We start from the raw sequence: 115,343 nt of genomic DNA on the forward strand, positions 1-115,343 counted from the left end.
GAACTCTCGGGGTCTTCATGGAAGCCGACGAGATTGGCGGTCAGATGTCGCATCGGCCGCACGAACAGGAAATGCAGGGCGACATAGACCAGCCCGGCGGTCAGGACCGCGATTCCCATCGAGACCAGCGCCAAATTGCGGGAAAAGCGGTACATCGCCGCGCGCAGCGGCGCCTCGTCGACGATGGTCTCGATGAATTGCGCGCCGCCCGGCGCCGGCCCGATCACGCGTATCGTCTGATTGCCGCTTTCGAGCATGGTCTGGAAGGAATCCACGATCGCCGACCATGCCGTCATCGTCCGCATGTCGACATCATGGTCGATGGCTGACGGCAAGTCGGCGCTGGCGAGCAGCCGGCGCTGTTGCCCCATCTTGATGGCAACCGCATGCGCGCCGATGCTGCCGAGGATCTGCCGTGCCAGCGAATCCGGCACCATGCCGTACGGCGCCGCGTCGAGCACCAGCGCTGCGGTGTTCGCCGCCGCCAGCCGGTCATTCAGCCGGTTCATCCGGAAATTGGCGATCGCAGGCACGTAGATCAGCATCCCCGCGATCGCGACCAGCGGGATGGTCAACAGCAGCAGCTTGCCGGACAGGCCGAGCCGCCGTAACGGCAACGGCCGCGATTTTTCCATCACCGCCTGCGCCTCGGTGTCTGACACGGTATCGATTTCTGACACGGTATCTGCCTTCGCTGTGACGGGCCTTCGAGCCCGTTTAGGCCGGAATTGGTCAATTACAAATTACGGTTCGATAATGTGCGGGGATATGGCTTCCATGGCATACCCGCGGCGGGCATCATCCTGCACCGGAAAACACCGCAATAGCCGATATATTCGGAATATCCGGACAAAATGTGCCCCTTTGAGGGACCATCAGGTTCCATTGGCAAGGTGGTTTAGAAACCCTCTTTTATTCCAGCACTACCCCTCCAGGGAAGGTTCTGGCCGAAACCGCCATCAAATCATGGATTTCCGGGGTCGTTTCGAAACCCGAAATTCGCTAAATGAACGGCGCTGACCGGGCGGATTACATACCCGAGCGGCCAGATTGACGAAAACGGGTCCCTCCCGTATAAGCCGCGCCAATTGTCCGCGATGGCCCGGTTTAATCCGGGGCGGCTCGTTTGGGCCGGAAATGGCCCGCTTTGGGCCGGCCAGCATTTGTGGGCTTATCTCAATTCAACGGCAAAATTGCCCGGTCAGCGGAGAACTACCCGTGAAGCGGACTTATCAACCCAGCAAACTGGTGCGCAAGCGCCGTCACGGCTTCCGCGCCCGCCTCGCCACAGTTGGCGGCCGCAAAGTGCTCGCCGCACGCCGTGCTCGCGGCCGCAAGCGTTTGAGCGCCTGAAGCCGGGCCTCCCGGAGAACCTATTATGGATCGGCTAAGGCAGCGGGCGGACTTCCTCGCCGTTGCCAATGGCGCGCGGATCAATAGCGCTGCCTTCGTGCTGCAAAGCCGCCACCGCGACGATGGCGGCCCGGTCCGGGTCGGCTTCACCATCACCAAGAAAAACGGCACCGCCACCGAGCGTAACCGCATCCGGCGCCGGCTTCGCGAAGTAGTGAAGCGGCTGGATACCGTAGCCATGCGGCCACACAGTGATTATGTGCTGGTCGGCCGTCGCACCGCCTTGACCCGCGACTTCGCAACCCTGCTCGACGATCTCCGCTCGGCGCTCCATCGCCTCGACCGGCAGCCCCAGAAATCGCGCGACGCAAGCCGCAGCCAGACCTGAATGACGAGACCTTGAACGATGAATGATAATCGCAACACCATCCTCGCCGTCATTCTCTCCGGCCTGGTGCTGATCGGCTGGCAATACTTCTTCAACCTGCCGCAGATGGAGAAGCGGCGCGCCGCCGAGCAGGTGCAGAGCGAACTGGCGAAATCCGTGCCGCAGGCCCAGACTGCCGGCACTCCGCAGGGCGGATCGACGCCGGCACCCACCGCCAATACGCCCGGGACAGAGCAGCCCAATGCGCCGATCGTCGACCGCGAGGCGGCGATTACTTCAGCCCCGCGCATCAAGATCGACACTCCGCGTCTGGCCGGCAGTATTTCGCTGCGGGGCGCGCGCATCGACGATCTGTCGCTGGTGCAGTTCCGCGAAACCGTCGATCCGGCCTCGCCCGCGATCGTGCTGTTCGCACCTTCGGGCACCGAGAGCCCATATTACGCCGAATTCGGCTGGGTCCCGGCCGGCGGCGCCGCGTTAAAGACCCCCGACCAGAACACCTTGTGGCAGCAGGAGGGCGCAAACAGCCTGACGCCGACCAGCCCGGTGACGCTAAAATACGACAATGGCGACGGCCTCACCTTCCACCGCACCATTTCGATCGACGACCATTACCTCTTCGCCATCAAGGACGAAGTCACCAATGCCGGCACCGCGCCGGTCACGCTTTATCCGTTTGCGCTGATCTCGCGGCATGGCGCCCCGAAGGTCGCGGGCTACTATATCCTGCACGAAGGCCTGATCGGCTATCTCGGTGACGACGGCCTACAGCAATACGCCTACAAGAAAATCGACGATGCGGCGGCGTTGCCGAACCGGCCCAACGCCAAGGGCGTCGAATTCAACGTCACCAACGGCTGGCTCGGCATCACCGACAAATATTGGGCGGCGGCGTTGCTGCCGGACACCAACGCCCATCTGAAGGCGAGCTACTCCTCAAGCCAGATCGGCAACGTCAGAACCTACCAGACCGATTATCTGGAGGATCCGCAAACCATTGCGGCCGGCGGCACTGGCAGCGCCAATGCGCGGCTGTTCGCCGGCGCCAAGGAAGCCAGCGTCGTCGGCATCAACTTTCCGGTCGGCGGCTTCGGCGGCTACAACAAGGCGCTCGACCTCAACCATTTCGATCTGCTGATCGACTGGGGCTGGTTCTATTTCATCACCAAGCCGATGTTCCTGGCGCTGGACTTCTTCTACCACCTGGTCGGCAATTTCGGCCTCGCGATCCTGCTGGTGACGGTGCTGGTGAAGCTGTTGTTCTTCCCGCTCGCCAACAAATCCTATGCCTCGATGGCGAAGATGAAATCGGTGCAGCCGCAACTGGCCGCGCTGAAGGAACGCTATCCCGACGACAAGGTGAAGCAGCAACAGGAGATGATGGAGATCTACCGCAAGGAAAAGATCAACCCGATCGCCGGCTGCCTTCCGGTCGCGTTGCAAATTCCGGTGTTCTTCTCGCTTTACAAGGTGCTGTTCGTCACCATCGAAATGCGGCACGCGCCGTTCTACGGCTGGATCAAGGACCTGTCGGCGCCGGACCCGACCAACCTGTTTACCCTGTTCGGACTGCTTCACTTCGATCCCACTCAATTGCCGCTGTTCGGGCATTATCTGGCGCTCGGCGTCTGGCCGATCATCATGGGCATCACGATGTGGTTCCAGATGAAGCTCAACCCGACGCCGCCGGACCCGACCCAGCAGATGATCTTCACCTGGATGCCGCTGATCTTCACGTTCATGCTGGCAGGCTTCCCCGCGGGCCTCGTGATCTACTGGGCCTGGAACAACACGCTGTCGGTGCTGCAGCAAAGCATCATCATGCGCCGCAACGGCGTGAAGGTGGAGTTGTTCGATAATCTCAAGGCCACGTTCGCTTCGAAGAAGGCGACGTAGTTTCGTTCGGATCACCTCGATCCCTCATCCTGAGGAGCGGCCTTCGGCCGCGTCTCGAAGGATGAGTGGTTTTTGATTCTCTTGGGCCCCATGGTTCAAGACAGCGCTGAAGCGCCTCCTCGCCATGAGGAGTTGCAACCGGAAGCCATCGCATGACCGCAGACATCGACGATGCGGAGCTGATCGAGCAGGGCCGCAAGCTGTTCGCCGGCGACTGGCAATTCTTCTGGGCGGCGCCGTCGATCGAAACGCTGCCGCCGATGGCCGGCCTGGAAATCGCCTTCGCCGGCCGCTCCAATGTCGGCAAATCCAGCCTGATCAACGCCCTGACCGGCCGCAGCGGCCTGGCCCGCACCTCGCATACGCCGGGCCGCACCCAGGAATTGATCTTCTTCGAGGGCCCCGAAAGGGCTCACTTCAGGCTGGTCGATATGCCCGGCTATGGTTACGCCTCTGCGCCCAAGGCCAAGGTCGCGTCCTGGACCGCGCTGATTCACAAATTCCTGCAGGGAAGATCGAGCCTGGCGCGGGTCTATGTGCTGATCGACGCCCGGCATGGCCTCAAAGAGGTGGACCTTGACGTGCTGAAGACGCTCGACCGGTCAGCGGTAAGCTATCAGGTCGTGCTCACCAAGGCCGATCAGGTGAAACACTCCGAACTGGATGCGACGATGGCAGCCACCACGGCAGCGCTCGCCAAACATCCCGCCGCCTTTCCCGAAGTGCTGGCGACTTCCTCGCGTACCGGCGCCGGAATGGCCGAACTGCGTGCCGCGATGGTGCGCCTGCTCGACGAGCGCCACTGATGGAATCCCGTCTGTTGCGCCTTCCGGTCGTCCTGGCCGGCGTCATGGGCGCCTTTGGCGTCATCCTGGCCGCGGGCGCCGCGCATCTGCCGGACGCCGCACGGCTGGCATCGGCGTCCTCGATGCTGCTGTTTCACGCCGTGGCGGTGCTCGCTGCCGTGGCGCTGGCCGAGCGCGGCATCATCCATCGCAGGATCGGTATCCTGGCCGCCTGGGGCTTTGTCATCGCCGCTTCGCTGTTCGCCGGCGATCTGGCGCTGCGGCAATATGCCGGCCAACGCCTGTTTCCGATGGCCGCACCGACGGGCGGAACGCTTCTGATCGCGAGTTGGCTCGTGCTTGCGGTCGCGGCGGCATGGCCGCGCCGCAGCACCTGAATCATTTCAGGACATGCTTTTAAGGGCATGCTTTGCGCCATGCCCGCCAATCGGATAGAACCCGCCGATCCTCCCGACCGTGAGAGCTCCTTCATGACCGACGCGCCAAATATCAGTCCGCTCGATCAGGCCCGCATCCTGTCCGAGGCGCTGCCGCATATGCAGCAGTATGACGAAGAAACCATCGTCATCAAATATGGCGGCCATGCCATGGGCGCGGAGGACATCGCCAAGGCATTTGCACGTGACATCGTGCTGCTCGAACAGACCGCCATCAATCCGGTGGTGGTGCATGGCGGCGGGCCGCAGATCGCAACCATGCTGAAGCGGCTCGGCATTCATTCGGAATTCGCCGCCGGCCTGCGCATCACGGACGCCGCCACCATCGAGATCGTCGAGATGGTGCTGGCGGGCTCGATCAACAAGCAGCTGGTCGGCTACATCAACGAGGCCGGCGGCAAGGCCGTCGGCCTGTGCGGCAAGGACGGCAATATGGTGACGGCGTCGAAGGTGACGCGCACCATGGTCGATCCGGACTCGAACATCGAGAAGGTCGTCGATCTCGGCTTCGTCGGTGAACCCGAGAAGGTCGACCTGACGCTGCTGAACCAGCTGATCGGCCATGAACTAATCCCGGTGCTGGCGCCGCTGGCGACGTCGAAAGAAGGCCAAACCTTCAACGTCAACGCCGACACCTTTGCCGGCGCGGTCGCCGGCGCGCTCAAAGCCAAACGGCTGCTGCTGTTGACCGATGTTCCCGGCGTGCTCGACAAGTCGAAGAAACTCATTCCGGAACTCTCGATCAAGGACGCGCGCAAGCTGATCGCCGACGGCACCATTTCCGGCGGCATGATTCCCAAGGTCGAAACCTGCATCTATGCGCTCGAACAGGGCGTGGAGGGCGTCGTCATCATCGACGGCAAGACCCAGCATGCGGTGTTGCTCGAACTGTTCACCAACCAGGGAACGGGAACGCTGATCCACAAGTGACAACACCAGCAGCGGCGCGAATGACAACGGTCATGGCCGGATTTATTCCGGCCATCCACGTCTTGTTTTTCGGCCACCGGGAAGACATGGGCGCCCGGAAGCGCCGGCAGGTTCACGATCCAAGGACCGGGCGCTCTTCCTCGACGTTCCCCCCTATATCGATGGCGCTTGCCGCAGCGATCGTCTCATTTCTGGCATCTTCAGCGCCGGCCCATGCGGACCTGAAAATCTGCAACCGCATGAGCTATGTGGTCGAGGCCGCGATCAGCATTGACGACAAGGCCACGACGGCGACGCGAGGCTGGTTCCGCATCGATCCCGCAATGTGCCGCGTCGTCCTGCAGGGCCCGCTGACCGGGGATCGTGTTTTGCTCAACGCCCGGGCGCTCGGCGTCTATGGCGCCTCGCCGATCCCGCAGAACGGCAGCGATATGCTGTGCGTCGCACCGGATGATTTCGTGATCGCCGCCGCTCGCCAGTGCCGCTCGGGGCAAACGCCGGCCCCCTTTACCCAAGTCACGCCGACGCAAGCCGAGGACGGCAATATGGCCGCCTATCTTGCCGAAGACAGCGAATATGACGACGAGCAGGCGAGGCTCGCCGGCATCCAGCGCCTCCTCGTCATCGCGGGCTATGATGCAGCCCCGATCGACGGCGTCGACGGCCCGAAGACGCAAGGCGCGCTCGCCTCGTTCCTGAAAAGCCGTGGGCTGCCGCCCGACTCTGTGCAGTCCGCGAATTTCTTCGCGACCATGATCGACGCGGTGCAGGCTCCCTCCTCCAGCGGCCTGACCTGGTGCAACGATACGCCGCACAAGGTCGTGGCAGCGGTCGGCGCCGACGACGGCAAGACCGTCACCAGCCGCGGCTGGTACCGCATCGATCCCGGCAAATGCCTGCATCCCGACGTCACGGGGCAGCCCAGGCAGATTTTCAGCTTCGCCGAGGCGGTCGACGCCGACAACCGCACCATCAAGCTCAAGGACAAGCCGCTGAACTGGGGCGGGACGAAGCTGCTCTGCACCCGCGACAGCAAGTTCGAGATCACCGAACAGGGCGACTGCGCCACCCGCGGCCTCGCCGCCACCGGTTTTGCCGCAGTCGATATCGGCGGCGGCGGCAAAACCTTGCGCTTTACGATGCCATGATGAGCCGCCTTGTGTTGACGAGTTGAGAGAGCCATGAAAACAACCCATTCCTTCGCCCATGTCGATACCTGGGTGTTCGATCTCGACAACACGCTGTATCCGCATCACGTCAATCTGTGGCAGCAGGTCGATGCACGGATTGGCGAGTTCGTCGCCGCTCATCTCAACATTTCTCCGTCAGAAGCGCGGCTGATCCAGAAGGATTATTATCGCCGCCATGGCACCACCATGCGCGGCATGATGACCGAGCATGGTGTCAGCGCCGACGATTTCCTCGCCTATGTGCATCGGATCGACCATTCCCCGTTGCAGCCGAATCCGGCGATGGGGGTTGCGATCGCCAAACTGCCCGGACGCAAGCTGATCCTGACAAACGGCTCGACCGATCATGCCGACGCGGTGCTGGCGCGGCTCGGCATCGGGGCGCATTTCGAGGCGGTGTTCGATATCATCGCCGCCGAGCTCGAGCCGAAGCCGGCGCCGCAGACCTACCAGAAATTCCTCAGGATTCACGGCATCGATCCTGCGAAATCAGCGATGTTCGAGGATCTGGCGCGCAACCTCGTGGTGCCGCACCGGCTCGGCATGACGACGGTGCTGGTGGTGCCCGACGGCAGCAAGGAAGTGGTGCGCGAGGACTGGGAACTCGAAGGCCGCGGCGCGGCTCATGTCGATCATGTCACCGACGATTTGACGGGGTTTTTGCAGAGACTGGACGAGACGCCATAAACTCGGTCTTGTCATCCCAGCGAACGGCAGGACCCATATGGGGCCGCCAGCTCCGCATAAAAATGAGATTTGTGGTTATGGGTCCTCGCTTTCGCGAGAACGACGAATGGAGGGAGGCGGCCCGGACGACGCCAGCCACCTTGACTCTCTCCTCCCAAATTCCGAAAAAGCCCGTCAACTGGCCGTCATAATATTTACAAGGAATCCCGATGTCGCTCGCCTCCCTTGAATCCACCATCAACGCCGCGTTCGACGCCCGCGACGGCATCTCCACCTCGACCCAGGGCGAGGTCCGCGAGGCCGTGGATCACGCGCTCGAACTGCTCGACAAGGGCGAGGCGCGCGTCGCCGCGCGCGAGGCCGACGGCAAGTGGAAGGTCAACCAGTGGCTGAAGAAGGCGGTGCTGCTGTCGTTTCGCCTCAACGACATGAGCACGATTCCCGGCGGCCCCGGCCAGGCCTCCTGGTGGGACAAGGTGCCTTCGAAATTCGACGGCTGGGGCGAGAACCGGTTTCGCGACGCCGGCTTTCGCGCGGTGCCCGGCGCCATCGTCCGCCGCTCGGCCTTCATCGCCAGGAACGTGGTGCTGATGCCGTCCTTCGTCAATCTCGGCGCCTATGTCGACGAGAGCACCATGATCGACACCTGGTCGACGGTCGGCTCCTGCGCGCAGATCGGCAAGCGCGTCCACATTTCCGGCGGCGTCGGCATCGGCGGCGTGCTGGAGCCGTTACAGGCCGAACCCGTGATCATCGAGGATGATTGCTTTATCGGTGCGCGTTCGGAAGTTGCCGAAGGGGTGATCGTGCGCAAGGGCGCGGTGCTGGCGATGGGCGTGTTCCTCGGCGCCTCGACCAAGATCGTCGACCGCGACACCGGCGAGATTTTTGTCGGCGAAGTCCCGGAATACGCCGTGGTGGTGCCCGGTACGTTGCCGTCCCGGCCGCTGAAGAACGGCCAACCCGGTCCCGCCACCGCCTGCGCCGTCATCGTCAAGCGCGTCGACGAGCGCACCCGCGCCAAAACCAGCATCAACGAACTGCTGCGCGACTAGCGCCTTATCGGTTCTGATTGAATCAGAACCGGACTCTAACATTTTGTTTTGACGCGTTTTCCTCACGCAAACCGGTATCCACTTCGCTCGAAAACGCTATAGTTCCCGCATGAACGACGCTCTTTCGATTGCCCGTGACCTGATCCGCTGTCCGTCGGTAACCCCGGCCGACGCCGGCGCCTTGGGCGTGCTCGAAAACATCCTGAAAGCGGCCGGCTTCGAGACCCATCGCATCACCTTCAGCGAACCCGGCGCTGCCGATATCGACAATCTCTATGCCCGCATCGGCTCCGAGGCGCCGCACATCACTTTCGCCGGACATACCGACGTCGTGCCCGCGGGCGACGAGGCCGCATGGTCGCACGGCGCGTTCTCGGGCGATGTGAAGGACGGTTTTCTCTACGGGCGCGGCGCGGTCGACATGAAAGGCGGGATCGCCAGCGGCGTTGCCGCCGCGCTCGGCTATCTTGCCGACCATGGCGGAAAACCTCGAAAGGACGGCGGGGGATCGATCTCCTTCCTGATCACCGGCGACGAAGAAGACATCGCCGTCAACGGCACGGTCAAGCTGCTGCAATGGGCCGCGGCGCGCGGCGAGAGATTCGACCATTGCGTGGTCGGCGAACCCAGCAACGTCGAAACACTCGGCGACTGCATCAAGATCGGCCGCCGCGGCTCGCAATCCGGCACGCTTTATGTCGACGGCGTCCAGGGCCATGTCGCCTATCCGCATCGGGCTGCGAATCCGGTGCCGGATATCTCGCGGCTGATCGTCGCGTTGAGCGATGAGCCGCTCGATCACGGCAGCGCGCAATTCCAGGCGTCCAACCTCGAATTCACCTCGGTCGACGTCGGCAACCCCGCGAGCAACGTGATCCCCGGCCAGGCGCGCGCGAAGTTCAACATCCGCTTCAACGACCTCCATACCCAGGAGACCTTGAAGGCCCTGGTCGAGGAGCGCATGGCCAGGGCTGCCGGCAACCGCATCCGTGCGCGGATTGTATGGGAGCCGTCGAACGCCAATGTGTTCGTGACCAGGCCGGGCGCCTTCACCGATCTAGCGGTCGCGGCAATCGAAGAGGTCACCGGCCGCAAGCCGGAACTCTCGACCAGCGGCGGCACGTCGGACGCGCGCTTTATCGCGAGCTACTGCCCGGTGATCGAATTCGGGCTGGTCGGCCAGACCATGCATCAGGTCGACGAGCGCACGCCGGTCTCCGATCTGGAGAAACTGACCAAGATCTACCGTGGCGTGCTGGATCGGTATTTTACTTGAACTGACGGCCGCACGCCGGGCTAATAATCCACCCGCACCAGATATAATCCATCCGGTGGCGCGACCGGGCCGCAGGCAGTGCGGCTGCGGGACTCAAGCGCCTTCTGCAAATCATCGGCGTTCCAGCGGCCTTCGCCGACCCAGACCAGCGAGCCTACCATCGAGCGCACCTGGCTGTGCAGGAACGAGCGCGCCGAAGTGATAATATTGACGGCCTCACCATCCCTGACCACATCGAGTTGATCGAGCGTCTTCTCCGGCGATTTCGCTTGGCATTCGGTGTCGCGAAACGTCGTGAAGTCGTGCTTGCCGACCAGCCGCTGCGCCGCGTCATGCATCGCAACCACATCCAGCGGCCGGGGCAGCCGCCAGACATGGCCGATGTCGAGCGCGAGATTGGCGCGGCGATTGGCGATGCGATAAAGATAATGCCGCTTTTTCGCGGAGAATCGCGCTTCGAACGTGTCGGGCACGATTTCCGCGCTGAGCACCGCGACCGGATGCGGCCGCAGATGCGCGTTGAGGCCGTCGCGCAGCCGGCCCGGCGGAAAAGGTTTGGCGATGTCGCAATGCGCAACCTGCGCCAGCGCATGTACGCCGGCGTCGGTTCGCCCGGCGCCGTGAACGCGGACAGGTTCGCCGCAGATCGCCTTGACCGCGATTTCCAGCGCACCCTGCACCGAGGCGCCGTTCTCCTGGATCTGCCAGCCGCAGAACGGGGCGCCGTCATATTCAATGATGAGCTTGTAACGGGGCATCAGGCCAGCCGCGCCGGAGGCTTCAGCGGCGTGCCGCGCAGAAACTCCGCCGCCTGCATCGGCTGCTTGCCGGCGCGCTGCAGTTCGAGAATCCGGATCGCACCTTCAGCGCACGCCACCGCGAGATGATCGTCGAGCAGTTCGCCGGGCGCGCCCGATCGATCGAGCATTTCACAGCGCAGGATCTTGACCCGAACCTGCTCGCCTTCATCAGCCATTTCGCACCATGCGCCGGGAAACGGCGACAGCCCGTGAATGTGGCGCAGCACGGCGTGGGCCGGCCTGTTCCAGTCGATCCGCGCTTCGGCCTTGTCGATCTTGGCGGCGTAGGTCACGCCGTCATCACCCTGTTTGGTGAGTTGCAGCCCGCCGCGATCGAGCGCCGCCATCGCGCGCACCATCAGATCGCCGCCGAGTCGCGCCAGCGCATCATGCAGATCGAGCGCCGTCATCCGGTCCGTGATCGCGATGCGCTCGGCCATCGCGATGTCGCCGGTATCGAGGCCGGCATCCATCTTCATCACCATCACGCCGGTCTCGGCGTCGCCCGCCATGATCGCGCGGTTGATCGGCGCCGCCCCGCGCCAGCGCGGCAGCAGCGAGGCGTGCAGGTTGAAACAGCCAAGCCTGGGGGCGTCGAGAATGGCCTGTGGCAGGATCATGCCGTAGGCGACGACCACGGCGGCATCCGCCTGATGCGCGCGGAATTCCTCGATCGCTTCCGGCGTCTTCAGCGTGGCTGGCGTCAGCACGGGAATGCCGAGCCGCCGCGCCTCCTGCTCCACAGGCGTCGGTTGCAGCTTCATGCCGCGCCCGGCAGGTTTTGCAGCGCGGGTGTAGACGGCTGCGATCTCATGGCCATGGGCCGCGAGTTCCAGCAGCGTCGGCACCGCGAAATCCGGCGTACCCATGAAGATCAGGCGGAGCGGCATAACTTCGTGCCTTGTTTGAGGGCGTCCATTTTACCCGTCATGGCCGGGCTTGTCCGGCCATCCATACCTTGAATCCTCGGCAAGGAAGACATGGATGCCCGGCCCGAGGCCGGGCATGACGGCGGACAAACCTTGGCCTATTATTCCGCCGCGCGTTTCGCGGCCTTGGCGAATTTCTTCAGCACGCGGTCGCGCTTCAACTTGGAGAGATAGTCCACGAACAGCACGCCGTTGAGATGATCGATCTCGTGCTGGATGCAGGTGGCGAACAGGCCTTCGGCCTCCTCCTCATGCACCTTGCCGTCAAGATCCGTGTAGCGCACCCGCACCTTCGCCGGCCGCTCGACCTCCTCGTAATATTCGGGGATCGACAGGCAGCCTTCCTCGTAGACCGATGTTTCTTCCGACGAGGACAGGATTTCCGGATTGATGAAGACGCGGGGCTTCGGCGTGGTTTCGCCGTTTTCGTCCTTTTTCGCCAGATCCATCGTGATCAGCCGCACCGGCTGCGCGACCTGAATCGCGGCGAGCCCGATGCCGGGGGCGTCGTACATGGTCTCGAACATGTCGTCGGCGAGCTTGCGGATCTCCGACGTCACCTTCTCGACAGGTTTCGACACCAGCCGCAACTGCTTGTCCGGCAGGATGATGATTTCTCTAATGGCCATGGCGGGCGATTTAAGCTGCTGATTTGCGGGGGTCAATCGCCGCGGGGGCGTGTTAACCAACTGCTAACCATGAAATTTAAGACGGCGTTAACCACGAAAATTAATCCATCACTAAGCATATATGTTCCCCCTTCGTTCGCGCCAAGGCGTCGAATCGGCTACAAGGACGATATGAATCAGATTCTTTTCATGGCCGGCGACTGGCCGATCCGGGTGGGGGTGGCGCTGACCGGTTTCGGGGTGCTCGCTTTATTGCTGTTGCTTGCAATCGCGATCGTGGTCGCCCGCTCCGGCCGCCGCGGCGCGGAACTGGCGATGGCGCAGGCGATCCGCGCCAGCGAACTGGAAGAGCGGTTGAACGACATGCTTCGCGCGCAAAGCGAAGCCACCGGGCGCGTCGACGCGATGGGACAGGCGCTCGCAGGTCGCCAGGCCGAGATGGCGCGCACGGTCAGCGAGCGGCTGGATTCGGTCAGCCATCGCGTCGGCCAGTCGATGGAGCAGACAACCCGCAACACCATGGACTCCCTGCGCGTGCTGCATGAGCGGCTCGGCATCATCGATAACGCGCACAAGAATCTCACCGACCTCACCTCGCAGGTGACCACCCTGCGCGACGTGCTCGCCAACAAGCAGTCGCGCGGTGCCTTCGGCCAGGCGCGGATGGAAGCGATCGTCCAGGACGGCATGCCGCAGGGCTCTTACGAATTCCAGTTCACGCTTTCGACCGGCAAACGGCCGGATTGCGTGGTGTTCCTGCCGGACACGCGGCCGCTCTGCATCGACGCGAAGTTTCCGCTGGAGGCCGTGACCGCGCTGCATGACGCGCGCACCGATGAGGAAAAGAAACTCGCCGCGCAACGGCTGCGCGCCGACGTGATGAAGCATGTCAGCGACATTGCCGAGAAATATCTGATTCCCGGCGAGACCCAGGACAGCGCGCTGATGTTCGTGCCGTCGGAATCGGTCTATGCGGAGATTCACGACGGGTTCGACGACGTGATCCAGAAGGCCTATCGCGCCCGTGTGGTGCTGGTGTCGCCATCGCTGTTGATGCTGGCGATCCAGGTGATGCAGCAGATCCTGAAGGACGCGCGGATGCGGGATGCCGCCGACCAGATCCGCACCGAGGTACTCAATTTGGGCGACGACCTCGGACGCTTGCGCGATCGCGTGCTGAAGCTGCAAAAGCACTTTGGCGACGTCAACGAGGACGTTCGGCAAATCCTGATTTCCGCCGACAAGATCGAAAAACGCGCCGGCCGGATTGAAGAACTCGATTTCTCCAAGAGCGACGCGCCCGCCGAAGCCCCCCGCACGGCCAAACCGGGTGTGCCCGAACTGTTCCCGCTGCCGCGCCAGCTGCTGGCGGGGGAATAGTCCTTTCCTCTGTCCGTTCGGCTTTCCACGCTCTTTTATAAGGGAAGAGCGGAAACAGAGAATCTGCTAGCACTGCGGCATGGTTGCACCTGAAGCCGCGTCCCAGCCGAACGCCTCCACACCGTCATCGCCCGAACCCTCCTGGCGCGAGGGGCTGGCGGTGTATCTGCAACGCCGGGTGCTGATCGTATTGCTGCTCGGCTTTTCCTCCGGCCTGCCGCTGGCGCTGTCGGGGTCGACATTGCTCGTATGGATGCGCGAGTCCGGCGTCGATCTCGGCACCATCGGCCTGTTCGCGCTGGTCGGCACGCCCTACACGCTGAAATTCCTGTGGGCGCCGCTGGTCGATGCGCTGCATGTGCCGCTGCTCACGCGCGGCTTCGGCCGAAGGCGCGGCTGGCTGGTGTTCTCGCAACTGCTCCTGATCGCCGCGATCCTGCTGCTGGCTCTGACCGATCCCGCGCGGTCGCCATTGTTCGTGGCACTCGGCGCGCTGCTGGTCGCCGCAACGTCGTCGACGCAGGACATCGTGGTCGACGCGTTTCGCGTCGAGAGCCTGCCCGAGAGCGAGCAGGCGGCCGGCATGGCGTCCTATGTCGCGGCCTACCGTATCGGCATGCTGGTCTCGACCGCCGGCACGCTGTTCATCGTCAGCGGATTCGAGAGCACCGGCATCGCACGAACATCCGCATGGATGTGGGGCTATGCGACGATGGCCGCGCTGGTTCTGATCGGCACCGCGACGGCGCTGGCCGCCACCGAACCCGAGCCATCGGTACGCGCGGAGGCCGCCACCAGTGCCGAGACCGCATTGTCGCGGGTGCTGCATGCCGCGACCGGCGCGTTCTCCGAATTTCTCGCGCGCAAGGACGCCTGGGCGGCGCTCGCCTTCGTGGTGCTGTTCAAATTCACCGATGCGTTTTCCGGCACCATGACCGCGCCGTTCGTGATCGACCTCGGCTTTTCCCGCAACGACTATGCCGCTATCGTCAAGGGCGTCGGCCTCGCCGCGACCCTGACCGGAGGTTTCGCCGGCGGCTTCGTGGCGCGGCGTTATTCGCTAGCCGCAAGCCTGTGGATCGGGGGCGCGCTGCAAGCGGTGGCCAATCTGGCGTTCGCCTGGCTGGCGCTGGCCGGCATCAACGAATGGGCGCTGGCCTTTGCCATCACCGCGGAAAACTTCACCAGCGCCATCGGTACCGTGATCTTCGTCGCCTATCTGTCGGCGCTGTGCCAAAATCCGCTGCACACCGCGACCCAATACGCGCTGCTGACAGCGCTCTCGGCCGTTGGACGGACCTATCTGTCGTCAGGCGCGGGTTACGTCGCCAGGGCCGTGGGCTGGCCGCCGTTCTTCGTCATCTGCGTCTTCGTCGCAGTTCCAAGCCTGATCCTGCTGGCGTGGCTGCAAAGACGCGGTCATTTCGACGCGCTGGAAACGGGGAAGGTCTGATTTCTTCATAGTCCCGGCAAACGGGTAAACGCGAGTCGGGAACGACACGAATAATTCAATGCCTCGTCACCACACTCCATTTGGTAATCACGGCGTCGCTCATTTGGCCGGCCTCTTGCGAACAGGCGACCTCATCGACCTTCACCGAGACTTCCTTGCCGACGAAGTTTTTCAACTGCGCCACCTGGGTGTCGCTGCTGGTCACGATCTGAAATGTTTCAGGACCGGTTTCGAGGCCGCAGAGGCCCGTCGGGCCCGGCAACCGCCGCGGCTCGCTGCTGATCTGGTAGGTGGCGACGCGCTTGCCGTCCTTGCCGCGCACCCGCATGGCGTTGAGTTCACCCGACAGCACATCGCCGGCCTGAATCGGTTTGGCTGCCTTCGGCGCGGGATCAGCGTCCTGCGCAAACGCAGCAGGTGCGGCAAGCGCCACTGTCATGGCCAACAGCAAGCCGCGGCGTTTGCCGAATCGTCGAATCGTCATGTCCAATTTCCGTCTGTGATGGTTAGAACAGCGTCCGCTGCCGCATGGCGGCGGATAGCGTGCCTTCATCGAGATAATCGAGTTCACCGCCGACCGGCACGCCATGAGCAAGCCGCGTCACCTTGACGTTCGCGTCCTGCAGGAGATCGGTGATGTAGTGCGCCGTGGTCTGGCCATCGACCGTTGCGTTCAACGCCAGAATGATTTCGGTGACCCGCGGATCATGCGCGCGCCCCACCAGCGCGTCGATGGTCAGATCCTGCGGGCCGACGCCATCGAGCGGCGACAAGGTCGCGCCGAGCACGTGATAGAGGCCATTGGTCGCGTTCGCCCGCTCCAGCGCCCAGAGGTCGGCGACGTCGGCGACCACCACGATGACGGAAGGATCGCGGCGCGGATCGACGCACACCGTACAGGGGTTTTGCGTATCGATATTGCCGCAAATCTTGCAGACTTGGATCTTGTCGATCGCCACCTGCAATGCGGAAGTGAGCGGCGTCATCAGCGCTTCGCGCTTCTTGATCAGATGCAGCGCCGCACGCCGGGCCGAGCGCGGACCGAGCCCTGGCAGGCGCGCCAGAAGCTGGATCAGGCGTTCGATTTCAGGACCGGCAACAGCAGCCATATCGTCTAGCCGAGCAGACCCGGGGGCAATCCGAGGCCGCCGGTCAGGCTCTGCATCTTCTCCTGCATCGCCGTTTCCGCCTTGCGGCACGCGTCGTTATGCGCGGTGACCAGCAGATCTTCCAGGATTTCGCGCTCCTCCGCCTTCATCAGCGAGGGATCGATCTTCACCGCCTTCACTTCCATCTTGGCGGTCATACGCAGCGTGACCAGCCCGCCGCCGGAAATGCCCTCGACCTCGACATTGGCGAGTTCTTCCTGCATCGCCTGCATCTTCGATTGCAGCTGCGCGGCTTGTTTCATCATGCCGAGGAAATCGGCCATTCAGGTTTTCCTTTGCAATGGCGAATCAATCGTCGCCGTCAGGCATCTCGGCAGGGTCTTCACTGATAATTTCCGATTCCGGCGGCTCGGGGGCAAGCCTGCGCACTTCGACGATCTTGGCGCCGGGAAACCGCGCCAATACTTCCTGCACGCGCGGATCGGCTTCGGCCGCACGCTCCCGTTGATTCTTGGCGGCCTCGTTCTGCGAACGCAGCGTCGGCTGGCCCGCCTCGTTGGAGACGATCACGGTCCAGCGCCGGCCGGTCCATTGCTCCAGCTTGCGGGAGAGATCGTTGATCAGCGTCCGCTGGGCGTTGCGCTCCAGCGCGAGTTCGAGCCGCCCGTCCTCGATACGAACCAGACGGACATCGGATTCGAGCGCCGCCTTGGTCAGGAGATCGCGCTGCTGGACGGCAAGCGCAACGAGCTGGGGAAAGCTCGAAATCCGGAGCGCCGCGGCGGGCCCGGACTGACCATCCGGCGCCGGCGCAACCATCTGCGGCCGCGGCGAGGCGTCTCCGCGGGATGAACCAGCCGCCCGCACGGATAGCATCGACGAGCCACCCGGGGCTGGGACCGGAGCATGACGGGGCGCGGCGCTTGCCGCGACAACGGGCGATGCCTCGCCGTTTTGCTCAAGCATCCGGATCGCCTCATCCGGCGTCGGCATATCGGCGACATAGGCGATCCGCACCAGCACCATTTCCGCGGCAGCCGCTGGCCGCGTCGCCGCCTGGACCTCGGTGATGCCCTTCAGCAGCATCTGCCACATCCGCGACAGCACCCGCATCGAAAGCTTGGCGGCGAAGTCGCGCCCGCGCAGCCGCTCGGTTTCCCCGAATGCCACATTGTCGGCGGTCGCCGGCACGATCTTGACCCGGGTGACGAAATTGACGAATTCGGCAAGATCGGAGAGCACCACGACCGGATCGGCGCCGGTGTCGTACTGCTCGCGGAATTCCCGGAACGCGCCGGCGATATCGCCCCGCGCCAGCGAATTGAACAGATCGATCACCCGGGTGCGATCGGCGAGGCCGAGCATCTGCCGCACCGCATCGGCGCGCACGGTGCCCGCCGCATGCGCGATCGCCTGATCGAACAGCGACAGCGAATCACGCACCGAACCTTCCGCGGCACGGGCGACGATGCCAAGCGCCTCCGGCTCGACCTCGACCCCCTCTTTCGCGGCAATATTGGCGAGATGCTTCATCAGCACGTCAGCCTCGACCCGGCGCAAATCGAAGCGCTGGCAGCGCGACAGCACCGTGACCGGCACTTTGCGGATCTCGGTGGTGGCGAACACGAATTTGGCGTGTTCCGGCGGCTCTTCCAGCGTCTTCAGGAACGCGTTGAAGGCTGCGGTCGAGAGCATATGGACTTCGTCGATGATATAGACCTTGTAGCGCGCGCTTGCCGGCGCATAGCGCACGCTGTCATTGATCTGGCGCACGTCGTCGACGCCGGTGTGGGAGGCGGCGTCCATTTCCAGCACGTCCATGTGCCGGCTTTCCATGATCGCCTGACAATGCGTCCCCAGCACCGGCATATGGATGGTCGGTCCCTGCACCGATCCGTCCGGCAATTCGTAATTCAGCGCGCGGGCGAGAATCCGCGCCGTGGTGGTTTTGCCGACCCCACGCACCCCGGTCAGGATCCAGGCTTGCGGAATGCGCCCGGTTTCGAAGGCGTTTGATATGGTACGAACCAGCGCTTCCTGGCCGATCAGGTCATCGAAACTGGCGGGACGGTATTTTCGCGCCAGCACGCGATAGGGCTTGGCCGCCTCGGGTGAGCCGCCAAGGTCGATGCGGCCTGGGACAGCGTCATCGGAGATATTTGCGGGAGCGCCAGCGTCGGTCATCGATCGATCCGCAATTGATTGTCTCGCCCGGCCGGCCCGCAGGACATGGCCTGCGCATATTCTGATTGCAGAGCTTTTGATTGCAAAACCGGGGCCCACTATTGCGGAATACGCGCCGGAGCGGAGCTTGAATCAAACTCACCGCGCGGACCCCGCCGCTTTCTGCGCGATTCGCACGAAAAACAGGTAGGAGACTGACGAGCGACCCGATCCGGACCTCGTTAGGGCTGCTTCCTTCCGGACCTGACCCGGTTGGCGAGTGGCTCGTCCACCGCCAATCTCCCGGCTCCTATTTGGGGCCAAAAGGGCTGGAAAGCAAGCGGGCCGGAAAGCCTTGTTCCGTCATGGCCGGACATGGTGGCCTGGCTTGCGCAGACCACGTACACTTAACCTGTGTCCCGGCCATCCACGTCCTGCTTTCCTGCGCTGTGCAAAAAAGACGTGGATGCCCGGCATAAAGCCGGGCATGACGGGAGTTGTTTGCGGGCCAAGTCTCTGCAACGCTACAGGAACTGTTCGAGAAATCTCATGCCCGCCTCCGCCTGGTCTCTGCATCCACAGCTCAAGAAAGACACCATCGACATCGGCGACCTGCCTTTGAGCCGCGTCCTGGTGATCAAGGACGCGAACTATCCGTGGCTATTGCTGGTGCCGCGCCGGCCCGAGACCATCGAGATCATCGACCTCGACGAGGTCGAACAGGCGCAATTGATGACGGAGATTTCCCGCGTCGCCCGCGCCCTCAAAGAGATCACCAAATGCGATAAATTGAACATCGCAGCCCTCGGCAATGTGGTGCCGCAACTGCATGTGCATGTCATTGCGCGCCGCGGCAGCGACGTCGCCTGGCCGCGCCCGGTATGGGGCGTGGCGCCGCCGCTCGAACATGATTCCGAGGAAGTCCAGCATTTCATCAGCGCGCTTCGCCGCAAGATCTGGCTAGGATAGTTCATGACCGCCTTCGATTCATTTCCGTTGGGCCAGCCGGCCTTTGTCACCCATATCCTCGATCGCGCCGCGCATCTGCGCAACGACGAGGCGAAACTGCTGGCGCTGGAGGGCAAACCCGATTCCCGCGCCTATGTCGTGCATCGCGATTCGCTGGTCGTGAATAAGGAAAACGGGACTTCGCGCGCACTGCTGACGATCGACGAGGCGCTCAGATACGGCGCCAATCCCGGCACCATCTTCCTCGGACTACGCGACGGCGCGGCCGTTTTCGGCATGGGCATCGGCGCGCCCGCGGTGGAAAAACTGCTGACGCGCGAGGACGTCGCGGTGAGCGAATTGCGCGGCATGGCGATGCAGGGTGTGGTGCCGCCGGAGCAGCTTTCGGCGATCGCGATCGCGAAATCTCTGGTAAATTGGCACCAGCGCCACGGTTATTGCGCCAATTGCGGCACGCGTACCGGCATGACGCAAGGAGGCTGGAAGCGCGATTGCCAGAACTGCAAAGTCGAGCATTTTCCGCGCACCGATCCCGTGGTGATCATGCTGGTGGCGTCGGGCGAAAAATGCTTGTTGGGCCGGCAGAAGCAATTTCCACCGGGAATGTATTCATGCCTCGCCGGCTTCGTCGAAGCCGCCGAGACCATCGAGGATGCAGTCCGCCGCGAGATCTTCGAGGAATCGGGCATCCGCTGCACCGACGTGAATTATTACATGACGCAGCCATGGCCCTATCCGTCATCCCTGATGATCGGCTGCACCGCGCGCGCGATCAACGAAGACATCATTGTTGACCATTCCGAGCTCGAGGATGCGCGCTGGTTCGATCGGGCCGAGGCCGCCCTGATGCTCAAGCGGCAACATCCCGACGGCCTAGTGGGGCCGCATCCCTTTGCTATTGCTCATCATTTAGTTGGACGCTGGGTGCATGAAGCCGCTTCCGGCCGAGGTGCATAACGGGAACTTCCCGGCGCCGCGATCAAAGACTGCAGCACGATCCTGAAATGCAGCCGTTTCGGCGGTGCCTTTTCCGTCCTGCAACGTACTGAAGTTGAAGCACTTTTGACCCCGGGCCCAAAAGCCAGCCCGGCCCCGGTGCCGCGCCAATAAGCTTGCCTTAGAAGAATTTTCTATATATGAGGAGTATCGAACTCATTTATGGAAGAAAGTTCTTCTCATGACCGATCTCGCCGTTCAAGTCCTCGAGCCCAACCGCAGGCTCGACGCCATCGACCGCAAGATTCTGACCGTGCTCCAGGACGATGCCTCGCTGTCCGTCGCCGAGATTGGCGACCGCGTCGGGCTGTCGTCGACACCCTGCTGGAAGCGCATCCAGCGGCTCGAGGCCGACGGCGTCATCCTGCGCCGGGTGGCGCTGGTCGACCAGAACAAGATCGGGCTTGGCATCTCCGTCTTCGTCTCGGTCGAGAGCGCCGACCATTCGGACGCGTGGCTCAGGAAATTCGCCGATGCCGTCAGCGCGATGCCGGAGGTGATGGAATTTTACCGGATGGCGGGCGATGTCGATTACATGCTGCGCGTCGTGGTCGCGGATATGCAAAGCTACGACACCTTTTACAAGAAGCTGATCGCCACCGTGCCGCTGAAAAACGTCACGTCTCGGTTTGCGATGGAGAAGATCAAGTCGGTCACCGCATTGCCGGTGCCGGCAGCCTAGAGCCTTATCGGTTCTGATTGAACAGAACCGGGCTCTAACATTTTATTTTGACGCGGTTTCTTCACGCGAACCGGAATCCACTTCGCTCGAAGACGCTATAGAACACGCCCGTTCAGGAAAAGCCGGTTGCCGATTTGCGCTAACGTGGCTCTCGGGGTCCGGGTCACGCAATGGCCGAATAATCGAAACGCACCCTGATCGCGGACGGCACTCGCGGAAATTGCATTAACGCTCGATTAGCTAACGTACAGTATTGCTATGCTGATGGAGCGGGCGGCTATCAGGACTGTGTCTCGCTGGCCAGCTTGGCTGAACGCCACGGCTCTGTTGCTGGCAAGTGTCATCGCGGTCGCATCGCTTTCTTTCAAGGTCCATCCCGACGCCGAATTTGTGGCTGTTGCCTTCCCGCCATGGTGGAGTTCGCAGCAGATTTTTAAGGCCGCTGCGTCCGCCAACGCGGCGATTGTCAGGACGACCGCCCTGCCGACTGTTCTCGTGGTCAGGCCCGACGGTCGTGAGGGCATGGCCCGTTTGCGCAAAGCCGGCGTCTGGCTGACGATCGACCCGCAAGCCGTTGCCGCCTGCTTCAACAGCCCGGGCAAGGAAATCTGAGCCAAGGAATCTGAGCATGGATATCGGCCGCATGGATTTGGATAGATTGCGCGAAAACGCCAGCAGGGCCTCGATCGCGCTGCTCTGGCTGCATGTTCTGGTCGCGGTCGCCATCGGCGTGGCGCGCGGCACGGATTGGCTGATGCCCGCTATCCTGGTGGCCGCGCTGGCCGCTGCCGCCACGCTGTCATGGCGTACCGCTGGCAACGGCCTTTCGACCAGCCTCGTCGTTGCAGTGGCGCTGATGGGCGGGGCTTCGGTGTTCACCTTCCAGTTCATGGGACACCCCTGGCAGACCGACACCCACATGTATTTCTTCGCCGCGCTGGCCTGCCTGGTCGCCTATTGCGACTATCGGCCGATCCTTGCCGGCACCGTAGCCGTCGCATTGCACCATCTGGTGCTGAATTTTGTTGTTCCGGCAGCGATCTTTCCCGGTGGAACCGATTTTGGACGCGTGCTGCTTCACGCCGCTATTCTCGTTCTCGAGGCGGGCGTGCTGATCTGGGTCGCCCATGAACTGGCCAGCCTGTTCGTCAAAACAGCGCAGAAGACCGCAGAGGCCGAGGCCGCCCATGTGGCCGAAGCCCGCGCGACCGCCGAACGCGGCGAAGCTGAACAGCGCGCCAAGCAGGAACGCGACGCGGCGATGCACCGGCTCGCCGCCGAATTCGAGAGCAAGGTCGGCCGGATCGTCGAGGCCGTCGCCGTGGCCGCCCACGACATGCAGGGCATGTCAGCGTCGATGAGCAGCAACAGCACGCAAGCTGCGCAACGGACAGCGGCGGCTGCCGCCGCATCGACGGAAGCTTCGGTCAATGTCGAAACGGTGGCCTCGTCGGCCGAGGAATTGACGGCATCGATCAGCGCGATCGCCCACCAGGCGACGCGTTCGGCCGAAGTCACGGGAAAGGCGGCCGACGAAGCCCGCCGCACCAATGCCGTTGTCGAGGGATTGGCGAGCGGAACGCAGAAGATCGGCGAAGTGGTAACATTGATTCAGAACATTGCCAGCCAGACCAACCTGCTGGCGCTCAACGCCACCATCGAAGCCGCTCGCGCCGGCGAACACGGCAAGGGGTTCGCGGTCGTCGCAAGCGAGGTCAAGGCGCTCGCCAACCAGACCGCCAGGGCGACGGAAGAAATCTCGACGCAGATTCAGAGCATCCAGGCCGCCACCGGCGAGGCCGTCGGCGCAATCCAGGCAATCGGCGGCACCATCACCGAAATCAACGAAATCTCCAACGCGATCGCGGCGGCCGTCGATCAGCAGGGCGCCGCGACACGCGAAATCTCGGGCAATGTCCAGCAGGCGGCGAGCGGCACCCGCCAGGTCGATGAAAACATCGCCGGCGTGGCCCAGGTTTCCAGCGAAATCGGCACGTCCGCCTCGAAGCTGCTCGAAGCCGCGACGGGACTGTCATCGCAATCCGAGCGGTTGAAGTCGGAGGTCGACAGCTTCCTGGCATCGGTGCGGGCGGCGTAGCCTGCCCATTTTGCCTGCCGCATTCACCGAGAGCTTTGCTCGCCATCCGCGGGCTTGACCCGCGCATCCATCATCCGGCGAAAGCCGCTTTCGAAGCGGGTGGATTGCCGGCTCACACCCGGCAATGACGCATCCTTCAGATCCTCCGCTTCAGATCTTCTGGTTGTATTCACCGACCTCGGGATGGGTGCGCAGCACCGAATCCATCGCCTCGAACAGGTCACGCATCCGCTGCTCGGACACCGGGCTTTCGACCACTACCACCAGTTCCGGCTTGTTCGATGACGCCCGCACCAGTCCCCAGCTGCCGTCCTCGACGGTGACGCGCACGCCGTTGACGGTGACGAGATCCCGGATCGGCTGGCCTGCGACCTTTTCGCCGTTCTTCTGCATCGCCTCGAAATGCTTCACCACGCTGTCGACGATGCCGTATTTGGCCTCGTCCGAGCAGTGCGGCGACATCGTCGGCGACGACCAGGTTTTCGGCAGCGCATTCTTCAGATCAGCCATCGACTTGCCGGGCGCGCGGTCGAGCATCTCGCAGATCGCGATCGCCGAAATCAGGCCGTCATCATAGCCGCGGCCGAACGGCTTGTTGAAGAAGAAGTGGCCGGACTTCTCAAAACCCGCCAGCGCGCCGAGTTCATTGGTGCGGCGCTTCATGTAGGAATGGCCGGTCTTCCAGTAGGTCGCTTTCGCGCCCTGCTTTTGTAGCACCGGGTCGGTCACAAAGAGCCCGGTCGATTTCACGTCGACCACGAACTGCGCGTTCTTGTGGATCGCCGACATATCGCGCGCCAGCATCACGCCGACCTTATCGGCAAAAATCTCCTCGCCGGTATTGTCGACGACGCCGCAGCGGTCGCCGTCGCCGTCGAAACCCAGGCCGACATCGGCCTTGTGCTCCAGCACCGCGTCGCGGATCGCGTGCAGCATCTTCATGTCTTCGGGATTGGGATTGTATTTCGGGAAAGTATGATCGAGTTCGGTGTCGAGCGGCACCACCTCGCAACCGATCGCCTTCATCACGTCAGGGGCGAAGGCGCCCGCGGTGCCGTTGCCGCAGGCGACCACGACCTTCAGGTTGCGCTTCAGTTTCGGGCGCTTGGTCAGGTCGGCGATGTAGCGCGCCGGGAAATTCTCGTGGAACTCGTACGAACCGCCGACCTTGTTCTTGAAATCGGCATTGAGCACGATCTCCTTCAGGCGATTCATCTCGTCGGGGCCGAAGGTCAGGGGACGGTTGGCGCCCATCTTCACGCCGGTCCAGCCATTGTCGTTATGCGAGGCCGTGACCATCGCGACGCAGGGAACGTCGAGTTCGAACTGGGCGAAATACGCCATCGGCGTCATGCAAAGGCCGATGTCGTGGACCTTGCAGCCCGAGGCCAGGAGCCCGGAGATCAGCGCGTATTTGATCGAGGCCGAATAGCCGCGAAAATCGTGTCCGGTCACGACCTCCTGCTTGGCGCCAAGTTCGGCGATCAGCGCGCCCAGCCCCATGCCCAGCGCCTGGATGCCCATCAGGTTGATTTCCTGGCCGAACAGCCAGCGGGCGTCATATTCGCGGAAGCCGGTCGGCTTCACCATCGGCTCGGATTCGTAGGCATAGGTATTGGGAACCAACACGGATTTGGGCTTCGGAAACATGCAAATGGCCTCGTCGTGAAATGCTGAAAGCAATGCACCGCAGCCATAGCGAATGCCACGGCGCGACGGAAGGCGGGACTGGGTGCTTTATGACGAATAATTGCGGCGGATTGGCAGCGAGACGCGCCTATTGCTCCAGCACCATCATGCCGTTGGCGTATTCGAACCGCTTCAGCCGGGACAGGAACGACAGGCCGAGCAGGTTTTCGGACAGCGCTTCGTCGGGCAGCACCATGGCGTCGACATCCCGCACCACGAGGCCGCCGACATCGATCATGGCGATACGCGTGCGGGCCGCCTTGATGGTGCCGTTGGCGGTCGTGACCCTGGCGTTGTATTCGCCGGGTGTGGGACGCAGGCCGAAGCGAGCCGCGGAACTCTCGTTCAGCGCGATCACCGATGCACCGGTATCGACCATGAAGTCGATGCGCTGGCCGTTGATCCGGCCTTCGGTTTCGAAATGGCCACGGGCGTCGCGCGGGATATTGAGGCTGCGATCATTGGACGGCGCGTCTGCCTCGAGGGGAGCGACGTTTCGCGCGGCGGTATGAGCCAGCGCGGGCGTGATCCGATCCGCCATCTGGGCCATGACAATGCCGAGACCGGCCATGATCGCCGCAATGACCATTATGTTACGCATGACGCTACACTCGATTCCGCAGCGTCTTCGCGCGAAGCGGGCACTGGTTCGCGTGGAGAAAACGCGTCAAAAACAAAAGACCGGACTGGCCCGATATCACCACGTCTGCCACCAGGCTGCGACCAATGTCGGTAGCGGAGGCTGTTGTTTCAGCGAAAAGGATGAGCGAAGCGTTAACAGGCGAGACGCCATAGGCGGACTTGAGCCGCGTACCATCTCCTTCGCAAGAGCCGTTTCGTTGGACGATGGCTTGCCGGGTCGAGCCCGGCAACGGCGTGAAACCTAGGTTCCCCGCGGCTTCACCCGTCGCGTCGGCGGCGCGCTCGCGGGATCTTCCGGCCAGGGGTGCCGGGGATAGCGACCGCGCAGGTCGGAACGTACCGCGGCGTAGCTGCCGCGCCAGAAGCCCGGCAGATCGCGCGTCACCTGCACCGGGCGGTGCGCCGGCGACAACAATTCCAGCACCAGCGGCACCGCGCCTTTGGCAATCGATGGATGGGTGTTGAGGCCGAACAATTCCTGCAAGCGGACCGCAATGGTCGGCCCCTGCTCGGCCTCGTAATCGATCGGAAGCTGGGTGCCGGTCGGCGCCTCGAAATGCGTCGGCGCTTCACGCTCCAGCCGCGCGCGCAACTCCCAGGGCAACAGCGTCATCAGCGCGTCCGACAGGTCGCCGGGAGACAGATCCTTGAGTGAGGTTTTGTCGTACAACGCCGGCACCAGCCAATCTTCCCGCCGTGCCGCCAGCGCGTCATCGGACAGATCAGGCCAGGAATTCAGCGATGCTTCGCCCTCGGCCTTGCGCAGGAACATCACGCGGTCGCGCCACTGCTTGGCGGCCTTCGACCACGGCAGCCGGTCGAGGCCGGAGGTGATCAGGCCGTCCGCCAGCACCCGCGCCGTCTCCGCCGACGGGGTCAAGGCAAGCGGCGCTTCCGACAGCGTGATCGCATGCAGGGTACGCTTGCGTCGCGCCCGCAACGCCATCGCATTCCGGTCGAACGAAACCTCATCCACGGTCTCGATCTGGTCGGCGAAACGCAATTCGATATCGGAAAGCGCAAGCGGCGCCGCCAGCAGGATCCGACCCTGGGCCGCGGTGCCCGTGAGTTCAGCGACGGCGATATAGGGCGTTCGCGCCAGCGCGGAAGTCTGATCCACCGAAGCGCCGCGCCCGTTGGCGAGCACGAAGCTGCCATTGCCGCGGTTGCGCGCGACACGGTCGGGAAAAGCAAAGGCGAGCATCACACCGGTCGAAGACTCAGCGGAATCGACCTTTCCCCGGCCAGCGACATTTTCTGACGTAGCCACCTGCGCCGCCCAGCGCCGAGCAAGATCGCGGGCGCTGGCCGCGCGTTGCGAGCGATCGCGGCGGAATTGATCGAGCCTGTGGTCGAGATCGACGCTGTCACCGCCGAGGCCGCGCTCGGTAAGGACAGCTGCGATCTCGGCAGCCTCCTCGCCCGCGCCGAGACGATGCGAATCCACAATCATGCGGGCCAGCCGCGGCGGCAACGCCAACGCACGCAGGCTGTTGCCTTCCGCCGTGATCCGCCCGCCGTCATCGAGCGCACCAAGCTCGTGCAGCAGGCTGCGCGCTTCCTTGAGCGCAGGCGCCGGCGGCGGGTCCAGAAACGCCAGCGTCGCGGGATCGGTCACGCCCCATTGCGCGAGATCGAGCACCAGCGAGGAGAGATCGGCGCTGAGGATTTCCGGCTGGGTATAGGCCGCAAGCGACGCCGTCTGCGGCTCATCCCACAGCCGGTAGCAGACGCCGGGTTCGGTGCGGCCGGCACGGCCGCGGCGCTGATCGACTGCGGCATGCGAGGCGCGCACGGTTTCAAGCCGCGTCAATCCGAGATCTGGCTCATAGCGCGGCACCCGCGCCATGCCGGAATCCACCACGATACGGACGCCTTCGATGGTCAGCGAAGTTTCCGCGATCGACGTCGCCAGCACCACCTTGCGCTGCCCCTTCGGGGCGGGCGCGATGGCGCGGTCCTGCACGGCTGCATCGAGCGCGCCGAACAGCGGCACGATTTCGATCGAGGCGTCGTGGATTCGTTCGCCAAGAAAAATCTGGGTGCGGCGGATTTCCGCGACCCCCGGCAGGAACGCCAGCACCGAACCGGGATCGGCACGCAGCGCCGTCGCGATCGCATCTGCCATCTGCCGTTCCAGCGGCGCGTCGGGCTTGCGGCCGAGATAGCGCGTCTCGACCGGAAAGGCGCGGCCTTCGCTGGCGATCACGGGCGCGCCGCCCAGCAGCCCGGCGACCCGCGCACCGTCGAGCGTCGCCGACATCACCAGGATCCGCAAATCCTCGCGCAGCCCGGTTTGCGCATCGCGCGCCAGCGCCAGCCCGAGATCGGCATCGAGCGAACGTTCATGGAATTCATCGAACAGGACGGCCGCGACACCGGACAATTCAGGATCGTCGAGAATACGCCGCGAGAAAATGCCTTCGGTGACGACTTCGATCCGCGTGGCGCGCGACACTTTCGAGCCGAACCGCACGCGATAGCCGACGGTCTCGCCCACGCGCTCGCCCAGGGTCTTCGCCATCCGCTCGGCGCTGGCGCGGGCCGCGATCCGCCGCGGCTCCAGCATGATGATTTTTCTGTCGGCCAGCCACGGCGCATCGAGCAGCGCCAGCGGCACCCGCGTGGTCTTGCCGGCACCGGGCGGCGCTACCAGTACGCCGGTATTGTTGCCGGCAAGCGCACGCGCCAGCTCATCGAGCACCGCGTCGATCGGAAGGGGGCTGTCGAAACTGCGGGGCAATATCTCGAATCCGTCATCACCCGCCAGTGGGTCGCCGCTGCGCACCGCCCGATGACAGGCTACATCGGATGATCCGGTAAACTCAGACGTCGATCGTCAGCAAGACCGGGCATACCGGATACCCCGCCTCCGCGGGGTATGACAACACCACTGCTTCAGCTCTGCGGCACCGGCCCGCGGCCGACGCTTTCATAGGTGAAGCCGAGCGCGGCCATCTCTTCGGGACGATAGACGTTGCGCAGATCCACAATCACCGGCCGCGCCATCTCGCGCTTCAGCCGTTCGAGATCGAGGGTGCGGTATTGCACCCACTCGGTCACGACCACCATGGCGTCGGCGCCCGCCGCGCAAGCATAGGGGTCGTCGCAATATTCGATCTCGGGCAATTCGCGCCGCGCCTGTTCCATGCCTACCGGATCATGCGCGCGTACCTTCGCCCCCATGTCGAGCAGGCTCGTCACCAGCGGGATCGACGGCGCCTCGCGCATGTCGTCGGTGTCGGGCTTGAAGGTGAGGCCGAGCACGGCGACGGTCTTGCCGCGCAGGCTGCCGCCCAAGGCGTTCGCGACCTTGCGCGCCATCGCGCGCTTGCGGTTGTCGTTGACCGCGAGCACGGATTCGACGATCCGCAACTGCACGTCGTGATCGAGCGCGGTTTTCACCAGCGCACGGGTGTCCTTCGGGAAGCACGAGCCACCGAAGCCCGGGCCGGCATGCAGGAATTTCGAACCGATGCGGTTGTCGAGCCCGATGCCACGCGCGACCTCCTGCACGTCGGCGCCGACCTTTTCCGAAAGGTCGGCGATCTCGTTGATGAAGGTGATCTTGGTGGCGAGAAACGCGTTAGCAGCGTATTTGATCAGTTCCGCCGTGCGCCGCGCCGTGAACATCAGCGGCGCCTGGTTCAGCGACAACGGCCGGTAGACATCGCCAAGCACCTTGCGCCCGCGCTCGTCCGAAGTGCCGACCACGATGCGGTCGGGGAACTTGAAGTCGCGGATCGCTGCGCCTTCGCGCAGAAACTCCGGATTGGAGGCGACCACCACATCGGCCGAGGGATTGGCTTCGCGGATCAGGCGCTCGACCTCGTCGCCAGTGCCGACCGGCACGGTCGATTTGGTGACGACCACGGTGAAACCCTTGAGCGCCTTGGCGATCTCGCGCGCGGCGGCATAGACGTAACTCAAATCGGCATGGCCGTCGCCGCGACGGGATGGCGTGCCGACCGCGATGAAGACCGCATCGGCCTCGGCCACCGGAGCTGTCAGATCGGTGGTGAAATTCAGCCGCCCGGCCTTGACGTTGGACGCGACCAGCGCGTCAAGACCCGGCTCGAAAATCGGAATTTCGCCGCGGTGAAGCGCCGCGATCTTGCCGCCGTCCTTGTCCACGCAGGTGACGTGGTGACCGAAATCCGAAAAGCAGGCGCCGGATACCAGCCCCACATACCCCGTGCCGATCATGGCAATCCGCATAAGACAACCTGCCCGTAATGGTTAATGACAACCTCGAATTTCGACGCGTCTTAAAACATTTCCGAAGGATGGGAAACCGTTGGGGCCTAGAAAAGCGGGCATGTCGTTAAAAGCGGCATGTCATTTGTATGAATAAAGGAGAATGAAACCGGTCCGGCCGAAGATACCAGAAATTCGCGCCGAAAAAGGACACCGATGCCACCAAACGGCACATCCGCCATGACCAACCGTCCCGCGCCGGCTGCGGACGGCCGTGTCGACTGGGTCGACTATGCCAAGGGCATCTGCATCATCATGGTGGTCATGATGCATTCGGTGCTGGGCGTGGAACTCGCGGCCGGCCAGACCGGTTTCATGCACCTCGTCGTCATGTTCGCCAAACCGTTCCGGATGCCGGATTTCTTCCTGATCTCGGGGCTATTCCTTCCAGTCGTGATCGATCGCGACTGGCGCACCTATCTCGACCGCAAGGTCGTCCATTTCGCCTATTTTTATGTAATCTGGGTGACAATCCAGTTCGGCTTCAAGGCGCCGGCCTTTGCCGCCGAGACAAGTTGGTCCCATGCCGGCCTGATGTATCTCGAAGCCTTCATCGATCCGTTCGGCACGCTATGGTTCATCTATCTGCTGCCGATTTTCTTCGTGGTCATCAAGGCCACGCGCCGGCTGCCGCCGGTGCTGATCTGGAGCGTTGCGGCGCTGCTTGAAACCGCCCATGTCTCGACCGGCTGGACCGCGATCGACGAATTCTGTGCGCGCTTCATCTACATCTATTCGGGCTATTTGTTCGCCCATTATGTGTTCGCGCTTTCCGACCTGGCGCGGGTGCGCCCTCGCCTCGCCATGCTGGGGCTGGCGCTATGGGCGCTCATTAACGGCGGCCTGGTGGCACTGGGCGCCAGCGAATGGCCGCTGATCTCGCTTGCACTCGGTTTTTCCGGCGCCTGTGCCATCATCACGACCGGCACGCTGCTGGCGCGGATGCATTGGCTGAATTTCTTTCGCTTTTGCGGCGAACATTCGATCGTCATCTATCTCGCATTCTTCCTGCCGATGGCCTCGACGCGGACATTGCTGCTGCATAGCGGACTTATCCACGACATCGGCGCGATTTCACTGATCGTCACCATCGTCGGCGTTATCGGCGCGCTGGCGATCTGGTGGGCCGCACTGGCGCTGAAGGCCAATTTCCTGTTCGAACGCCCCGCGGCGTTCTGGATCGCGCCAAAAAAGTCCGGTCGCGTGTTGCAGCCGGCGGAATAGGTTCTCGCGGCCTTCGCCCACTTATCAAGGCGATGACGGACTGAGCTAGCGCGCCTCCTCGATCTTCACGCCATCCTTCATCTGCGCAATTTTCGCGCGAAATCCCTCGACGTCGCCAAAATCGGCGAAGCCCTGGTAATACGGGTGCGGGCCGAGCACACGGCGGGCATGCTTGATCGGGCACCAATAGATTTCGGTGCGCGACGCCACCTCGCGCATGAATGCGATGGCGCCATTGGCATAGGAGCAATAGGCGCAGTTGAATTTTTCGATCAAGTTGAGATAGGCGAGATGGTGCCGGTCGAAGACCAGATAGTCGCGGCGGCGCGCCTTTGGAATCCTGTAAACCGGAAAGCAGATCGCCTGATACGCCATGACGGTGAGGTCGAGCAGCGCGATCGGGACGATCATCGAATAGATCACCGGCGCGGTCAGAATCACCAGCGGATTGGCATCGAGGAGATAGCGCGATACCCGCGTCTTGATCTCGCTGTGGATCCGCAGCACCTCCTTCTCGAACACGATCCTGCGGTTTTCGAGGTGGAAGCGCAGCTCTTCCCGCCGCTTCGCCATTTCGACCTCGATCTCGGCCTGGACCTGATGCAGCTTCTCCATCAGCCTATCGAGTTGCGCGGTCATGATATGATCTTCCCTCGTTGCCGGTCGCGCAGGGGGACATGGAACGGCCGCCGATGCAACCTGTTGCGACAGCGTGGCTGCAAAGCAAAAATCCCGGCACATCTTCGCCGCAAGGCTGTCAATCCTCGGAAAAATCCCTAGATTGCGGCCATGCCGAAAACCTCTCCAAAAGCCGCCGCCAACCCCGTTGCCGTCAAGGCGCCTGCGAAAGGCGACCACGTGTTCCTGGTCGACGGCTCCTCCTACATCTTCCGCGCCTATCATGCGCTGCCGCCGCTGAACCGCAAATCCGACGGGCTGCAAGTCAACGCCGTGCTCGGCTTCTGCAACATGCTGTGGAAGCTGTTGCGCGACATGCCGGAGGACAATCGGCCGACGCACCTCGCCATCATCTTCGACAAATCGGAAATCACCTTCCGCAACAAGCTCTATCCCGACTACAAGGCGCACCGGCCGCCGGCCCCGGACGACCTGATCCCGCAATTCGCGCTGATCCGCGAGGCCGTGCGCGCCTTCGACCTGCCCTGCCTGGAGCAGGCCGGTTTCGAGGCCGACGACCTGATCGCGACCTATGTGCGCCTCGCCTGCGAGCGTGGCGCCAGCGCGACCATCGTGTCCTCCGACAAGGATCTGATGCAGCTCGTGACCGACTGCGTCACCATGTACGATACCATGAAGGACCGCCGTATCGGCATCGCCGAGGTGATCGAGAAATTCGGCGTGCCGCCGGAAAAGGTGGTCGAGGTACAGGCGCTGGCGGGCGATTCGACCGACAATGTGCCGGGCGTACCCGGCATCGGCATCAAGACCGCGGCGCAATTGATCATTGAATATGGCGATCTCGAACAGCTTCTGGCCCGCGCCGGCGAGATCAAGCAGCCGAAGCGGCGCGAGGCGCTGATCGGGAATGCCGAGAAGGCGCGCATCTCGCGGCAATTGGTGTTGCTGGACGACAAGGTCGATCTCGACGTGCCGCTCGACGAGCTCGCGGTACATGAACCCGACCCGCGCAAGCTGGTCGCATTTTTGAAGGCGATGGAATTTTCCACGCTGACCCGCCGCGTTGCCGAATATTCGCAGATCGATCCGGCGGATGTCGAGCCGGATCCCGGCTACCGGAGCGGCGCGAGCGTCTTTTCGCCCCTGCCCGAGGGCGATACAGACGCAGCCGGCAGCGCGATCGCGGACCGGAACGGTCCGAGCGGAGATTTGTTCGCGGACCAAGGCACCCCCATCCTACCCTCCCCTACAAGCGGGAAAGGCGGCGCTTCGGGCAAGACCGGAGGCGGCAGGGAAGACAAAGCCGCGAGCCTCAAGGGCACGCCGGCCGCGCTCGTCGCCGCACGCAGCGAAGAGGCACGGAAACTTCGCGTCGATCGCGATAAATATCAGACGATCCATAGCCTCGATGCGCTCAGCGGCTGGATCGCACGCATTCACGATGTCGGCCATTTCGCCATCGAAGTGAAGGCCGGTTCGATCGACCCGATGCAGGCCGAGATCTGCGGCATCGCGCTGGCGCTCACGCCCAACGATGCCGCCTATGTCCCGCTCGGCCACAGGCAATCCGGCGGCGACGCCGGATTGTTCGATGCCGGGCTGGCGCCGGACCAGATCAAGACGGCCGACGCGCTTACGACGCTACGCCCGCTGCTGGAATCGGCGGGGATCCTGAAGATCGGCTTCAACATCAAATTCAGCGCCGTGATGTTGGCGCAGGCCGGCATCACCCTCCGCAATTACGACGACGCGCAACTGATGTCCTATGCGCTCGACGCCGGCCGCAACGCGCATGGGTTGGAGGCGCTGGCCGAACGCTGGCTCGGTCACGCCACAATCAGCTTTGGCGAATTGACCGGCAGCGGCAAGAACAAGCTGAGTTTCGATCAAGTCGCGATCGACCGGGCGACAGCGTATTCGGCCGAGGATGCCGACGTGACCTTGCGGCTGTGGCGCGTGCTGAAACCACGTCTGGTCGCCGAGCGCATGACCGCGGTGTACGAGACGCTGGAACGGCCGCTGGTCGCCGTGCTGGCGCGCATGGAGCGGCGCGGCATCTCGATCGACCGCCAGGTGCTGTCGCGCCTGTCGGGCGATTTTGCCCAGACCGCCGCGCGCGTCGAGGCCGAGCTTCAGGAACTCGCCGGCGAGCCGATCAATGTCGGTAGCCCCAAGCAGATCGGCGACATCCTGTTCGGCAAGATGGGAATATCCGGCGGCACCAAGACCAAGACCGGCGCATGGTCGACCTCAGCGCAGATCCTCGACGATCTCGCCGAACAGGGCTACGAATTTCCGAGAAAGATTCTGGAGTGGCGGCAGGTTTCAAAACTGAAATCGACCTATACCGACGCGCTGCCGGCTTACGTCAATCCGCAAACCCATCGCGTGCATACGACCTACGCGCTGGCGGCGACCACCACCGGCCGGCTGTCGTCGAACGAACCGAATTTGCAGAACATCCCGGTTCGCACCGAGGACGGCCGGAAAATCCGCCGCGCCTTCGTGGCCTCCACCGGCCATAAGCTGGTGTCGGCGGATTATTCGCAGATCGAGCTGCGGCTATTGGCTGAGATCGCCGATATCCCGGTGCTGAAACAGGCGTTCCGCGACGGGCTCGACATTCACGCCATGACGGCCTCGGAAATGTTCGGCGTGCCGATCAAGGACATGCCGAGCGAGATACGCCGCCGGGCCAAGGCGATCAATTTCGGCATCATCTACGGCATCTCGGCCTTTGGCCTCGCCAATCAACTGGGCATCGCGCGCGAAGAAGCTTCCGCCTATATCAAGAAATATTTCGAACGCTTTCCCGGCATCCGTGCCTATATGGACGAGACCAGGGAGTTTTGCCGCCAGAACGGTTACGTCACCACGCTGTTCGGTCGGAAGTGCTACTATCCTGATATCAAGGCCAGCAACGCGTCCGTCCGCTCTTTCAACGAGCGCGCCGCGATTAACGCGCGCCTGCAAGGCACCGCCGCCGACATCATCCGCCGCGCCATGATCCGGATGGAGGATGCGCTCGCCGAACACAAGCTCTCGGCGCAGATGCTGTTGCAGGTGCATGACGAACTGATTTTCGAGGTGCCCGACGACGAAGTGGCGGCCACGCTCCCGGTGGTGCAGCACGTCATGCAGGACGCCCCCTTCCCCGCGGTGCTGCTGTCGCTGCCGTTGCAGGTCGACGCCAGGGCGGCGAACAATTGGGACGAGGCGCATTGATTTCTCGCCGCGCCCGCTTGCGGGAGTGGCGGCGCAGAATCAATCCAGCTTCGTTTCCATGCCGCGCTTGACGGCGGGGCGCGCCATCAGTGCGTCGTACCAGCGGTTGACGTTGGGGAAATCGGCAAGGTCCACTTTGTGACGCGGATGCCGCCAGGCCCAGCCCAGGATCGCGAAATCGGCCACCGAGAGTTCGCCCGCGACGAATTCATGGTCCGCCAGCCGGCGATCGAGCACGCCATAGAGCCGGCGCGTCTCCGCCATGAAGCGCTTCAGCCCATAGGCGCGGTCCTGCTCGTTCTCCAGCGCGATGAAATGATGCACCTGCCCCGGCATCGGCCCGAAACCGCCCATCTGCCACATCAGCCACTCATAGACCGGAATGCGCTCGATCAGCGGCTGGGGCAGGAACTTGCCGGTCTTCTCGCCGAGATAGAGCAGGATCGCACCGGATTCGAACACGCTGACCGGCTTGCCGTCCGGGCCATCGGGATCGACGATCGCCGGGATCTTGTTGTTCGGGCTGATCTTGAGAAACGCGGACGCCATCTGCTCGCCCTTGGTGATGTTGACCGGGATCACCTTGTACGGCAGTCCCATCTCCTCCAGCGCAACCGAGATCTTGCGGCCGTTCGGCGTGTTCCAGGTGTGGAATTCGATGGTCATTCGTCTTGCCCGTTCTTGTCCCGTAAGAGCATCATATCCCCTACCCCGGAACCCCGGGGCGTTACAACCGGCCTTTCCGCGGCATGATCCCCGCGTTGTTGACGGCACAATATCGGCGCTGGAATGTGCCGCCGTCCGCCGATAGATTGCGCTTTCGATCCCTTGCAAAATCCCGAGAAAAGATCATTGTCCATATCAGCCTCCCGCGCCCGTCTCGCCGAGATCATCCGCAAACGCTCGTTCGGACGTGGTGAAATCACGCTGGCGTCGGGGCGCAAGAGCGATTTCTATTTCAACCTCAAGCCGACGATGCTCGATCCCGAAGGCGCGGCGCTGCTCGCCGAATTGACCTATGAGGCGCTGAAAGACGACGGCCTCGATTATGTCGGCGGGCTGGAAATGGGCGCGGTGCCGCTGGCGGGCGCGATCGCGCAGCTTTCCTGGATCAAGGGCCATCCGATCGCGGCGTTCTTCGTGCGCAAGAAGCCGAAGGAGCACGGCGCCCGACTCGCGGTCGAGGGCCTTGCGAAAGACGAGAGCCTCAAGGGCAAACGCATCGTCATCGTCGAGGACGTCACCACGACCGGCGGCTCGGCGATGAAGGCGGTCGAGGCGGTGCGCGATGCCGGCGGCGAGGTCGTGCTGGTGCTGACCATGGTGGACCGCGAAGAAGGCGCAACCGAAACCTTTGCGGAAGCCGGCCTTTCCTTCCGTTCGCTCTACAAGGCTGCCGAGTTCTTGAAGGGCTGATCCCGGCTTTTCATTCCAGGCACCTGACGCCCCCCTTCGTCATGCCCGTGCTTGTCACGGGCATCCACGTCTTTCCTGCCGCATTTCTTGCGGCCATCCGCGACTTGCTCATAGCTCGTTTACCATCCCGACCTAAAGTGCATCCGCGGTGGGACGCAGGTTCCAGCATCGGTATCATGACGTCGGGCGGGGTGGGTGTTGCATATAAAGTCGTGTTACCTGCGCGTACGGCGCCGCGTGACGTTTGTTGCTGCCTTCGTCCTCGCCGGCATCATTGCTTCCGCGCCGCGCGTCGCCTCCGCCGAAAACCTGTTCGATTTTCTGTTCGGCAGCCTCCAGAAGCCTGCGCAGGCGAGTTTCTTCGCCGATCCGTCCGGCGCCAACCAGCCGGCCCGGCAGCCGCGCATGGCAGGCGGCTCCGGTCCTGCGTTTTGTGTGCGAAGCTGCGATGGCCGTTATTTTCCGCTGACACGGGGCAATGCCTCGCCGGTGCAGATATGCCAGGCCTTTTGTCCGGCCAGCCCGACCAAGGTCTTTTACGGCGGCTCCATCGACGGCGCTTCGACCGCAGCCGGCGAGCGCTATGCCGACAGTGAAAACGCCTATGCCTATCGCAAGGCGCTGCGCGCGGACTGCACCTGCAACGGCCGCGACCCCGCGGGCCTTGCGCCGGTCGACCTCACGCTCGACAATTCGTTGCGTCCCGGCGACGTCATTGCCACCACCGACGGGCTGGTCGCGTATTCCGGCATCAGGGCCGGCAACAACCAGACCGCGGAATTCACGCCGGTCGCTTCCTATCCGGGCCTGACACCCGAGATACGCGCGCGGCTCGGCGAGATGAAGGTGGCGCCGGTGAACGCGGAAGCCGTCGCCGATGAAGCGCCGCCGCCCGTGCTCCCCGTCTCCGCGCTGCCAAAATCCGCACCGGCGAACGACAAACGTGCGGAAGCGGATTAGCTCATCATTCGAACAACGTCATTGCGGGGCGATGCCACCAAGTCTGCGTCACGCGCAGCCCAGGCTCCGCATCGAACTACGATGCGCCATCGCACATCCGTAGAATCCTGAGCTTCCCCGATGCGCAATGGCGCATCTGAGGTCTGGCGCTAAGCGCCATCCCGGAACGAGCGAGATGGCGCATCATCGCCCGACGATGACGCCGATGACGTTCGGCGCCGACAGATATTTTTCCTCGATCGCCCCGCGCGCCGCGGCGCGGTTCTCCGGCGTCAATAGCCCGCGCTTCTCGGCAAGGATCATCCAGCAATAGCCCCACCAATCCGTCAGCATGCCCTGATCGTCGACGAGGTCATAACCCTGCTCAGCGGCAAATATCCGCGCATGCGCTTCATCGAGCGTATCGAGAAACACATGATCTTCGTCGGAGAACAGGTCGTCGCTGATATCGTCCGTGGTGTAGCCCCACACCGACAGGCAAACGGCATTGAATTCGCGGTCGATCTGGTCGTCATCGACCAGCCTACGGCGTGAGGCCTGATGCAGCCGCGACAACGAGCGCGCGAAGTCGGCGATGCGGGTGAGTGCGAATTGATCGAAGGCGATAGTGGACATGTAGTCCTCGCAGAAACGGATAGACCATAGATGTTGTGCCGGCTTGGTGCCGAATCAGTATGGTATATCAAAGACTTGCTAAAGTGTTCTTAATTTGTTCTGACGCCGACTGCCTTTTCGCCCCGGCAAAATTCGAGACCGGCCGCGGAGACAGCAGCCGGCGTCCAAATTCATGTCGCCGACAAGAGCCTGTCACCGCCATCATTGGAGACAAATTTTCTACCGCATTGCCGGTGAATTGTGGCGCAACGCACGGCCGGCGAAGCATTCTGCGAGACGCTGAAGGAGCAATTCAGGCCATCGGGGCTTCGGCCGGGCCTGGAAACGACGAAAGCCGCGCTTGAGACACTGACGCAGCAGATAAGCAGTATCGCGGCGACGATCTCGACGATCAATCTCATGGCCGGTTCCCTGTGAATGATCGGAATGTCGCGGTTTTCTCTTTCTATCAGCAAAGCCGGCGCGCCGATGCCCGCAAATCGGCCCGGTCTTTGCATAAAATCATACCAGCGCATTGCACAACGAACCCGCGGGCGGGTTTCGATCCCGATCCAAGGCGCGTATGATTTAGTTGGGATCTAAAACTTCCAGGATCGAACTTTTGCCAGAGCAATCCTTCCCAGCAAATTACCCGGCACTTGGCCAACCGATCGACGAACTGGCGCTGGCCGAGATCAAGGGCGCGATCCTTGCCAAGCTGCGGCTTGCGATCGGCAAGGACGCCGGCATGGCCACGCGGCACGACTGGTACATAGCGGCAGCGCTGGCGCTGCGCGACCGCATCGTGCATCACTGGCTGACGGCGGAAAAGCAAAGTTACGACGCCGGACGCAAGCGGGTCTATTACCTCAGCCTGGAATTCCTGATCGGGCGGCTGTTCACCGACGCGCTGAACAATATGGGTCTGCTGCAAGTGTTCGAGACCGCGCTCGGCGATCTCGGCGTGGCGCTCTCGGACCTGCGCAAATGCGAACCGGATGCGGCGCTCGGCAATGGCGGCCTGGGACGGCTTGCGGCGTGCTTCATGGAAAGCATGGCGACGCTCGCGATCCCCGCCATCGGCTACGGCATCCGCTACGATTTCGGCCTGTTCCGCCAGATCATCACCCAGGGCTGGCAGCAGGAATATCCGGACGAATGGCTGAGCTTCGGCAACCCTTGGGAATTCCAGCGGCCCGAAGTGGTCTACCATATTCATTTCGGCGGTAGCCTCGAACACGTCACCGACGCGAAGGGCCGTGAGCGCGTGATCTGGCATCCGGCGGAAACCATCCAGGCCATCGCCTATGACACGCCGATCGTGGGCTGGCGCGGCCAGCACGTCAACGCGCTGCGGCTGTGGTCGGCGCGCGCGCCGGATCCGCTCCGGCTCGATGTCTTCAACACCGGTGATTATCTCGGCGCCAGCGCCGAACAGGCCCGCGCCGAGGCGATCTGCAAATTCCTGTATCCAAACGACGAAAGCGCGGCGGGGCGCGAATTGCGGCTGCGCCAGGAATATTTCTTCGTCTCGGCCTCGTTGCAGGATCTGGTGAACCGGCATCTCGCCTCTGACGGGCAGTTGCGCAGCCTGGCGTCAAAGGCCGCGGTGCAACTCAACGACACCCATCCGAGCCTCGCCGTCACCGAGTTGATGCGCATCCTGGTCGATCTGCATAACTTCCGCTGGGACGAGGCGTGGAAGATCACGGTGGCGACCCTGTCCTACACCAACCACACGCTGCTGCCGGAAGCGCTCGAGACCTGGCCGGTCGAACTGTTCGAACGGTTGCTGCCGCGACACCTCGACATCATCTACCGCATCAACGCCGCCCATCTGGCGCTGGCGGAAGTGCGATGCCCCGGCGACATCGATTTCCGCGCCTCAGTTTCGCTAATCGACGAAAAATCCGGGCGCCGGGTGCGGATGGGGCAATTGGCGTTCGTCGGATCTCATCGCATCAACGGCGTCTCGGCGATGCATTCCGACCTGATGAAGGAAACCGTTTTCCACGATCTCCATTTTCTTTATCCCGAGCGCATCACCAACAAGACCAACGGCATCACCTTCCGGCGCTGGCTGATGCTGGCCAATCCGAAATTGACCGACCTGTTGCGCGAGACCTGCGGCGAAGCGGTGCTCGACGATCCCGCGCTTTTGTCGCGACTGGAGAATCGCGCCAGCGACAGCGCGTTCCAGCAGCAATTCCGCAACGTCAAGCATCACAACAAGATCGCGCTGGCGCGGGTGATCGGCGAGCGGCTCAACATCCGGGTCGATCCGGGCGCGCTGTTCGACGTCCAGATCAAGCGCATCCACGAATACAAGCGGCAATTGCTCAACATCCTCGAAACCATCGCGCTGTACCAGGCGATCAAGGACGAACCGCAGCGCGACTGGGTACCGCGGGTGAAGATCTTCGCCGGCAAGGCAGCGGCGAGCTACCGCTATGCCAAGCTGATCATCAAGCTGATCAACGACGTGGCTGAAACCGTCAACAACGATCCGGCTATTGCCGGTCGGTTGAAGGTCGCATTCATGGCCGATTACAATGTCAGCCTTGCGGAGGTGATCATCCCCGCCGCCGACCTGTCCGAGCAGATCTCGACCGCGGGCATGGAAGCTTCCGGCACCGGCAACATGAAGCTCGCGCTCAACGGCGCGCTGACCATCGGCACGCTCGACGGCGCCAATATCGAGATACGCGATCATGTCGGCGCCGAAAACATCGCGATCTTCGGGATGGAGGCGATGGACGTGATGGTGCGTCGCAAGCAGGGGCTCGATGCGACCGACGTGATCCGGCGGTCGCCGCGGCTGTTGCGCGCCATCAATGCAATTGGAAGCGGTGAGTTCTCGCCCGACGATCCCAGCCGGTTCGAATCGATCGCGCACGCGCTGCGCTACCTCGACCATTACATGGTCAGCATGGACTTCGATTCCTATTACGACACCCAGCGCGGCATCGACGCCCGCTGGCAGGTGATGCCGGCATGGACGCGGGCCAGCATCCTCAACGTGGCCCGGATGGCCTGGTTCTCCTCCGATCGCACCATCCGCGAATATGCCGAGGAAATCTGGAACGTGCCGGTGCGCGGGACTTTCCCGACGGCGATGCAGGAGCCGGCGCAGCGCGGCGCGACGCGCTGAGCCGGACATCGCAAATCCGTCACCTTCCACGTCGTTGAATCCGATGGAACAAACGCGATACTGCATGCGAAATGCATTACCGCTGCTTTAGCTTGGCGTAACATCGATGCTGTCATTCCGGGACGCATCAGAGATGCGAACCCGGAATCTCGAGATTCCGGGTCTGGTCCTTCGGACCATCCCGGAATGACGGAGAATCTCATGCTCACAAAAACACCGCATCTCTTCGATGAAGCCACGCAAATCACCGCCGGCGACAGCCATTGGCAGGGGCGGACCAGCGAGGATTACTGGGCGTTCGTCGGACCATTTGGCGGCATCACGGCCGCGACGATCCTGCGCGCGCTGATCGAACACCCGCAGCGCGCCGGCGATCCGCTATCGCTCACTGTCAATTTCTGCGCGCCGATCGCGCAAGGCGGGTTCGACCTCGACATCCGCCTGGTGAAAGCCAACCGCTCGACGCAGCATTGGTCGGTCGAGATGACGCAAGGGGGCGCCGATGTCGCCACGCTTGCCACCGCGGTCTTCGCCGAACGCCGTCCTTCATGGGCGCATCAGCCGGCCCAATTTCCGCAGGCCACTGCGTTCGAGCAGACACTGCCATTTGCCAAGGTCGCCGCCTCTTGGGTTAAGCAAGCCTCCTGGGTCAAGCAATATGATTTCCGCTTTGTCGAGGGTGAGCCGAAATTCGGCTCCGCCTCCCAGACCATGCCCGCCAGCGCCTTCTCCAAACTGTGGATCGGCGACCGCGTGCCTCGAAAGATCGACGCGCTGTCGCTGATGGCGATGTCGGATGCCTTCTTCGGCCGCGTATTTCATGCCAGGAACGAACTGGTGCCGTTCGGCACGGTGTCGCTGACGACCTACTTCCACACCGATATGGAAAGCCTGGCGGCCGAGGACATCACCCGCGTGCTCGCCATCGCCGACGCCAAGATCTTTTACCGGAGCTATGGCGATCAGCATGGCGAGTTGTGGTCGACCAGCGGCCGCCTGCTCGCAACCACGACCCAGATCGCTTATTTCAAGGCATAGAGTCATAGAGTAATGCCCCCGAAAAGCCGTAGGGTGGGAAAAGGCGCTTCCCGCGCCGTGCCCGCCATCTATCGGGATGCGTAACCTTGAACGGCGGGCACGCTTCGCTTTGCCCATCCCGCAATCCTGAGAGCGACGCGAATGTCTGAAGCCAGTCTGTCGAGAAACCCCAAAATAGCGCTGCTTGGCATCCCCGTCGAAATCGGCGCTTCGCAAGCCGGCACGCTGATGGGACCGGCCGCTCTACGCACGGCCGGCATCGCCCGCGTGCTGGAACAACTCGGACTCTCCGTCGACGACTATGGCGACATTTCCAGACCCGCGCCGGCCGCAACGGACGAACCGCCGCCCGCCAACGTCAGATATTATGCGGAGATCAAAGGCTGGGTCCGAACGGCGAGCGAACGCGCCTTCGAACTGGCCCGCACCGGCGCGATCCCGATCTTCATGGGCGGCGACCACAGCCTGTCGATGGGATCGGTGAACGGCGTCGCGCGCTATTGGCGCGAACAGGGCCGGCCGCTGTTCGTGCTGTGGCTGGACGCACATGCGGACTACAACACGCCGGAGACGACCATCACCGGCAACATGCATGGCATGTCCGCCGCATTCCTGTGCGGCGAGCCCGGGCTCAACGATCTGCTCGGCGAACAGCCGCGGGCCTCTATCGCTTCCGATCAACTGGACCTGTTCGGCGTCCGCTCAATCGATCCGCTCGAAAAGAATCTCGTTCGCGATCGCCATATCGCAATCGCCGACATGCGCGCCATCGACGAGTTCGGCGTCGGCGTTTTGATCCGGCGGGTAATCGAACGGGTCAGGGCGCGCAACGGCGTCCTGCATGTCTCTTTCGATGTCGATTTCCTCGATCCGGCTGTGGCGCCGGGCGTCGGCACGACGGTTCCGGGCGGCGCGACCTATCGCGAGGCGCATCTCGTCATGGAGCTGTTGCACGATTCAGGATTGGTGCGATCGGCCGATGTCGTGGAGCTCAACCCGTTCCTCGATGAGCGCGGCCGCACCGCGCGCGTCGCGGTCGAACTGATCGGCAGCCTGTTCGGCCTGCAGATCACCGACCGGCCGACGCCAAGCAACGCGGTATTGCCGGAATAATTCTCCCCTATGGGTTCCCGCGAACGCGGGAACCCATAACCAGCAACGCGTATTGTCGGCACCGGTGCGGCCCCAGCTTCGTGCAATACAATATATGGGTCCCGGCTCAAGGCCGGGACAACATGGAGCTTTAGGACATCGAGTTTGCAGATCGAGGATTCCGGGTTCGCGCTATCGCGCGCCCCGGAATGACGGCCTCACTCCGCCGCGAGTTTCACTTCCGGTGCGGCGGCGCGGACGTCGGCGTCGACATGGGCTTCGAACTTGGCAAAGTTCTTCTGGAACATGCCGACCAGCGCGCGGGCGGTTTTGTCGAACTCGGCCTTGTCGGCCCAGGTCTTTTCCGGATCGAGAATCTGCGGTTCGACGCCGGGCAGCGAGGTCGGCACCGCAAAGCCAAAATATGCGTCGGTGCGGAAATCGGCATTGCGCAGCGAGCCGTTCAGCGCGGCGGTCAACAGCGCCCGCGTCACCTTGATCGGCATACGGCGACCGGTGCCGTATTTGCCGCCAGTCCAGCCGGTGTTGACCAGCCAGCAATCGACATTGTGCCTGGCGATCAGGTCGCGCAGCAGATTGCCGTACACGGCGGGATCGCGTGGCAGGAACGGCGAACCGAAGCAGGTCGAGAATTCCGGCTGCGGCTCATTGCCGAGGCCGCGCTCGGTGCCGGCCACCTTCGCGGTATAGCCGGACAGGAAATGATACATCGCCTGCGCCGGCGTCAGCTTTGCGATCGGCGGCATCACGCCGAACGCGTCCGCCGCCAGCATCACCACATTCTTCGGATGACCGGCGCGGCCGGTCCGCGAAGCATTGGGAATGAAATCGAGCGGATAGGCGGAGCGGGTATTTTCGGTCTTCGAACCGTCGTCGAAATCCGGCGCGCGGGTATTCTCGTCGAGCACCACGTTCTCCAGCACCGCGCCGAAGCGTTTGCTGGCGGCAAAGATCTCCGGCTCGGCTTCCCTGGATAGTTTGATGCATTTGGCGTAGCAGCCGCCTTCGAAGTTGAAGATGCCGTCCGCGCTCCAGCCATGTTCGTCGTCGCCGATCAGCGTCCGCTTCGGGTCGGCCGAGAGCGTGGTCTTACCGGTGCCGGAGAGACCGAAGAAGATGGCGGCATCGCCGTCAGGGCCGACATTGGCCGAGCAATGCATCGGCATCACGCCCTTTTCGGGCAGATAATAGTTCAGCGTGGTGAACACCGATTTCTTCATCTCGCCGGCATATTGAGAGCCGCCGATCAGGACGATCTTGCGCGCGAAATCAATCGCGACCACGTTCTCCGACCGCACGCCGTGGCGCTTGGGATCGGCGCGGAAGCTCGGCAGATCGATCATGGTCAATTCCGGCACGAAGCTTGCGAGCTCCGATGCCTCGGGGCGGATCAGCAAGGTCCGAATGAACAGCGAGTGCCAGGCGAGCTCGGTGAAGACGCGGGTCTTGATCCGATGGCTCGGATCAGCGCCGCCATAGAGATCCTGCGCGAACAGCGTCATGCCTTCGGTATGCGTGAGGAAATCCTGATAGAGCGCCTCAAACTGCTCCGACGTGATCGGCTGGTTGCCGGCCCACCACATATTTTTGTCGGTGGTCGCGTCGCGAACGGTGAACTTGTCCTTGGGGCTGCGGCCGGTGAATACGCCCGTATCCGCGCATAGCGCGCCATCGGCGGAGAGTACCGCTTCGCCGTTGCGCAACGCGTGCTCATAGAGCTGCGGCGCACCGAAATTCCAGTAGACGCCCTTGAGTTTTCTGAAGCCGAATTTGTCTGCGCCAACGGCGCCGTTATGCACGCCCGTCTCTTGCACGGAACAATCCTCCTTGAACCCACCAATTTTCTATCTTCGGCGCGAACAAAGTTGGACGCGCCTGTCATCGCGGTAGCCGTCAATATAGCCTTGCGGCTTTGGTCCGGCGACCGAATAGTTGATGAACGCTTCAGCGGTCGGGCCGATCCCGCGATATCTGGTTTATTCCGGGGCGGTTGTGGTTTCTGCTCAATCGTTTGCTGCAGCGCGGGCTTGCTCGGCAAGTTGCTTCAGCATTTGCCGAAGTGCAGAGGGGGTGACAATCCGCCGCGGGAAGTCCAGCCGCACCGTCTTACCGTCCGCCGCCATGTCGATGCCGTCGGGGTCGAAGCCGGTGCAGCGCCAATCCGCCGGATCAGCCCCGAGCAGCCGGGTCGCATAAAGGTTCATTGCCTCGCGGTGATCGGCATTCATGTGGTCGATGGCCTCCTGTTCGGTCTCGATCAGCGAAGCGGCGTCGGAAATGTCGGTGAGGAACTGTTCCGGTTTAAGGTCCACGATCCGCCCGAAGCCGGCGACCAGATGCACGCCCGCGGGCCGAATCCTGAAAAAGGAAAAGTCCTTAAAGTCTGCAAAGGCTTCCGCGGACGGATGAGCGTTGAGATAGCGGCGGCGCAGGATCTCGATATCGCCCGAATTCGCCTCCTCCGCCTGGCCCGCCAGCATGATCCGCGCGCCCTCCAGCGGATCACCGGCGGTCCGCTCGTCCAGCATCAGCGACACCCTGCCGTCGGCCAGGATGTTCCTGGTATGCACCGCAAGCTGCGAAATCAGCAGGATCGGCGAACCGTCGGCATGGCTCGCGACATTGACCAGCGAGCAATAGGGATCGCCGCTGCCAGCCGTCAGGGTCGCCAAAGCCCCCTGCCGGCGGCGGCGCAACAGCGAATTGGCGAGATAAGCGGGGTTGAAATCAGTCGTCGGTTCCATCATTTATATCCGGGCATGTTATTGCAATGAGGGGGTTTTTTGGCTTAGACTAGTGGTTATATGGGTTGCAACGCTTCGCACGGTGCGGCGTTTTCGCGGAACTCGGTCACACTTCAGCCCAGCTTGCATTGCTCGTTGACCGCGTTCGAAGCCCATGCGGCGCATCGCTGGATTGCTCGCCGTTTCAGCCACCACTTAACTGAAAGCAGGCTCATGCCCACAATCGCCTTGGTCGACGACGACCGCAACATTCTCACATCCGTCTCGATCGCGCTCGAAGCCGAGGGCTACCGTATCATGACCTATACGGATGGCGCTTCCGCGTTGGACGGTTTCCGCACCAGCCAGCCCGATCTGGCGATCCTCGATATCAAGATGCCGCGCATGGACGGCATGGAAATGCTGCGGCGGCTGCGACAGAAGTCGGATCTGCCGGTCATTTTCCTTACCTCGAAGGACGAGGAAATCGACGAATTGTTCGGCCTGAAAATGGGCGCCGACGATTTTATCCGCAAGCCGTTCTCCCAGCGTCTTCTGGTCGAACGCGTCAAGGCGGTGCTGCGCCGCTCGTCACCGAAAGATCCAACCGCGGCGCCGAAGGAAAACGATACCAAGGCGCTGGATCGCGGGCTTTTGCGCATGGACCCCGAGCGTCACACCTGCACCTGGAAGAACGAGCCGGTGACATTGACGGTGACGGAATTTCTCATTCTCCAGGCGCTGGCGCAGCGTCCCGGCGTCGTGAAAAGCCGCAACGCCCTGATGGACGCGGCTTATGATGACCAGGTCTATGTCGACGATCGCACCATCGACAGCCACATCAAGCGGCTGCGCAAGAAGTTCAAGATGGCCGACGATGAGTTCGAGATGATCGAAACCCTGTACGGCGTGGGCTACCGCTTCAAGGAAACCTGACGCGAACCAAACGGCAATGCGTGCGTTCCGGCGCGTATTGCCGGCTGACGTCTGCATCCGTCTGGGGTAGGATGCCGGGCATACGACGCCCACCACAAGACGTTTCAAAACAACCGGCAGTTTTCGCTATTGCTCGATCGAACGCAGCCTGATTCGAATCAGCGTGCCGAGGGCGTCTCGACGGCCTTCGTCGTGGATTCCGACGCCGCGGAGAGCGTGCGTTTCACAGGATGGCAGGTGCCGCTTGGCTGGCTGTCCCGCGCCGGTCAGTTCCTGTTCGCGCTCAGCTTCTCCAGCCTCACCCGCCGCATCGTCTCGCTTAATCTCGCCGGCCTCATCGCGCTGGTCGCATGCATCCTCTACCTCTCGCAATTCCGCGCCGGTCTGATCGACGCGCGCGCGCAAAGCTTGCAGGTACAGGCTGAAATCATCGCAAGCTGGATCGCGGCCTCCGCCACAGTCGATAGCGGCGCCGTCACCATCGATCCGGACCGGCTGCTCGATCTCAAACCCGGCGAAAGCTATACCGCTCCCGACGAGTATTCGGATTTCCCGATCAATCCGGAACGCGTGGCGCCGCTGTTGCGCGAACTGATCCTGCCGACCGGAACCAGGGCGCGCATCTTTGACCGCGACGGCGGGCTGATCCTCGACAGCGCCTCTCTCCTCGGCCGCGGCCAGGTCGTCACCAATGAATTGGCACCGCCCTCCGCCACCAAGCCCGGCATTGCCGAACGCGCGATGATCGCGCTTCGCACCTGGCTCAACCGCGGCGACCTGCCGCTTTATCAGGAACTCGCCCCGGAGAATGGCAGGGGCTATCAGGAGGTCGTGAAGTCGCTGAACGGCCAGGGCGGCAGCATGGTGCGCATCAACGAGCGCGGCCAGGTCATCGTCTCCGTCGCCGTACCGGTGCAGCGTAAATCGAACCGCGAAGTGTATGGCGCGCTGATGCTGTCGACCAAGGGCGGCGATATCGACCAGATGGTCACCGCGGAGCGTTTCGCCATTCTGAAAGTCGGCGGCGTCGCTTCAGCGGTGATGATCCTGTTGTCGTTATTGCTCGCGAGCACCATCGCCGGACCGGTGCGCCGGCTCGCCGACAGCGCCGAACGGGTCCGCCGCCGCATCCGCACCCGCGTCGAGATCCCCGATTTCACCGGCCGGCGCGACGAGATCGGCCATCTCTCCGGCGCGCTCCGCGAGATGACGCACGCGCTCTATAACCGCATGGAGGCGATCGAGATGTTCGCCGCCGATGTCGCCCATGAATTGAAGAATCCGCTGACATCGTTGCGCTCCGCGGTCGAAACCCTGCCCCTGGCGCGCAATGAGAGCAGCCGCGCGCGGCTGCTGGCGGTCATCGAGCACGACGTCAGACGACTCGACCGGCTGATCTCGGATATTTCGGATGCCAGCCGGCTCGACGCCGAATTGCAACGGCAGGACATCACGCTGGTCGATCTGCGCCGCCTGCTGACGACGCTGACGACGGTCGCCAACGAAACCAAGCTCGGTCATGATGTCGGCGTCGAGATCCGTTTCGAAGGACGGAATCTCGGCGATACGTTCTCGGTGCCCGGCCACGATTCGCGACTCGGGCAGGTGATCTCCAACCTGCTGGTCAACGCCCAGTCGTTTTCCGATGCTGGCGGCAAGGTCCGCATCGCCTGCCGGCGCGTCAAGTCCGAGATCGAGATCGTGGTCGACGATGACGGGCCGGGCATTCGCGAGGATGCGCTGGAGCGCATTTTCGAGCGCTTCTACACCGACCGGCCGCATCAGGGCTTTGGACAGAATTCCGGGCTCGGGCTGTCGATCTCGAAACAGATCATCGAAGCCCATGGCGGGCGCATCTGGGCGGAAAATCGCGCCGGGCCCGCGAGCCCCGACGGCGAGCCGACGGTGGCGGGCGCGCGCTTCGTGGTCCGGCTGCCGGCACCATGACGGGAGCAGCCAGCGCGAGCGTCCACGCCTCCGCGGTGCTGGTGGGAAATCGTGCCGTGCTGATCCGTGGCCCGTCCGGGGCCGGCAAGTCGCGGCTGGCGTTCGAACTCATCCTCGCCGGGCGCGCGGGGCAGGTTCCTCCCGCTGTCCTGGTCGGTGACGACCGCGTTCACCTCGAGGCCAGAGGGAACCAGCTCCTAGTCCGGCCGGCGCGGCCGCTGGCAGGCCTGATCGAAATTTATGGCCTTGGCATCCGCCGCTGCGACTTCGTCGAGGAGGCCGTTGTCGGCTTGGTCGTGGACCTCGCAGCCGAAGATGCCGAACGGCTGCCTCCTCCGGAGGCGCTCCATCTCCACATCAATGGTGTAATAATACCACGAATTCCCGTAAGCCGGGCACTAAGCCCGCTTCCACTGGTTGTCGCGGCGCTAACGACAACCAGTGATACCCACTCTGGAACATTTTCGGGTGATTGTGTGAAGGAAATTGGTAACCATATGAGGCCCAGTATCGCGCCCGAATAGACCGGCGCAGGTTCCCCTTCCCTGTCAGATTTCGGGAGAATCGCGTGGGTCCCCTCTTGCGCAGGGGCTCTGGATGGTCAAAGTGGCGCGTTCGTGCGGTGCATCAAAAGCACCCGCGAGGAGTTTCCAATGATTGGTCTAGTGCTTGTGACCCATGGGCGCCTTGCCGACGAGTTCAAGGCGGCGCTCGAACATGTCATGGGTCCGCAAAAACAAATCGAAGCTGTCACGATCGGAGCGGAAGATGACTCCGATTTGTGTCGAAGTGACATTATCGAAGCGGTCAATCGCGTCGACAGTGGCGACGGGGTTGCCATCCTGACCGACATGTTCGGTGGAACCCCTTCCAACCTCGCGATCTCCTGCATGAGCCGTCCCAAAGTGGAAGTGCTGGCCGGGATCAATCTGCCGATGCTGGTCAAGCTCGCCAAGGTTCGCGAAGAACGGTCGCTTCCCGACGCCATCGCGATGGCTCAGGAAGCCGGCCGCAAATACGTCACCATCGCCAGCCGCGTTCTTGCCGGAAAATGACCGACGAAGACACGCCATCCGAAACCGGCGCGGGTCCAAGGATCCCGCCGGAGGCGCTGTCCCGGGAAATGCCCATCATCAACAAACGCGGTCTTCACGCCCGCGCTTCCGCAAAATTCGTGCAGATGGTCGAGCGCTTCAATGCCGAAATCTGGGTGACTCGCGGCAGCGAGACCGTCGGCGGCACTTCTATCATGGGCCTGATGATGCTTGCCGCCGGGCCGGGCACGTCAATTGTCGTCTCGGCGGCAGGCCCCGAAGCCGAAGCGGCGCTGGCCGCGATCACCGAACTCGTCGCCGACAAATTCCACGAAGAAGGCACCTGACCGGGCTTCGCGTCGACGGTTATCGCGCCGGCGGCACGATATAGACCTTCCAGCTCGTCGACGGTCCGGCATGGCCCTCGAAGAAGCGCCGGGTGTTGATGACGAGATGCTCACCCTGGGCGGCATTCGCCGCCATCCACGCTTCGCACTCCTTCAACCGGTAGTCCGACGTATCGCAGATGCCGATAAAGCCGAGCCGCCTGGCTTCATCGAGCGATGTCAGCCCCGACGCCCAGGATTCACCGGGCGTGTAGGGCGCCGGGTGGTCCGGGCTGTAGAACGTCATCGGCTCGCCGATTTCCGTGGTGCCGGCAACCACCGGCCAACGCGAGCCGAAGCGCTGATGCCAGGTTTCCGTCAGTTCGCGCGCCAGTTCTGAGCGCGCGCTGTAGGTGGACGCGCTGTCGGGATTGGTCGCCATTTCCCGCTTTGCGATGGAGGGCGATGCGGCAAGCACGGCGATCGTGATCACGAACCATATGCCGACAAGATAAACCGGCACGATTTTCGGAAGCCGCAACGCTGGAATCGCCACCAACGCCAGCGGCACCAGGAAGAACAGCGGGATTCCCCAATCGGTCTTCAGATAGACATTGAAGGCGAGCGCGCCGAGCGGCGGCCCGATCGCGACCACGGCCTGGATGATCCAGATATTGAGCGCCTGCGATGTATTCACGCCCAGGTTCGCGCCGGACGACCAGACGCGAGCCAGGGGCCGACGCCACGTCAGCGCAAGGGCCGCCAGCAGAACCGGCACCGCCAGCAGCGCAAGGTTATGGCCGATATAGCCGAGGACAAGCTGAACACACAGCGCCCGGCTTGTGATGGCATAGACATCGCCGGCATAGGTCAGCGGAGCGAACTCGACCTGCTTCAGCCACCACAGATGCGGCAGCATCGCAACCACCAGCGTGGCGATCGCAACCCAGGGCGCCGGCGAGCGCAGGAACAAGCGGCGATCGGGATGAAGCAGCGCGGCGATCCCGATCGCGCCGAACATGGTCAGGACCCAGTATTTCGTCATCAGCGCCAGCGCGCCGGCGAGGCCCAGCCAAAGGCCGGCGCGCACGGTCCGCTTCTCGAACGCGTCCAGATAGGCCAGCACCACCAGCGGCAGCGTCACGAGCTGCAACAGGTCCGGATTGTACTTGAAGCCCTTGAAGTTGAAGATCGGATAGATCGCGAGCATCACCACCGTGAAGAAGGCGCGGCGGCGGTCCACCACGCGCAAGGCGATCAGCCAGCAGATCACAAGCCCGCAGCCGACGGTGGCCATCGCCAGCGCATAGCTGGCCCAGTCCGTCACCGGAAACAGCCTGAACCAGACGCCCGCGACCCATCCCGATAGCGGCGGATGCTTGCCATAACCAAGCAGGAACTTCTGTCCCCAGGCAAAGGCCTCGGCGACGTCGGTGTGGACATCCTGTGCCGCCTTGAGCTGGACCAGGATCAAGGTCCAGAGCAGCGCGTGGATCAGGGCGAAGCAGATCACCAGCCAGAGACTGGCCCTGGGATTGGACGCCGATGCCGCAAGCGACGCCGCGAGGCGCCGGATGCCGGGCTTTCGGCGCGCACGGGACGCCGCAGGTAAAAGTGACGTGGTGGACATGGCCCTGCGTAGCGCGTTTTCATGCAAAGTGGAATCAGCTTGGCGTGAAGATAGACGGCCAAGGCCCGCCATTCCGGTTGCCGCCGCGGGGCCGCCAGTGCTATCCCGCGCCCATGACAACGGCCCCCATCGCCAACATCCGCAACTTCTCCATCGTCGCCCATATCGATCATGGCAAATCGACGCTGGCCGATCGCCTGATCCAGATGACCGGCGGGCTTTCGGATCGCGAAATGGCGGGCAAGGAGCAGGTGCTCGATTCCATGGATATCGAGCGCGAACGCGGCATCACCATCAAGGCGCAGACCGTCCGGCTGCATTATCACGCCAAGGACGGCAAGGACTACATCTTCAACCTGATGGACACGCCCGGCCATGTCGACTTCGCCTACGAAGTCTCGCGCTCGCTGGCAGCCTGCGAAGGTTCTCTTTTGGTCGTCGATGCGAGCCAGGGCGTCGAGGCGCAGACGCTCGCCAATGTCTATCAGGCGCTCGACAACAACCATGAGATCGTGCCCGTCCTCAACAAGGTCGACTTGCCCGCGGCCGAACCCGAGAAGGTCAAGCAGCAGATCGAGGACGTGATCGGCATCGACGCTTCCGACGCGGTCATGATCTCGGCCAAGACCGGCCTCGGCGTTCCCGACGTGCTGGAGGCCATCGTCACCCGCCTGCCGCCGCCAAAAGGCGACCGCGACGCAACGCTGAAGGCGCTGCTGGTCGATAGCTGGTACGACGTCTATCTCGGCGTCGTCGTTCTGATCCGCGTCGTCGACGGCGTGATGAAGAAGGGTAGCCGCATCCGCATGATGGGCACCAACGCGGCCTACGATGTCGAGCGCGTCGGCTTCTTCACGCCGAAGATGACACAAGTCGACGAGCTCGGTCCCGGCGAGATCGGCTTCATCACGGCGGCGATCAAGGAAGTGGCAGATACCCGGGTCGGCGACACCATCACCGACGACCGCAAGCCGGTCACCGAAATGCTGCCCGGATTCAAGGCCGCGATTCCCGTGGTGTTTTGCGGCCTGTTCCCGGTCGATGCCGACGATTTCGAGACCCTGCGCGCGGCGATGGGCAAACTGCGCCTCAACGACGCCAGCTTCTCCTTCGAGATGGAAACCTCGGCCGCGCTCGGGTTCGGCTTCCGCTGCGGCTTCCTCGGGCTGTTGCACCTGGAGATCATCCAGGAACGATTGTCGCGCGAGTTCGATCTCAACCTGATCGCGACCGCGCCGAGCGTGATCTACAAGATGCGCCTGACCGACGGCAGCGAGATCGAGATCCACAATCCCATCGACATGCCCGACGTGGTCAAGATCGCCGAGATCCAGGAGCCTTGGATCGAGGCCACGATCCTGACGCCCGACGAATATCTCGGCAGTGTGCTGAAGCTGTGCCAGGACCGCCGCGGCTCGCAGAAAGAGCTGACTTACGTCGGTTCGCGCGCGATGGTGAAGTACGACCTGCCGCTGAACGAAGTGGTGTTCGATTTTTACGACCGGCTGAAATCGGTCTCCAAGGGCTACGCTTCCTTCGACTATCACCTCACCGACTACAAACCGGCCGATCTCGTCAAGATGCAGATCCTCGTCAACAACGAGCCGGTCGATGCGCTGTCGATGCTGGTGCATCGGACCCGGGCCGAGGGCCGCGGCCGCGCCATGGTCGAGAAGATGAAGGAATTGATCCCGCCGCACATGTTCCAGATTCCGATCCAGGCAGCGATCGGCGGCAAGGTGATCGCGCGCGAAACCGTGCGCGCGCTGCGCAAGGACGTCACCGCCAAGTGCTATGGCGGCGACATCACGCGCAAACGAAAGCTTCTGGAGAAGCAGAAGGAAGGCAAGAAGAAGATGCGGCAGTTCGGCAAGGTCGACATCCCGCAGGAAGCCTTCATCGCCGCGCTCAAGGTCGATAGCTAAGATATTGCCTTCGGCGATATTTATCGCCAATCCTTGCCGTCTGCGTCACTGCACCGCATCCATATACCTATATATTACCGGTGCGCGAGTCAGCATGACTCTTAAATCTTAAGGAGTTTCTGGGAATTTCCGATGGTTCCTGCCTTGCGGAGGTTCGGTATTCCCATGTTCAAGCTTCAATCAATCGGATCGCGCCTGATCCTGGCGATTTCACTAACGGTTGCCGCAGCCTGCGCCATCCTCGGGACTTTTTCGGTCATGCAGCAGCGGGCCCTGATGCAGCTTGCGCTGGATCAGCAGTTGAAGCTGCAATATGACAGCATTATCGCCGCGGTCGATTATGAGGGACGCTCCGCGCTCGCCGTCAGCGCCGTGATCGCCGCGCTGCCTCCGGTCGGCGATGCCGTGGCAGCCGGCGACCGCGACAAGCTCGGAGAGCTGCTGCACGATCCGCTCATGGCCTTGAAGGCGCAGGGCATGCCGATGATCAGTTTTCACACCCCACCGGCCACCAACTTCTTCCGGGTCCATACGCCCAAGATTTTCGGCGAGGACATCTCGGCGCGGCGCGCCACCGTGGTCGAGTCGAACGCGACCGGAAAGCCGATCGTCGGCGTCGAGCCGGGACGCGAATCGCTGAGCATTTTTGCCATGACTCCGATCATGCGCGGGGGAAAAAGCATTGCCGTCGCCGATATCGGCGCCGCTTTTGGCAAGGAATTTGTCGACGGCGTCAAACAGCGCCTCGGCGTCGACCTCGCCATGCACTGGTTCGACGGCAGCACCTTCAAGACACTCGCGTCCAGCTTTGGCGACACCGCAATCGCCACGCAGGACGAACTCAAGGGCGCCCTCGATGGCGTAACACTACAGCGGGATGCCACCCTCAACGGTCACGCCGCTGCGCTTTATCTGGGACAAATCAGGAATTACGCCGGGAAGCCGGTCGCGGTGCTCGAAGTCGTCAAGGACACCACCGCCTATGAGGCGGCCGCCGCCAGTTCACAACGCCATCTCATTCTCGGTACCGTCGCGATCCTCGCGGTCGCGGTTTTACTGGCGTTCCTGCTTGGCCGCGGGCTATCGCGGCCGCTGACGGCGATCACCGCCGTCATGAACCGCCTTTCCAGCGGCGAGACCGACGTGACCATTCCCGGCAGCGACCGTAAGGATGAACTTGGCAGCATGGCCGCCGCCGTCGATGTGTTCCGCCGCAACATGATCGAAGCGGCCACGCTGCGACAGGAACAGGAGGCCGCCAAGCAGCAGGCGGATCTGGAAAAGAAGGCGCTGCAGCGCCAGATGGCCGACCGGTTCGAGGCCGACGTCAGAAGCGTGGTCGGCGCGGTCGCACAGGCGACCAAGGATATGCAGCGCGTCGCCGGCGAGATCACCACAAGCGTCAACGGCACGTCGCAACGCGCAGCCGCGGCAGCCAGCGCGTCAGAGGAAGCCTCGGCCAGCGTTAGCACGGTCGCCGCAGCGACCGAGGAATTGGCGTCTTCCGTCGCCGAGATCGGCCGGCAGGTCACCCATTCCAGCAGCGTCGCCGACGGGGCGGTGGTCAAGGCCGGCCAGACCACGGAAATGGTCGGGAGCCTGACGGCGGCCGGCGAAAAGATCGGCGACGTGCTCCGGCTGATCAGTGCGATCGCAAGCCAGACCAATCTGCTCGCCCTCAACGCCACCATCGAGGCCGCCCGCGCCGGCGAAGCCGGCAGGGGATTCGCCGTCGTCGCCGCCGAGGTAAAGGAGCTTGCCAGCCAGACCGCCAAGGCGACCGACGAGATCGCAAGTCAGGTCAGCTCGATCCAGTCCGCCACCGGCAATTGTGTCACCGCGATCGGCGACATCAGCAACACGATCCGCGAGATCAGCGGCATCGCCACCACCATCGCAGCCGCCGTCGAGGAGCAGGATTCGGCGACACGGGAGATTGCGCGAAGCGTTCAACAAGCTGCGGCCGGCACCGGCGAAGTCTCGCAAAATGTCGCGGGCGCAAGCCAAGCGGCAGGCCAGTCGCGCACGCTGGCCGACAGCGCGCTCACAGCCTCCGGTGAATTGAGCCGGCACGCGGACACCTTGCTGCAAAGCGTCGATAAGTTCCTGGCCGGCCTGCGCGACGCCGCTTAGCCCAGGTATATTTTTAGCCGACGTATATTCGCCACCCCCTCCCGCTGCGCATCTTGATCGGCGGCAGCGGATGGACCACCATGCGGCCTCACCAATCAAAATGCCCTAAAAAAGGGCAAAGGGCGAGGAACCCCATGGACAAGGCACCCGGCTTCGGACTCGTCGAACGCGCGCGGGCATTGGCGCCGCTGATACTGAGCGAGGCCGACGAAATCGAGCGAACGCGGCGTCTGACGCCACCAGTGGTATCCGCCCTGATCGAGAACGGTCTGTACAAGGCGCTGCTGCCGCAGAGCGCGGGCGGCGCGGAGGCGCCGCTCGAAATCTTCATGCAGATGCTCGAGGAAGTGGCGAAGGCCGATGCTTCCACCGCCTGGTGCCTCGGCCAATGCAGCGTCTGCGCCATGACGGCGGCCTATCTCGATCAAGAAACGGCGCGCGAGATCTTCGCCGCCCCGGACGGCATTCTGGCCTGGGGCGCGATTGCGGGCGAAGTCCATGCCGTGCCCGGCGGATATCGCGCCAACGGACGCTGGGATTTTGCCAGCGGCTCGCGCCAAGCAAAATGGCTCGGCGCGCATGTCCAGGTCGTCGAGGCCGACGGCAGCAGGCGGCGCAAGCCCGACGGCGCGCCGGAAATACGCACGATCCTGTTTCCGATATCCAGCGCCACAATGTATGACGTCTGGGACGTGATCGGTCTCAAGGGCACCGGCACCGATAGTTACTCGGTGGACAACCTGTTCGTCCCGGAACGTTTCGCAGCGCTTCGCGACGAGCCTGCTGCGGTGCGCGAAAACGGGCCGCTGTACCAACTCCCCACCCATATCGTTTTCGCGATGGGATTTGCGTCGGTCTCGCTCGGCGTCGCACGCGCCACGCTGGATGCCGCGATCGAATTGGCGCGCGGCAAGGCGTCGGTCGGCATCAAGGCGATGCGGGAGAACAACGCCGTGCAGGGCTTGATCGGCCGCATCGAGGGCGATCTGCGCGCGGCCCACGCCTATCTGTTTGCAACCGCAGCGCAGGTGTGGGGCGACCTGACGCGCACAGGGACCTACACTGAAAAAGATCGCGTCATGCTTCGCCTTGCATCCACCTGGACGATCCATCAATCGGCCGCCGTCGTCGACGCCGCCTATCACATGGCGGGCGCCACGGCCGTGTTCCACGCCAACAAGTTCGAGCGCCGTTTCCGCGACATGCATGCCATCGCGCAGCAGATCCAGGCCCGCGATACGCAATACGAGGATGTCGGCCGCGCGATCCTGGCGGCCGATTCCAATGCCGGAGCGGGCATTACCTGAAGCCCACAAGATGAAGCGCTGTAGGGTGGGCAAAGCGTCTCGCGCCGTGCCCTGCGATCAAGCCACCAATGCGGCTTTTGCGACGGCATCCCCTGGAGCCGCCGAATCCACCCCGCTCTGGGCTTTCAATAGCCCGACGATCTCGGCGTTCGGCCGCGCGCGGCTGAACAGAAAACCCTGTCCCTCCTGGCAGCCTTCGGCGCGCAGGCAGCTCAATTCGCTTTCGGTCTCGACGCCTTCGGCGGTGATGGTGACGCCAAGGCCCGCGCCGAGGCTGATGATCGCACGCACGATCGCCTGCGCTTCGGGGTTGGTCCCGAGATCGCGCACAAAGGACTGGTCGACCTTGATCTTGTCGAAAGGAAAACTCCGGAGATAGCTCAGGCTCGAATAGCCGGTACCGAAATCGTCCATCGAGATCCGCACGCCGAGCGCGCGCAGCGCGTGCAGCGTCGCCAGCACCTGGCTGCTCTTTTCCAACAGCAGCGTTTCGGTGATCTCCAGCTCCAGTCGCCGGGCCGGCAAACCGGTCTGCTTCAGCGTTTCCATCACCAGGGACAGCAGATTGCCGGAACGGAATTGCAGCGGCGACAGATTGACCGCGACGCGGACATCGTCGGGCCAGAGCGCCGCGTCCGCGCAGGCCCGGTGCAGCATCTGGCCGCCGAGCGCATTGATGAGGCCGGTCTCCTCGGCGACGGGGATGAATTCGGCCGGCGAAATCATGCCGCGTTCGGGGTGCGGCCAACGCACCAGCGCCTCGAAGCCGGTGATCCGTCCGGTCGCCAGATCGACCAGCGGCTGATAATACGGCCGCAGCATGTCGCCCTGAACGGCCTCGCGCAGGTCGATCTCGATCTTGCGGCGGCTCTGGGCGCGCGCATCCATTTCGGCTTCGAAAAAGCTGAACGTGCCGCGCGAATCATTCTTGGCGCGGGACAACGCCATCGCCGCATGTTTCAGCAGTTTTTCGGACTCATCGCCGTCGCCCGGCGCCATGGCGATGCCGACGCTGGCACCGATCACGACGGAATGGCCGTCCAGCACATAGGACTCGCCGACCGCCTCCAACAGGCGCCGCGCCAGCAGCACGGCATCCTCCGGCCGCGTCAGTCCGCCCTGCACGATCGCGAACTCGTCCGAATTGAGACGGGCGACCATGTCCTCCTCGCGCAGCGTCGAGCGCAGGCGTTTGGCGACCCCGCGCAGGAGATTATCGCCGATGCCGTGGCCAAGCGTGTCGTTGACCGCCTTGAAATTGTCGAGCCCGAGTATCAGCAGGGCGGCCTTTTCGGCGTTGCGCCGCGTATGGAGCAATATATCATCGATATGCTGGCGCAGCACGTTGCGGTTCGGCAGGCCGGTCAAGGCGTCATGCTGCGCCATGAAGGCGAGCCGGGCCTCGGCGCGCTTGCGCTCGGTAATATCCATCAGCGCCAGCAGCACCGCAGGCTGATCGGCGTAGATGAGCTGACGCGAATAGATCGCAAGGTCGATCAGCGTTCCGTCTGCCCTGACATGCTTCCAGGTGCGGGCGGTGAATTCGTCGTTCGAGTGATCGCCGGCCCAGGGCGGCTCGGATTCGAAAGCCTGGATACTGCGGATGGTGAGCTTTTCGAATTCCTCGCGGCTGTAGCCATAATGCTCGATGGCGGCGTCATTGACGCCAAGGATCCGCTCGTCGTCCAGCGCGCAGACGATCATCGGCACCGGATTGCTGTCGAACAGCAGGCGGAACGAGGCCTCGCGCTGCTTCAACTCCGTGATATCGACGCGCAGGCCGATGATGCCGCCGTCTCCCGTCAGCCGCTCCTCGATCAGGATGCAGCGGCCGTCGGAAAGCGTCTGTTCGTGACGCTCGCCGGGCTGATAAAGCTTCGTGAGCCGTTCGGCGATCCACTCTTCTTCGCGGCCGGCCGCTTCTGGATAATCGCCGCGCTCGACGCCGACGCGGATGGTATCCTGCAGGCGCGCGCCATGTTCGAACAGGTCCGAGCTGCGGTTGTAGATCTCGGCATATTTCTTGTTCCAGAGAATGTAGCGTCCTTCGGCATCAAGAAACACGATACCCTGGGGCAGGATGTCGATCGCCTCGCGCAGGCGCTCGTGAGACTTGCGCGCCTCCGCAATCGCGGCCTCGGCTTCCATCCGCGTCAGTGCGATGTCGTTTGCCACAGCGGCAATGCGCGGGCCGCCATTGCCGGGAAGCTTCGGACGCGGCTTCGCCGGCCTGCCGGCACGGCGGGCCATCGTCGCACGCTTTATTTTCTTAACAGTCTTCGGCCGAATTCTCGGCATCGTTACGCCCCGGTCCCATTCTGCGGGCGCGAGTTCTCCGATAAGTATCTGAAAAAAGGGTATCTTTTTGCGGCGAGGATGGTGCGATGGCCGACTGTCGGCTGCCTGCTTAACAGGCGAAATCGGCGATATCTGCACAGCGAAAACCGTCCGGTATACAGCGGGCGATCTGATCGTGGATGAGCGAAACAAAACCAGCCACGTACCATCATAAAATATCCGACAAGGCGCCAATTGCACAATCGATGCGCGTCTGTCTTCGGAACGCCCGAAATTTCGTCAGCGCGAGTTATGGTTATCGAAACGTTAAAAACGTCCTGCAACGGCGAAGGAGCCTGATCCGGCAACGGCCTTTTACGCGGTGCATAGCGGTGGAGATCAAGCAAATGCGACTGGTACGCTTGGTACACGGGCGTTAATTCAGATAGTGACTGCGCCGTCGAGGGACCGGATGAACTCCCGCTTGCTGCTGATGCTCCTGCTGCTGGCCGCCGCCCTAGGAGGCGTCGCCGCAGCGCAGGACAAGGGCACCGTCAATCCGAAGCCGCTGCCGCCGCTTGCCAACCCCAACGACCCCAAACTTGGCGCCAAGGAACTGTTCGGCCGCAAGGTATTGCCTACGGCGGGACCGCCGCGGGTGATCGGCTTCTACGCCAAGGGATGCATCGCCGGCGCGCAAGCGCTGCCGATCAACGGCGACACTTGGCAGGTGATGCGCCTGTCACGCAACCGCAATTGGGGGTATCCCGACATGATCGCGCTGCTGGAACGGCTGTCGGTCAAGGCGCACAAGGACGCGGGCTGGCCCGGAATATTGATCGGCGACATGGCGCAGCCGCGCGGCGGCCCGATGCTGACCGGCCATGCCAGCCACCAGATCGGGCTCGATGCCGATGTCTGGCTGACGCCGATGCCGGACCACCGCTTGTCGCGCGAGGAGCGCGAGGACATGTCCGCGGTCATGATGGTCCGTTCCGATCGTCTCGACGTCGATACGAAAGTCTGGACGCCGGGCCATCTCGCCGTGATCCGTGACGCCGCGCAGGAGCCGCGGGTGGAGCGCATCTTCGTCAACGCCGCGATCAAGAAGGCGCTGTGCCGTGAGGCGACCGGCGACCGCAGCTGGCTTGCCAAGATAAGGCCAATGTACGGCCACGACTATCACTTCCATATCCGCATCACATGCCCGGCCGGCGCCAAGCAATGCGAGACCCAACCGCCGCCACCGGAGGGCGAAGGCTGCAGCCCGTCCGATTTCACCTATTGGTTCAGCGATGCCGTGCTTCACCCGAAGCCGCCGACGGAGCCGGAGCAGCCGAGCCATCCGATGACGCTGGCGCAAATGCCGGCCGATTGCCGCCAGGTATTGGCGGCACCGGACGCCAGGCAGTGACATATGGCGACGATCCATGCAGATTTGCACCGTTAAAAAAACGTTCATTTTTATTGTGAGGCATTTTCGGCGCGAGAACCGGGTATTCATGTCGCTCGAAACCGTTATATTGTTGGCTATCGTCGCGCCGTAAGCGCTGGCGAGGCTGCGGACCAGGGCTGCTGGTCTCATTCCGTCCCGCTATGCCGACATTCCCGTTATGTCATTTCGAGTTGGCATCATGCTGAGACAAGACTTTGAGGAATCCATCATGCGCATCAGTGCACGTAACCAGATCAAGGGCACCGTCGTCGAAGTGAAGAAGGGCGCGACCACCTCGCATGTCCGCGTCGATATCGGCAGCGGCGTGATCGTGACGTCGTCGATTACCAATGAAGCGGTCGACGAATTAGGCATCAAGGCCAAGGGTCACGTGACCGTGGTGGTGAAGGCTTCAGACGTCATGATTGGGGTGGATTGATCATGCGCACAGTCCTGCTGATCGGTTTCGTTTTGCTTGGAACGGCTTCCGCCTTCGCGGCGGAAGAACCAAGCGGATGCGACAAGTTCAAATGGCCGATCGAGCGGGAGCGGGCGGCGTTGACGGCACCGGATCGCATCAAGCTCGTGTCCGGCGGAGAACTCGCAACGCCGCCGGCGACGGGAATTGCGCTGGCGTTGGTTCCGCCTGCCGACGCCAAATTTCCCACGCCGCCGGAACGGGCGCCGAAAGAAGGCACTTTCGCCGGCCTTACCAGCTTCAAGAACGCGCCGAAGCCCGGTATCTACACCATCAGCCTGTCCGCGGGCGCCTGGATCGATGTGGTGCAGGATGGGCATATCCTGAAGCCAAAGGGCTTCAGCGGCGCAACCGATTGCGACGGCATTCGCAAGACCATGAAGTACGAATTATCGTCCAGCCCGTTCGTGCTGCAAATCAGCGGAGCGCGGGAAAACGCGCTGTCGGTGGCGATCCTGCCGTCCGAATAGGACGAATAGTCACCTTTACCTGACTTGCCAGCCTGTTTATTATTCGGGTCAGCGATATCCCGGTCGGCCGTAAGCTGGCGGGACTGACGGAACGGCGCTTCCGCTTGTCGCATCCATATCCAAACAACGCCTGATTTGCGCGCGCCATCGCGGCCGCGACCTCGCATGGAGCGCCATATGCATCGTCTCGCCGGATTTTTCCTCGCTTTCACGGTCCTTTTCGGATCGGCCTTCTCGCCAGCGCTGGCGCAAGACAAAAACCTGATTGTATTCGCCGCAGCCTCGATGAAGAACGCGCTCGATGAGGTCGATGCGGCCTACACCGCAAAAACTGGGGTTAAGGTCGCGGCCAGCTATGCCGCAAGCTCGACGCTGGCCAAGCAGATCGAACAGGGCGCGCCGGCGGACGTTTTCGTATCCGCCGATACCGACTGGATGGACTACACGATCGGCAAGAAGACCATCAACGAACCGACCCGGGTCAATCTGCTCGGCAACAGCATCGTGCTGGTCGCGCCAAAGGACTCCAAGATCGACAATGTGACGATCGGACAGGGCTTCGATCTCGCCAAGCTCGCGGGCGACGGCAAGATCGCTACCGGCGACGTCAAATCGGTCCCGGTCGGCAAATACGCGGAAGCCGCACTGGAAAAACTTGGAGCGTGGCGGGCCGCCGCGCCGAAATTCGCGATGGCGGAGAGCGTGCGCGCCGCGCTGGCGCTGGTCGCGCGCGGCGAAGCGGTGCTCGGCATCGTCTATTCCACCGACGCCAAGGTCGAGCCCGGCGTGAAGATCGTCGGCACCTTCCCGGCCGACTCCCATCCGCCGATCATCTATCCCGTCGCGGCGACCTCGACCGCGAAGCCGGAAGCGACCGAATATCTGGCGTTCCTCCGGACGGCAGCGGCCAAGGCCATCTTCGAGAAATATGGCTTCAGCTTCCTCGTCAGCCCGACGACCTGACGACTTCGTTGCTGCCGATTTTGGCGTTGCTGCGGTGGCTGTCGAAGGCCCAGTCAGAAATTTCAGATCGGTCAGCGGCTTTGAAACAGGCTCTGGAAAATACTGACTCTTGCCGGAGCACCGTTTGTTTCCGAAGTTCGTGACAGAGGAACCGCAAGTGCATCCGAACTTCGGAAACCCGCGCTAGTGTTCGATATTTCACCGACGGAATGGACCGCGATCGCGCTATCGCTGCGGGTCGCGACGGTGGCGACCCTGATCGCGACCCCGATCGGAATCGGCGTGGCGTGGCTGCTGGCGCGGCGTGATTTCTGGGGCAAGTCGCTGATCGACGCGCTGATCTATCTGCCGCTGGTGCTGCCACCGGTCGTCACCGGCTATTTGCTGCTATTGACGTTCGGCCGGCGCGGCTTGGTCGGCGCATGGCTTGCCAACCAACTCGGCATCGTGTTGGCGTTCCGCTGGACCGGCGCGGCGCTCGCCTGCGGCGTCATGTCGTTTCCGCTGCTGGTGCGGCCGATGCGGCTGTCCATCGAAGCGGTGGATCGAAAACTCGAGCAGGCCGCAGCAACACTGGGCGCGGCGCCCTGGCAGGTATTCCTTACCGTCACGCTGCCGCTGGCGCTGCCGGGCGTGCTGGCCGGCATGGTGCTCGGCTTTGCCAAGGCAATCGGCGAGTTCGGCGCAACCATCACCTTCGTGTCGAACATTCCCGGGGAAACCCAAACCATTTCGTCAGCGATCTATTCGCTGACCCAGACCCCCGACGGCGACGCCGCTGCGCTGCGGCTGGTCGTGGTGTCGATCCTGATTGCGACGACGGCGCTGGTGGCGTCCGAAGTGTTCGCGCGGCGCGCCACGCGGCGCGTGCATGGTAATTGACGATGCTGCATGTCGACGTTTCAAAACAACTCGGCGACTTCCTGCTTGAAGCCTCCTTTACGAGCGAAGGCCGCGTCACCGGGCTGTTCGGTGCATCCGGCGCCGGCAAGACATCGCTGATCAACATGATCGCGGGTCTGGTGCGGCCCGATCGCGGCGTCATCGCCATCGATGGCGAGACGCTCGACGATACGGCCGCGCGCATTCACGTCCCGCCTCATCGCCGCCGCATCGGCTATGTGTTCCAGGATGCGCGGCTGTTTCCGCATCTCAACGTGCGCCAGAATCTCGACTATGGCCGGCGCATGAATCGCCTCGCCGACGACCCCGCGCAGCGGACGCGCGTCATCGATCTGCTCGATATCGGCAAGCTGTTGGATCGCCGGCCGGGACGGCTCTCGGGCGGCGAGCGCCAGCGCGTCGCGTTCGGCCGCGCGCTGCTGTCAAAACCCAGATTACTGCTATTGGATGAGCCGCTGGGAGCGCTGGACGAAGGAAGGAAGCATGAGATCCTGCCCTATCTGGTACGCCTGCGCGATGAGGCCGGGATTCCCATGGTCTATGTCAGCCATGACGCGGCGGAATTGCGCCAATTGGCGACCCAGATCGTAATGCTCCGGAGCGGGCACATCACCGCCTTCGGCGGCGTCAAGGTGTTGACGAGTTAACCCCAAGCCGTCATTCCGGAGCGACGCCACCGGGTCCGCGCGAAGCGCGGTCCGATGATCGGCTCCGCGTCGAACCCTGGAATCCGGCAGTTGTGGCTGAGATTCCGGGTTCGCGCTAACGCACGTCCCGGAATGACGAGAGCGGCAAGCGGCTTCAAATCCCCGCCACCGACGACCAGAGCTCCGACAGCTTGCGTTTGAACGACTCCAACCGTGTCGGATATTCGGTCTTTTCCTCATCCTCCGGCAGGCGAAGGCCGACCGCATTGACCCTGCCACCGCTGAGATTGCGCGCCACCAGCACGATGGCGTCGAGCGCCAGCGCCGCGCCTTCCTTCGGCGCGTGATCCAGATGGACATCGAAATAATCCGCCAGCGTCAGCTTCGCCTGTTCGGCGTCGACGGTAACGCCATAGGCTTCGGCGATATCGCCGAGCGTGACCTCGCCGGACACCGTAAAATCCCCCAACAGATGCGGATCGGGCGCCGAACTCGGCGGCATGTCGACGAAGAAGCGGTCGAGCGCCTCGGCCTTCTCCGGCGGCGCCAGCAGATAGAGGTAATCTCCCGGCGCGATCGGATCGGCCTCGGCAGGCGACAGAATGCGCTGGTCGCGGATCACCAGCGTCGGCTTCGACCAGGAGGGGATGAGACCGCGCCGGAAAAACAGGCTTTTGGGACGGACGGAATAACCGACCAGCTGCTGTTCGAGCTGGCCGGGCAGATCGAGTTCGACCCGCCGCGGCACGCGATCGGTGCGCGGCAGCGCCACATGAAGCCGCCGCGCCGCCGCGGCCAACGTCCAGCCCTGCAACAGCAGCGAGATGATAACGACGACAAAGGCGACGTCGAAATAAAGATAGGCCTTCGACAGCCCGACCAGCATCGGGATCGATGCCAGGAAGATCGCGACCGCGCCGCGAAGCCCGGTCCAGGCGATGAAGAGCTTTTCCCGCCAATTGAAGCGGAACGGCGCAAGACACAGAAACACCGCAACCGGCCGCGCCACCAGCATCAGCGACAGCGCGACGATCACGGCCGGCACGACGCTGCCCATCAGCCGCTGCGGCGAGACCAGAAGACCGAGCAGGACGAACATCACGATCTGCGCCAGCCAGGTCGCGGCGTCGAGAAACGTCACCACCGAATTATGCGCGCGCGTCGGACGGTTGCCGATGATGATGCCCGCCAGATAGACCGCGAGGAATCCCGAGGCATGCGCGATCTGCGCGCCGCCGAAAATCACCAGTGCGGCGGTGGCGACGAACGGTGCATGCAAGCCCTGCGGCAGGGCCACGCGGTTGAGCGCCAGCACAACGGTGCGGCCGCCGATGACGCCGATGATAGCGCCAAGCCCGGCCTCGCGGGCGAATTCCAGCACGACATGCCAGGGTGAGCCGGCGCCGCGCGAGATCAACTCCACCAGCATCAGCGTGAGGAAGACCGCGAACGGGTCGTTGGTGCCGGATTCAGCCTCCAGCGTCGCGCCGACGCGCGGGCGCAGCCGCAAGCCCTGCGTATGCACCAGCAGGAACACCGCCGCCGCATCGGTCGACGCCACCACGGCGCCGACCAGCAGCGCCTCGGTCCAGTTCAGGTCAAGCGCATATCGGGCGACCGGCGCGGTGATCAGCGCCGTCAGCAAGACGCCGATCGTCGCCAGCCCCATCGATGGCGCAAGCACCGCGCGAATGCTCTGAAAACGCGTTCGCAGGCCGCCATCGAACAGGATCAGCGCCAGCGCCACCGACCCGACCAGATAGGTCGTGCGCACGTCGTCGAAATTCAGGTGGCCCGGACCGGAATCGCCGGCCACCATGCCTATCAGGAGAAACACCAGCAGCAAGGGTGCGCCGAACCGCAGCGCGAGCAGGCTCGACAGGATACCGGCCATCACCAGCACGGCGCCGAGAAGGATCGTCAGACTGACCGCGTCGAGAGATGCCATGAGCCTCCGCAAACAAGGGCAAATACCTGCAACTGATCCTTATCGTCGCCACACTTCGCCGCCAAGGCCATTTGCGCCGATGGCGACAATGTGCCCGTCAGACCCGCTCCAAACGGCGGCGCCGACGCGTCACGGCAATGGCGTCAATGCGACTTGTGTGGAAATCTGCCGGATATTCGAATCAAATTTAGCCGCGCGCGACGATCTGCCTTGAGAAGAGATTTTGACGATGGACATGACCGACATCCTTGATTTCCTGCATTCGGCCGCGCGGTCGGTCGGCGCGGAAGTCACGTCGCCATGGTTTTATCTGCAGATCGGCCTGGTGCTGGCCGGCGCCGGGATTTCGTTCGCGACCGGGGCAGCGATCCGCGCGCGGACCGACATGAAAACGCTCGGCAAGGGCTGGCCTGCGCCGCTACCGGTGGTCGCACGCGTGCTGGTCAGCTACTCGTCGACGGCGGTATTTGCGGTGCTGATGCGCCTAACGCGGCTGGCCATGCAGACATTGACCTGGCCGAGCCGCAGCTACCTGCTCGCGGTGTTCGCCAAGCTTGCCCTGGCGTGGCTGGTTATCCGTCTCGTGACGTCGGTCATTCGCAACGAATTCCTCGTCCGTCTGGTGTCGCTGTCGGCGTGGCTGGTGGCGGCGCTGAGCATCATCGGGCAGCTCGACCCGACCATCGATGCGCTCGATTCGATCTCCATCGAGATCGGCGGCCTGCGGCTGACACCGCTAGTGCTGATCAAGCTCGGCATATTGTTGTCGGTGACGCTGTGGCTGACCAATATCGCTAGCAACTTCGTGGAAAGCCGGATCACGCGGTCCGACGATCTGACGCCGTCGATCCAGGTGTTGCTGGTCAAGATCATCCGGCTCGCGCTGATGGTCCTCGCCGTCGCGGCGGCCATGAGCGCGGTCGGCATCAATCTCTCGGCGCTCGCGATCTTCTCCGGTGCAGCCGGCGTCGGCATCGGCTTCGGTTTGCAGAAGATCATCGCCAATTTCATCAGCGGCATCATCCTGCTTGCGGATAAGTCGGTAAAACCCGGCGATCTCGTCACCATCGGCGACAGTTCGGGGCGCATCAGCGCGATGAAGACACGCTATATCTCGGTCGCCGCTGGCGACGGCCGCGAATTCCTGATCCCCAACGAGGATCTGGTGACGCAAAAGGTCACCAACTGGACCTATACCGACAACAACACGCTGGTGAAGGTCAATTTCGGCACCAATTACGACGCCGATCCCCACCTGGTCTGTAAGCTGGCCGCGGACATCGCGGCGGCATCGCCCCGCGCCATCAAGGGCAAGCCGCCGGGCTGCATTTTGACGGAATTCGCCGAAGCCGGGATGAAATTCTCCCTCACCTTCTGGATCGGCGATCCCGACGGAATGGACAATGTGAAGAGCGACGTGATGCTGGCGCTCTGGGACGCGTTCAAACGCGAGGGCATCCGCGTGCCCTATCCGGTTCGCGAGCTCCGCGTCCGCAGCGGCGCGCTCCCGGTCGAGAACACCGTCGTGGAGGTTTCGAGCTGACGTCCGGGCCATGGGGCAGCCGGGCCTCGCCACAACCTTAGCCTGCGGTTCCATATTTGCCATGTCCGGAGAGCACGGCAACCTTGCCGCCAACCTTGGCTTGCGCTGGCCGCTCCGATCATTAAATTAACGTCACAAACCGCAACCGCAGTCCTGCCGAAACGTGATCCAGCCATGAGCTATGTCGACGCCACCGAAACGTCCCTGCGCAAGACCGGACAGATCAAGCTGCATGGGCAGGGCGGATTTGCCGGCATGCGCAAGGCCGGTGCGCTGGTGGCGAAATGCCTTGATGACCTCACCGATATCGTGAAACCGGGAATACCGACCTCGCGGATCGACGAATTCGTCCGCGATTTTGCCTTTTCCCACGGCGCCTATCCCGCGACGTTGATGTATCGCGGCTACCGTTATTCGACCTGCACCTCGATCAACCACGTGGTCTGCCACGGCATGCCGGGCGACCGGGTGCTGAAGGAAGGCGATATCGTCAATATCGACGTCACCTTCATCGTCGAGGGCTGGTACGGCGATTCGAGCCGGATGTATGCGATCGGCCCGATCGCCCGCAAGGCCGAACGGCTGATCGAAGTGACCTATGAGGCCATGATGCGCGGCATCGCCGCGGTGAAGCCAGGCGCCACCACGGGTGATATCGGCTACGCCATTCAAAGTTTCGTCGAGCCGCAAGGCATGAGCGTGGTGCGCGACTTCTGCGGCCACGGGCTGGGCCGTATATTCCATGACGAACCCAACATCATCCATATCGGCCGGCCCGGCGAGGGTGTGGTGTTGAGGCCCGGCATGTTCTTCACCATCGAGCCCATGATCAATCTCGGCAAGCCGCATGTGAAGATCCTGTCGGACGGCTGGACCGCAGTGACGCGCGACCGCTCGCTGTCGGCGCAATTCGAGCATTCGGTCGGCGTTACCGCAACCGGTGTCGAAATCTTCACGCTGTCGCAACGCCACGGCGAAAGGCCGCCGATCGCAGGTTAATTTTCAGGCCGCCCGGCCGCCGCCCGCACTTCACGGTTGCAAAACCCGTCCGGCACGGCATGGTGGGCGCCGATGCCCGCGAAGACCAGCCAGCCGCAGGACGAATCCGCAGAGGCGCCGCATTATCACGGCCATCGCGAACGGCTGCGCGAGCGATTTCGCAGCGCCGGGCCGGACGCGCTGAGCGACTATGAATTGCTGGAGATGGCGCTGTTTCCGGCGCTGCCGCGACGCGACACCAAGCCACTCGCCAAATCCCTGCTCAAGAAGTTCGGCTCGTTCGCCGAAGTCATTCACGCGCCGGAAGCGCGGCTGCGGGAAGTGGACGGCATCGGCGACGCTTCCATTAACCAGATCAAGCTGATCGCCGCCGCCGCGATCCGCATCGCCAAGGGCGAGTTGCAGCAACGCACCGCGCTGTCGTCCTGGAACGACGTGGTCGATTATTGCCGCACCAGCATGGCGTTTGCCGACAAGGAACAGTTTCGCATCCTGTTTCTCGACAAGCGCAACCAGCTGATATCGGACGAAGTGCAGCAGGTCGGCACCGTCGACCACACGCCGGTCTATCCGCGCGAGGTGATCAAGCGGGCGCTGGAATTATCAGCGACCGCGCTGATCCTGGTCCACAACCACCCTTCCGGCGATCCGACGCCATCGCAAGCGGACATCCAGATGACCCGGGCGATCGTCGATATCGCCAAGCCGCTCGGCATTTCCGTGCATGACCACATTATCGTCGGCAGGAACGGGCATGCGAGCCTGAAGGGGATGCGGCTGATATAATAGCCGGTCAATTTCGCGACAGACAGCGGATGCTTCATCAAAGCTGGCGTCAATGGTCCTGGTTCAGGACCTCTTCGATCGAGCGGACCGTAGTTTTCAGAATCTCGCCCAACTCGCTTTCCCGGCGCGGTCCCAGCCGGCTTCGAATCGCTGCGATCGTTATCGCAGCGATCGGCCCCCCATCGACGTCCCTGATCGTTGCGGAAATGGCTTTCGTGCCCGGCACCAGCCCGATGTGATGAATGCCGTAGCCTCGCCGCCGCGCGGCCGCGATCTGATCCAGCGCGATAGCCGGCGTCGTACGATAAGCGCCAAATCGAACTTGATTCTTGCTGATGATCTGGCGCGCTTCCGTCGACGACAGCGCGGCAAGTATCGCAATGCCTGCGCTGCTGACCCCCAATGGCCGTCTGGCACCCACTTCAATGGACAACACCTGAATTGGATAGGTCCCGATCAGCCGCGCGACGCACAGGCTATCCAGTCCAGTCCTAACCGTGAGGAACAACGTATCACCGACGTCCCGCGACAGACGCGACAGATAAGGCTCGGACGCGACAATCAGCGCAGAACGCGATTGCCGCGCGAGCGCAAGCTCCGGAACCTGCTGACCGATCGCAAAGCGCTTGCCCCTGGCGCTCCTCTCGACAATGCCCTCCTCCATCAGGACGTGAACGAGGCGATGCGCCGTGGGTCTGGTCAATCCCGTTGCCGCGACGACTTCCGAGAGGGGAAGCCCGGTTTCCCGACCTGCTGCGAGGACCCGTAACACGGCGAGCGCCCTGCGCAGGCTTTGCGCGCCCTTTCGCGGCTCGCTCGCGGCTTTCTGCTTTTTGCTGGATTTACGTGGCATGGCATTTTACGTCCTCCCCACAGTGTTCACATTGTGGACAAAAACACCACAATTTATTCGACGTTCCGGCCTGAACGGCGAATTGTCGGACTTGCGGTGTCGGAGACAAGAAACACCACGAGGAAACGTCATGCAGGTCGATCCCACCAAGCTGGGGGCAGAAGAAGCGTACCGATTAATCACCGGGATTGTGGTGCCGCGGCCGATTGCGTGGGTTTCGACCCTTTCCGGCACAGGTGTCGTCAATCTCGCTCCGTTCAGCGCCTTCACCTTCGTATCGCCGAAGCCACCGATGCTGGCGATCAGTGTGGGCCGCAAGGCCGGCATCTACAAAGACACCGCTCATAATATTTTATCGACGGAAGAGTTCGTGATTCATATCGCGGACTCCCCCCTGACAACGGCCGTGCATGAGAGTTCGGCCGAGTTTCCGTCCGACGTCAGTGAAGTCGAACACCTGGGCCTGGCGACGCTTGCAAGCGAAAAGGTCAGGCCACCGCGCATCGCGGCGGCGCCGATCGCGATGGAGTGTCGATTTCGGCAGTGCATCGAATTCGGGGAGACGCGCAGCCGCCTGCTGGTCGGAGAAGTTCTCGTTTTTCATATCCGCGACGATCTTCTCAAGAACGGCAAGATCGAGACGGAAGCTCTCGATCCGATCGCGCGGATCGCCGGCCCACGTTACGCGCGCCTCGGCGAAATCATCACCATGAAGTCGGTGTTTCAGACTTCCAAATCGGCATCCTCAGACCGGTGAAAATCGACGCGGCAGTTTTTGCGGAGGAATTATGACGGGGACATCCATCGAGACATCCAGCTATTCGCGGGTCGAGCGAATCTCGATCATCGCTTCTTGCATGCTCGGATTCGCGCTCGATCTTTATGACGTCCTGATTATGCCGTTCCTGATGGGCTCGATTCAGAAGTCGCTCCAGATCTCCCTGGCTCAGGTCGCCAGCATTACCAGCCTGACGCTGATCGGCTCCGTGATCGGAGGCGCCCTGTTCGGCTGGCTCGGCGATCGCGTCGGCCGCAAGCAATCGCTTCAATTGACGCTGCTGCTGTTCGCGGCCGGCTCCATCTCTTCCGCATTTGCCTGGAACTACTGGTCGCTTGCCATCCTGCGCTTTGCAACCGGCATCGGCCTCGGCGGCGAATGGGGTGCCGGCATGGTGCTCTTCAATGAAGCCTGGAACAAGGAACGGCGCGGCCTCGGCAGCGCTTTCATTCAGGGCAGCGCCGTCCTGGCAAGCGCCAGCGCGTCGGTCATCGGCGTCTGGGCCACGACGTCATTCAGCCTTGAATGGGGCTGGAGGATCGCGCTTCTGACCGGAGGCTCGCCGATTCTGCTGATGATTTTCATCCGCCTGTTCATGCCGGAGTCAAAAGCCTGGCTGCAGTTCGATCGCACCCGCAAGAGCAATGCGCTTCAGACCGCCGCACCAAAGCAGACCAACACACTCGTCAAGATGTTCCAGGGCCGCCTGCTTCCGATTTCGCTGATGTGCCTGGCGTGGATGATGGCCTACATGTTCAGCTATTACGGCATCGTGGTGTTCATGCCGACACTGATGCAAAAATCGCTCAACACCCCTCCCGAGATCGTGCGTAACATCTCGGTCATCGCCTCGATCGTGGGCGGCATTTCCTATATCGCGATGGGCGCCCTCAACGACGCCTATGGCCGGCGGTTCGGCGCGCTGGTGCCGGGCCTCTCCTGGTTCGCGATGGCCTGCGGCCTCTATCTCTACGCTCACGAAAACTACGCAGGCAATCTGTTCGAATTCCCGATCTTCTGGATCTACCTTACTTTCGTGATCGGCAATTCATCATTGGGCGTTGTCGGCACCTGGCTGTCGGAAATCTATCCCATCGATGTCCGATCGACTGCGGTTTCCTTCATCTACATGGCCGGACGCGGCATCGGCAGCCTCGCGCCGGTGATCGTGCCGATGGCATCGGCCTTCTTCGGAGGCGAACTCGCTCTCGGCATGTTGGTCGTTGCGCCCGCGATCCTGCTGTTCATCGCCATGACGCTTTCGCTTCCCGAAACACGCGGCCGCGAACTGGCGGTCAAGGCAAAACCCTCGACTCAACAACAGACCGTCTAGTGCGACGGCAATCCGGAGATTTCGACCATGCGATTCCTCAGCTATCTCGAGAACGGTCAGACGCGATATGGCGTCGTCGCAGGCGGCGGCGTCATTGATCTCACGAGACGCATCGGGGCTGAATTTCGGGATTTACGGACGCTAATCGCAAACGACGGCATGGCGGCGGCGCGCGAGGCGGCGGCCGGCCAAAGGCCCGACCATGCCCTCGAAGATCTGGCGTTGCTCCCGCCCATCCCCGCGCCGGAGAAGCTCTGGTGCATCGGCGTGAACTACAGGGATCGCAATGCCGAGTACAAAGACAATTCGGACTTGCCGAAATATCCAAGTCTTTTCGTCCGGAATCCGTCGTCTGTCGTCGGATCCGGTCAGCCTATCGAAAAGCCGAAGGTGTCCGAACAACTCGACTATGAGGGCGAACTCGTCATCGTTATCGGCAAGGAAGGACGGCACATCCCGCGCGAACAAGCCTGGCAGCACATCTTCGGCATAACGCTGTGCAACGAGGGCAGCGTTCGCGATTGGCTGCATCACGGCAAGTTCAACGTCACCCAGGGCAAGAACTTCGACAGATCTGGCAGTATCGGTCCCTGGATCGTCACCGTCGACGAGCTCGATCCGCGCGGTCCGCATGACATCGTCACCCGCGTCAACGGCGAATTGCGACAGAAGGATACAACTGAACGCCTGATGTTCCCGTTCGATTTCCTAATCGCCTATCTGTCGACCTTCGCTACCCTCAAGCCTGGCGACATGATCGCGACCGGGACGCCGACGGGCGCCGGCGCACGTTTCGATCCGCCGCGATGGCTGAAGCCGGGCGACGTCGTCGAAGTCGAATCCGCAGGGATCGGCATCCTTCGCAACACCGTCACCGCCGAGAAGTAAGCCAGCCATGCTCGACCAACCGATAATCGACAGCCTTGCGCAGCGTCTCGACGAGGCGGAACGCACCAAATCCCTCGTCCGCATGTTCACGCTCGAACATCCCGACCTCACGATCGAGGACGCTTACGCGATCCAGCGCGCATGGACCAAACTCCAGGTCGGACGCGGCCGGGTCATCAAGGGGCACAAAATAGGACTGACCTCTAAGGCCATGCAAAGCGCCGTCGGCATCGCCGAGCCCGACTATGGCGTGCTGTTCGAGGACATGTTTTACGCCGACGCCGGCGAAATTCCCTTCAGTCGCTTTCAAGCGCCGCGAATCGAGGTCGAGCTTGCGTTCGTCCTGAAAGCTCCCTTGAAGGGTCCCGGCTGCACCATCTTCGACGTTCTCGATGCCACGGGCTACGTCACGCCGGCCCTCGAAATCCTCGAAACCCGGATGCACCGGATCGATCCGGAAACCGGGGTTTCCCGCAAGGTCATGGATACGATTTCCGACAACGCCGCGAACGCCGCCCTGGTACTTGGCGGACGGCCGTTCCGGCCGCAAGACGCGGATCTGCGCTGGGTCGGCGCTCTGTTGTTTCGCAACGGCCAGATCGAGGAAACCGGCGTCGCGGCGGGTGTTCTCAATCATCCCGCCAACGGCGTGGCTTGGCTCGCGAACAGGCTCTTTCCCCACGGCGAGCATCTCGCCGCCGGCGAAGTCGTTCTGGCCGGATCGTTCACCCGGCCGGTCGATATCCGCAAGGGCGACACGTTCCACGCCGACTACGGGGCGTTCGGATCAATCTCCTGCCAGTTCGTCTAGAGGAAACACACATGGCAAGACGCAAAAGCATCCAGATTGGAGAATTCAAGCATGCCAACCCGATCCCGAACGCCAGTCGCATTGGCCATCTTCTGATGTCGGGCGTAATCCTCGGACGCGATCCCAGGACGGCCGAGATGCCTCCGTCGATCGAAGAACAATGCGCCAACATGTTCGCGCATATCAAGGCGATCGTCAAAGCCGGCGGCGGCACCACCGACGACATCATCAAGATGACCGTGTGGCTCAAGGATCGCTCGCAGCGCGGGCCCGTCAATACCGAGTGGCTGAAGATGTTTCCAGACGAGCACTCGCGGCCGGCCCGTCACGCGCTGCAAATGGACATGGAAGGCGGCGCGCTCGTGCAGTGCGATTTCACCGCCGTCATCGATTGAGAGGAACCAGACATGCCGGACTACCTTGCGTTCGATCCCAACCCGCGCCGGCCGTCGATGCTGCCGCCGCCGAAAAGCTGCGACAGTCAATTCCACGTGCTTGGACCGCTCAGCAAATATCCGGTGCGGCCGGGCGCGGCCTACCAGATGCCGACGGCGACCTGGGAGGCCGCGCTTCGTGTCCACAGGACGCTCGGAATCGAGCGTGGCGTGATCGTTCAAACGACGACCTATGGCGCGGACCATTCGGTGGTGCTGGATGGCCTGGCCGCGATGGGACCCAATTATCGCGGATGCGCCAATGCATTGGTATTTGCCGAGGCGGACGACGCCTATCTCGGTAAACTGCATGACGCCGGAGTCCGTGGAGCGCGCTTCAGCTTCCGCCAAGAACTTGGCGCGGTCCTGTCCGACGCTGCCTTTGCGCGCGCCATTGCCAGGATCCGGGAGCTTGGCTGGTACGCGAAGATTCAACCCGAAAAGGACGGCATCGTCAGCAGCGTCGCCAAATATGAATCGCTAGATGTCCCGGTTCTGATCGATCATATGGCGCGCCCGGACCCCACGCGGGGAAACGACGATCCCAACCTTCGTAAGATGCTGGAACTGCTTTCCAAAGGCAATTTCTGGGTCATGCTGTCGCTGGGAGAGAAGACCTCAAAGGCCGGACCACCATGGAACGACGTGATTCCAATTGCCCGGGCCTATATCGAGGCCGCCCCGGACCGATGCGTCTGGGCCAGTGACTGGCCACATCCGGTCTCGATGGTCCAGCCTCCCAACGACGCCGATCTGCTCGAACTCCTGTATCGTTATGCGCCCGACGAAACTGAACGGCGGAAAATTCTGGTCGAGAACCCGGCGAAACTCTTTGGCTTTGGACTTTGACGGCTTGGCTTGATCGGCATCGCCGACGATCGGCAGCAGGAAACACATGCGGCGATTGTGATCCGCGCGCGGCATCGCCGCGCACGGTCACATCATCGGCAGCAACGGTATACCAGAGTCTTATCGGTTCTGATTGAATCTTGAATCAGAACCGGGCTCTCCAGAGCTATGCGATTACTCCGGAAGGCTGCAGTCCGCGAGTTTCTCGCTTAGCGCCCAGAGCCGTTCCGCAAGCGCCGGATCGCAGGCCCACGGAGATACGCCGGCCATTCCGGTATAGTCGGCCGGCACGGCTTCCGCGATATCGCAGTCCTCGCAATAGACGCCGCCGAGGCCGTCGAGGCGCAGGCTGGTCGCGCACCACACCGACGTCGCCGCTCCCTGCGGCACCGTCTTGAATTCGCGCTCGTTCTGCGGGCCCAGGTCGAAGCTGCCGTCGGGTTGGCGGGTGATGCCGAAGCGCTTGAAATCGTCGTCATCGAGATGGCGGATCAGATCGGTCAGGATGGCGCCGGGATGCAGCGAAAAGGCGCGCACACCGGCCTCCTTCCCGCGCCGGTCGAGGGCCAGTGCGAACAAGGCGTTGGCGGTCTTGGACTGGCCATAGGCCTGCCATTTGTCATAGGCGCGCCGCTCGTAATTCGGGTCGTCGAAATCGACACCGGAGAAGCGATGTCCGCGCGAGGACACCGCCACCACGCGGGCGCCGCCCGCTTTGGCCAGAGCAGGCCAAAGCTTCACGGTAAGCCGGAAATGGCCGAGATGGTTGGCCGCGAACTGGCTCTCATAGCCCCTTCCGTCCCGGGTCAGCGGCGCCGCCATGACGCCGGCACTGTTGATCAGCATGTGGATCGGCCGGCCACTCGCCAGGAAACCTGCGACGAAGCGATCGATCGAGGCCGGGTCGAGCAGGTCGAGGGCGGCCAGTTCGACGCCCGCGATCCCCTGCAAATTCCTTTTCGCTTTCTCCGCGCTACGCGCGGGCACGATCACCGTGGCGCCGGCCGCCGCCAGCGCCCGTGTCGTTTCCGTCCCGATCCCGGAATAGCCACCGGTCACGATGGCGATTTTGCCGGCAAGATCGCCGTTACCCAGCGCCTCGGTAGCGGTGGTCTTGGCATTGAGTCCGGAATGAATCGGTTTCTGTTCTGTCGTCACGGGCAGGCTCCTTTTCGTCGTATTGAACGCAGGTAAGTTGCCTTATTGGGATGATCCATGTAGAAAAATCCTGATTTCCTATGAGATCGTTCAAAGTTGACGGATCCCCTGTCCGATATCCTCGCCTTGCTGAGACCCCGCACGGTCGAGACCTATGGCATCGTTTCGGGCGGAGTCTGGGCGCTCGACCTTCCCAGGGGATATCAAGGGGTGAAATTCGGCGCCATCGCGCGCGGCGGATGCTGGCTCAAGGTCAAGGGCGTCGCGGAGCCGATCCGGCTCGACACCGGCGACTGCTATCTGCTGACGGGCCAGCCATTCTGGCTGGGCAGCGACACCAGCCTCCCGGGGGAGGATGCCAGCCGTCTCTCCATCGACCCGGCGACCCGCATTGCCCGCCACGGCCCCAGCGACAAGACCTTCCTGGTGGGCGGCAGGCTCAGCTTCGACGAGAGCCATGCGCTTCTTTTGACCGCAACGCTTCCGCGCGTCATGCACATTCCGGGATCTTCCGATGAAGCGGCCGTACTGCGCTGGACACTCGACCAGCTTGCGAAGGAACTGACCGATCCCCGTCCCGGCGGCGCGCTATTGTCCGAACATTTGGGACATATCCTGTTCGTCAATGCGCTGCGGCTGCACATGGCAAGCGAGGGTAACAGCAGTCCAGGCTGGCTCAAGGGTCTTCGCGATCCACGCGTCGGGCGCGCATTGCGGGCCGTGCATGCCGAGCCGTCGCGGCCATGGACATTGGAGATGCTCGCCAGCGAGGCCGGCATGTCGCGGACCGCCTTCGCGCTTCGCTTCAAGTCGCAGGTCGGCTGGTCACCGATCGACTATGTGCTGCGCTGGCGGATGCGGCTGGCGGCCGGGACACTTTCGGCCGGCCGCATTACCACGGCCGAACTCGCACGAAACATCGGCTATCAATCCGAGACGGCGTTCAGCACGGCATTCAAGCGCGTGATGGGATGCACGCCCAAGCAGTACGAGATACGCGCAAGGCTTTCGGCGGGATAGGCCGGCACTTGCAACATCAATCCGACCTGGCGGATCGTTACTGCCGAAGCAGGATCAGCGGATCGGCGCTGTCGGGAACCCGCCGCCATTGCGCGTTGTCATCGGCCTCGAAGGTCCAGATCTCACCGCTGTCAGCGATCAGCAAAATCTGGCCGTGATCGAGCCGCCACTGCGTCGGTGCGAACGCCGCGACAACGGAATCGCATTTGGGTTTCAGGAACACCTGGAAATTGTCCTGACTGGCTTCGGTGTTGGTCAGGGTCAGGCCACAGATCGATTGGCCATTGCCGCGAACCATCGCCCAGTCGCCGATCATCTGGTCCATCGATTTCGCCAGCGAGCGGGCGGCGGCGAGGTCTTGCAGGATGTAGATGCCCTCGCCGGTCCGCATGCCCTCGAAAATCCCGGTCTCGACTTCGGTGAGGTCGACCACCGACTGCCCGGCGGCGTCCTGAAGCCGGACGATGTCACCGAGGCCTTTGATGCTCCAGGCGGTGATATCCTTGGTGAACGGCAGTGCCGCCGCACAGCCCGGCTCCAGTTCCAGCTTGAAACCCTGCGGCGTGGAATCATTCTTCAAGGTCACGACACAGGTCTTGCTGCGGTCGGTGGTCGCAAGCTCCCATTGGCCGATCATTTCCTTCCGCAGATCGGTAGCGTCCTGCGACCGCGCCGGCGACACGCAGGCAATCGCCGCCCAAAGCGCGGCGACCGCCATGCGGGCGCGGCGGCCGGACATCAGCGGCTCTTTACCGGGGTTTCCGCGACGGGGGTCAGCGGCGGCTTCCCGGCAAACCAGGCTTTCAGATTGTCGACCACCAGTTGATCCATCGCATTGCGGGTCACCACCGAAGCCGAACCGATATGCGGCAGCAGCACGACGTTCTGCATGGCCTTCAATTCGTCGGGCACGTTCGGCTCTTTCTCGAACACGTCGAGGCCCGCAGCCAGGATCGTCCCCGACTTCAGCGCCGCGATCAGCGCCTGTTCGTCGATGACGGTGCCGCGCGCGACATTGATGATCACGCCGCGCGGTCCGAGCGTCTTCATCACTTCGGCGTTGATCATTTTCGCCGTGCTGGGACCGCCCGGCACGATGACGACCAGCGTATCGACCGCCTTGGCCATCTCGATCAGATCGGGATAATGCCGGTAGGAGAGGTCGGGCGCGGGATTGCGCGTGTGGTAGACTACGGGAACCTGCGAAGCGTCGAGCCGGCGTGCGATCGCCTGCCCTATCCGGCCCATGCCGACCATTCCCACCTTGCGGTCGCGCAGCGAGCCTACGCTCAACGGAAAACTCTGCGCGCTCCACAGACCGGACCGCACATAGCGGTCGGCCTTGATGAACTCGCGCAAGGTCGCGATCAGCAGCCCCATCGCGAGGTCGGCGACTTCCTCAGTCAGGACATCCGGTGTGTTGGTGACGATGATGTCATGCTCGCGCGCATAATTGGCGTCGATATGGTCGTAGCCGACGCCAAAGGTGGAAACGATCTCGAGCTTCGGAAAGCGCGCCAGCGTCGCGGCATCGCCCCGCGCCGAACTATAAGTGATGGCCATGCCGCGGATCTTCGCGGCCACCGCCGGGCTCAACCGATCGAGATCGCCTGCAGTTTCTGAGGAATGCAGAACGAACTGATCGGAAAAACCGTTATCGACGATCGGCTTGCTTGGCCCGTAGGCCAGGAGATCGATCTTCTCGGAAGAGATAGTCCCGCTCGCCATCAGCTTTCCTTTCCAAGCGCGCTCTCATGCCAGCGCCGCAATATCAGATGCGAAACCAGCGCCAGCAGCCCATAAATGACAATTCCGGCGACGGAGAGCAACAGCAGTGCGGCGAACATTCGGGGAATGTTGAGGCGATAGCCGGATTCCGCAATCCGATAGGCCAACCCGGCCCCCGCGCCGGCCGAGCCGGCCGCGATCTCCGCCACCACCGCGCCGATCAGCGACAGGCCGCCCGCGATCCTTAGGCCTCCAAGGATGAACGGCAGCGCCGCCGGCAATTTCAGATATCGCAGCGTCTGCAACCGCGATGCGCCGTAGAGCTGAAACAAACCGGCCAGATTGCGATCCACGGAGTTCAGCCCCAGCGTGGTGTTGGACAGCACCGGAAAGAACCCCACGATCCAGGCGCAGACAATGACCGCGGTCTGTTGCGGCAGATAGATCAGCAGCAATGGCGCGATGGCGATAACCGGCGTGACCTGGAGGATCACCGCATAGGGAAACAGCGAATATTCCAGCCATCTCGATTGATTGAACAACAGCGCCAATGCGATGCCCCCGACGGCGGCGGCGGCAAATCCCTCCAGCGTGGTCAGTAGTGTGGTCAGCAGCGACTGCCAAAGCACCGGCCAATCATTGACGAGCGTATGAAAGACCATCAACGGTCCGGGCAGCACATAGGGTGGAATGTCGTTGAGGCGCACCACGAGGCCCCACACGGCGATGCCGGCTGCGAGCACGGCCACGGGAAGCAGGATGCGGACGACGTCCAGGGCGCGTCTCTTGGACTTAGACTTGGGTCTGGCCTTCGCTGCGGGTATCGGCGTTGCTGGCGGCGGCTTCATCTGTCCGCATTCTCGTCATAGGACGGCGCCAGCGCCTTCGAAACCTCACGGCAATAGCCGGCATAGGCTGCCGACGTCCGGAACTCCTCACCACGCGATTCGGGAGCGTCGATGCGAAATTCCGCGCTGATGCGCCCGGGCCGCGCAGTCATCACGATCACACGCTGCGACAGGTACACCGACTCGAACACGGAATGCGTGACGAAAATGACGGTCTTGCGCAGGTTGCCCCACAGCGAAAGCAGATCGTTGTTCAAGCGAAAGCGGGTGAACTCGTCGAGGGCGGCGAACGGTTCATCCATCAAGAGAATGTCGGGATCGGTAACCAAAGCGCGCGCCAGCGAGACGCGCATTTTCATGCCGCCTGACAATTCGCGCGGAAAACTATCCGCGAATTCCGCGAGTCCAACCTGCGCCAGCGCCGCATTGATGCGCGCATTCGCCTCCGCGACCGGCACACGCGCCAGCTTCAACGGCAGCCGCACATTTTCCCGGACGCTGGCCCACGGCATCAGCGTCGGCTCCTGAAACACGAAGCCGATGCTCTGCCCCGTCTGCGCCCGGTCGGCGCGATTTGAAACGCGGACGGTGCCCGAGGTCGGGGCGTTCAGCCCTGCGATCAGGCGAAGGGCGGTCGATTTTCCGCAGCCCGACGGCCCGAGCAGGGACACGAATTCGCCGCTGCGCACGTCGAGATCCAGCGGTCCCAACGCCTCCACGCCGCTGTCATAGACCTTGGTGACGCCGCGCAGGCTGACGGCAAGGCCGGACGGGCCAGCATCGAGATCGGACAAGGCTGCAGGATCAGGCATGGCGTATCTATAGCGTTTTCGGGCGAAGTGGATACCGGCTCGCGTCACGAAAGCGCATCAAAGCAAGACCGGAGCCCGGTTGTACTTCAATCAAGGCCGCGGCTAGTTCTTTTTGGGCCGCAGATCGAGACCGACGCCCTTGTTGGTGAAGCGAAGTGTGTAGCCCTTGCGGTAGTCGATGTCGCTGCGCACGACACCGGCGCGCACCATTTTCTCGAAGAAACTCGCGACCCTCGCATCGTTCATCGCGCCGATGCCGTCGTGCAGCGCGTCACCGGAATCGACGATGCCGTATTCCTTCATCTTGGCGATGGAATAGGCCATGAGCTCATCCGTCATTTCCGGATTGAGCTTCTTGATCAGCGCGTTGCCTAGCGTATTGTCGCCATACAGATAATGGTACCAGCCGAGGATAGAGGCGTCGACGAAGCGTTGAATCAGATCCGGCTTTTTGTCGATCAGATCGCCGCGCGTCTCGATCATGGTGGAATAGGCGTTGAAGCCGTAATCGGCCAGCAGCAGGACGCCGGGCTTGAAGCCGGCGGCTTGTTCAACCGCGAACGGCTCCGAGGTCACGTAGCCCTGCATCGCGCTCTGCTTGTCGGCGATAAAGGGCTGGGAGTTGAAGGTATAGGGTTTGACCTTCTCCTCGCTGAATTTGTATTCGGACTTCAGCCACTGGAAATAGCTGACGATCCCTTCCTTGGACACGAACAGCGTCAGCGGCTTGAGATCCTCGATCGTGCCGACCTTCGCTTCCGGATGCGTCAGGAAAACCTGCGGATCCTTCTGAAATATGGCCGCAACGTCGACAATGGGGACATTGTTGGCAACGGCGTCAAACGATTGCAACGTGTTCGCGCTCAGGAAAAAATCGAGTTTGCCGGCGATCAGCAGAATACGGTTGTTGTCGTTCGGGCCACCGGGCACGATCGTGACATCGAGCCCATATTGCTGATAGGTGCCGTCGGCCAGGGCCTGGAAAAATCCGCCTTGTTCCGGTTCCGGGACCCAGTTGGTCCCGAACGAGACCTTGTCCAGCGTTTGCGCGGCCGCGGATGACAGGGCCATCACCAAGGCCAGCAGACCAGCCGTTAACGCTTGCGGCAAAAGAGCTGGCTTCATGGTTGGACTCCGTTGATCGTTCTGGCCCATGATGGCGGGATCACCGCTCCGGACGCCGGTTACGCCTCTTACGGGAACGGGACAAGCTACCTTGCAAATGGGCCCAAAGAAACGTTTTACGCGATGACCTCAACCGCTCCTCCCCGCGACTGGACCGACATTCACTGGCCCGATATCGCCGGAACCGACGCGGCGCGGTGGATCGCGGTCCTGCCGCTGGCCGCGACCGAGCAACATGGCCCGCATTTGCCTGTAGGCACCGACGTCATGATCGCGGAGGCCTATCTCGAACGCGCGCGCGAGCTTCTGCCCGATGCCGCACCCGTGACATTCCTGCCCTTGCAGCCGGTGGGGATTTCGACCGAGCACATCGACTATCCGGGCACGCTGACGCTGCCGCCCGAAACCGCGCTGCAAGGCTGGATGGCGCTCGGAATCAGCGTCGCCCGCGCAGGCGTCAAAAAGCTAGTCATGGTCACGAGCCACGGCGGCAACAGCGCGGCCATGACTCTCGTGGCCCAGGATCTGCGCGCAGAATACGGACTTCTCGCGGTGACCACGAGTTGGTCGCGCTTCGGCGCGCCGGACGGGTTGTTTTCTGAGGAAGAATTACGCCATGGTGTTCACGGCGGCGCGGTCGAAACCTCGATCATGCTGGCGCGATATCCGAAAGCCGTGCGCAAGGAGAAGATCGCCGATTTCCGGCCCTCCAGCATCGCCCTGGAAAAAGACCATCGTTGGCTTTCCACGCATCGCCCGGCGCCATTCGCCTGGCAGGCGCAGGACCTTCACCCGAGCGGCGCCGCCGGCGATGCCACGCTGGCCTCGGCGGAGAAAGGCCGGCGGCTGATTGATCACGGCGCCGCCGCGTTTTGCGAACTGCTCGCCGATATCGAAAAATTCGATCCGGGGACGCTTTCGGATCGCCCGGCAGACTGACGCCCGCCCCGGCGGACGCCCTGGGCAGGTCATCTTTTTCAGCCGCCGCATTTTTCCACCGCTCCGATGCTGCCGGCGATTTGGTGTTGCATGCGTGTCACAGAACGATGCCAACAAACGAATGCCTCGTCATCCTTTCTTGCAATTAAGAATTATTCGCAATAAGCCTTTTGCTGAAAGGTCAAAGGCTTGGGATCGAATTGCGCCTGCTCTTGAGCTGGCTTTTGGCCTTTAAGGGGGAAGCCATCGGCCGGCTGACCAAATCATTCGCCCGATTTCTTTGGTGGCAGCGTGACGGCAAATCAGAAATGACAAAAGCGACTGCCGGAATGTTCGCGCTGGAAAAATTCGCCTGATGAACCGCCACGGCCAAAGCTGGGAGTACCTCTGCGCAGGCGTTGGATTCAGCGTGCTTACGCTCGCTACTCCAGCAGCTGCGGCGGACATGGCGCGCAAAGCGCCTGAGCTCCAAACCGCTTACGACTGGACCGGATTCTACGTCGGCGGCCATTTCGGCTATGGCGGCGGCAGCCTGGGCACCGGCACCAATCCACTGCCCGAAGAGGGGGTGGTCCTTCCGCATAGTATCACCGGCCTGATCGGCGGTTATGAGGCCGGCTACAATCAGCAATTGGCGAACCATGTCGTGCTCGGCATCGAGGCGGATGCGTCATTCAGCAGTCCGGCGGACGGTCCGCGCCTGGCGCCGGCCGCCTTCAACGCGACGCTCGATTACGTCTCTACGGTGCGCGGCCGGGGCGGCTACGCCTTCGGAAACTGGATGCCCTATGTGACCGGCGGCTTCGCCTGGGGCCACACCCATATCGATCTCAACGACGCGGCGGGGAACATCTACGCCACGCCGGGGCAGATCCAGACCGGCTGGACGGTCGGCGCCGGCGTCGAGTTCGCCGTGAGCGGCCATTGGACCGCCAAGCTCGAATACGATTACATCGATCTGACGCATCGGATCTACGACCTCAGCGGGTTCGGGCTGCCCAGCATCGGCGTCGACCCCAGCGTCCACCTGTTCAAGGCTGGGCTGAATTATCGCTTTGCCGATAATCCGGCATGGACGGCGCAAGCAGCCGCCAATGCAAGGACCACGCTGCCCGAGTCGGACGACTGGAATGTCCACGCCCAAACGACCTTCCTTCCTTCGGCCTATCCTTCGTTCCGCTCGCCCTATGCGGGCGCCAACAGCCTTCCCGGTGGCGGCCAGACCCAGGAAACCTGGACCACGACCGCCTTTCTCGGCGTGCGGCTCTGGCAAGGCGGCGAGTTCTATTTCAACCCGGAGCTGGCGCAGGGATTTGGCATCGGCGGCACGCTCGGCATCGCCGGCTTTCCCAACGGGGAAGCGCAGAAGGCCGGCGCCGCGGAACCGAAACTCCGTCCGCAGCGCTATTACCTGAAACAGACATTCGGTCTCGGCGGCGGCCAGGAAGAGGTCGATGACGGCCCCAATCAGCTCCCGGGCAAGCGCGACATCGACCGGATCACGCTCATCGTCGGCCGCTTTGCCGTCGGCGATTTCTTCGACAACAACAGCTACTCGCACGATCCGCGCGCGGACTTCATGAACTGGGCGCTATGGTCGTCGGCCGCCTATGATTTTCCGGCCGATCTGCCGGGCTATACGAACGGCGCGGTGGTCGAATTCAACCGCAAGGACTGGGCCGTCCGCGCCGGCGCGTTCGAAGTGCCGGCGGATCCCAACAGCGACGTGCTGACCTACAAGACCGGCGGCACCGTGGTCGAATTCGAGGAACGCCATACCGTCTTCGATCAGCCCGGCAAACTGCGGCTCGGTGCCTTCGCCAACAGCGGCAACACCGGCAATTACCGCCAGGCGCTGGCGATCGAAGACGCGGACCCCGCGCTCGACATCAACTCGGTCATGACCGGCATCCGCCACGACAACCTCAAATATGGATTCTACCTCAACGCCGAACAGCAACTCGTCAAGGATATCGGCCTGTTCGCGCGGGCGAGCTGGAATGACGGCCAGACCGAGATCCTGTCCTTTACCGACGTCGACCGCAGCATTTCAGGCGGCCTGTCGATCAAGGGCAGTTTCTGGGGACGACCAAGCGACACGGTCGGCATCGGCGGCGCGATCAACGGCCTGTCCGACGCGCACCGCGATTTTCTCGCCGCCGGCGGCCTCGGCCTGCTGATCGGCGACGGCCAGCTCAACTACCGCCCCGAGCAGATCCTCGAGACCTATTACGCGTATTCGGTGAGCAGGAATTTGACGGTCACCGCGGACTATCAACTCATCACAAATCCCGCCTATAACGCCGATCGTGGGCCTGTCTCGGTCTTCTCGGCCCGTTTCCACGGCGAATTCTAGAGCATGCCCCGAAGGCCCGCGTCGGCAGCGCGACGCAGTCACCGGCTCGCGTGAAGAAAATGCGTCACGATAGAGGATAAAGGCGGCGTCTATGGCGGTTCAGGATATTCGCCCGGTCGCGCTTCGACAGGCATTACAGCCCAATATCTGGGACGTCGTGGCGCTGATTCTCGTGCTCGGCGCGATGGTGCTGATCGTCTATGGCGGCGAGCAGACCACCGCGCCGTTGGCGGCGCTTGACGTCACGCCGGTATCGCTCGATCCGGCCAACCTCCCATTCTACGCGCTGCGCACCACCTTGCGCATGCTGCTGGCGATCGTCTGCTCCATCATCTTCACCTTCATCTACGCGGCGCTTGCCGCCAAGAGCCGCCGGGCGGAGATGGTGCTGATCCCGCTGCTCGACATCCTGCAATCGGTGCCGATCCTGGGCTTCCTGACCTTCACGGTCGTCTTCTTCATGAACCTGTTTCCCGGCCGCGTGATCGGCGCCGAACTCGCCTGCGTGTTCGCGATCTTCACCAGCCAGGCCTGGAACATGACCTTCAGCATGTATCAGTCGATGCGCAACGTGCCGAAGGATCTGGAAGAGGCGACGCAGAGCTTCCATCTCAGCGGCTGGCAGCGTTTCTGGCGGCTCGATGTGCCGTTCGCCATGCCGGGCCTGATCTGGAACACGATGATGTCGATGTCGGGCGGCTGGTTCTTCGTGGTGGCCTCCGAGGCGATCACGGTCGGCAACACCACGGTCACGCTGCCCGGCGTCGGCTCCTATGTCGCGCTCGCCATCCAGAAACGCGACCTGCCCGCCATCGGCTATGCCATCCTGACCATGCTGCTCGTCATCATCGTCTATGACCAGTTGCTGTTTCGCCCCGTCGTGGCCTGGGCCGACAAGTTCCGGTTCGAACAAACCGCGTCCGGAAACGCCCCGACCTCCTGGATGCTCGACCTGTTCCGGCGCACCCGCGCGCTACGCGCCCTGTCCTCGCCGTTCACGACGCTGAACAAGATCGTCTCCAACCTGCATATCGCGCTTCCCGGCTGGTCGCCGACAGCGCCGAAAAAACGCGGCGAGCCCTCGCGTCTGGTCGATGCGCTGTGGCTTGCCCTGGTGATGGCCTGCACAGGCTACGCGGCCTGGGAAGCCTATCAATATCTGTCGGCGACATTGAGCCTGTCGGATGTCTTCATCGCATTCGGATATGGATTGATGACGCTGCTGCGGGTCATCGTGCTGATCGCGCTGGCCTCGCTGATATGGGTGCCGGTCGGCGTCTGGATCGGGCTGCGACCGAAACTGGCGGAGTTGATCCAGCCGCTCGCGCAGTTCCTGGCGGCGTTTCCGGCCAACCTCGCTTTTCCGGTATTCGTGGTGGTGATCGTCCGCTACGGCCTGAACGCGAATATCTGGCTCAGCCCGCTGATGATCCTGGGCACCCAGTGGTACATCCTGTTCAACGTCATTGCCGGCGCCAGTGCCTTCCCGAGCGACCTTCGCGAGGCCGCCGGCAGCTTCCACTTACGGGGATGGCGATGGTGGACAAAGGTCATCCTGCCCGGCATTTTCCCCTATTACATCACCGGCGCGATCACCGCCTCCGGCGGATCATGGAACGCCGCCATCGTTGCCGAAGTTGCAAGCTGGGGCGACACCCGCCTGACGGCGACGGGGCTCGGCGCCTATATTGCGAAAGCGACGGAAGCGGGCGACTTCCCGCGTGTCGTGCTCGGCATCGCCGTGATGTGCATTCTGGTGACGCTGTTCAACCGGCTGCTGTGGCGGCCGCTCTATGCCTTCGGTGAACGCCGTCTTCGGCTCGGCTGATTTCTTGGATCATTTGAGCATGATCTTTTCGAAAAACCGGCTGCCGCTTTCCGGATCATGCTGTAGGGGAAACACATGCTCGATCAAATAGACCAGACCAGCCTTATCGATATCCGCGGCGTCTGCCGGTCGTTTCCGAAAGGAAGCGGCGAGGATCTGCTGGTGCTGGAAAATGTCGACCTGACGATTCAATCCGGCGAAATCGTCGGCCTTCTCGGCCGCTCCGGATCCGGCAAGTCGACGCTGCTGCGCATCATCGCCGGCCTCGTTGCGCCCTCATCGGGGGAGGCGAAATGCCGAGGCGAGATCATCAAGGGGCCGCCGAACGGCGTCGCCATGGTGTTCCAGTCGTTTGCGCTGTTCCCGTGGCTGACCGTTTTGCAAAACGTTGAATTGGGGCTGGAAGCGCTCGGGATCGACAGCGCCGAGCGCCGCACACGGGCGCTCGCGGCGATCGACCTGATCGGTCTCGACGGCTTCGAATCCGCCTATCCCAAGGAGCTGTCGGGTGGCATGCGCCAGCGCGTCGGATTCGCGCGGGCGCTGGTGGTGCATCCCGACCTGTTGCTGATGGACGAACCGTTCTCGGCGCTCGACGTGCTGACCGCGGAGACGCTGCGCACCGACCTGATCGATCTCTGGACCGAGGGCCGGCTGCCGATCAAGTCCGTCCTGATGGTAACGCATAACATCGAGGAAGCGGTATTGATGTGCGACCGCATCCTGGTGTTCTCGTCCAATCCCGGACGCGTCGCCGTCGAGATCAAGGTCGACCTGCCGCATCCGCGCAACCGTCTCGACCCGACCTTCCGCCAGCTGGTCGACAGCATCTACGCCCGCATGACGCAGCGCGAGGAGCCCAAGGCTCCCACCGTCGAAGGTGCTCACAGTGCCGGCGTCGGCACGGTCCTCAATCACATCTCCTCCAACGTGCTGTCCGGCCTGATCGAAACGCTGGCGGGGCCGCCCTATAATGGGCATGCTGACTTGCCGGTCCTCGCCGGCCAGCTACAGCTCGAGGCCGATGAACTGTTTCATTTCGGCGAGGCGCTGCAACTGCTGAAATTCGCGCAATTGAGGGAAGGCGATCTGGTGCTGACCGATGCCGGCATGCGCTTTGCCCATCTCGAAACCGACGATCGCAAAAAGCTGTTCGCCGAACATCTGATCAATTATGTGCCGGTCATGGGCCTGATCCGCCGCGTGCTCGACGAGCGGCCCTCGCACACCGCTCCCGCCGCGCGCTTCCGCAACGAGCTCGAAGACTATATGTCGGAAGACTATGCGGACGAGACCCTGAAGACGATCGTGTCGTGGGGACGCTATGCCGAGTTGTTCGCCTATGACGAGCAGTCGGAACTTTTCAGCCTCGAAAACCCGCATTAGGGCTGACCAGTTTACACCGTCATTCCGGGGCGAGAGCAAAGCCTCGCGAACCCGGAATCCAGATATGACCAGCGCGAGATTCCGGGTTCGCGCTGATGCGCGCCCCGGAATGACAGCCTAAATCCCTACCCCACAGGCGTAAACGAATCCGCCCGCGCCATGCTCCAGGCGTCGCGGAAGCGCACGTCATTGGTGCCGTCAAGCAGTTCACCCGGACGCAGCGTCGGATAGAGCCGCGCGAACGACTGCACTTCGGTCGTCGACGCCCGCTGCGAGAAATGGATCGAGCGCAGCTCCTGCGGGTGTTCGAGTCCGGCAGCCGCGATCAGTTCGGCCAGCGCGTGCAGCGTCGAGTGATGATAATTGTGGACCCGCTCGATCTTGTCGGGCACCACCAGCGCGCGATTGCGGATGGGATCCTGCGTCGTCACCCCGGTCGGGCAGCGGTCGGTGTGACAGCTCAGTGACTGGATGCAGCCCAGCGAGAACATGAAGCCGCGGGCCGAGTTGCACCAGTCGGCGCCGATCGCCATCGCCCGCGCCATGTCGAAAGCGGTGGCGATCTTGCCGGAGGCGCCAATCCTGATGCGATCGCGCGCCCTGATGCCGACCAGCGCGTTGTGAACGAAATTGACGCCCTCGCGCATCGGCATGCCTAGATGATCCATGAATTCCAGCGGCGCCGCGCCGGTGCCGCCTTCATTGCCGTCGACCACGATGAAGTCGGGATAGATCCCGCTTTCGAGCATGGCCTTGCAGATCGCCAGGAATTCCCAGGGATGGCCGATGCAGAGCTTGAAGCCGGCCGGCTTGCCGCCGGAAAGCCGCCGCATCTCGCCAATAAAGGCCATCATCTCCAACGGCGTCGAGAACGCGCCGTGAGACGCCGGCGAGATGCAGTCCTCGCCGATCGCCACGCCCCTGATTTTCGAAATCTCTTCCGAGACCTTGGCGGCCGGCAATACGCCGCCATGGCCGGGCTTGGCGCCCTGGCTGACCTTGAGTTCGACCATCTTGATCTGGTCATCGGCCGCGACGCGCGCGAATTCCTCGGGATTGAACGAGCCGTCGCGGTGACGGCAACCGAAATAGCCCGAGCCGATTTCCCAGATGATGTCGCCGCCGTTCTCACGGTGATAGGGACTGAAACCGCCCTCGCCGGTGTCGTGCGCGAAGCCGCCCTTCCTGGCGCCGGCGTTCAGCGCGCGTACCGCGTTCGGACTGAGCGCGCCAAAGCTCATCGCCGAGATATTGAAGACCGACGCCGAATACGGCCTGGTGCAGTCCGGACCGCCGATGGTGATGCGGAATTTTTCGTCCGCATGCGGCTTCGGCGCGACCGAATGGTGCATCCATTCATAGCCTTCGCGGTAGACATCCTCCTGCGTACCGAAGGGCCTTTTGTCGAGCACCATCTTGGCGCGCTGATAGACTACCGCGCGGGTGTCGCGGCTGAACGGCATGCCGTCCTTCTCGCTTTCGAAGAAATACTGCCGCATCTCCGGCCTGATCTCTTCCAGCAGAAAGCGCAGATGCGCCGAGATCGGATAGTTGCGCAGGACCGCGTGGCTTTTTTGCGTGAGATCATGGACGCCGAGCAGAGTGAGCGCCCCGAAAATCAAAAGCGGAATCAAGACCAGATCGAACGCCTTATGATCGAACAGTCCGAACCCGAGCAACAAGGCCGTAACGACGCTGCAAATCGTCAGAACGATGAAACGCGGAGAGAACGGGAGCAGCAATGTTTCCATGGAATTCCTCGGGCAGATTCTGCCGTATTGTTCTGGTCGGCCCCAAGCCTAATTCAAAATGGCCGATAACCCATACACGATATACGGCGCGGCGGTCATGGATGTGACGGCCGGTCGCCGCAAGGCGATCGAATGAGGCCGAGCAGGATCCATCGGCAGATCGACAGCCGCTTCCTTTTGCAGTGCAATGCAGGCTTGGTTTTGAACCGGCCGCAGCTTCGCCAAAGCAATGATTGCCGTTATTCCGCGTGGGTCCCGGGGGGGCGGCGTCCGAGATAACGGCTGTGGGGCTAGCGTTCGACGAACGCCTTCTCGATGACAAAATGGCCGGGTTCGCCGTGGCTCCCTTCGAGGAAACCGCGCGCTTCGAAGAGCTGCCGCAGTTCTTCCAGCATCGCCGGGCTGCCGCACATCATGATGCGGTCGGTTTCGATATCGAGCGGCGGCTGGCCGATATCGCTGAACAACTGTCCCGACGTGATCAGATCGGTGATACGGCCTCGGTTGCGGAACGGCTCGCGGGTGACGGTTGGATAGTAGACCAGCTTGTCGGCCAATAGCGGCCCAAAGAGTTCGTCGTCGCGCAGCTTGGCCACCAGTTGCTCGCCATAAGCGAGCTCCGATACCTGACGGCAACCGTGAACCAGCACCACGCTTTCAAACCGGTCGTACACGTCCGGATCCTTGATCAGGCTCGCGAACGGCGCAAGACCGGTACCGGTCGACAGCAACAACAGCCGCTTGCCCGCAATCAGATTGTCGGCGATCAGCGTGCCGGTCGCCTTGCGCCCGACCAGGATGGTGTCGCCCTCCTTGATCTTCTGCAGCCTGGACGTCAGCGGCCCATCGGCAACCTTGATGCTGAAGAATTCGAGGGCTTCTTCGTGATTGGCGCTCGCCATGCTGTAAGCGCGCATCAGCGGACGGCCATCGATTTCGAGGCCGATCATCGCGAATTGCCCGTTCAGGAAACGAAAGCCGGAATCGCGGGTGGCGGTGAAGCTGAAAAGCGTGTCGGTCCAATGGTGGACAGAAAGAACTTTCTCTCGGTAGAACGCGCTCATATTTTGGTTTTTCCGGTAGGCCTGAAGTAGAACTCATCGCCGCTGCCTGGGCTCAGTCTGACGAAAACCCTAAAACAACCGGCGATTTTTGACTGTGACCTACGCCAAAGCCGGAGATAGTCAACCTTCGCAGATGCACAATTGAGCATTCAAAATCGCAGCCGATTCCTTGTGCAAAATGGTTCGGGTAAGCGGGCTGTAGGCGCAATTAACTTGCTTAAATTGACGCCATTAACGCAATAAATTTGCTGTTACACCCAGACTGGAGAAAAGTTCGATCCGTATGCAAAGCCTCGCGAAAATCCGATCCGGAAAACCGGGCTGTTACCCCGACCAGTCCGTCTATGCGGAATTTGCCTGCTCCGAATTGGGACTGGCATTTGAGGATGCCGGCGGCGGAACGGGACTGGTCTTCAGCGTCGCTTCCGGAACCAAACGCGCCTATTTCGGGGCGGGGCGGTGTTCCTGGTATCCGCAGAACAATGCCACTGCCGCGACACTCGCCTCGGATAAATACTTCACCAACGTCATCCTTGAACGCGCCGGCGTTCCAACGCTCGGTGGCGACTATTTCTTCCTGCATGAGAGGCATCGCGCTCACCGTCCCGAGGGACATGAGATCGAAGATGCCCTGGCCTATTTCAGACGGCTCGGCGCGACCGCGTTCGTCAAACCGCTGACGGGCTCGCGCGGCGATTTCGCGCAAGGCGTTTCCGGCGAAGCCGCGCTCATCGGATATATCCGGGAGGTCTCCCGCTACTACGATTCGATTCTGATTCAGCCGGCCATATCCGGCCTCGAATATCGGATTTTCCTGCTCGACGACGAGGTACTCTATGCTGCGCGGAAATACCCGCCCTTCGTGCTGGGCGACGGCGTGCATACGATCCACGACCTCCTGATCGCGCACAACATGGCGTTGCGGGCACGCGGGCTGTCGCCGGCCTTGGTGAGCCCGGAGCGAAATAGCTCACTGGATGTCGTGTTGCCCGAAGGCGAACGCTGGGAAATTCCGGGCCGGATGAATCTGAGCGCGGGCGGAGTGATGACAATCGAGGGGCCTGCTTCCGATGTCGCGCCCGCCCTGGCGAGAAAGGCCGTCCGCGCGCTCGGACTTCGCGCCGCCGCGGTCGATTTGTTTACGAACATCAATGAAGAACCGGATGCGACGGCGGTGATCGAGGTGAATTCAAACCCTTCGATCCGGCTGTTGGAAGAGTGCAACCGTCCCGATCTGATCCTCAAAATCTGGCGACATGGCTTTTCCGCGATGGGATTGCTCTAGTGTTCGATCTGCCGAGATATGGTGACGGCGTTTGCCTGGCGCGGATGGCCGAACTGCTCGATGCGCTGGCCGTGGACCGTGAACGGCTGCAAGCTGTTTCCGTCGTCGTGACCGGCTCCAACGGCAAGGGAAGCACCGCCGCATTCTGCGCCGCCACCGGCCAGGCCTTTGGCCTGCGGACCGGCCTGTTCACCTCGCCCCATCTCTATCGCTTCAACGAACGGTTTCAGGTCGACGGCGCAGCGATTGGCGGTGACGATCTGGCGCGCCTGAAGGAGCGGATCGAAACAGCCATCGCCGAGATTTCGCGGCGCCGGAACGAACGGTTCGGAAGCTTCGAGGCCATGTTCGCGCTGGCCTGCCTTTATTTTCAAGAGAAGCAATGCGATTTCGCGGTGTTCGAGGCCGGCATCGGCGGCCGCTATGATCCGGTCCGTCTTGTCGGCGCGCGCTTCGCCAGCGTGACCTCGGTCGATTACGAGCATGTCGAATTGCTTGGCCGTTCGCTGGAATTGATCGTTTCCGACAAGAGCGACGCCTGCACATCCGGCGGCACCATTGTTTATGGCGAGAACTGCCTGCCCTTAAAGCCGCATATAACGGAATATAACCGCAGCCGCCGGATCACGTCTTTGTTTGTCCGCGACCAGATCGGAATCGGTAGCGAATCTATCTCGGCGTCGGGACAGCGGTTCGATTTCCGCTTCGACGGTCATGATTTTCGCGGGCTCGAAACCCATTTGCTGGGCACATTCCAGCTCAATAACGCCGCCATCGCGATCGCGTTATTCCTGCTCTGGTTGCGCACAGCACGCCCACGGGAAACGCCGGCCGCGACCGAGGCCGCGATACGAACCGGCCTGCGCGAGGCACGCTGGCCGGGACGGCTGGAAGTCATCGCGCGCGATCCGCTGACTGTGGTCGATGTCGGCCACACGCCCGACGGCGTCAGGCAATCACTCGCCAGCCTAAAGGCGGCGCATGGCGCGGACGGCTGGATCCTGGTGTTCGGCGTTTCCCTCGACAAGAAGGCGGACGAGATCGCAGCCGTGCTGGCGTCGTCGTTCGACACGATCATTTGCACCTCCGCGCATCACAAGGGCGCAAAGGCGGAAGACATCGCCGCCGCCATGCGCCGGGCCAATCCGCAAGCAGCCGTTCACACAACGGCGACGATCGAGGAAGCCGTCAGGCTCAGTCATTCGCTCGCAACATCGCAGCACCGGAAGATCTACGCGGCCGGCGGTCTGTTTCTGGCGATCGAATATGCGACCATCGCAAGGGGCGGCCGGGCCCAGGACCTGAATTTTCTGTGAAACCTTCCGTTAACCCGAGATTAACGACCTGTTAACCATAAAAGGTCGATGTTCGCCTCATCAGGGAGCCTCGCATGACCGACCTATCCTCGATCACATCGTCCATGTCCTCGACCATTTCGAGACAAACGGCATCACTCGGCAAAGCAGCCAACGCGACCCAGAAAAGCTTTTCCGATGTCATGTCCAAGCTCGGAACGGAAGTTGGGATCAAACCCAAGACCGGCTTCGTGGCAGGCCCGACCTACGAGGCAAACACGCTGGTCGGTCAAACCAAATCCGCGTTCAACCACGCCATCGACGCCACCAAGGCGGCGCTTCAGATCAAGCCCTAGACTCGAAACGGCGATTTGCATCATGGCCGGGCTTCGTTCCGGCCGTATCGCTGTCGGCGACTTTGGCGAATTCGAGCAGCGCCTCGCGCGCCCGCGCGATCACGCTTCCCCACTCGCGGGTCTCGCTTTGCCGGAACAGACGCGCGGTCGGATACCAGGGGCTGTCGTCCCGATCGAGTAGCCAGCGCCAATCCGGCGCATGCGTCAACAAGACCCAGACCGGCTTGCCCAATGCGCCCGCCAGATGCGCGATGCTGGTATCGACGGATATGACCAGATCGAGCTGCGAGATCAGCGCCGCCGTGTCGGAGAAATCGCCAAGCTCCTCGCCGAATGTGAGCATGTCGCATCCCTTCAGAATCGCCATCTCTTCAGGGCGGGTTTCCTTTTGCAGGCTCACAAAATCGGCTTCGGCCGCAAGCAGCGGCAGGAGATTGTTCAGACCGATCGACCGTTCCCGATCCCTGACATGTTTCGCATTGCCGGCCCAGGCGAGCCCGACCCTCAAGCGACGCTTCGCCCCGAGCGCCGTGCCCCAATATTCCAGGGCCTGCTTTGGTAAGCTCATATAGGGCGTGTTCGCGGGGATCGTATCGAGCCGAGTTCCGAATGCCAGCGGCAGGCTGGGGAGAGGACACCGGAGGTCGAACGACGGCAGGGTGTTGCCCTTGGCGACAACCCGCGCCACGCCGGCAAGGCCGGCCATCAGTTCCTCGAGCGGCTCTTCGACTTCCAGGACGACGCGCGCGCCGCGCGCGGCGACCAGCGGCGCGTAGCGGCAGAACTGGATGCTGTCGCCAAAGCCCTGCTCGCTATGGAGCAGGATTGTCTTGCCGGCGATCTCCGTATCCCCGAGCCAGAGCGGCTGCGGAAACTCGCGCTCCGTGATTTTCGCCGATGGGGCCTTGCGGCGCCACTCATATTCGATCCATCCGCGCTCGAAGTCGCCGGTGACGAGGCTCGACAGGCCCTTGAGAAAATGCGCGTCGGCATGGTCCGGGTGCAGAGCAATCGCGCGATCGTAGCCCGTCAAGGCTTCGTCGAACCGCTTCAGGTCATATAGCGTGACGCCTCGATTGACGAGCGCTTCGGCGTAATCCGGCTGCGCGGCAAGCGCGGAATCGTGGCTCGCCAGCGCTTCCTCGAGCCGCTGAAGCTTGTGCAAGGTGACACCGCGGTTGTTCAGCGCGGCCGCATCATCCGGCCGCGCCGCAAGCGCGCGCTGCTGGCTTGCCAGCGCCTCGTCATATCGCGCCAGTTCGTGCAAGGCGACGCCGCGATTGGTGAGCGCCTCGACATGATCCGGCGCCACGGCCAGCGCCCGTTCAAAGCTCTCCATCGCTTCGCCCGATCGCCCGAGTTCGTGCAGCACGGCGCCACGGTTGACGAGAGCCTGGGCGTCATCGGGGCGCAACGCGATGGCGCGGCCGAAGCTTTGCAGAGCCTCCTCGAGTTTCCTTTGATCGTGCAGCACGGCACCGCGGCTGACCATCGCTTCAGGGTAATCCGGACGCAGGCTGAGCGCGCGATCATAACTCGCCAGCGCTTCGTCGAATCGCTTAAGCTTATGCAGGATGACACCGCGGTTATAGAGCGCCTCGACGTGATGCGGTTGCAGGTTGATCGCGCCATTGTAACTGGCCAATGCTTCTTCATGCCGCGCCAGTCTGCCCAGCGCATTTCCGCGATTGCTGAACGTATCGGCATTGTTCGGCCGCAGGGCGATCGCGCGATCATAGTCTTCGAGCGCTGCGCCGAACTGCTTCAGCTCGTAACGGGCAATGCCGCGATTGACGAGCGCCTCGACGAAATCGGGCCGCAGGGCGAGCGCGGCGTCGTAACTTGCCAGCGCCTCGGCGTGCCGTCCCAAGGCCTGCAAGGTCACGCCACGGTTATTGAGCGCCTCGGCATAATCCGGCCGCAAGGCAAGCGCCCGGTCGTAACCTGCAAGCGCCTCGTCGAATCGGCCGAGTTCCTGCAGCAGGCCTGAACGATTGTTCAGCACCTCGACCATGTCCGGCTGCACGCCGAGCGCGCGGTCGTAGCTCTGCAGCGCCTTGTCGTATCGCTTCATCGCCTTCAATAGCGCGCCGCGGTTGCTGAGCGCCTGGACGAAGTCCGGCCGCAGCGACAGCGCACGGGCATAACAGGCTAGCGCCGCCTCGTTCCTGCCCAGCGACATGTGAACCACCGCCAGCAGATTGAGCGCAACGGCGGATTCAGGATCGGCAGACAATATCTTCAAACATGTCTGCTCGGCCTCCGCGAACCTGCCCGCATGATAGAATTTCAGGGCGATGTCGAAGACCTGCGATAGCGTCAGCGAGACGGTCGTCATTCCATGCGCCTTCAACGATCGGAAGCGGCTACGGCCAGGTGAATGACGTTGCTTTATCTGACTCGCCCGGATTCTGACCAGCGCAATCGAGCCGGCGCAAGGCGCGGTCGTCAAAGGGCGATCGGGATAAAGCTTGCCATCATTTAACCGTGCTGCGGTTGCGCGGCATGCGAGCTTTGTGGAAACTGGTGCCTCTGCCATCGGGCACTCGAACGGGATATCACAGGATGCGGATATGTATTTTCGGCGCAGGCGCCGTCGGCAGCCATTTTGCGGTGCGGCTCGCGCTTGCTGGCCATGACGTTTCCTGCGTGATGCGTGGGCCGCATCTGGAGGCCGTGAAGGCGAAGGACCTGACGCTGCGGGTCGCAGACGCTGAGTTCAAGGCGCAGGTCAAGGCCTCGGATGATCCGGCCGCGCTCGGCCCTCAGGACCTTGTGATCAGCACGCTGAAGGCGACCGGCCTGCACAGCCTGGTCGCTGGCCTGCCGCCTTTGCTCCACGACGATACCGCCGTGGTGTTCGCCCAGAACGGTATTCCCTGGTGGTACGACCTCGGGCTTGCTGCCGGCCATCCGCCTCCGGATCTTTCCTTCCTCGATCCCGGCGGACGGTTGCGCGCGACCGTCACTCAAAAGCAGATCATTGGCGGTGTGATCTTCTCGGCGAACGAGGTGATCGAGCCCGGCGTCGCGCTGAATTTATCCCCTGATCGAAACATGCTGCAGATCGGGGAATGCGACGACCGGTCAACCGAGCGAATCGAGCGGCTCCGGGCCGTGCTCAACGAAGCCTCGATCGCATCGCCACCGGTGGCGCAGATCAGGGAAGCGATCTGGTCCAAGCTTCTGACCAACATGTCGATGTCGGTGTTGTGCCTGTTGACCGGGCAAACCGCCAGGGCGGTCAGGGATGATCCAGACCTGCGCGATGCGCTGCAGCGCCTGCTCGACGAGGCGAACGCGATCGGACAAAGCTGCTACCCGAACGTAAAACGCGTCACCCGTACCGGTCCCGCCCCCGACCACAAGCCCTCAATCTTGCAGGACTATGAACTCGGCCGCGCCGTGGAGATCGACGTGCTGGTCCGGGCGCCTGCAGCTTTTGCCAGGGCCGCGGGGCTGTCGACGCCGATGCTTGATCTGATGGCGGCGCTGGCGATCCAAAAGGCGCGGGACAAAGGGCTCTATCACGGCTGAATTCACCTCGCGGTCAGGAGGAATCTCGGCGTGCAAGTCAAGGACAAGGTTTGCGTGGTTACGGGCGCGGCGGGCGGAATCGGTGAGGCCGTCGCCCGCGCCTATGCCGCAGCCGGTGCGCGCGGCGTGGTGGTTGCCGACCTCAAATCGTCACGTGGCAAGCTCGCGGCCGTGGCGGGAGACATCGACGGCCTCGCCGTGACGGCGGATATCGGGCAGGAAAGCGATGTCCGGGCGCTGATCGCGGCGGCCGAAGCCAAATACGGACCGATCGATATTTTCTTCTCCAATGCCGGCCTGTCGCGAAAGGGACAGGAAACCGCGTCGGACGCCGACTGGGACGTGAGCTGGCGCGTCCATGTCATGAGCCATGTCTTTGCGGCGCGCGCATTGGTGCCCGGCATGCTGGCGCGAGGCTCCGGCTATCTGTTGAACACGGCATCCGCCGCGGGACTGTTGGCGTCGCTGAATTCGATGCCCTATGGCGTAACCAAGAACGCCGCCATCGCCCTGGCCGAGCACCTTGCCATTCAATATGCCGACTGCGGCATTCGCGTTTCGGTGCTGTGCCCACAATCCGTACAAACCGGCATGGCCACGCCCGGCCCGAGCGCCGCGCGGGTCGACGGCGTGATGCTGCCCGCCGAAGTCGCCCGCCTCGTCATCGAAGCGATGGCAGACGAGCGGTTCCTGATTCTCTCACACCCGACCGTACACGAATACATGCAGCGGAAGGCTTCCAGCCGGGACCGCTGGCTGGCCGGGATGCGGCGGCTGCGTGACAGGATCTATGGCGCTCCGTACACGGACGAGCCCGTTTAACGCATTTTCTTTACGCGAACCGGTGACACTCCGCTCAAAAAGGCTATAGAAGAGCGGCATTCAGATGATCGCTTTGGGAAAATTCCCGGTTGGGACCAGAGCACTCTCCCGCTCGGCTCCCAATCGTTTTGATCTTGCAATCGAATTTGAGACAACTCTGATTTCCGTACCACCGAGACGTTCGGCGCTCCCGGTTCCAAGGCTCGTTCGAAAAACCGGCAAAATTCTCGATCGGCGGGAATAATTCTTTTTTCATCGCGATCTTGCGACCGACGGACCCCACAGGACCGGTGCAAGTTGCAAGTGGAGAACATGGGTTGACGAACATGGGCTGTCGCGCGGCCGACGCAGATTTGTTTTAAATCGTTTTCACCTTGAGCGCGCCTTCCTTGATTTGTGCTTGTCCTTTGAACGGGGATGCCAGGCCATGACAATGAAGCCACCACTCGATGCCACGGGCGCCGGCGACAATCACTTCGATATGGATGAATCAAAAAGAGCGCCGCTTGTGACGCAGCTCACAAGCAAATTCTCTGCAATCCATTATCTTGGCCTACGTGAGCTTTGCTTATCCGGCCGCGCGCCGACCTCAATCGAGGGAAAGCTCAACGATCAGGAGAGTTGCGACCTGCCGCCATTTCCTGGCGAGTCATGGTTCGGCGGATAACCGTAGCGCATTCAACAAGAAAAACCGGGGAGGCAAGATCGAACGGCGTCAACAAAACGAAGAGGTTCGTCGTGTGGATTGATCTTTCAGGCTATCTCGCTTCTTCGCTTATGTTTCTGACTTTTTATATGAGAAGCATGGTGCCGCTGCGGCTGATCGCGTTGTGCGGCAATGTGGCCGCCCTGCTCTATGCCGGTCTCCTGCATCTGGCGCTGATTTTCACGTCGCATAGCGCGCTTATTCCGGTGAACCTGTTCAGGCTCCTCGCCGTCTGGCGCAAGCACTACGAACAGAGCCCGCTTCTTCCCTGGCGATAACGCCAGCACGGTGACCGATCGCGAACACCGGTCAACATTGACGGCGAAGCTTCCATCAACGGATGGATCGTGCCGGTCGCTCCAGCCGACGATAAAATAGACGCACGCGACGGACGATTAGCCATCCGGAAAGGCTGCTCCGTCCTTGATGACAAACTTTTAATCTGTCCGCTGGCGCGCAGACCTCCGAAGCATATCCATTTCAACACAAAATCAATATTGGCGGCGCTAGAATAAATCTTTCGCAGCCGAATTAACCATGACCACGACCGCCGAATGCGAGCAACGCGTCGACTACGACGCAACGGCGAAGATGATGGCGGAAGCGTTCGCTGCTCGACAGCCAATACTGCCGGCGCGCCTGCAATGGCTGTACGACCGCTGCTTTTCTTTCGGGACAACGGTGATCGCGCTACGCGACGGACAGCGGAAGGTCGGCCAGATCGCGATGGTCCGTCAGACCATGCTGCTGAACGGCAAACGCGAAACGGCCGCGCAGCTTGTCGACCTTTTCGTCGTTCCCGGCTATCGTGGTAAACAATCGCTTAGGCTGCTCTACGATGAAGTCGAGCGGCAATTCATCAAGCAAGAGATTCGGTTTGCGATCGGCATGCCCAATGCCAGAGCGCTGGGCGTCAATGCGCATTTCTTTGGTTTGCAGCCTTATCTGACGCTGCCGTTCAGCATCGGGACCAGCCGGTCCGGGCCGGCGCCACAGGGCGGCCTTTCGCTGCGGTTCGATCCGCTTCAGCGCGAACAATTGCTGCCGTTGTTGTCGCAGTTCCGGAGCGCCGAGACAGACAACGGGCTGTTATGGAATGAAACGATGCTGTTCGATCGCCTCTTGCGCCCGGCACAGCAGTACGGCATTCACGTTTTCGACAATCTGCTCTTGATATCGTCGCCGCGGCGCTCCAGAGGGATCGCCTATACTTTATTGTGCGGTTTTCTGGTCCGGTCCGGGTGCCATGCGACGCAACGCGAGCTTGATGATGTCGTGCGGTCGGCCTGCCTGATGTGGGGACGCCGCCTATTTGCCTATGTCGGCACCAATGACAAATTGCCCAGGCCTCCCGGCCTGGTGCTGCCCCGGATAATCCGCCCCTCCCCGATGCTGGTGCAACTGCGTGACTTCCAGCCCAACAAACCGCCTCTGCACCTCAACCGTTACGAACTGATCGATTTCGACTACGCCTGAACCGACGGAATATTGAGCGCGACTGAAAGGAGGAGCGCGGCGATGACATCTCATTCTTTGCGTTCCACTGCCAAGCGCTCCATCAAGCATCTGGCGATCACGGCCGGGCTGGAAGCCGTTGCCTTGACCGGCGCGAACCGGTTCGCGCCAGCGGCTGCCGGCCGCGGCGTGATCTTCACGCTCCATCATGTCCGGCCGGAACGCGGCTTCGCCTTCGAGCCGAACAGGCATCTCTCGATCACGCCGGATTTTCTCGACCAGGCATTGACAGCCGCCCGCGAGGCCGGGCTGCATCCGGTGCCCCTCGAGCAATTGCCGGAACGGCTTCGCGACGCATCGGACACGCGCAGGCTGTTTTGCGTAACGCTCGACGATGGGTATCGCGACAACGCGAAATACGCCGCGCCGGTGTTCCGCACGCATGGCGTTCCCTACACCATCTTCGTGACGCCGGGCTTCGTCGAGCGAACCAGGACGATGTGGTGGGAGACAGCCGAGGCATTGACGCGAATTGCGGATTCGTTTCGTTTCGACTTCGGGGGCGGCATGGAGACCGTGCGAATCGCTTCGAGCGGCCAAAAATGGGCTGCATTCGAGCGGCTCGCGGCCTTCGTGCAGCAAGCCGACGAGGACGAGGCCGTCGCCGCGATCGAGCACGCGGCGCGGAACTGCGGCGTTGACGGCCGTCAAATCGTCGATGACGAGATCATGACGGCGGCCGAACTCAGGGAGCTGACCACAAGCGACCCGCTGGCTCGGCTCGGCGCTCACACGCTGACCCACCCCAATCTTGCCCGCGTCGACGCGGAGCGTCTCCGGCACGAACTCCAGCAATCCGCGATCCGGATCGCCGATTATTGCGGCTGTTCCCCAAAGACGCTGGCCTATCCCTATGGGAGCCGGCACGCGGTCGGTCCCCGCGAGGCGTCAGCCGCGCTGGAGAGTGGCTACGTTGCCGCGGTCACGACCCAGCCGGGGGTTCTCGGCCCCGCGAGCCTGGATCATCTAGCCGCACTTCCCCGTGTTTCGCTGAACGGACACTTCCAAAGGAAACGATACGTCCGGGCGCTGGTGTCGGGACTGCCCTTCAGGCTGATGTAGCGCCCGCTACGCTCCGGGCGTCGCACGCCGCTCAGCTTCGGAAAAAGCGTCGAGCTCGGTCTCCAGCGCGTTCTGCCACGACGGCATATCGACGCCGAAAACGTCTCTTAGCCGCGAGAGATCAAGACGGGAGTTCGCCGGACGAGCGGCCTTCGTTGGAAAATCCTTCGTGCCAATCGGCTCAACCTCGTCAGCCCGCAGATCCAAGTCACGCTCCCGCAACCCTTCAATAATTCGGGTGGCAAAACCATGCCAGCTGGTGAACTCCGAATTGGTGAGATGGACCAAGCCTTGAGCCTTTGCAAACCGGGCGCTCAAGTCTCCCCGATCCTCAAACAACAAATTTATGACGGCGCTGGCAACGGAACGAGCGGATGTCGGAGATCCGATCTGATCCGAAACAACGCGCAATTTGCTGCGCTCGCGCGCCAGGCGAATAATGGTCCGGAAGAAATTCGTGCCTTCGGCGGCATATACCCAGGCGATGCGCACGATCAGATGCACGCCTCCGGCATCACGAATGGACGCTTCGCCCGCGAGCTTGCTTTTTCCATAGATTGACAACGGGGCGCATGGATCATCTTCACGCCATGGCGTGGTGCCCGAACCGTCAAACACATAGTCGGTCGAGAAATGCACCAGCGGCACCTGATGTTGTGCCGCCCACCGCGCGATCACCGAAGGCGCTTCGGCGTTGATCCGGAAAGCAAGCTCCGGCTCATCTTCGGCCCGGTCCACGGCCGTGTAGGCAGCCGGGTTCAGAATCAGATCAGGCTCGAATGCATCGAGCGCGCCGTTAAGCGTCTCGGGCCTTGCCAGATCGAATTCCGACCGTCGCGGCGTGAGGAGATATCCTCGTCCATCGAGAAGTGGTTGCAGCGCACCGCCGATCTGACCGGTCGTCCCGCTCAGAAGGATGCGCATCAGACTTGCCCATATACCGGCAGGTTCTTGACGTCAGCAAGAGCCGGCGCCGCCGCGTCTCGCGTAGAGAGCCGCGGGTTCGGCACGCCCCAATCGATCCCGATCATGGGATCGTCCCAGCGCACGACGATTTCGTGTTCGGGTTTATAAAAGCTGTCGCACTTGTAGAAAAAATCCGCAGACTCCGAAAGCACCGCAAAACCGTGGGCGAAACCGCGCGGAACCCACAATTGCCGCTGATTTTCCTCGCTCAATTCGACAGCAACATGACGCCCAAAACCCGGACTGCCCTGACGAACATCCACGGCGACGTCTAATACATGGCCTCGCAAGACACTGACGAGCTTACCTTGGGTGAAAGGGTTCTGAAGGTGTAGTCCGCGCAGCACCCCATAACCGGAGCGGGACAGGTTGTCCTGGACGAAAGGACCGGGGATTCCGACCTCGGCATAACGCTCGGCCTGAAAGCACTCCATAAAGAAGCCGCGGGAATCTCCGAACCGCTGAGGCTCGATGACGATAACTTCGGACAGCTCGGTGGAGACGACCTTCATGGTATCCGGATCACCCGCTCACGGCAATTAACCTGATGCTTCTAACTCTTGTTCTGGGTAAGGTAAATGTCAGCATTTATTGAAATTCGGCAAATTAAAAGGTAAGTGGTTGGTTCAAGGATAGATCTCATGAAGGGCATTATACTTGCGGGCGGAACGGGATCACGTCTTTACCCCGTGACGACGGTCGTTTCCAAACAGCTTCTGCCGGTTTTCGACAAGCCGATGATTTATTATCCGCTGTCGACGCTGATGTTGGGCGGGATCCGGGATATTCTTATTATTTCCACGCCACAGGATCGCCCGTTATTTGAACGGCTGCTCGGCGACGGCTCTGAAATCGGCCTGAGCTTTTCTTACGCGACCCAGGAGAGCCCGCGGGGGCTCGCCGATGCATTTATCGTCGGCCGGGAGTTCGTCGGAAGCGGCTCCGTGACGTTGATCCTGGGAGACAACATCTTCTATGGCCACGGATTGCCCGAGATGCTGGTGAAAGCCGCCTCGCGCAAGAGCGGCGCCACCGTATTCGGCTATGCCGTCAGCGCGCCGGAGCAATATGGCGTCGTTGAATTCGATCAGCACGGCCACGCCGTTTCCATCGAGGAAAAGCCGGCGCAACCGAAGTCCAACGTCGCCGTGACCGGTCTTTACTTCTACGACAATGACGTGGTCGAGATCGCAGCCAACCTCAAGCCATCCGCTCGAGGTGAGATCGAGATCACCGACATCAACAAAGCCTATTTGGAACGCGGCGACCTGTTCGTCGAGGTTCTTGGCCGCGGCTTCGCCTGGCTCGACACCGGAACGCATTCCTCGCTGGTCGAGGCCAGCCACTTCGTCCAGATTCTGGAGCAGCGCCAGGGCCTGCGCATCTCCTGCCCGGAAGAGATCGCACTGCGCCAAGGCTACATTTCGCTCGAAGCCTTTGATAGGGTGGCTCGAAAGACAGCCAAGAGCAGTTATGGCGAATATCTATTGTCCGTTTCCCGTTCTTTTAAAAGTTAGGCACGCTGCGCGAAGGCAGGCAATCGATGCGCTTTAAGGGCTCCACGATTTTTGTGACCGGAGGAGCGGGCTTCATCGGCTCCGCCGTGGTACGGCATCTGCTGCGCGACACGCATGCGCGCGTGGTCAATATCGACAAGCTGACCTACGCCGCCAATCTGAACTCCCTGCCCGATGCCGTCGGCAACCCACATTATGCCTTCGAACAGACTTGCATCCGCGAAGGATCTGCACTGCGCAAGCTATTCGACAAATACCAGCCCGACGCCGTGATGAATCTGGCCGCCGAGAGTCATGTCGATCGATCGATCGATGGCCCCGGCGAATTCATTCAAACCAACATCGTCGGCACGTTCATGCTGCTCCAGGAATCGCTCCGCCATTGGACAGGACTTTCGGCGGAGAAGCGTGCTCAATTTCGTTTCCTGCATATCTCGACCGACGAGGTTTTCGGCTCGCTCGGTGATGAAGGCTTCTTTACCGAGACAACGGCATATGCGCCAAACTCGCCTTATTCCGCGAGCAAGGCCTCCTCGGATCACCTGGTTCGCGCCTGGCGGGAAACTTACGGGCTTCCGACATTGGTCACGAATTGCTCCAACAATTACGGCCCGTATCAATTTCCGGAAAAACTAATTCCGCACGTGATCATCAAGGGCCTCGCTGACGAGCCACTGCCGGTTTATGGCGATGGTCAAAACATCCGCGACTGGCTCTATGTCGAGGATCATGCCAAGGCGCTGACACTGGTGCTCGAAAACGGCTTGGTGGGAGAGACCTACAACGTTGGGGGCCGTAACGAGCGGACGAACCTTCATGTCGTTGAAGGGATTTGCGATCTCCTGGACGAATTTTCCCCGAGCCCCGCTGGTCCACGGCGAAATCTGATTTCGTTCGTCGCCGACCGTCCAGGTCATGACCGCCGCTACGCGATCGATGCTTCCAAAGTGGAGCGCGAATTAGGCTGGCAAGCCCAGGAACATTTCGAAAGTGGCATCGAGAAAACGGTTCGCTGGTATCTGGACCACCAGCCTTGGTGGAGAGAAATCCTCAACGGCGGCTATGCAGCCGCCCGGGTGGGACTCAACCGATAGCTCACCTGTAGCGATATACCTGCTTAAGATCGAACCAACACCGCGACGGAATGAGCCCCAGCTGCCATGGAGTGCTGGCGCAACAATACACTGCGGTGCGCCCTTGGAACCTTCACATCGGTTAATTCACAGGCAAGCTAAACGTAAGGTCCCTTATGTAAAGGGGCGCTAGCTTTTCACACCGCCCATGGTCACACAGCTGGGCCTGCTGTGAAAGTATCTCAAACAATCCTTCCGCGCTTATGCCACGCGAAGGTTGACCGCAGACTTATTCCGATAGGCTGCGAAACCAATCGCCAGAAACCCGAGAACCATCATTACCCAAGTCCTGGCTTCGGGAACGGCAGTAACGACCACATTATCCAGAAGATTTCCGATGTTATTATTGCCGCCGGCAAGATCGGTAAAACTCAACTGTCCCGGCGCTGTGGTCGTAAAGGAATAGTCATAGGTCTCTAATCCTTCCAATGGGCCCAAAGTAATTGACTGCGTCACGCCGCCAATAGAAAATGAAATTTGCGTCGTTTTTGACGTCGAATCAAGATTACCGTTACCACCTTGGCTTCCAGCCAAATCGAATTGTACAATGTAGGTGCCCGGAGCAAATGTCATCTTCGTCGTGAGCTGGCCGGGGACACCTGTCGATCCATCGAGATCGACGTAATTGCCATTGCCGGCCGGCAGCAACGCATAGCTTCCTCCATCGCCGATCACATCGACCGAGCCCGACGTCACCGTCCAGTTGGTGAATACCGTCTGATTGAGCGCCTGCGTTGTCGTAGTGTTGAAATTATCCGAAAAAACCATCTCCGCCTGCGAAGGACTTGCGGAAGCTAAAATCCCTACCGCAACTAGGCTCGCAGCTAGAAATTTCTTCATTTCAATCACCCTGCGTTCAAAAGAAAATCTGTTATCGCGCTTGTTCCCCAAATATCACACCCACAACCTTGTCCGGGGCAGCATCTCCTATTTCAAATCAGGAGAAGCGAGCGAGACCATGCATAAATATGACGAATAAACATCAGTTAAATACACTAACACGAATGGAGTTTAAGTTAAATCTACATTACTGTCAATGTCGATCGGTTCCATTATTGCCAGACTGAACTTCACCCCCGGTAAATGAAAACGCGCTTTTATATCCAGCCAGATCAAGATCCATTTCCGCGCCGATAGCATTTTCGAGCGAAGCTGCTTCCAGTTCGCGTGAAGAAAACGCGTCAAAATAGCGGAGCCGCGATTCCGATCCCATCAGAGCCAAGGGCTTTAAGTTCGTGAACAGCGGGCTCGGGCACCTCGCCCTGTCCGAGTAATCTCCGCGGGGCCCGCCTCCCGCTGCGTATGCCCCGCCACAGGGGCGCGACTCCAGAGCCGATGGCCTATCCCCGCTCACCACGCCCGGATCGAGCAGCATCTGCAATGATAGACTCCGAAACCGAAGACCTTCTCCATTGCTCAAGGAGCCTCATGAGCACTACAGCAAGGAAAATCCCCGCAACCCCGCCTGCGAACTTCTCCATCGCATCGGAAATTCGCGCATGACGATCCGGAATTAACGTCTGGAGTAATTCAAGCAGCAAGGCACTCCCTAGGACCAGCAAACAAACCATCGGTAAACGGCGAGGATGGGCCAGACAAAATAGCAGTCCCAACATCGCATACGCGCCAAATCGTTCGAAAAGAACGACCGGCCAAGGTTCTCCGACCGTCAGCTCCGGCCGTTCGCCAGCAGACGAAAATGTCGCATAAACGATAAACAACAGGCAGGCCCAGGCGGCGACGGAAATAAATTTCTGCTGCATGGCGCCGTATTATGGAAACATCGGATGGAATTCAATTCAATAAAGGACCGCCCGAAACAGCCTCTCTATGACGCCAGTTCTTGACGCCGGTAACGAACGCCCGGAGCCGCCGAAGGCGCTCATCGGCCTTGCTCCCATCGGCATGATATTGGCTTTGGGCATCGCATTTCCGGCCAAATAGCGCCACAAGCAACATGGAAGGGCGGAATTACAAGGTCTATTTGATGTTGTCAGTATCCGCCGCAAGCTCGCATGTGTCGTTTGAACCGCGGCCGGACAGATGGGCCGTCTGGTTATTTTTCGACATTCCCAATGCGACTTGAGCGGCAAGCGCATTTTCTGCCATTTGTGGTGGAGTGGCTGTCGCCAAATATTCGGCTTCGCGCAACAAGCGAAGATGCTGCCGCGAGAACTCTGCGAGGGTGATCCGCCGGAACAACTCGCTCATGTGATGCTCTGGACTCGCATCCCTGCGGATAACTGATGAGGTCTGGAAGCGAACCGACCCTGGCTGTCAGAAGATATCTGACGCCCGGACTCTTTAATGCTCAGCGGGCATTCCGCCAAGTTTCGGCTTCGGACAATTGCGCCCGGAGACGCTGTAACTCCACATATTGCTGCGCGATACTGGCCGCCGCAAATTTCTTACGGGTTTTCTTTTGTTTCTTCGGTTTTTGACGGAGAGCCGCCGCTCGGTAATTGACCTTCATTAAACGCCCCTGCCCACGCCTGACCGTTTAAGCAAACAGTGTGCCAGCTGTGGATGATAATGCCAACGCAAACTTCGACAAAGCGCCGGTCGGATTTCGTCTACCGAGGTTAGATAACGGCTACATGACTTTCCCGCGGGCGCGAAATCGCCCGATGGAAGACTATTTCAGTTTTGCCCGATCCGTCCGCACCCACTGGGCCGCGGTCCTGCCCCGCAACAGCAGCCCATAGATCCCAAATTTTTGGAGGATCGAGGCGCCCAGCGACCTGCCAATGCGGGCCGGTAAAATGGTGCGACCGAATTTCAGCCAGGCCAGCAGAACGGCCAGCGTAAAGGCCGCCAGATTCAGCGATGCAAGGACCATGGGTAGCATGGGCATGCCCAGCAACACCGCGAATGAAGTCACGGCAAACATCCCCATGGTCAGAAGCCCCAGCAACGACAACGGGGGGACCAGTAGATCAAGCACGAGCACCAGAAGAGCCGGATTTCGCCGGACGAGTGCCAGAAGCAGCAAACGGGGGACGGATCGCAATATCATCCCGAGATGGCCCTGCACCCAGCGCTGGCGCTGGCTCTCGGTGCCGCTCACCGTCGTGGGGAAGTGGCTTGTCACCGCGACGAACGGAAAAAAGTAGGGCGGCTTGCCGGCTGCGGCTAGATCCAGCCCCAGCCGCAGATCTTCCACGAGACTGCCACTCGCCAGCGGCGCGGCCTTGATAACGCCCCATGGAAACATCATGCCCGATCCCATCAACTGGACGGGACAATTGAAGGATCGAAGCCCAAGGGGCCGAACCAGATTTTTCAAGATCCAGGCGAATTCCGCGATGCTGTGGTTCACCGGAGAATTTTCCGTACCCGTCATCGCGTAAAATGCCTGAACGGGTTGATCCACCTGCTGGCAGACATCCCTTAACTTCTTCACCAGCCCGGATTGAATCCGGCAATCCGCATCAACGAACAAAACAAAGTCGGGCGGATCATCGTTTAAATGAGTGACGGCCCAGGCTATGGCGTAGCCCTTGCCGATCTTTTGGAGATCGTCCCGCACGATGACCTCGGCCCCGGCGGCGGCTGCAATGGCACCCGTATCATCCGTGCAATTATCCGCGACCACAATAAGACGGTCCCGAGCGCCCAATTGCGACAAGGCGTCCTGAAGGGTCGGCACGATCCCACTGCTCTCGTTGTGGGCGGGCACCACGACAACGATGCGCCCCGGAGCCTCTGCGCACAGAAGCTCACCGGCCTTTTGTTCGACCGGCCTCAGCCCCCCAATCACCTCGATGAACAGCACGGCAACAGGGATGCTGAGCAACCCAGCAATGACGGCCAATATAAAAATAAACATCAACCAACCAAACAACCGTTCGAGGCAGCCGCGAAAACACCCCTCGCCCGGTCAATCCTGCCCAAAGGGAAGCAACTGATTTTCCGTAGGCTTCATCGATATTCCGCCTGCCCTAAAGCCATTTCATATTTCAAACACAAAGAGATTACAAGGCAGCCAAAGTCGGCAACGATTTGCCACCTTGGCAGGTATCCGGAAATTAATGGGCGCAAATCGCAAATAATATATTTATGTCGGCTCCATGTCATACAGACTAAAGTGCAATAACGTCCAAGACATTGAGCAGCTTTCCACAAAGCTGGCCTTTTTATTTGCCACTGCTATTAAACGGGAACAGTTTTGGGTGTTTGGTGAAGGGAATAAGGCGGCCGATCACGAAACCACAATCGGGGACAAATAGGGCTTCGCAAACCGCCTGTTCGGCCCAGGTGGTGGCTCAAAAAGGGCAAGGTTGCGAGGATTGAGATTCGCCGGCAGTACGCCGTTCAAAGAATGGGTCGCCAGTTGCGGTATCCTCGCTTGGTTAACCTTCAGCTTGCTCGCCATTCAAAGCGGAGAAGGCCCGCGGGAGGAAACCCGGAACTGGACTTCAGAGACTGCGCAAGCGCCAGGAAGGAAGATCGTCCCGATCCCTCGCATCAATGCCTGCTTCCGGAAGTTGGAAAATGAACACCCGTCGTCAATTTCTGCAGGGGGCCTCTGCAGTTGTAATTCTAGCCGCGTCGCGGACAAATGCCGGGGTGCTACCGGCATCTACCGTCTCGCCAATGGGCAAGGCCCAGGTCAACCTAAACAACCTCAATCCTGAGTCTTACGGATTGGACTTTCCGTTCATCGACTGCGGAAAGATGATGACGTCGTGGCAGCTTTTTGGTTCGGGCGTCAAAACAGATATTTTCTCCCATCTCAATTCGGATGGCTTTCCAACGGGCTTCCCGGCCGGCGGCACAACCTGGCGTTCGCAGACGAAGGGATATCTGACAGCCAGCGATCCGAAGTCCGGCAACTGGATTCTCGATTGGGATGGGAGCGCCACCATCTCGGCGAACATCGGGGGCGGCTCAGGATATCCGGGGATCAAGGCTACCGTTGTCAGGAGCAATTCGAACAGCGTCAGATTTAATATCACGCCGGTCAATTCATCGAACGTCACCTTCTCGGGCTCATGCGCTCCATCCGGTAATAATACCGTCATCACCGTTACGGGTTCGAGGCCGGGCACGGTGTGGACGGGGCAACGTATCAGCGGCGTCGGAATCCCTGCTGACGCTGTTCTAGGCGGCCAGATCGGCGGCACCAACGGCGGAGATGGCACTTACGCGGTCAACAGCTTCTCGAACCCATTCAGCACGGCCAGCACGACCGTTACATTGCATGCCTACGAGCTTGGCGAGGCGTTCGGCGCATTCATCCAGGTCACCGCGGTTGCGGTCGCCCCGACCAGGATCCGGTTCTATCGAGCGGACCAAGCAGCGTTGTTGAATGCTGGACAGATCACCGCCCCGCACTTCATCGCCTTTTATCAAAAGTACGGCTGCCTGCGCTTCATGGATTGGCAATCCACCAACGGCTCAATTACAGCACAGTGGATCAACCGTCCCCAAAAGACGAACTATTCATGGCTCGGCAGCGTCTTAACCGCTTATTGCGGCATCTGTACGCAGGCCGCTGGGACGAACGACTATACGGCGCCTAACACGATTGCAGGGAATCCGTCGGCCTGGACCGATGGGATGCTCGTTCAGGCCGTATTCCCAACCATACCAACCACGGCGAAGGTCACGGGGATGACGAATGCAAATCCCTGCAAGGTCACCGCTCCCGGTCATGGATTCACGACGGGCCAGCACGTCATGTTTCCGAGTGACGGCGGGCTTAACAGTTCGGGAGGAAAGGTCTCCATCGCCAATGCGGTGAATTGGACGAATCCAACCGGCGCTCTCATCCAGTGCGCGCCTGATTTCACCGTGACCACGATCGACGCCAACAACTTTACACTCAATGGTATCGATTCGACTAACTGGGGAACGTATATAAGCGGCGGCATCGTAATGGCTGCAATTCGAGTTGCGACTTCAGGTCTGCCATTGAAGCGTGTAGTCGGCGTAGATTGCCAAAATATATACATCGAATCGGTCAATCGCTTTACCCAAGGCACCGATTTCCCTGGCATGGGTTCGCCCTATAGCTTGGTCTACAACGCCGCCATGGATGCGTTACTACTAACTATCAGCCCAGCCAACGAAAATGGCCAGCTTCTTGGCGTTCCGATAGAGGTCATCACCCAGCTTTGCAATGAATGCAATGTGCCGCCCTGGATATGCATTCCGATCAACGCGACGGATGATTTCTTCCTTCAGGCGGCGACCTACCTCTTCAACAATTTGAATTCCAATCTTCGGGCCCGAATTGAATTGGGAAATGAAATCTGGAATTCGCAATTCTCAGGCAGAAATTTTGCGCAGACGATGGCCGGCCTGCAACTTGGCATCGTCGGCAGCGCGGGCGCCCTCAACACTGACGCTTACTTTCAGTGGCAAGGATGGCGGCACTACAATGCAACGGCTCAGATCGATACAGTTTATTCTGGCGCGATGAACCGCATCTATCGAGTGCTGGCAACCAACGGGAACGCGACCAGTACTTCTCAGACGGCTCTACTTTTTCAGGCGCCCAACGCTGGACTAGGGTCAGGAGCGTACCCCTATCAGCGGGCGGATGCTCTCGCCGTTGCGCCTTACATTGAGCCGAACCGAAACTTATATCCGACGGCGAAGGCCGTTTACCAATTCAAGATTGGCAACACCACCGATGCATTTGCCGCTGCTGATAGTTGGTTGAACGCTACTGCGGCTGGCACTGGCGTATCGCTTTATGATTGGCAGAAAAGCTTCTGTCCTTTCTGGGCGAACACTGCATCTAAATACGGTCTTGAGTTCCATCAGTACGAGGGGGGGTGGGGCGTCTATCCATTCGGGGATCAGCAGCCGACAAGCTACGATCCGGGGACCGGGCCTGTGGCCCTGAGCCAAGCAGACATCACAGCAATGTGGCAGGGATACAAGGCGAGCCCGAATTGGGGCAATCAATACGCCAGTGTCCTAGCCACCTTCAAATCGAACGGCGGAAAATTCGCCAGCAATTATTGGATTACGTCAGCCCTGTGGAATTTTCACAATATGTTCGGTGCCTACGGCCCGAACGTCTTTGGCGTGACGAAACCTTACTACGAGACGAGTCAACCGACGCCGGAGATGGTTGCGTTTGACGCGTACAATAACAGCTAGCAATTTTCGCTCCAGACGAACAAATCTCCCTTCGCGTTTGCGGTTTCAATCTGCGCGAGACAGGAATCGAGATCGGCGGTTTTAGATGTGAGCCACTCGCAATCCATGTTTGAAGCTCGAATGGAGATCGGAGATAGCGACTCAAGATAAGAGAGGCATCTAGCGACGTTACTGATGTCATCGTAATGGTATTCGAAGGATAGAAGTGGAACGGCTTGTGACATACCGCGAAGCACTTCGAGTTCGAATCCCTCGACATCTATTTTTATAAAATACGGCCTTCCATAGCTGCCGATTAATGAATTAATCGTCGTCACCGGGACAGTTCTGGCAGTTTGCTGCCGATCAGATCCGAATACTTTCTTGTCCCAGTCCGGGTTCACGCTCCCGGTCGAGTCTGTACCGTGCGCGTAGAAATTGATCTCTCCCTCTTCAGAGCCAACGGCTTTTGCGACGATTTCGATTTTGCCGTTTCCAGAAAACTCATAGCGAAGGGTGTCGAGACAGCTTTCGTTAGGCTCCACAAGTACGACGCGGCTACCAAGCTCAAGGAACACTTGGCTGCGTTGGCCCAAGTTGGCGCCGATATCGAAACATAATGCTTTTTGGGAGATCATGTCTCCGTAGAATAGAAGCTCGCGCTGGCGCAGCTTCTTTATATTGGGGTTGAATTTTCGGTATATCGATCTTGCAACTGGGAATAGTCCGGCCTGTTGAAGGGTAGTCTTGATCGCATCTCGACTGAACATTCTGGAGCTCCGCACTCAACCATTATCCCACTCGCCTTACTCCTGACAAACGTACTGGGACTATACTCTGAAGCATCCGAAGATCACTAGGGGGGCGATCAACGACAAGAAGCAATCCCCTCTTTCCTCGAGATCCTCCGAGTCAAGATAATGGCTCGAAGTAACGATTTCTAATCTTGCCGCGCCTCTTTAGAAGGGCGACCTTCGATTGATCGAAACTGGAAAACAGGTCTTCAAATTCGTCGATCACTACCCAGCCGGCAAATGAATCTCGACACAGCGTATATTCTAATAATATAGCGCGATTATTTCAATGCACTCTTGACGCGGCGCAGGCGGATAACGATCGGTCGGAGCATTTCGATCCGATCATAAAATCTCAGGTTCGCGATATCGGATCTCGACGATCTCTGATGGCCTAGTGACGGCGAGAACACGTACGTCTTTAATTGTGGATTCTGCGCTCGGATAGTCGAGTAAGCCCCGTCGACGTGCATTGGACCTCCAAGCGGGTGGCCGGGCGGTCGCGATAGCATTGTTTCGAGCCCCTGAATGATCGTCTGTGCGGCATCGCGATGAATCATTACAAAGTGCGTACAAACGATGCCCTCGCTTGGGTCGATCATCGACAGCCCGCTGGCTTTGTCCCCGAGCGTGTGCCCTGGATAGAATATTGCCCATTCCCTCGTAAGGGTCGCTTCATAGGCCTGCTGCCAAAGTTTTTCGAAATCCGGGACGAAATCAAGATCATCCTCCATTAGAACGATGTGCTCGTTGAGCCCCGCTCCACGCTTCAATGCTTCGAGGTGACTGAGGAAACAACCACGCGCCCCAACGGAGGGGAACCCGTCAGCAGTAGTAGGCTTCGTCGCCGCGAGAAACTCAGCTCGCCAACCAATACGATGGAGCTGCGCTTCCATCTCTTTCCGGCGGTCCAGACGTTCCGGCAGATTAATGACATACTTCAAAAATCTATCCATCGTTTCACACCAGCCTTGCCGCCGTGCAAACGCTTAACTCCGCCAGGCACAGCCAGCAGGACATCAACCACACCCTACTCCGAGCTAACGCGTTGCTGTTTGCATGCCTCAGGTCTCCGCTGCGATGCGAATGCACCGCCAAGAGCAGCCAAGAAGCGTCCGATACGGAGCCCTCGCGCGCCCAAGCCAAGCCTCATTAACCCACCATTATCGAGCGTTCACATTGGAGCAAAAGCCGAGGGGCCACTCGCGCTTATTTTTTGCGCCCCTTTCGAAACTTGATCTCTTTGGACGAAGTAAGCATCCTGACGGATAGGTATATGCCAATTGGAAACAGGATCATTGCGAGGATACCAGTCATCGCCATGACATTAGCCCACCCAGCCTTTTTCGGCTAGGCGCTTTTCCTGACGCCTTTCTCGATATAACGTAAATGGTGCTCCGGAAGGTTCGCAGGGCGTTACGTTGCGCAGGGGACGGAGCCTCACTATGACTGCGCGGACTTCAGTCTGAATCACGATTAATCCGGCTTGAGGCCGCCGTGCTGGCTAAGTGTATCAGCGGCAATAAGCTTGGCCGTGTAAGGCATATCGCCAATTAGCTTTAGAGTACAGGAGACCGGCTTGAAAGCTGGAGAATATCGCAAGGACATAGATTCACTGCGGGCCGTTGCGGTGATGATGGTCCTGGTATTTCACTTTGAGCTATTCGGCGCCCAAGGAGCTGGATTTCTTGGGGTCGACATCTTCTTCGTAATCT

At 61.7% G+C, this 115,343-nt stretch carries 107 protein-coding genes and 1 other RNA gene (2 of these 108 cut by a window edge); 66 read left to right on the top strand and 42 right to left on the bottom strand.

Annotated features, from left to right (window positions below):
* Window positions 1-635, bottom strand: partial view of a HAMP domain-containing sensor histidine kinase gene (locus HB630_RS18735; protein WP_213773991.1) — the 5' end (the start) only. 817 nt of this gene lie to the left of the window's left edge; only the first 635 of its 1,452 coding nucleotides appear in the window; its start codon is at window positions 633-635; the stop codon falls past the left edge of the window.
* Window positions 636-1,218: 583 nt separating this feature from the next.
* Here HB630_RS18735 and rpmH point away from each other — a divergent pair.
* From rpmH to dapE, 10 genes are all read left to right on the top strand, one after another.
* Window positions 1,219-1,353 (top strand): 50S ribosomal protein L34, encoded by a 135-nt coding sequence (gene rpmH / locus HB630_RS18740; RefSeq protein WP_011471298.1) that lies wholly within the window; start codon window positions 1,219-1,221, stop codon window positions 1,351-1,353.
* Window positions 1,354-1,378: 25 nt separating this feature from the next.
* Window positions 1,379-1,741 (top strand): ribonuclease P protein component, encoded by a 363-nt coding sequence (gene rnpA, locus HB630_RS18745; protein ID WP_213773761.1) that lies wholly within the window; start codon window positions 1,379-1,381, stop codon window positions 1,739-1,741.
* An 18-nt stretch (window positions 1,742-1,759) separates the two neighbouring features.
* Entirely contained in the window at window positions 1,760-3,637 is a 1,878-nt protein-coding gene (yidC, locus tag HB630_RS18750; RefSeq protein WP_213773762.1) for a membrane protein insertase YidC, read from the top strand.
* A gap of 152 nt (window positions 3,638-3,789) precedes the next feature.
* The gene (gene yihA / locus HB630_RS18755) at window positions 3,790-4,443 is read left to right on the top strand and encodes a ribosome biogenesis GTP-binding protein YihA/YsxC (RefSeq protein ID WP_213773763.1); all 654 of its coding nucleotides are present in this window, start codon (window positions 3,790-3,792) and stop codon (window positions 4,441-4,443) included.
* Window positions 4,443-4,820 (top strand): DUF423 domain-containing protein, encoded by a 378-nt coding sequence (locus HB630_RS18760; protein ID WP_213773764.1) that lies wholly within the window; start codon window positions 4,443-4,445, stop codon window positions 4,818-4,820. The genes yihA and HB630_RS18760 overlap by 1 nt, the downstream gene beginning before the upstream one ends.
* A 93-nt stretch (window positions 4,821-4,913) precedes the next feature.
* The gene (gene argB / locus HB630_RS18765; protein WP_213773765.1) at window positions 4,914-5,810 is read left to right on the top strand and encodes an acetylglutamate kinase; all 897 of its coding nucleotides are present in this window, start codon (window positions 4,914-4,916) and stop codon (window positions 5,808-5,810) included.
* 161 nt (window positions 5,811-5,971) lie between these two features.
* Entirely contained in the window at window positions 5,972-6,958 is a 987-nt protein-coding gene (locus HB630_RS18770) for a DUF1036 domain-containing protein (protein ID WP_213773992.1), read from the top strand.
* Window positions 6,959-6,991: 33 nt separating this feature from the next.
* Complete coding sequence (locus HB630_RS18775) at window positions 6,992-7,687, top strand: pyrimidine 5'-nucleotidase (RefSeq protein WP_213773766.1); 696 nt, start codon at window positions 6,992-6,994, stop codon at window positions 7,685-7,687.
* Between the two features lie 209 nt (window positions 7,688-7,896).
* Window positions 7,897-8,742 carry a 2,3,4,5-tetrahydropyridine-2,6-dicarboxylate N-succinyltransferase gene (gene dapD / locus HB630_RS18780; protein ID WP_213773767.1) on the top strand — a complete coding sequence of 282 codons (846 nt, stop codon included), beginning with the start codon at window positions 7,897-7,899 and terminating at the stop codon, window positions 8,740-8,742.
* Window positions 8,743-8,851: 109 nt separating this feature from the next.
* Complete coding sequence (dapE, locus tag HB630_RS18785; RefSeq protein ID WP_213773768.1) at window positions 8,852-10,018, top strand: succinyl-diaminopimelate desuccinylase; 1,167 nt, start codon at window positions 8,852-8,854, stop codon at window positions 10,016-10,018.
* A gap of 20 nt (window positions 10,019-10,038) precedes the next feature.
* On the opposite strand, the gene truA is transcribed toward dapE, so the two are convergent.
* From truA to def, 3 genes are all read right to left on the bottom strand, one after another.
* Window positions 10,039-10,776: a tRNA pseudouridine(38-40) synthase TruA gene (gene truA / locus HB630_RS18790; protein ID WP_213773769.1), complete on the bottom strand. Its 738-nt coding sequence runs from the start codon at window positions 10,774-10,776 to the stop codon at window positions 10,039-10,041.
* Complete coding sequence (fmt, locus tag HB630_RS18795; protein WP_213773770.1) at window positions 10,776-11,708, bottom strand: methionyl-tRNA formyltransferase; 933 nt, start codon at window positions 11,706-11,708, stop codon at window positions 10,776-10,778. The genes truA and fmt overlap by 1 nt, the downstream gene beginning before the upstream one ends.
* Window positions 11,709-11,848: 140 nt before the next feature.
* Window positions 11,849-12,376 (bottom strand): peptide deformylase, encoded by a 528-nt coding sequence (gene def / locus HB630_RS18800; RefSeq protein WP_213773771.1) that lies wholly within the window; start codon window positions 12,374-12,376, stop codon window positions 11,849-11,851.
* A 171-nt stretch (window positions 12,377-12,547) separates the two neighbouring features.
* On the opposite strand from def, the gene rmuC reads away from it, so the two are divergent.
* Window positions 12,548-13,756 carry a DNA recombination protein RmuC gene (rmuC, locus tag HB630_RS18805; protein WP_213773772.1) on the top strand — a complete coding sequence of 403 codons (1,209 nt, stop codon included), beginning with the start codon at window positions 12,548-12,550 and terminating at the stop codon, window positions 13,754-13,756.
* 79 nt (window positions 13,757-13,835) lie between these two features.
* The gene (locus tag HB630_RS18810; RefSeq protein ID WP_213773773.1) at window positions 13,836-15,209 is read left to right on the top strand and encodes an MFS transporter; all 1,374 of its coding nucleotides are present in this window, start codon (window positions 13,836-13,838) and stop codon (window positions 15,207-15,209) included.
* 55 nt (window positions 15,210-15,264) lie between these two features.
* On the opposite strand, the gene HB630_RS18815 is transcribed toward HB630_RS18810, so the two are convergent.
* The 5 genes from HB630_RS18815 to ffs form a co-directional block, all read right to left on the bottom strand.
* A complete protein-coding gene (locus HB630_RS18815) occupies window positions 15,265-15,693 on the bottom strand; it encodes a hypothetical protein (protein WP_213773774.1) in 429 nt (142 codons plus the stop codon).
* Between the two features lie 22 nt (window positions 15,694-15,715).
* Entirely contained in the window at window positions 15,716-16,318 is a 603-nt protein-coding gene (gene recR, locus HB630_RS18820) for a recombination mediator RecR (RefSeq protein WP_213773775.1), read from the bottom strand.
* Window positions 16,319-16,323: 5 nt separating this feature from the next.
* The gene (locus HB630_RS18825) at window positions 16,324-16,641 is read right to left on the bottom strand and encodes a YbaB/EbfC family nucleoid-associated protein (RefSeq protein WP_213773776.1); all 318 of its coding nucleotides are present in this window, start codon (window positions 16,639-16,641) and stop codon (window positions 16,324-16,326) included.
* A 25-nt stretch (window positions 16,642-16,666) separates the two neighbouring features.
* Window positions 16,667-18,502, bottom strand: a complete 1,836-nt coding sequence (locus HB630_RS18830) for a DNA polymerase III subunit gamma/tau (protein WP_213773777.1) — start codon at window positions 18,500-18,502, stop codon at window positions 16,667-16,669.
* Window positions 18,503-18,688: 186 nt separating this feature from the next.
* Window positions 18,689-18,785: signal recognition particle sRNA small type (gene ffs / locus HB630_RS18835), an RNA gene on the bottom strand.
* 245 nt (window positions 18,786-19,030) lie between these two features.
* Here ffs and HB630_RS18840 point away from each other — a divergent pair.
* The 5 genes from HB630_RS18840 (at window position 19,031) to HB630_RS18860 (ending at window position 23,226) form a co-directional block, all read left to right on the top strand.
* Window positions 19,031-19,450 (top strand): HIT family protein, encoded by a 420-nt coding sequence (locus tag HB630_RS18840; protein ID WP_213773778.1) that lies wholly within the window; start codon window positions 19,031-19,033, stop codon window positions 19,448-19,450.
* Between the two features lie 3 nt (window positions 19,451-19,453).
* Window positions 19,454-20,407 (top strand): NAD(+) diphosphatase, encoded by a 954-nt coding sequence (nudC, locus tag HB630_RS18845; protein ID WP_213773779.1) that lies wholly within the window; start codon window positions 19,454-19,456, stop codon window positions 20,405-20,407.
* A 220-nt stretch (window positions 20,408-20,627) separates the two neighbouring features.
* Window positions 20,628-21,128, top strand: coding sequence for an Lrp/AsnC family transcriptional regulator (locus tag HB630_RS18850; protein ID WP_213773780.1), 501 nt, complete (start codon window positions 20,628-20,630; stop codon window positions 21,126-21,128).
* A 258-nt stretch (window positions 21,129-21,386) separates the two neighbouring features.
* A complete protein-coding gene (locus tag HB630_RS18855; protein WP_346656111.1) occupies window positions 21,387-21,740 on the top strand; it encodes a hypothetical protein in 354 nt (117 codons plus the stop codon).
* Between the two features lie 31 nt (window positions 21,741-21,771).
* Window positions 21,772-23,226 carry a methyl-accepting chemotaxis protein gene (locus tag HB630_RS18860; protein ID WP_249780914.1) on the top strand — a complete coding sequence of 485 codons (1,455 nt, stop codon included), beginning with the start codon at window positions 21,772-21,774 and terminating at the stop codon, window positions 23,224-23,226.
* Between the two features lie 150 nt (window positions 23,227-23,376).
* On the opposite strand, the gene HB630_RS18865 is transcribed toward HB630_RS18860, so the two are convergent.
* From HB630_RS18865 to HB630_RS18880, 4 genes are all read right to left on the bottom strand, one after another.
* Complete coding sequence (locus HB630_RS18865; protein ID WP_213773782.1) at window positions 23,377-24,876, bottom strand: phosphomannomutase/phosphoglucomutase; 1,500 nt, start codon at window positions 24,874-24,876, stop codon at window positions 23,377-23,379.
* 127 nt (window positions 24,877-25,003) lie between these two features.
* Window positions 25,004-25,516, bottom strand: a complete 513-nt coding sequence (locus HB630_RS18870; RefSeq protein WP_213773783.1) for a TIGR02281 family clan AA aspartic protease — start codon at window positions 25,514-25,516, stop codon at window positions 25,004-25,006.
* A 282-nt stretch (window positions 25,517-25,798) separates the two neighbouring features.
* Window positions 25,799-28,300 (bottom strand): ATP-dependent helicase HrpB, encoded by a 2,502-nt coding sequence (gene hrpB, locus HB630_RS18875; RefSeq protein WP_213773784.1) that lies wholly within the window; start codon window positions 28,298-28,300, stop codon window positions 25,799-25,801.
* Window positions 28,301-28,455: 155 nt separating this feature from the next.
* On the bottom strand, window positions 28,456-29,775 hold the full coding sequence (locus HB630_RS18880; RefSeq protein WP_213773785.1) for a UDP-glucose/GDP-mannose dehydrogenase family protein: 1,320 nt from the start codon (window positions 29,773-29,775) through the stop codon (window positions 28,456-28,458).
* Window positions 29,776-29,994: 219 nt separating this feature from the next.
* Here HB630_RS18880 and HB630_RS18885 point away from each other — a divergent pair, with 219 nt between their 5' ends.
* Entirely contained in the window at window positions 29,995-31,038 is a 1,044-nt protein-coding gene (locus tag HB630_RS18885; RefSeq protein WP_249780915.1) for an acyltransferase family protein, read from the top strand.
* A 45-nt stretch (window positions 31,039-31,083) separates the two neighbouring features.
* Here HB630_RS18885 and HB630_RS18890 read toward each other — a convergent pair whose 3' ends face one another.
* The gene (locus HB630_RS18890) at window positions 31,084-31,677 is read right to left on the bottom strand and encodes a hypothetical protein (protein WP_213773787.1); all 594 of its coding nucleotides are present in this window, start codon (window positions 31,675-31,677) and stop codon (window positions 31,084-31,086) included.
* 150 nt (window positions 31,678-31,827) lie between these two features.
* Here HB630_RS18890 and polA point away from each other — a divergent pair, with 150 nt between their 5' ends.
* The gene (gene polA / locus HB630_RS18895; RefSeq protein ID WP_213773788.1) at window positions 31,828-34,902 is read left to right on the top strand and encodes a DNA polymerase I; all 3,075 of its coding nucleotides are present in this window, start codon (window positions 31,828-31,830) and stop codon (window positions 34,900-34,902) included.
* A 39-nt stretch (window positions 34,903-34,941) separates the two neighbouring features.
* Here the strand turns inward: polA and HB630_RS18900 are convergent, their stop codons facing one another.
* Complete coding sequence (locus HB630_RS18900; RefSeq protein WP_213773789.1) at window positions 34,942-35,568, bottom strand: glutathione S-transferase family protein; 627 nt, start codon at window positions 35,566-35,568, stop codon at window positions 34,942-34,944.
* A 186-nt stretch (window positions 35,569-35,754) separates the two neighbouring features.
* On the opposite strand from HB630_RS18900, the gene pyrE reads away from it, so the two are divergent.
* Both pyrE and HB630_RS18910 read left to right on the top strand, forming a co-directional pair.
* The gene (pyrE, locus tag HB630_RS18905; RefSeq protein ID WP_213773790.1) at window positions 35,755-36,318 is read left to right on the top strand and encodes an orotate phosphoribosyltransferase; all 564 of its coding nucleotides are present in this window, start codon (window positions 35,755-35,757) and stop codon (window positions 36,316-36,318) included.
* Window positions 36,319-36,555: 237 nt separating this feature from the next.
* Window positions 36,556-37,278 (top strand): DUF2865 domain-containing protein, encoded by a 723-nt coding sequence (locus tag HB630_RS18910; protein ID WP_346656112.1) that lies wholly within the window; start codon window positions 36,556-36,558, stop codon window positions 37,276-37,278.
* A gap of 183 nt (window positions 37,279-37,461) precedes the next feature.
* Here the strand turns inward: HB630_RS18910 and HB630_RS18915 are convergent, their stop codons facing one another.
* Both HB630_RS18915 and HB630_RS18920 read right to left on the bottom strand, forming a co-directional pair.
* Window positions 37,462-37,893 (bottom strand): hypothetical protein, encoded by a 432-nt coding sequence (locus tag HB630_RS18915; RefSeq protein ID WP_213773792.1) that lies wholly within the window; start codon window positions 37,891-37,893, stop codon window positions 37,462-37,464.
* A gap of 170 nt (window positions 37,894-38,063) precedes the next feature.
* Window positions 38,064-38,408 carry a hypothetical protein gene (locus tag HB630_RS18920; RefSeq protein ID WP_249780916.1) on the bottom strand — a complete coding sequence of 115 codons (345 nt, stop codon included), beginning with the start codon at window positions 38,406-38,408 and terminating at the stop codon, window positions 38,064-38,066.
* An 86-nt stretch (window positions 38,409-38,494) separates the two neighbouring features.
* Here HB630_RS18920 and HB630_RS18925 point away from each other — a divergent pair, with 86 nt between their 5' ends.
* From HB630_RS18925 to rocF, 3 genes are all read left to right on the top strand, one after another.
* Complete coding sequence (locus HB630_RS18925; protein WP_213773793.1) at window positions 38,495-41,023, top strand: glycogen/starch/alpha-glucan phosphorylase; 2,529 nt, start codon at window positions 38,495-38,497, stop codon at window positions 41,021-41,023.
* Window positions 41,024-41,224: 201 nt separating this feature from the next.
* Window positions 41,225-42,061 (top strand): thioesterase family protein, encoded by an 837-nt coding sequence (locus HB630_RS18930; protein WP_213773794.1) that lies wholly within the window; start codon window positions 41,225-41,227, stop codon window positions 42,059-42,061.
* Between the two features lie 141 nt (window positions 42,062-42,202).
* On the top strand, window positions 42,203-43,174 hold the full coding sequence (rocF, locus tag HB630_RS18935; RefSeq protein WP_213773795.1) for an arginase: 972 nt from the start codon (window positions 42,203-42,205) through the stop codon (window positions 43,172-43,174).
* 197 nt (window positions 43,175-43,371) lie between these two features.
* Here the strand turns inward: rocF and HB630_RS18940 are convergent, their stop codons facing one another.
* Together HB630_RS18940 and HB630_RS18945 are read right to left on the bottom strand one after the other, a co-directional pair.
* Window positions 43,372-44,988: a phosphoenolpyruvate carboxykinase gene (locus tag HB630_RS18940; RefSeq protein WP_213773796.1), complete on the bottom strand. Its 1,617-nt coding sequence runs from the start codon at window positions 44,986-44,988 to the stop codon at window positions 43,372-43,374.
* A gap of 189 nt (window positions 44,989-45,177) precedes the next feature.
* Window positions 45,178-45,918: a DUF2470 domain-containing protein gene (locus tag HB630_RS18945; protein ID WP_213773797.1), complete on the bottom strand. Its 741-nt coding sequence runs from the start codon at window positions 45,916-45,918 to the stop codon at window positions 45,178-45,180.
* Window positions 45,919-46,131: 213 nt separating this feature from the next.
* Between HB630_RS18945 and HB630_RS18950 the strand changes: the two genes are divergently transcribed.
* The 5 genes from HB630_RS18950 (at window position 46,132) to HB630_RS18970 (ending at window position 50,161) form a co-directional block, all read left to right on the top strand.
* Window positions 46,132-46,833 (top strand): response regulator transcription factor, encoded by a 702-nt coding sequence (locus HB630_RS18950; protein WP_213773798.1) that lies wholly within the window; start codon window positions 46,132-46,134, stop codon window positions 46,831-46,833.
* 129 nt (window positions 46,834-46,962) lie between these two features.
* Window positions 46,963-48,780 carry a sensor histidine kinase gene (locus tag HB630_RS18955; protein ID WP_213773799.1) on the top strand — a complete coding sequence of 606 codons (1,818 nt, stop codon included), beginning with the start codon at window positions 46,963-46,965 and terminating at the stop codon, window positions 48,778-48,780.
* Window positions 48,777-49,304: an HPr kinase/phosphatase C-terminal domain-containing protein gene (locus HB630_RS18960; protein ID WP_213773800.1), complete on the top strand. Its 528-nt coding sequence runs from the start codon at window positions 48,777-48,779 to the stop codon at window positions 49,302-49,304. The genes HB630_RS18955 and HB630_RS18960 overlap by 4 nt, the downstream gene beginning before the upstream one ends.
* 129 nt (window positions 49,305-49,433) lie before the next feature.
* Complete coding sequence (locus tag HB630_RS18965) at window positions 49,434-49,835, top strand: PTS sugar transporter subunit IIA (protein WP_024509305.1); 402 nt, start codon at window positions 49,434-49,436, stop codon at window positions 49,833-49,835.
* The gene (locus tag HB630_RS18970) at window positions 49,832-50,161 is read left to right on the top strand and encodes an HPr family phosphocarrier protein (RefSeq protein WP_213773801.1); all 330 of its coding nucleotides are present in this window, start codon (window positions 49,832-49,834) and stop codon (window positions 50,159-50,161) included. Before HB630_RS18965 ends, HB630_RS18970 begins: the two co-directional genes overlap by 4 nt.
* Window positions 50,162-50,180: 19 nt before the next feature.
* Here HB630_RS18970 and HB630_RS18975 read toward each other — a convergent pair whose 3' ends face one another.
* Window positions 50,181-51,770, bottom strand: coding sequence for a glycosyltransferase family 39 protein (locus tag HB630_RS18975; protein ID WP_213773802.1), 1,590 nt, complete (start codon window positions 51,768-51,770; stop codon window positions 50,181-50,183).
* Between the two features lie 113 nt (window positions 51,771-51,883).
* Between HB630_RS18975 and lepA the strand changes: the two genes are divergently transcribed.
* From lepA to HB630_RS18990, 3 genes are all read left to right on the top strand, one after another.
* Window positions 51,884-53,695: a translation elongation factor 4 gene (gene lepA / locus HB630_RS18980; RefSeq protein ID WP_213773803.1), complete on the top strand. Its 1,812-nt coding sequence runs from the start codon at window positions 51,884-51,886 to the stop codon at window positions 53,693-53,695.
* A gap of 165 nt (window positions 53,696-53,860) precedes the next feature.
* Window positions 53,861-55,828: a methyl-accepting chemotaxis protein gene (locus HB630_RS18985; protein WP_213773804.1), complete on the top strand. Its 1,968-nt coding sequence runs from the start codon at window positions 53,861-53,863 to the stop codon at window positions 55,826-55,828.
* A gap of 134 nt (window positions 55,829-55,962) precedes the next feature.
* The gene (locus tag HB630_RS18990) at window positions 55,963-57,135 is read left to right on the top strand and encodes an acyl-CoA dehydrogenase family protein (protein ID WP_213773805.1); all 1,173 of its coding nucleotides are present in this window, start codon (window positions 55,963-55,965) and stop codon (window positions 57,133-57,135) included.
* Between the two features lie 57 nt (window positions 57,136-57,192).
* Here the strand turns inward: HB630_RS18990 and HB630_RS18995 are convergent, their stop codons facing one another.
* Entirely contained in the window at window positions 57,193-59,385 is a 2,193-nt protein-coding gene (locus HB630_RS18995; protein ID WP_213773806.1) for an EAL domain-containing protein, read from the bottom strand.
* 499 nt (window positions 59,386-59,884) lie between these two features.
* On the opposite strand from HB630_RS18995, the gene mepA reads away from it, so the two are divergent.
* From mepA to modC, 6 genes are all read left to right on the top strand, one after another.
* Window positions 59,885-60,826 (top strand): penicillin-insensitive murein endopeptidase, encoded by a 942-nt coding sequence (gene mepA / locus HB630_RS19000; RefSeq protein WP_213773807.1) that lies wholly within the window; start codon window positions 59,885-59,887, stop codon window positions 60,824-60,826.
* A 250-nt stretch (window positions 60,827-61,076) separates the two neighbouring features.
* Window positions 61,077-61,286: a TOBE domain-containing protein gene (locus HB630_RS19005; protein WP_213773808.1), complete on the top strand. Its 210-nt coding sequence runs from the start codon at window positions 61,077-61,079 to the stop codon at window positions 61,284-61,286.
* A 2-nt stretch (window positions 61,287-61,288) separates the two neighbouring features.
* Complete coding sequence (locus tag HB630_RS19010) at window positions 61,289-61,795, top strand: hypothetical protein (protein WP_213773809.1); 507 nt, start codon at window positions 61,289-61,291, stop codon at window positions 61,793-61,795.
* Between the two features lie 177 nt (window positions 61,796-61,972).
* Window positions 61,973-62,758, top strand: a complete 786-nt coding sequence (modA, locus tag HB630_RS19015; protein ID WP_213773810.1) for a molybdate ABC transporter substrate-binding protein — start codon at window positions 61,973-61,975, stop codon at window positions 62,756-62,758.
* A gap of 186 nt (window positions 62,759-62,944) precedes the next feature.
* Window positions 62,945-63,640: a molybdate ABC transporter permease subunit gene (gene modB / locus HB630_RS19020; protein WP_213773811.1), complete on the top strand. Its 696-nt coding sequence runs from the start codon at window positions 62,945-62,947 to the stop codon at window positions 63,638-63,640.
* A gap of 2 nt (window positions 63,641-63,642) precedes the next feature.
* A complete protein-coding gene (gene modC, locus HB630_RS19025; RefSeq protein ID WP_213773812.1) occupies window positions 63,643-64,308 on the top strand; it encodes a molybdenum ABC transporter ATP-binding protein in 666 nt (221 codons plus the stop codon).
* Window positions 64,309-64,462: 154 nt separating this feature from the next.
* Here the strand turns inward: modC and HB630_RS19030 are convergent, their stop codons facing one another.
* On the bottom strand, window positions 64,463-66,256 hold the full coding sequence (locus HB630_RS19030) for a potassium/proton antiporter (RefSeq protein WP_213773813.1): 1,794 nt from the start codon (window positions 66,254-66,256) through the stop codon (window positions 64,463-64,465).
* Window positions 66,257-66,479: 223 nt separating this feature from the next.
* Here HB630_RS19030 and HB630_RS19035 point away from each other — a divergent pair, with 223 nt between their 5' ends.
* The 3 genes from HB630_RS19035 to radC all read left to right on the top strand — a co-directional run bounded on the left by HB630_RS19035 (window position 66,480) and on the right by radC (window position 69,584).
* Complete coding sequence (locus HB630_RS19035) at window positions 66,480-67,799, top strand: mechanosensitive ion channel domain-containing protein (protein WP_213773814.1); 1,320 nt, start codon at window positions 66,480-66,482, stop codon at window positions 67,797-67,799.
* Window positions 67,800-67,973: 174 nt separating this feature from the next.
* Window positions 67,974-68,798, top strand: a complete 825-nt coding sequence (gene map, locus HB630_RS19040; protein WP_213773815.1) for a type I methionyl aminopeptidase — start codon at window positions 67,974-67,976, stop codon at window positions 68,796-68,798.
* A gap of 72 nt (window positions 68,799-68,870) precedes the next feature.
* Complete coding sequence (radC, locus tag HB630_RS19045; protein ID WP_213773816.1) at window positions 68,871-69,584, top strand: DNA repair protein RadC; 714 nt, start codon at window positions 68,871-68,873, stop codon at window positions 69,582-69,584.
* Between the two features lie 49 nt (window positions 69,585-69,633).
* Here radC and HB630_RS19050 read toward each other — a convergent pair whose 3' ends face one another.
* The gene (locus HB630_RS19050; RefSeq protein ID WP_213773817.1) at window positions 69,634-70,437 is read right to left on the bottom strand and encodes an IclR family transcriptional regulator; all 804 of its coding nucleotides are present in this window, start codon (window positions 70,435-70,437) and stop codon (window positions 69,634-69,636) included.
* A 130-nt stretch (window positions 70,438-70,567) separates the two neighbouring features.
* On the opposite strand from HB630_RS19050, the gene HB630_RS19055 reads away from it, so the two are divergent.
* From HB630_RS19055 to HB630_RS19080, 6 genes are read left to right on the top strand one after another with little or no spacing between them, the layout of a single operon-like run.
* Window positions 70,568-71,194, top strand: a complete 627-nt coding sequence (locus HB630_RS19055) for a flavin reductase family protein (protein WP_213773818.1) — start codon at window positions 70,568-70,570, stop codon at window positions 71,192-71,194.
* A gap of 31 nt (window positions 71,195-71,225) precedes the next feature.
* Window positions 71,226-72,548, top strand: a complete 1,323-nt coding sequence (locus tag HB630_RS19060) for an MFS transporter (RefSeq protein ID WP_213773819.1) — start codon at window positions 71,226-71,228, stop codon at window positions 72,546-72,548.
* Between the two features lie 27 nt (window positions 72,549-72,575).
* Entirely contained in the window at window positions 72,576-73,436 is an 861-nt protein-coding gene (locus HB630_RS19065) for a fumarylacetoacetate hydrolase family protein (RefSeq protein ID WP_213773820.1), read from the top strand.
* Window positions 73,437-73,443: 7 nt separating this feature from the next.
* Complete coding sequence (gene hpaH / locus HB630_RS19070; RefSeq protein WP_213773821.1) at window positions 73,444-74,247, top strand: 2-oxo-hept-4-ene-1,7-dioate hydratase; 804 nt, start codon at window positions 73,444-73,446, stop codon at window positions 74,245-74,247.
* A gap of 11 nt (window positions 74,248-74,258) precedes the next feature.
* Complete coding sequence (locus HB630_RS19075) at window positions 74,259-74,642, top strand: RidA family protein (RefSeq protein WP_213773822.1); 384 nt, start codon at window positions 74,259-74,261, stop codon at window positions 74,640-74,642.
* A 12-nt stretch (window positions 74,643-74,654) separates the two neighbouring features.
* Window positions 74,655-75,530 carry an amidohydrolase family protein gene (locus tag HB630_RS19080; RefSeq protein WP_213773823.1) on the top strand — a complete coding sequence of 292 codons (876 nt, stop codon included), beginning with the start codon at window positions 74,655-74,657 and terminating at the stop codon, window positions 75,528-75,530.
* Between the two features lie 174 nt (window positions 75,531-75,704).
* Here the strand turns inward: HB630_RS19080 and HB630_RS19085 are convergent, their stop codons facing one another.
* Complete coding sequence (locus tag HB630_RS19085; protein ID WP_213773824.1) at window positions 75,705-76,688, bottom strand: oxidoreductase; 984 nt, start codon at window positions 76,686-76,688, stop codon at window positions 75,705-75,707.
* 96 nt (window positions 76,689-76,784) lie between these two features.
* Here HB630_RS19085 and HB630_RS19090 point away from each other — a divergent pair, with 96 nt between their 5' ends.
* Window positions 76,785-77,708 (top strand): AraC family transcriptional regulator, encoded by a 924-nt coding sequence (locus tag HB630_RS19090; protein WP_213773825.1) that lies wholly within the window; start codon window positions 76,785-76,787, stop codon window positions 77,706-77,708.
* Between the two features lie 37 nt (window positions 77,709-77,745).
* Here HB630_RS19090 and HB630_RS19095 read toward each other — a convergent pair whose 3' ends face one another.
* The 5 genes from HB630_RS19095 to HB630_RS19115 all read right to left on the bottom strand — a co-directional run bounded on the left by HB630_RS19095 (window position 77,746) and on the right by HB630_RS19115 (window position 82,221).
* A complete protein-coding gene (locus HB630_RS19095) occupies window positions 77,746-78,426 on the bottom strand; it encodes an AprI/Inh family metalloprotease inhibitor (protein WP_249780937.1) in 681 nt (226 codons plus the stop codon).
* A 20-nt stretch (window positions 78,427-78,446) separates the two neighbouring features.
* On the bottom strand, window positions 78,447-79,436 hold the full coding sequence (locus HB630_RS19100; RefSeq protein WP_213773827.1) for a 2-hydroxyacid dehydrogenase: 990 nt from the start codon (window positions 79,434-79,436) through the stop codon (window positions 78,447-78,449).
* Window positions 79,436-80,284, bottom strand: coding sequence for an ABC transporter permease (locus HB630_RS19105; RefSeq protein ID WP_213773828.1), 849 nt, complete (start codon window positions 80,282-80,284; stop codon window positions 79,436-79,438). The genes HB630_RS19100 and HB630_RS19105 overlap by 1 nt, the downstream gene beginning before the upstream one ends.
* Window positions 80,281-81,096, bottom strand: coding sequence for an ABC transporter ATP-binding protein (locus HB630_RS19110; protein WP_213773829.1), 816 nt, complete (start codon window positions 81,094-81,096; stop codon window positions 80,281-80,283). The genes HB630_RS19105 and HB630_RS19110 overlap by 4 nt, the downstream gene beginning before the upstream one ends.
* Before the next feature lie 102 nt (window positions 81,097-81,198).
* Window positions 81,199-82,221, bottom strand: a complete 1,023-nt coding sequence (locus HB630_RS19115) for an ABC transporter substrate-binding protein (protein ID WP_213773830.1) — start codon at window positions 82,219-82,221, stop codon at window positions 81,199-81,201.
* A gap of 123 nt (window positions 82,222-82,344) precedes the next feature.
* On the opposite strand from HB630_RS19115, the gene HB630_RS19120 reads away from it, so the two are divergent.
* The 5 genes from HB630_RS19120 to HB630_RS19140 all read left to right on the top strand — a co-directional run bounded on the left by HB630_RS19120 (window position 82,345) and on the right by HB630_RS19140 (window position 88,730).
* The gene (locus HB630_RS19120) at window positions 82,345-83,160 is read left to right on the top strand and encodes a creatininase family protein (RefSeq protein ID WP_213773831.1); all 816 of its coding nucleotides are present in this window, start codon (window positions 82,345-82,347) and stop codon (window positions 83,158-83,160) included.
* A gap of 170 nt (window positions 83,161-83,330) precedes the next feature.
* Window positions 83,331-83,516, top strand: a complete 186-nt coding sequence (locus tag HB630_RS19125) for a hypothetical protein (protein WP_213773832.1) — start codon at window positions 83,331-83,333, stop codon at window positions 83,514-83,516.
* Window positions 83,516-85,516, top strand: a complete 2,001-nt coding sequence (locus tag HB630_RS19130) for a carbohydrate porin (protein WP_213773833.1) — start codon at window positions 83,516-83,518, stop codon at window positions 85,514-85,516. The genes HB630_RS19125 and HB630_RS19130 overlap by 1 nt, the downstream gene beginning before the upstream one ends.
* Window positions 85,517-85,607: 91 nt before the next feature.
* Window positions 85,608-87,344: an ABC transporter permease subunit gene (locus HB630_RS19135; protein WP_213773834.1), complete on the top strand. Its 1,737-nt coding sequence runs from the start codon at window positions 85,608-85,610 to the stop codon at window positions 87,342-87,344.
* Between the two features lie 75 nt (window positions 87,345-87,419).
* The gene (locus tag HB630_RS19140; protein ID WP_213773835.1) at window positions 87,420-88,730 is read left to right on the top strand and encodes a nitrate/sulfonate/bicarbonate ABC transporter ATP-binding protein; all 1,311 of its coding nucleotides are present in this window, start codon (window positions 87,420-87,422) and stop codon (window positions 88,728-88,730) included.
* 125 nt (window positions 88,731-88,855) lie between these two features.
* On the opposite strand, the gene HB630_RS19145 is transcribed toward HB630_RS19140, so the two are convergent.
* Window positions 88,856-90,481, bottom strand: coding sequence for an FMN-binding glutamate synthase family protein (locus HB630_RS19145; RefSeq protein ID WP_213773836.1), 1,626 nt, complete (start codon window positions 90,479-90,481; stop codon window positions 88,856-88,858).
* 290 nt (window positions 90,482-90,771) lie between these two features.
* Entirely contained in the window at window positions 90,772-91,545 is a 774-nt protein-coding gene (locus HB630_RS19150) for a ferredoxin--NADP reductase (protein WP_213773837.1), read from the bottom strand.
* A 367-nt stretch (window positions 91,546-91,912) separates the two neighbouring features.
* On the opposite strand from HB630_RS19150, the gene HB630_RS19155 reads away from it, so the two are divergent.
* From HB630_RS19155 to HB630_RS19165, 3 genes are all read left to right on the top strand, one after another.
* The gene (locus HB630_RS19155; RefSeq protein ID WP_249780918.1) at window positions 91,913-92,830 is read left to right on the top strand and encodes a hypothetical protein; all 918 of its coding nucleotides are present in this window, start codon (window positions 91,913-91,915) and stop codon (window positions 92,828-92,830) included.
* A complete protein-coding gene (locus HB630_RS19160) occupies window positions 92,830-94,146 on the top strand; it encodes a Mur ligase family protein (RefSeq protein WP_213773839.1) in 1,317 nt (438 codons plus the stop codon). Before HB630_RS19155 ends, HB630_RS19160 begins: the two co-directional genes overlap by 1 nt.
* Window positions 94,147-94,220: 74 nt before the next feature.
* Complete coding sequence (locus HB630_RS19165; protein ID WP_213773840.1) at window positions 94,221-94,481, top strand: hypothetical protein; 261 nt, start codon at window positions 94,221-94,223, stop codon at window positions 94,479-94,481.
* On the opposite strand, the gene HB630_RS19170 is transcribed toward HB630_RS19165, so the two are convergent.
* Window positions 94,471-96,819 (bottom strand): tetratricopeptide repeat protein, encoded by a 2,349-nt coding sequence (locus HB630_RS19170; RefSeq protein ID WP_213773841.1) that lies wholly within the window; start codon window positions 96,817-96,819, stop codon window positions 94,471-94,473. The genes HB630_RS19165 and HB630_RS19170 overlap by 11 nt on opposite strands.
* 227 nt (window positions 96,820-97,046) lie before the next feature.
* On the opposite strand from HB630_RS19170, the gene HB630_RS19175 reads away from it, so the two are divergent.
* From HB630_RS19175 to HB630_RS19200, 6 genes are all read left to right on the top strand, one after another.
* Window positions 97,047-98,018, top strand: a complete 972-nt coding sequence (locus tag HB630_RS19175) for a 2-dehydropantoate 2-reductase (RefSeq protein WP_213773842.1) — start codon at window positions 97,047-97,049, stop codon at window positions 98,016-98,018.
* Window positions 98,019-98,048: 30 nt separating this feature from the next.
* Window positions 98,049-98,840, top strand: coding sequence for an SDR family NAD(P)-dependent oxidoreductase (locus tag HB630_RS19180; protein WP_213773843.1), 792 nt, complete (start codon window positions 98,049-98,051; stop codon window positions 98,838-98,840).
* 427 nt (window positions 98,841-99,267) lie between these two features.
* The gene (locus tag HB630_RS19185; protein WP_213773844.1) at window positions 99,268-99,507 is read left to right on the top strand and encodes a hypothetical protein; all 240 of its coding nucleotides are present in this window, start codon (window positions 99,268-99,270) and stop codon (window positions 99,505-99,507) included.
* 137 nt (window positions 99,508-99,644) lie between these two features.
* Window positions 99,645-99,824: a hypothetical protein gene (locus HB630_RS19190; protein ID WP_213773845.1), complete on the top strand. Its 180-nt coding sequence runs from the start codon at window positions 99,645-99,647 to the stop codon at window positions 99,822-99,824.
* Between the two features lie 259 nt (window positions 99,825-100,083).
* The gene (locus HB630_RS19195) at window positions 100,084-101,022 is read left to right on the top strand and encodes a GNAT family N-acetyltransferase (RefSeq protein WP_213773846.1); all 939 of its coding nucleotides are present in this window, start codon (window positions 100,084-100,086) and stop codon (window positions 101,020-101,022) included.
* Window positions 101,023-101,064: 42 nt separating this feature from the next.
* On the top strand, window positions 101,065-102,123 hold the full coding sequence (locus HB630_RS19200; RefSeq protein ID WP_213773847.1) for a polysaccharide deacetylase family protein: 1,059 nt from the start codon (window positions 101,065-101,067) through the stop codon (window positions 102,121-102,123).
* 6 nt (window positions 102,124-102,129) lie between these two features.
* Here HB630_RS19200 and rfbD read toward each other — a convergent pair whose 3' ends face one another.
* Together rfbD and rfbC are read right to left on the bottom strand one after the other, a co-directional pair.
* The gene (rfbD, locus tag HB630_RS19205) at window positions 102,130-103,047 is read right to left on the bottom strand and encodes a dTDP-4-dehydrorhamnose reductase (protein ID WP_213773848.1); all 918 of its coding nucleotides are present in this window, start codon (window positions 103,045-103,047) and stop codon (window positions 102,130-102,132) included.
* On the bottom strand, window positions 103,047-103,601 hold the full coding sequence (gene rfbC / locus HB630_RS19210) for a dTDP-4-dehydrorhamnose 3,5-epimerase (RefSeq protein WP_213773849.1): 555 nt from the start codon (window positions 103,599-103,601) through the stop codon (window positions 103,047-103,049). Before rfbC ends, rfbD begins: the two co-directional genes overlap by 1 nt.
* A 129-nt stretch (window positions 103,602-103,730) precedes the next feature.
* Between rfbC and rfbA the strand changes: the two genes are divergently transcribed.
* Both rfbA and rfbB read left to right on the top strand, forming a co-directional pair.
* The gene (rfbA, locus tag HB630_RS19215; protein WP_213773850.1) at window positions 103,731-104,606 is read left to right on the top strand and encodes a glucose-1-phosphate thymidylyltransferase RfbA; all 876 of its coding nucleotides are present in this window, start codon (window positions 103,731-103,733) and stop codon (window positions 104,604-104,606) included.
* 26 nt (window positions 104,607-104,632) lie between these two features.
* Entirely contained in the window at window positions 104,633-105,700 is a 1,068-nt protein-coding gene (gene rfbB / locus HB630_RS19220; RefSeq protein WP_213773851.1) for a dTDP-glucose 4,6-dehydratase, read from the top strand.
* A gap of 240 nt (window positions 105,701-105,940) precedes the next feature.
* On the opposite strand, the gene HB630_RS19225 is transcribed toward rfbB, so the two are convergent.
* The 6 genes from HB630_RS19225 to HB630_RS19250 form a co-directional block, all read right to left on the bottom strand.
* Window positions 105,941-106,579, bottom strand: coding sequence for a DUF642 domain-containing protein (locus HB630_RS19225; protein WP_213773852.1), 639 nt, complete (start codon window positions 106,577-106,579; stop codon window positions 105,941-105,943).
* Between the two features lie 193 nt (window positions 106,580-106,772).
* On the bottom strand, window positions 106,773-106,961 hold the full coding sequence (locus tag HB630_RS19230; protein WP_213773853.1) for a hypothetical protein: 189 nt from the start codon (window positions 106,959-106,961) through the stop codon (window positions 106,773-106,775).
* Between the two features lie 118 nt (window positions 106,962-107,079).
* Window positions 107,080-107,502 carry a VanZ family protein gene (locus tag HB630_RS19235; protein WP_213773854.1) on the bottom strand — a complete coding sequence of 141 codons (423 nt, stop codon included), beginning with the start codon at window positions 107,500-107,502 and terminating at the stop codon, window positions 107,080-107,082.
* Between the two features lie 217 nt (window positions 107,503-107,719).
* Entirely contained in the window at window positions 107,720-107,950 is a 231-nt protein-coding gene (locus tag HB630_RS19240; protein ID WP_213773855.1) for a hypothetical protein, read from the bottom strand.
* Between the two features lie 100 nt (window positions 107,951-108,050).
* The gene (locus tag HB630_RS19245; RefSeq protein WP_213773856.1) at window positions 108,051-108,212 is read right to left on the bottom strand and encodes a hypothetical protein; all 162 of its coding nucleotides are present in this window, start codon (window positions 108,210-108,212) and stop codon (window positions 108,051-108,053) included.
* A gap of 162 nt (window positions 108,213-108,374) precedes the next feature.
* Entirely contained in the window at window positions 108,375-109,568 is a 1,194-nt protein-coding gene (locus HB630_RS19250) for a glycosyltransferase family 2 protein (RefSeq protein WP_213773857.1), read from the bottom strand.
* A 665-nt stretch (window positions 109,569-110,233) separates the two neighbouring features.
* Between HB630_RS19250 and HB630_RS19255 the strand changes: the two genes are divergently transcribed.
* On the top strand, window positions 110,234-112,855 hold the full coding sequence (locus HB630_RS19255; protein WP_213773858.1) for a hypothetical protein: 2,622 nt from the start codon (window positions 110,234-110,236) through the stop codon (window positions 112,853-112,855).
* On the opposite strand, the gene HB630_RS19260 is transcribed toward HB630_RS19255, so the two are convergent.
* Together HB630_RS19260 and HB630_RS19265 are read right to left on the bottom strand one after the other, a co-directional pair.
* Window positions 112,852-113,604, bottom strand: a complete 753-nt coding sequence (locus HB630_RS19260) for an FkbM family methyltransferase (protein ID WP_213773859.1) — start codon at window positions 113,602-113,604, stop codon at window positions 112,852-112,854. The two genes, HB630_RS19255 and HB630_RS19260, sit on opposite strands and share 4 nt — an antisense overlap.
* Before the next feature lie 305 nt (window positions 113,605-113,909).
* Window positions 113,910-114,572, bottom strand: coding sequence for a glycosyltransferase family 25 protein (locus HB630_RS19265; protein WP_213773860.1), 663 nt, complete (start codon window positions 114,570-114,572; stop codon window positions 113,910-113,912).
* A 635-nt stretch (window positions 114,573-115,207) separates the two neighbouring features.
* On the opposite strand from HB630_RS19265, the gene HB630_RS19270 reads away from it, so the two are divergent.
* On the top strand, window positions 115,208-115,343 hold the 5' end (the start) of the coding sequence (locus HB630_RS19270; RefSeq protein ID WP_213773861.1) for an acyltransferase family protein. 1,808 nt of this gene lie beyond the right edge of the window; the window shows 136 of its 1,944 coding nt (coding positions 1-136); it begins with the start codon at window positions 115,208-115,210; the stop codon falls past the right edge of the window.

Source organism: Bradyrhizobium sp. dw_78, assembly GCF_018449525.1.
GTDB lineage: Bacteria > Pseudomonadota > Alphaproteobacteria > Rhizobiales > Xanthobacteraceae > Bradyrhizobium.

Bases quoted from the DNA above. Each gene is read 5' to 3' on its own strand.
- rnpA (WP_213773761.1), top strand. From the start codon at position 1,379: ATGGATCGGCTAAGGCAGCGGGCGGACTTCCTCGCCGTTGCCAATGGC.
- yidC (WP_213773762.1), top strand. From the start codon at position 1,760: ATGAATGATAATCGCAACACCATCCTCGCCGTCATTCTCTCCGGCCTG.
- yihA (WP_213773763.1), top strand. From the start codon at position 3,790: ATGACCGCAGACATCGACGATGCGGAGCTGATCGAGCAGGGCCGCAAG.
- HB630_RS18760 (WP_213773764.1), top strand. From the start codon at position 4,443: ATGGAATCCCGTCTGTTGCGCCTTCCGGTCGTCCTGGCCGGCGTCATG.
- argB (WP_213773765.1), top strand. From the start codon at position 4,914: ATGACCGACGCGCCAAATATCAGTCCGCTCGATCAGGCCCGCATCCTG.
- HB630_RS18770 (WP_213773992.1), top strand. From the start codon at position 5,972: ATGGCGCTTGCCGCAGCGATCGTCTCATTTCTGGCATCTTCAGCGCCG.
- HB630_RS18775 (WP_213773766.1), top strand. From the start codon at position 6,992: ATGAAAACAACCCATTCCTTCGCCCATGTCGATACCTGGGTGTTCGAT.
- dapD (WP_213773767.1), top strand. From the start codon at position 7,897: ATGTCGCTCGCCTCCCTTGAATCCACCATCAACGCCGCGTTCGACGCC.
- dapE (WP_213773768.1), top strand. From the start codon at position 8,852: ATGAACGACGCTCTTTCGATTGCCCGTGACCTGATCCGCTGTCCGTCG.
- truA (WP_213773769.1), bottom strand. From the start codon at position 10,776: ATGCCCCGTTACAAGCTCATCATTGAATATGACGGCGCCCCGTTCTGC.
- fmt (WP_213773770.1), bottom strand. From the start codon at position 11,708: ATGCCGCTCCGCCTGATCTTCATGGGTACGCCGGATTTCGCGGTGCCG.
- def (WP_213773771.1), bottom strand. From the start codon at position 12,376: ATGGCCATTAGAGAAATCATCATCCTGCCGGACAAGCAGTTGCGGCTG.
- rmuC (WP_213773772.1), top strand. From the start codon at position 12,548: ATGAATCAGATTCTTTTCATGGCCGGCGACTGGCCGATCCGGGTGGGG.
- HB630_RS18810 (WP_213773773.1), top strand. From the start codon at position 13,836: ATGGTTGCACCTGAAGCCGCGTCCCAGCCGAACGCCTCCACACCGTCA.
- HB630_RS18815 (WP_213773774.1), bottom strand. From the start codon at position 15,693: ATGACGATTCGACGATTCGGCAAACGCCGCGGCTTGCTGTTGGCCATG.
- recR (WP_213773775.1), bottom strand. From the start codon at position 16,318: ATGGCTGCTGTTGCCGGTCCTGAAATCGAACGCCTGATCCAGCTTCTG.
- HB630_RS18825 (WP_213773776.1), bottom strand. From the start codon at position 16,641: ATGGCCGATTTCCTCGGCATGATGAAACAAGCCGCGCAGCTGCAATCG.
- HB630_RS18830 (WP_213773777.1), bottom strand. From the start codon at position 18,502: ATGACCGACGCTGGCGCTCCCGCAAATATCTCCGATGACGCTGTCCCA.
- HB630_RS18840 (WP_213773778.1), top strand. From the start codon at position 19,031: ATGCCCGCCTCCGCCTGGTCTCTGCATCCACAGCTCAAGAAAGACACC.
- nudC (WP_213773779.1), top strand. From the start codon at position 19,454: ATGACCGCCTTCGATTCATTTCCGTTGGGCCAGCCGGCCTTTGTCACC.
- HB630_RS18850 (WP_213773780.1), top strand. From the start codon at position 20,628: ATGACCGATCTCGCCGTTCAAGTCCTCGAGCCCAACCGCAGGCTCGAC.
- HB630_RS18855 (WP_346656111.1), top strand. From the start codon at position 21,387: ATGCTGATGGAGCGGGCGGCTATCAGGACTGTGTCTCGCTGGCCAGCT.
- HB630_RS18860 (WP_249780914.1), top strand. From the start codon at position 21,772: ATGGATTTGGATAGATTGCGCGAAAACGCCAGCAGGGCCTCGATCGCG.
- HB630_RS18865 (WP_213773782.1), bottom strand. From the start codon at position 24,876: ATGTTTCCGAAGCCCAAATCCGTGTTGGTTCCCAATACCTATGCCTAC.
- HB630_RS18870 (WP_213773783.1), bottom strand. From the start codon at position 25,516: ATGCGTAACATAATGGTCATTGCGGCGATCATGGCCGGTCTCGGCATT.
- HB630_RS18880 (WP_213773785.1), bottom strand. From the start codon at position 29,775: ATGCGGATTGCCATGATCGGCACGGGGTATGTGGGGCTGGTATCCGGC.
- HB630_RS18885 (WP_249780915.1), top strand. From the start codon at position 29,995: ATGACCAACCGTCCCGCGCCGGCTGCGGACGGCCGTGTCGACTGGGTC.
- HB630_RS18890 (WP_213773787.1), bottom strand. From the start codon at position 31,677: ATGACCGCGCAACTCGATAGGCTGATGGAGAAGCTGCATCAGGTCCAG.
- polA (WP_213773788.1), top strand. From the start codon at position 31,828: ATGCCGAAAACCTCTCCAAAAGCCGCCGCCAACCCCGTTGCCGTCAAG.
- HB630_RS18900 (WP_213773789.1), bottom strand. From the start codon at position 35,568: ATGACCATCGAATTCCACACCTGGAACACGCCGAACGGCCGCAAGATC.
- HB630_RS18915 (WP_213773792.1), bottom strand. From the start codon at position 37,893: ATGTCCACTATCGCCTTCGATCAATTCGCACTCACCCGCATCGCCGAC.
- HB630_RS18920 (WP_249780916.1), bottom strand. From the start codon at position 38,408: ATGCGCTGGTATGATTTTATGCAAAGACCGGGCCGATTTGCGGGCATC.
- HB630_RS18930 (WP_213773794.1), top strand. From the start codon at position 41,225: ATGCTCACAAAAACACCGCATCTCTTCGATGAAGCCACGCAAATCACC.
- rocF (WP_213773795.1), top strand. From the start codon at position 42,203: ATGTCTGAAGCCAGTCTGTCGAGAAACCCCAAAATAGCGCTGCTTGGC.
- HB630_RS18945 (WP_213773797.1), bottom strand. From the start codon at position 45,918: ATGGAACCGACGACTGATTTCAACCCCGCTTATCTCGCCAATTCGCTG.
- HB630_RS18950 (WP_213773798.1), top strand. From the start codon at position 46,132: ATGCCCACAATCGCCTTGGTCGACGACGACCGCAACATTCTCACATCC.
- HB630_RS18960 (WP_213773800.1), top strand. From the start codon at position 48,777: ATGACGGGAGCAGCCAGCGCGAGCGTCCACGCCTCCGCGGTGCTGGTG.
- HB630_RS18965 (WP_024509305.1), top strand. From the start codon at position 49,434: ATGATTGGTCTAGTGCTTGTGACCCATGGGCGCCTTGCCGACGAGTTC.
- HB630_RS18970 (WP_213773801.1), top strand. From the start codon at position 49,832: ATGACCGACGAAGACACGCCATCCGAAACCGGCGCGGGTCCAAGGATC.
- HB630_RS18975 (WP_213773802.1), bottom strand. From the start codon at position 51,770: ATGTCCACCACGTCACTTTTACCTGCGGCGTCCCGTGCGCGCCGAAAG.
- lepA (WP_213773803.1), top strand. From the start codon at position 51,884: ATGACAACGGCCCCCATCGCCAACATCCGCAACTTCTCCATCGTCGCC.
- HB630_RS18985 (WP_213773804.1), top strand. From the start codon at position 53,861: ATGTTCAAGCTTCAATCAATCGGATCGCGCCTGATCCTGGCGATTTCA.
- HB630_RS18990 (WP_213773805.1), top strand. From the start codon at position 55,963: ATGGACAAGGCACCCGGCTTCGGACTCGTCGAACGCGCGCGGGCATTG.
- HB630_RS18995 (WP_213773806.1), bottom strand. From the start codon at position 59,385: ATGGCCCGCCGTGCCGGCAGGCCGGCGAAGCCGCGTCCGAAGCTTCCC.
- mepA (WP_213773807.1), top strand. From the start codon at position 59,885: ATGAACTCCCGCTTGCTGCTGATGCTCCTGCTGCTGGCCGCCGCCCTA.
- HB630_RS19005 (WP_213773808.1), top strand. From the start codon at position 61,077: ATGCGCATCAGTGCACGTAACCAGATCAAGGGCACCGTCGTCGAAGTG.
- HB630_RS19010 (WP_213773809.1), top strand. From the start codon at position 61,289: ATGCGCACAGTCCTGCTGATCGGTTTCGTTTTGCTTGGAACGGCTTCC.
- modA (WP_213773810.1), top strand. From the start codon at position 61,973: ATGCATCGTCTCGCCGGATTTTTCCTCGCTTTCACGGTCCTTTTCGGA.
- modC (WP_213773812.1), top strand. From the start codon at position 63,643: ATGCTGCATGTCGACGTTTCAAAACAACTCGGCGACTTCCTGCTTGAA.
- HB630_RS19030 (WP_213773813.1), bottom strand. From the start codon at position 66,256: ATGGCATCTCTCGACGCGGTCAGTCTGACGATCCTTCTCGGCGCCGTG.
- map (WP_213773815.1), top strand. From the start codon at position 67,974: ATGAGCTATGTCGACGCCACCGAAACGTCCCTGCGCAAGACCGGACAG.
- radC (WP_213773816.1), top strand. From the start codon at position 68,871: ATGCCCGCGAAGACCAGCCAGCCGCAGGACGAATCCGCAGAGGCGCCG.
- HB630_RS19050 (WP_213773817.1), bottom strand. From the start codon at position 70,437: ATGCCACGTAAATCCAGCAAAAAGCAGAAAGCCGCGAGCGAGCCGCGA.
- HB630_RS19055 (WP_213773818.1), top strand. From the start codon at position 70,568: ATGCAGGTCGATCCCACCAAGCTGGGGGCAGAAGAAGCGTACCGATTA.
- HB630_RS19060 (WP_213773819.1), top strand. From the start codon at position 71,226: ATGACGGGGACATCCATCGAGACATCCAGCTATTCGCGGGTCGAGCGA.
- HB630_RS19065 (WP_213773820.1), top strand. From the start codon at position 72,576: ATGCGATTCCTCAGCTATCTCGAGAACGGTCAGACGCGATATGGCGTC.
- hpaH (WP_213773821.1), top strand. From the start codon at position 73,444: ATGCTCGACCAACCGATAATCGACAGCCTTGCGCAGCGTCTCGACGAG.
- HB630_RS19075 (WP_213773822.1), top strand. From the start codon at position 74,259: ATGGCAAGACGCAAAAGCATCCAGATTGGAGAATTCAAGCATGCCAAC.
- HB630_RS19080 (WP_213773823.1), top strand. From the start codon at position 74,655: ATGCCGGACTACCTTGCGTTCGATCCCAACCCGCGCCGGCCGTCGATG.
- HB630_RS19095 (WP_249780937.1), bottom strand. From the start codon at position 78,426: ATGGCGGTCGCCGCGCTTTGGGCGGCGATTGCCTGCGTGTCGCCGGCG.
- HB630_RS19100 (WP_213773827.1), bottom strand. From the start codon at position 79,436: ATGGCGAGCGGGACTATCTCTTCCGAGAAGATCGATCTCCTGGCCTAC.
- HB630_RS19105 (WP_213773828.1), bottom strand. From the start codon at position 80,284: ATGAAGCCGCCGCCAGCAACGCCGATACCCGCAGCGAAGGCCAGACCC.
- HB630_RS19110 (WP_213773829.1), bottom strand. From the start codon at position 81,096: ATGCCTGATCCTGCAGCCTTGTCCGATCTCGATGCTGGCCCGTCCGGC.
- HB630_RS19115 (WP_213773830.1), bottom strand. From the start codon at position 82,221: ATGAAGCCAGCTCTTTTGCCGCAAGCGTTAACGGCTGGTCTGCTGGCC.
- HB630_RS19120 (WP_213773831.1), top strand. From the start codon at position 82,345: ATGACCTCAACCGCTCCTCCCCGCGACTGGACCGACATTCACTGGCCC.
- HB630_RS19130 (WP_213773833.1), top strand. From the start codon at position 83,516: ATGAACCGCCACGGCCAAAGCTGGGAGTACCTCTGCGCAGGCGTTGGA.
- HB630_RS19135 (WP_213773834.1), top strand. From the start codon at position 85,608: ATGGCGGTTCAGGATATTCGCCCGGTCGCGCTTCGACAGGCATTACAG.
- HB630_RS19140 (WP_213773835.1), top strand. From the start codon at position 87,420: ATGCTCGATCAAATAGACCAGACCAGCCTTATCGATATCCGCGGCGTC.
- HB630_RS19145 (WP_213773836.1), bottom strand. From the start codon at position 90,481: ATGGAAACATTGCTGCTCCCGTTCTCTCCGCGTTTCATCGTTCTGACG.
- HB630_RS19150 (WP_213773837.1), bottom strand. From the start codon at position 91,545: ATGAGCGCGTTCTACCGAGAGAAAGTTCTTTCTGTCCACCATTGGACC.
- HB630_RS19165 (WP_213773840.1), top strand. From the start codon at position 94,221: ATGACCGACCTATCCTCGATCACATCGTCCATGTCCTCGACCATTTCG.
- HB630_RS19170 (WP_213773841.1), bottom strand. From the start codon at position 96,819: ATGACGACCGTCTCGCTGACGCTATCGCAGGTCTTCGACATCGCCCTG.
- HB630_RS19175 (WP_213773842.1), top strand. From the start codon at position 97,047: ATGCGGATATGTATTTTCGGCGCAGGCGCCGTCGGCAGCCATTTTGCG.
- HB630_RS19185 (WP_213773844.1), top strand. From the start codon at position 99,268: ATGACAATGAAGCCACCACTCGATGCCACGGGCGCCGGCGACAATCAC.
- HB630_RS19190 (WP_213773845.1), top strand. From the start codon at position 99,645: ATGGTGCCGCTGCGGCTGATCGCGTTGTGCGGCAATGTGGCCGCCCTG.
- HB630_RS19195 (WP_213773846.1), top strand. From the start codon at position 100,084: ATGACCACGACCGCCGAATGCGAGCAACGCGTCGACTACGACGCAACG.
- HB630_RS19200 (WP_213773847.1), top strand. From the start codon at position 101,065: ATGACATCTCATTCTTTGCGTTCCACTGCCAAGCGCTCCATCAAGCAT.
- rfbD (WP_213773848.1), bottom strand. From the start codon at position 103,047: ATGCGCATCCTTCTGAGCGGGACGACCGGTCAGATCGGCGGTGCGCTG.
- rfbC (WP_213773849.1), bottom strand. From the start codon at position 103,601: ATGAAGGTCGTCTCCACCGAGCTGTCCGAAGTTATCGTCATCGAGCCT.
- rfbA (WP_213773850.1), top strand. From the start codon at position 103,731: ATGAAGGGCATTATACTTGCGGGCGGAACGGGATCACGTCTTTACCCC.
- rfbB (WP_213773851.1), top strand. From the start codon at position 104,633: ATGCGCTTTAAGGGCTCCACGATTTTTGTGACCGGAGGAGCGGGCTTC.
- HB630_RS19225 (WP_213773852.1), bottom strand. From the start codon at position 106,579: ATGAAGAAATTTCTAGCTGCGAGCCTAGTTGCGGTAGGGATTTTAGCT.
- HB630_RS19235 (WP_213773854.1), bottom strand. From the start codon at position 107,502: ATGCAGCAGAAATTTATTTCCGTCGCCGCCTGGGCCTGCCTGTTGTTT.
- HB630_RS19240 (WP_213773855.1), bottom strand. From the start codon at position 107,950: ATGAGCGAGTTGTTCCGGCGGATCACCCTCGCAGAGTTCTCGCGGCAG.
- HB630_RS19245 (WP_213773856.1), bottom strand. From the start codon at position 108,212: ATGAAGGTCAATTACCGAGCGGCGGCTCTCCGTCAAAAACCGAAGAAA.
- HB630_RS19250 (WP_213773857.1), bottom strand. From the start codon at position 109,568: ATGTTTATTTTTATATTGGCCGTCATTGCTGGGTTGCTCAGCATCCCT.
- HB630_RS19255 (WP_213773858.1), top strand. From the start codon at position 110,234: ATGAACACCCGTCGTCAATTTCTGCAGGGGGCCTCTGCAGTTGTAATT.
- HB630_RS19260 (WP_213773859.1), bottom strand. From the start codon at position 113,604: ATGTTCAGTCGAGATGCGATCAAGACTACCCTTCAACAGGCCGGACTA.